The 115,343-nt window shown below is 58.7% G+C and carries 102 protein-coding genes and 1 pseudogene (1 of these 103 running past the window's edge); 34 read left to right on the forward strand and 69 right to left on the reverse strand.

Annotated elements, in window-relative coordinates; all coding sequences use genetic code 11:
- Positions 1 to 134: 134 nt before the first annotated feature.
- The 5 genes and pseudogenes from KP703_RS00005 to KP703_RS00025 form a co-directional block, all read right to left on the reverse strand.
- A complete protein-coding gene (locus tag KP703_RS00005; protein WP_215753429.1) occupies positions 135 to 1,214 on the reverse strand; it encodes an IS5 family transposase in 1,080 nt (359 codons plus the stop codon).
- A gap of 14 nt (positions 1,215 to 1,228) precedes the next feature.
- Positions 1,229 to 1,411, reverse strand: a pseudogene (locus KP703_RS00010) (IS5/IS1182 family transposase); the annotation flags it as partial.
- Between the two features lie 16 nt (positions 1,412 to 1,427).
- On the reverse strand, positions 1,428 to 2,882 hold the full coding sequence (locus tag KP703_RS00015) for an anti-phage dCTP deaminase (protein ID WP_215753430.1): 1,455 nt from the start codon (positions 2,880 to 2,882) through the stop codon (positions 1,428 to 1,430).
- Positions 2,883 to 3,016: 134 nt separating this feature from the next.
- Positions 3,017 to 4,237, reverse strand: coding sequence for an NAD(P)/FAD-dependent oxidoreductase (locus KP703_RS00020; RefSeq protein WP_373687406.1), 1,221 nt, complete (start codon positions 4,235 to 4,237; stop codon positions 3,017 to 3,019).
- Between the two features lie 5 nt (positions 4,238 to 4,242).
- On the reverse strand, positions 4,243 to 4,911 hold the full coding sequence (locus KP703_RS00025; RefSeq protein WP_061507063.1) for a glutathione S-transferase family protein: 669 nt from the start codon (positions 4,909 to 4,911) through the stop codon (positions 4,243 to 4,245).
- Positions 4,912 to 5,086: 175 nt separating this feature from the next.
- On the opposite strand from KP703_RS00025, the gene minC reads away from it, so the two are divergent.
- From minC to minE, 3 genes are all read left to right on the forward strand, one after another.
- A complete protein-coding gene (gene minC, locus KP703_RS00030) occupies positions 5,087 to 5,785 on the forward strand; it encodes a septum site-determining protein MinC (protein ID WP_215753431.1) in 699 nt (232 codons plus the stop codon).
- 141 nt (positions 5,786 to 5,926) lie between these two features.
- Positions 5,927 to 6,742: a septum site-determining protein MinD gene (gene minD, locus KP703_RS00035; RefSeq protein ID WP_062251008.1), complete on the forward strand. Its 816-nt coding sequence runs from the start codon at positions 5,927 to 5,929 to the stop codon at positions 6,740 to 6,742.
- On the forward strand, positions 6,739 to 7,062 hold the full coding sequence (gene minE / locus KP703_RS00040; protein ID WP_215753432.1) for a cell division topological specificity factor MinE: 324 nt from the start codon (positions 6,739 to 6,741) through the stop codon (positions 7,060 to 7,062). Before minD ends, minE begins: the two co-directional genes overlap by 4 nt.
- An 86-nt stretch (positions 7,063 to 7,148) precedes the next feature.
- Here the strand turns inward: minE and KP703_RS00045 are convergent, their stop codons facing one another.
- Both KP703_RS00045 and KP703_RS00050 read right to left on the reverse strand, forming a co-directional pair.
- Positions 7,149 to 7,841 carry a GntR family transcriptional regulator gene (locus KP703_RS00045; protein WP_082782900.1) on the reverse strand — a complete coding sequence of 231 codons (693 nt, stop codon included), beginning with the start codon at positions 7,839 to 7,841 and terminating at the stop codon, positions 7,149 to 7,151.
- Positions 7,828 to 9,666 (reverse strand): ABC transporter ATP-binding protein, encoded by a 1,839-nt coding sequence (locus KP703_RS00050; protein WP_215753433.1) that lies wholly within the window; start codon positions 9,664 to 9,666, stop codon positions 7,828 to 7,830. Before KP703_RS00050 ends, KP703_RS00045 begins: the two co-directional genes overlap by 14 nt.
- Positions 9,667 to 9,849: 183 nt before the next feature.
- Here KP703_RS00050 and cysG point away from each other — a divergent pair, with 183 nt between their 5' ends.
- The 8 genes from cysG to rsmA all read left to right on the forward strand — a co-directional run bounded on the left by cysG (position 9,850) and on the right by rsmA (position 21,386).
- A complete protein-coding gene (gene cysG / locus KP703_RS00055; protein WP_062142250.1) occupies positions 9,850 to 11,259 on the forward strand; it encodes a siroheme synthase CysG in 1,410 nt (469 codons plus the stop codon).
- A 432-nt stretch (positions 11,260 to 11,691) separates the two neighbouring features.
- Positions 11,692 to 13,362, forward strand: a complete 1,671-nt coding sequence (locus KP703_RS00060; RefSeq protein ID WP_215753434.1) for a porin — start codon at positions 11,692 to 11,694, stop codon at positions 13,360 to 13,362.
- Between the two features lie 137 nt (positions 13,363 to 13,499).
- Positions 13,500 to 14,327: an aldo/keto reductase gene (locus KP703_RS00065; RefSeq protein ID WP_062272612.1), complete on the forward strand. Its 828-nt coding sequence runs from the start codon at positions 13,500 to 13,502 to the stop codon at positions 14,325 to 14,327.
- 177 nt (positions 14,328 to 14,504) lie between these two features.
- A complete protein-coding gene (lptF, locus tag KP703_RS00070) occupies positions 14,505 to 15,650 on the forward strand; it encodes an LPS export ABC transporter permease LptF (protein WP_062272610.1) in 1,146 nt (381 codons plus the stop codon).
- 17 nt (positions 15,651 to 15,667) lie between these two features.
- A complete protein-coding gene (lptG, locus tag KP703_RS00075; RefSeq protein WP_062251003.1) occupies positions 15,668 to 16,780 on the forward strand; it encodes an LPS export ABC transporter permease LptG in 1,113 nt (370 codons plus the stop codon).
- A 6-nt stretch (positions 16,781 to 16,786) separates the two neighbouring features.
- The gene (locus KP703_RS00080) at positions 16,787 to 19,114 is read left to right on the forward strand and encodes an LPS-assembly protein LptD (protein ID WP_062251149.1); all 2,328 of its coding nucleotides are present in this window, start codon (positions 16,787 to 16,789) and stop codon (positions 19,112 to 19,114) included.
- 80 nt (positions 19,115 to 19,194) lie between these two features.
- Positions 19,195 to 20,550 (forward strand): peptidylprolyl isomerase, encoded by a 1,356-nt coding sequence (locus tag KP703_RS00085; RefSeq protein ID WP_062251148.1) that lies wholly within the window; start codon positions 19,195 to 19,197, stop codon positions 20,548 to 20,550.
- A complete protein-coding gene (gene rsmA / locus KP703_RS00090) occupies positions 20,547 to 21,386 on the forward strand; it encodes a 16S rRNA (adenine(1518)-N(6)/adenine(1519)-N(6))-dimethyltransferase RsmA (RefSeq protein ID WP_215753435.1) in 840 nt (279 codons plus the stop codon). Before KP703_RS00085 ends, rsmA begins: the two co-directional genes overlap by 4 nt.
- A gap of 4 nt (positions 21,387 to 21,390) precedes the next feature.
- Here rsmA and KP703_RS00095 read toward each other — a convergent pair whose 3' ends face one another.
- The 7 genes from KP703_RS00095 to dnaG form a co-directional block, all read right to left on the reverse strand.
- Positions 21,391 to 22,602: a cyclopropane-fatty-acyl-phospholipid synthase family protein gene (locus KP703_RS00095; RefSeq protein WP_215753436.1), complete on the reverse strand. Its 1,212-nt coding sequence runs from the start codon at positions 22,600 to 22,602 to the stop codon at positions 21,391 to 21,393.
- Positions 22,603 to 22,709: 107 nt separating this feature from the next.
- Positions 22,710 to 23,309, reverse strand: a complete 600-nt coding sequence (rplI, locus tag KP703_RS00100) for a 50S ribosomal protein L9 (protein WP_062142235.1) — start codon at positions 23,307 to 23,309, stop codon at positions 22,710 to 22,712.
- A gap of 10 nt (positions 23,310 to 23,319) precedes the next feature.
- The gene (gene rpsR / locus KP703_RS00105; protein WP_025827993.1) at positions 23,320 to 23,595 is read right to left on the reverse strand and encodes a 30S ribosomal protein S18; all 276 of its coding nucleotides are present in this window, start codon (positions 23,593 to 23,595) and stop codon (positions 23,320 to 23,322) included.
- 5 nt (positions 23,596 to 23,600) lie between these two features.
- Positions 23,601 to 24,074, reverse strand: coding sequence for a 30S ribosomal protein S6 (gene rpsF / locus KP703_RS00110; protein ID WP_062142236.1), 474 nt, complete (start codon positions 24,072 to 24,074; stop codon positions 23,601 to 23,603).
- A gap of 155 nt (positions 24,075 to 24,229) precedes the next feature.
- Positions 24,230 to 24,814: a GNAT family N-acetyltransferase gene (locus KP703_RS00115; protein ID WP_215753437.1), complete on the reverse strand. Its 585-nt coding sequence runs from the start codon at positions 24,812 to 24,814 to the stop codon at positions 24,230 to 24,232.
- On the reverse strand, positions 24,804 to 26,783 hold the full coding sequence (gene rpoD / locus KP703_RS00120) for an RNA polymerase sigma factor RpoD (RefSeq protein WP_062250996.1): 1,980 nt from the start codon (positions 26,781 to 26,783) through the stop codon (positions 24,804 to 24,806). Before rpoD ends, KP703_RS00115 begins: the two co-directional genes overlap by 11 nt.
- Positions 26,784 to 26,939: 156 nt before the next feature.
- Positions 26,940 to 28,775 carry a DNA primase gene (gene dnaG / locus KP703_RS00125; RefSeq protein ID WP_215753438.1) on the reverse strand — a complete coding sequence of 612 codons (1,836 nt, stop codon included), beginning with the start codon at positions 28,773 to 28,775 and terminating at the stop codon, positions 26,940 to 26,942.
- A gap of 307 nt (positions 28,776 to 29,082) precedes the next feature.
- Between dnaG and KP703_RS00130 the strand changes: the two genes are divergently transcribed.
- The gene (locus KP703_RS00130; protein WP_215753439.1) at positions 29,083 to 29,640 is read left to right on the forward strand and encodes a helix-turn-helix domain-containing protein; all 558 of its coding nucleotides are present in this window, start codon (positions 29,083 to 29,085) and stop codon (positions 29,638 to 29,640) included.
- 10 nt (positions 29,641 to 29,650) lie between these two features.
- Positions 29,651 to 30,175 (forward strand): GNAT family N-acetyltransferase, encoded by a 525-nt coding sequence (locus KP703_RS00135; protein ID WP_215753440.1) that lies wholly within the window; start codon positions 29,651 to 29,653, stop codon positions 30,173 to 30,175.
- Between the two features lie 164 nt (positions 30,176 to 30,339).
- Here the strand turns inward: KP703_RS00135 and KP703_RS00140 are convergent, their stop codons facing one another.
- On the reverse strand, positions 30,340 to 30,795 hold the full coding sequence (locus KP703_RS00140) for a GatB/YqeY domain-containing protein (protein ID WP_062250992.1): 456 nt from the start codon (positions 30,793 to 30,795) through the stop codon (positions 30,340 to 30,342).
- Between the two features lie 181 nt (positions 30,796 to 30,976).
- On the opposite strand from KP703_RS00140, the gene carA reads away from it, so the two are divergent.
- From carA to KP703_RS00195, 11 genes are all read left to right on the forward strand, one after another.
- Complete coding sequence (gene carA, locus KP703_RS00145) at positions 30,977 to 32,386, forward strand: glutamine-hydrolyzing carbamoyl-phosphate synthase small subunit (protein WP_062250991.1); 1,410 nt, start codon at positions 30,977 to 30,979, stop codon at positions 32,384 to 32,386.
- Between the two features lie 6 nt (positions 32,387 to 32,392).
- Entirely contained in the window at positions 32,393 to 35,647 is a 3,255-nt protein-coding gene (gene carB / locus KP703_RS00150) for a carbamoyl-phosphate synthase large subunit (RefSeq protein WP_062250990.1), read from the forward strand.
- Between the two features lie 142 nt (positions 35,648 to 35,789).
- The gene (gene greA, locus KP703_RS00155; protein ID WP_062142243.1) at positions 35,790 to 36,263 is read left to right on the forward strand and encodes a transcription elongation factor GreA; all 474 of its coding nucleotides are present in this window, start codon (positions 35,790 to 35,792) and stop codon (positions 36,261 to 36,263) included.
- A gap of 1 nt (position 36,264) precedes the next feature.
- Positions 36,265 to 37,461: a threonine ammonia-lyase gene (locus tag KP703_RS00160; protein ID WP_062250989.1), complete on the forward strand. Its 1,197-nt coding sequence runs from the start codon at positions 36,265 to 36,267 to the stop codon at positions 37,459 to 37,461.
- 88 nt (positions 37,462 to 37,549) lie between these two features.
- Entirely contained in the window at positions 37,550 to 39,088 is a 1,539-nt protein-coding gene (gpmI, locus tag KP703_RS00165) for a 2,3-bisphosphoglycerate-independent phosphoglycerate mutase (RefSeq protein WP_215753441.1), read from the forward strand.
- Entirely contained in the window at positions 39,089 to 40,627 is a 1,539-nt protein-coding gene (locus KP703_RS00170; protein WP_252353714.1) for a peptidoglycan DD-metalloendopeptidase family protein, read from the forward strand.
- Positions 40,628 to 40,798: 171 nt separating this feature from the next.
- Positions 40,799 to 42,250 (forward strand): S41 family peptidase, encoded by a 1,452-nt coding sequence (locus KP703_RS00175; protein WP_215753442.1) that lies wholly within the window; start codon positions 40,799 to 40,801, stop codon positions 42,248 to 42,250.
- Between the two features lie 23 nt (positions 42,251 to 42,273).
- Positions 42,274 to 43,455, forward strand: coding sequence for a divergent polysaccharide deacetylase family protein (locus KP703_RS00180; RefSeq protein WP_215753443.1), 1,182 nt, complete (start codon positions 42,274 to 42,276; stop codon positions 43,453 to 43,455).
- Positions 43,452 to 43,970: an RNA pyrophosphohydrolase gene (locus tag KP703_RS00185; protein WP_215753444.1), complete on the forward strand. Its 519-nt coding sequence runs from the start codon at positions 43,452 to 43,454 to the stop codon at positions 43,968 to 43,970. The genes KP703_RS00180 and KP703_RS00185 overlap by 4 nt, the downstream gene beginning before the upstream one ends.
- A 148-nt stretch (positions 43,971 to 44,118) precedes the next feature.
- Positions 44,119 to 44,961, forward strand: a complete 843-nt coding sequence (locus KP703_RS00190; RefSeq protein ID WP_062272581.1) for an SDR family oxidoreductase — start codon at positions 44,119 to 44,121, stop codon at positions 44,959 to 44,961.
- Between the two features lie 277 nt (positions 44,962 to 45,238).
- The gene (locus KP703_RS00195; RefSeq protein ID WP_252353715.1) at positions 45,239 to 47,644 is read left to right on the forward strand and encodes a TonB-dependent receptor; all 2,406 of its coding nucleotides are present in this window, start codon (positions 45,239 to 45,241) and stop codon (positions 47,642 to 47,644) included.
- 152 nt (positions 47,645 to 47,796) lie between these two features.
- On the opposite strand, the gene KP703_RS00200 is transcribed toward KP703_RS00195, so the two are convergent.
- From KP703_RS00200 to KP703_RS00220, 5 genes are all read right to left on the reverse strand, one after another.
- Positions 47,797 to 49,374, reverse strand: a complete 1,578-nt coding sequence (locus tag KP703_RS00200; protein WP_062141807.1) for a DHA2 family efflux MFS transporter permease subunit — start codon at positions 49,372 to 49,374, stop codon at positions 47,797 to 47,799.
- Positions 49,371 to 50,573, reverse strand: a complete 1,203-nt coding sequence (locus tag KP703_RS00205; protein WP_215753446.1) for an HlyD family secretion protein — start codon at positions 50,571 to 50,573, stop codon at positions 49,371 to 49,373. Before KP703_RS00205 ends, KP703_RS00200 begins: the two co-directional genes overlap by 4 nt.
- A gap of 187 nt (positions 50,574 to 50,760) precedes the next feature.
- On the reverse strand, positions 50,761 to 52,548 hold the full coding sequence (locus tag KP703_RS00210) for an ABC transporter ATP-binding protein (protein ID WP_215753447.1): 1,788 nt from the start codon (positions 52,546 to 52,548) through the stop codon (positions 50,761 to 50,763).
- Between the two features lie 45 nt (positions 52,549 to 52,593).
- On the reverse strand, positions 52,594 to 53,808 hold the full coding sequence (locus tag KP703_RS00215) for a CCA tRNA nucleotidyltransferase (RefSeq protein ID WP_215753448.1): 1,215 nt from the start codon (positions 53,806 to 53,808) through the stop codon (positions 52,594 to 52,596).
- Entirely contained in the window at positions 53,805 to 54,374 is a 570-nt protein-coding gene (locus KP703_RS00220; protein WP_231866271.1) for a DUF1285 domain-containing protein, read from the reverse strand. Before KP703_RS00220 ends, KP703_RS00215 begins: the two co-directional genes overlap by 4 nt.
- Before the next feature lie 131 nt (positions 54,375 to 54,505).
- Between KP703_RS00220 and KP703_RS00225 the strand changes: the two genes are divergently transcribed.
- From KP703_RS00225 to KP703_RS00245, 5 genes are all read left to right on the forward strand, one after another.
- Complete coding sequence (locus KP703_RS00225) at positions 54,506 to 55,525, forward strand: MoxR family ATPase (protein WP_215753449.1); 1,020 nt, start codon at positions 54,506 to 54,508, stop codon at positions 55,523 to 55,525.
- Positions 55,526 to 55,529: 4 nt separating this feature from the next.
- Complete coding sequence (locus tag KP703_RS00230) at positions 55,530 to 56,603, forward strand: DUF58 domain-containing protein (protein WP_252353716.1); 1,074 nt, start codon at positions 55,530 to 55,532, stop codon at positions 56,601 to 56,603.
- Positions 56,600 to 59,626 carry a DUF4159 domain-containing protein gene (locus KP703_RS00235; RefSeq protein ID WP_215753450.1) on the forward strand — a complete coding sequence of 1,009 codons (3,027 nt, stop codon included), beginning with the start codon at positions 56,600 to 56,602 and terminating at the stop codon, positions 59,624 to 59,626. The genes KP703_RS00230 and KP703_RS00235 overlap by 4 nt, the downstream gene beginning before the upstream one ends.
- Positions 59,627 to 59,631: 5 nt before the next feature.
- Positions 59,632 to 61,803: a VWA domain-containing protein gene (locus KP703_RS00240; protein WP_215753451.1), complete on the forward strand. Its 2,172-nt coding sequence runs from the start codon at positions 59,632 to 59,634 to the stop codon at positions 61,801 to 61,803.
- A 71-nt stretch (positions 61,804 to 61,874) separates the two neighbouring features.
- A complete protein-coding gene (locus KP703_RS00245; RefSeq protein ID WP_215753452.1) occupies positions 61,875 to 62,483 on the forward strand; it encodes an ankyrin repeat domain-containing protein in 609 nt (202 codons plus the stop codon).
- 110 nt (positions 62,484 to 62,593) lie between these two features.
- Here KP703_RS00245 and KP703_RS00250 read toward each other — a convergent pair whose 3' ends face one another.
- The 3 genes from KP703_RS00250 to KP703_RS00260 form a co-directional block, all read right to left on the reverse strand.
- Positions 62,594 to 63,718, reverse strand: a complete 1,125-nt coding sequence (locus tag KP703_RS00250) for a site-specific DNA-methyltransferase (RefSeq protein WP_062141814.1) — start codon at positions 63,716 to 63,718, stop codon at positions 62,594 to 62,596.
- Positions 63,715 to 64,344, reverse strand: a complete 630-nt coding sequence (locus tag KP703_RS00255; protein ID WP_215753453.1) for a ribonuclease HII — start codon at positions 64,342 to 64,344, stop codon at positions 63,715 to 63,717. The genes KP703_RS00250 and KP703_RS00255 overlap by 4 nt, the downstream gene beginning before the upstream one ends.
- Before the next feature lie 126 nt (positions 64,345 to 64,470).
- The gene (locus tag KP703_RS00260) at positions 64,471 to 64,776 is read right to left on the reverse strand and encodes a CsbD family protein (RefSeq protein ID WP_062141816.1); all 306 of its coding nucleotides are present in this window, start codon (positions 64,774 to 64,776) and stop codon (positions 64,471 to 64,473) included.
- Positions 64,777 to 64,888: 112 nt separating this feature from the next.
- Here KP703_RS00260 and KP703_RS00265 point away from each other — a divergent pair, with 112 nt between their 5' ends.
- The 5 genes from KP703_RS00265 to KP703_RS00285 all read left to right on the forward strand — a co-directional run bounded on the left by KP703_RS00265 (position 64,889) and on the right by KP703_RS00285 (position 75,856).
- A complete protein-coding gene (locus KP703_RS00265; protein WP_215753454.1) occupies positions 64,889 to 66,283 on the forward strand; it encodes an MFS transporter in 1,395 nt (464 codons plus the stop codon).
- Between the two features lie 267 nt (positions 66,284 to 66,550).
- On the forward strand, positions 66,551 to 67,810 hold the full coding sequence (locus KP703_RS00270) for an MdtA/MuxA family multidrug efflux RND transporter periplasmic adaptor subunit (protein ID WP_062272844.1): 1,260 nt from the start codon (positions 66,551 to 66,553) through the stop codon (positions 67,808 to 67,810).
- Positions 67,807 to 70,998 (forward strand): efflux RND transporter permease subunit, encoded by a 3,192-nt coding sequence (locus KP703_RS00275; RefSeq protein ID WP_062272562.1) that lies wholly within the window; start codon positions 67,807 to 67,809, stop codon positions 70,996 to 70,998. The genes KP703_RS00270 and KP703_RS00275 overlap by 4 nt, the downstream gene beginning before the upstream one ends.
- Positions 70,995 to 74,291: an efflux RND transporter permease subunit gene (locus KP703_RS00280; protein WP_215753455.1), complete on the forward strand. Its 3,297-nt coding sequence runs from the start codon at positions 70,995 to 70,997 to the stop codon at positions 74,289 to 74,291. The genes KP703_RS00275 and KP703_RS00280 overlap by 4 nt, the downstream gene beginning before the upstream one ends.
- A gap of 8 nt (positions 74,292 to 74,299) precedes the next feature.
- Entirely contained in the window at positions 74,300 to 75,856 is a 1,557-nt protein-coding gene (locus tag KP703_RS00285; RefSeq protein WP_062141820.1) for an efflux transporter outer membrane subunit, read from the forward strand.
- A 63-nt stretch (positions 75,857 to 75,919) separates the two neighbouring features.
- On the opposite strand, the gene KP703_RS00290 is transcribed toward KP703_RS00285, so the two are convergent.
- From KP703_RS00290 to KP703_RS00515, 46 genes are all read right to left on the reverse strand, one after another.
- Positions 75,920 to 76,096 (reverse strand): DUF1328 domain-containing protein, encoded by a 177-nt coding sequence (locus tag KP703_RS00290; RefSeq protein ID WP_043552281.1) that lies wholly within the window; start codon positions 76,094 to 76,096, stop codon positions 75,920 to 75,922.
- Between the two features lie 51 nt (positions 76,097 to 76,147).
- Positions 76,148 to 76,387 (reverse strand): hypothetical protein, encoded by a 240-nt coding sequence (locus tag KP703_RS00295; protein WP_062249789.1) that lies wholly within the window; start codon positions 76,385 to 76,387, stop codon positions 76,148 to 76,150.
- 85 nt (positions 76,388 to 76,472) lie between these two features.
- Positions 76,473 to 77,285 carry an ABC transporter ATP-binding protein gene (locus KP703_RS00300; RefSeq protein ID WP_062272555.1) on the reverse strand — a complete coding sequence of 271 codons (813 nt, stop codon included), beginning with the start codon at positions 77,283 to 77,285 and terminating at the stop codon, positions 76,473 to 76,475.
- A complete protein-coding gene (locus KP703_RS00305) occupies positions 77,282 to 77,935 on the reverse strand; it encodes an ABC transporter permease (RefSeq protein WP_233420016.1) in 654 nt (217 codons plus the stop codon). The genes KP703_RS00300 and KP703_RS00305 overlap by 4 nt, the downstream gene beginning before the upstream one ends.
- Positions 77,936 to 78,042: 107 nt before the next feature.
- Entirely contained in the window at positions 78,043 to 79,083 is a 1,041-nt protein-coding gene (locus KP703_RS00310) for an ABC transporter substrate-binding protein (RefSeq protein ID WP_215753456.1), read from the reverse strand.
- A 316-nt stretch (positions 79,084 to 79,399) separates the two neighbouring features.
- Positions 79,400 to 80,728: an MFS transporter gene (locus KP703_RS00315; RefSeq protein ID WP_061509096.1), complete on the reverse strand. Its 1,329-nt coding sequence runs from the start codon at positions 80,726 to 80,728 to the stop codon at positions 79,400 to 79,402.
- A gap of 317 nt (positions 80,729 to 81,045) precedes the next feature.
- Positions 81,046 to 81,471, reverse strand: coding sequence for a 50S ribosomal protein L17 (rplQ, locus tag KP703_RS00320; RefSeq protein WP_043552274.1), 426 nt, complete (start codon positions 81,469 to 81,471; stop codon positions 81,046 to 81,048).
- A gap of 30 nt (positions 81,472 to 81,501) precedes the next feature.
- Positions 81,502 to 82,521 carry a DNA-directed RNA polymerase subunit alpha gene (locus KP703_RS00325; RefSeq protein ID WP_043552272.1) on the reverse strand — a complete coding sequence of 340 codons (1,020 nt, stop codon included), beginning with the start codon at positions 82,519 to 82,521 and terminating at the stop codon, positions 81,502 to 81,504.
- A gap of 112 nt (positions 82,522 to 82,633) precedes the next feature.
- The gene (gene rpsK / locus KP703_RS00330) at positions 82,634 to 83,026 is read right to left on the reverse strand and encodes a 30S ribosomal protein S11 (RefSeq protein ID WP_006557780.1); all 393 of its coding nucleotides are present in this window, start codon (positions 83,024 to 83,026) and stop codon (positions 82,634 to 82,636) included.
- A gap of 67 nt (positions 83,027 to 83,093) precedes the next feature.
- Positions 83,094 to 83,471 (reverse strand): 30S ribosomal protein S13, encoded by a 378-nt coding sequence (gene rpsM / locus KP703_RS00335; RefSeq protein WP_025826479.1) that lies wholly within the window; start codon positions 83,469 to 83,471, stop codon positions 83,094 to 83,096.
- A gap of 138 nt (positions 83,472 to 83,609) precedes the next feature.
- Positions 83,610 to 84,260, reverse strand: a complete 651-nt coding sequence (locus tag KP703_RS00340) for an adenylate kinase (protein ID WP_215753457.1) — start codon at positions 84,258 to 84,260, stop codon at positions 83,610 to 83,612.
- Positions 84,257 to 85,615: a preprotein translocase subunit SecY gene (secY, locus tag KP703_RS00345; RefSeq protein WP_061509094.1), complete on the reverse strand. Its 1,359-nt coding sequence runs from the start codon at positions 85,613 to 85,615 to the stop codon at positions 84,257 to 84,259. Before secY ends, KP703_RS00340 begins: the two co-directional genes overlap by 4 nt.
- Before the next feature lie 136 nt (positions 85,616 to 85,751).
- Positions 85,752 to 86,243 (reverse strand): 50S ribosomal protein L15, encoded by a 492-nt coding sequence (gene rplO, locus KP703_RS00350; protein ID WP_061509093.1) that lies wholly within the window; start codon positions 86,241 to 86,243, stop codon positions 85,752 to 85,754.
- A gap of 1 nt (position 86,244) precedes the next feature.
- Positions 86,245 to 86,430: a 50S ribosomal protein L30 gene (gene rpmD, locus KP703_RS00355; protein WP_043552264.1), complete on the reverse strand. Its 186-nt coding sequence runs from the start codon at positions 86,428 to 86,430 to the stop codon at positions 86,245 to 86,247.
- Positions 86,423 to 87,001, reverse strand: coding sequence for a 30S ribosomal protein S5 (rpsE, locus tag KP703_RS00360; RefSeq protein ID WP_061490106.1), 579 nt, complete (start codon positions 86,999 to 87,001; stop codon positions 86,423 to 86,425). The genes rpmD and rpsE overlap by 8 nt, the downstream gene beginning before the upstream one ends.
- Before the next feature lie 15 nt (positions 87,002 to 87,016).
- Positions 87,017 to 87,379, reverse strand: a complete 363-nt coding sequence (rplR, locus tag KP703_RS00365) for a 50S ribosomal protein L18 (protein WP_043552261.1) — start codon at positions 87,377 to 87,379, stop codon at positions 87,017 to 87,019.
- Positions 87,379 to 87,912: a 50S ribosomal protein L6 gene (gene rplF / locus KP703_RS00370; RefSeq protein ID WP_061509092.1), complete on the reverse strand. Its 534-nt coding sequence runs from the start codon at positions 87,910 to 87,912 to the stop codon at positions 87,379 to 87,381. Before rplF ends, rplR begins: the two co-directional genes overlap by 1 nt.
- Before the next feature lie 10 nt (positions 87,913 to 87,922).
- On the reverse strand, positions 87,923 to 88,321 hold the full coding sequence (gene rpsH, locus KP703_RS00375; protein ID WP_025826465.1) for a 30S ribosomal protein S8: 399 nt from the start codon (positions 88,319 to 88,321) through the stop codon (positions 87,923 to 87,925).
- A 9-nt stretch (positions 88,322 to 88,330) separates the two neighbouring features.
- Positions 88,331 to 88,636 carry a 30S ribosomal protein S14 gene (gene rpsN, locus KP703_RS00380; RefSeq protein WP_025826462.1) on the reverse strand — a complete coding sequence of 102 codons (306 nt, stop codon included), beginning with the start codon at positions 88,634 to 88,636 and terminating at the stop codon, positions 88,331 to 88,333.
- 83 nt (positions 88,637 to 88,719) lie between these two features.
- The gene (gene rplE, locus KP703_RS00385) at positions 88,720 to 89,289 is read right to left on the reverse strand and encodes a 50S ribosomal protein L5 (protein ID WP_061509091.1); all 570 of its coding nucleotides are present in this window, start codon (positions 89,287 to 89,289) and stop codon (positions 88,720 to 88,722) included.
- 10 nt (positions 89,290 to 89,299) lie between these two features.
- Positions 89,300 to 89,620 carry a 50S ribosomal protein L24 gene (rplX, locus tag KP703_RS00390; protein WP_043552253.1) on the reverse strand — a complete coding sequence of 107 codons (321 nt, stop codon included), beginning with the start codon at positions 89,618 to 89,620 and terminating at the stop codon, positions 89,300 to 89,302.
- Positions 89,621 to 89,989 (reverse strand): 50S ribosomal protein L14, encoded by a 369-nt coding sequence (rplN, locus tag KP703_RS00395; protein WP_006557767.1) that lies wholly within the window; start codon positions 89,987 to 89,989, stop codon positions 89,621 to 89,623.
- Positions 89,990 to 90,007: 18 nt separating this feature from the next.
- Positions 90,008 to 90,280, reverse strand: a complete 273-nt coding sequence (gene rpsQ, locus KP703_RS00400) for a 30S ribosomal protein S17 (protein WP_043552251.1) — start codon at positions 90,278 to 90,280, stop codon at positions 90,008 to 90,010.
- Positions 90,281 to 90,293: 13 nt separating this feature from the next.
- Complete coding sequence (rpmC, locus tag KP703_RS00405; protein ID WP_061509090.1) at positions 90,294 to 90,533, reverse strand: 50S ribosomal protein L29; 240 nt, start codon at positions 90,531 to 90,533, stop codon at positions 90,294 to 90,296.
- A 1-nt stretch (position 90,534) separates the two neighbouring features.
- The gene (gene rplP, locus KP703_RS00410) at positions 90,535 to 90,951 is read right to left on the reverse strand and encodes a 50S ribosomal protein L16 (RefSeq protein WP_025826454.1); all 417 of its coding nucleotides are present in this window, start codon (positions 90,949 to 90,951) and stop codon (positions 90,535 to 90,537) included.
- 18 nt (positions 90,952 to 90,969) lie between these two features.
- Positions 90,970 to 91,647, reverse strand: coding sequence for a 30S ribosomal protein S3 (rpsC, locus tag KP703_RS00415; RefSeq protein WP_043552247.1), 678 nt, complete (start codon positions 91,645 to 91,647; stop codon positions 90,970 to 90,972).
- A 3-nt stretch (positions 91,648 to 91,650) separates the two neighbouring features.
- Complete coding sequence (rplV, locus tag KP703_RS00420) at positions 91,651 to 92,061, reverse strand: 50S ribosomal protein L22 (protein WP_043552246.1); 411 nt, start codon at positions 92,059 to 92,061, stop codon at positions 91,651 to 91,653.
- A gap of 1 nt (position 92,062) precedes the next feature.
- On the reverse strand, positions 92,063 to 92,341 hold the full coding sequence (gene rpsS, locus KP703_RS00425) for a 30S ribosomal protein S19 (RefSeq protein WP_025826448.1): 279 nt from the start codon (positions 92,339 to 92,341) through the stop codon (positions 92,063 to 92,065).
- Between the two features lie 13 nt (positions 92,342 to 92,354).
- Positions 92,355 to 93,185 carry a 50S ribosomal protein L2 gene (gene rplB / locus KP703_RS00430; protein WP_043552244.1) on the reverse strand — a complete coding sequence of 277 codons (831 nt, stop codon included), beginning with the start codon at positions 93,183 to 93,185 and terminating at the stop codon, positions 92,355 to 92,357.
- A 16-nt stretch (positions 93,186 to 93,201) separates the two neighbouring features.
- Positions 93,202 to 93,537, reverse strand: a complete 336-nt coding sequence (locus tag KP703_RS00435; RefSeq protein ID WP_043552242.1) for a 50S ribosomal protein L23 — start codon at positions 93,535 to 93,537, stop codon at positions 93,202 to 93,204.
- Positions 93,534 to 94,148: a 50S ribosomal protein L4 gene (gene rplD, locus KP703_RS00440; RefSeq protein WP_061491253.1), complete on the reverse strand. Its 615-nt coding sequence runs from the start codon at positions 94,146 to 94,148 to the stop codon at positions 93,534 to 93,536. Before rplD ends, KP703_RS00435 begins: the two co-directional genes overlap by 4 nt.
- A gap of 4 nt (positions 94,149 to 94,152) precedes the next feature.
- The gene (gene rplC, locus KP703_RS00445; protein WP_043552239.1) at positions 94,153 to 94,836 is read right to left on the reverse strand and encodes a 50S ribosomal protein L3; all 684 of its coding nucleotides are present in this window, start codon (positions 94,834 to 94,836) and stop codon (positions 94,153 to 94,155) included.
- Positions 94,837 to 94,846: 10 nt separating this feature from the next.
- Complete coding sequence (rpsJ, locus tag KP703_RS00450) at positions 94,847 to 95,155, reverse strand: 30S ribosomal protein S10 (RefSeq protein ID WP_007282720.1); 309 nt, start codon at positions 95,153 to 95,155, stop codon at positions 94,847 to 94,849.
- Between the two features lie 104 nt (positions 95,156 to 95,259).
- Positions 95,260 to 96,450, reverse strand: a complete 1,191-nt coding sequence (gene tuf, locus KP703_RS00455) for an elongation factor Tu (RefSeq protein ID WP_215753458.1) — start codon at positions 96,448 to 96,450, stop codon at positions 95,260 to 95,262.
- 91 nt (positions 96,451 to 96,541) lie between these two features.
- Positions 96,542 to 97,018: a 30S ribosomal protein S7 gene (gene rpsG / locus KP703_RS00460; protein ID WP_043552235.1), complete on the reverse strand. Its 477-nt coding sequence runs from the start codon at positions 97,016 to 97,018 to the stop codon at positions 96,542 to 96,544.
- 14 nt (positions 97,019 to 97,032) lie between these two features.
- Positions 97,033 to 97,404, reverse strand: a complete 372-nt coding sequence (rpsL, locus tag KP703_RS00465; protein ID WP_025826436.1) for a 30S ribosomal protein S12 — start codon at positions 97,402 to 97,404, stop codon at positions 97,033 to 97,035.
- Positions 97,405 to 97,754: 350 nt separating this feature from the next.
- Complete coding sequence (rpoC, locus tag KP703_RS00470) at positions 97,755 to 101,930, reverse strand: DNA-directed RNA polymerase subunit beta' (protein ID WP_062141830.1); 4,176 nt, start codon at positions 101,928 to 101,930, stop codon at positions 97,755 to 97,757.
- A gap of 93 nt (positions 101,931 to 102,023) precedes the next feature.
- Entirely contained in the window at positions 102,024 to 106,196 is a 4,173-nt protein-coding gene (rpoB, locus tag KP703_RS00475; protein ID WP_215753459.1) for a DNA-directed RNA polymerase subunit beta, read from the reverse strand.
- Positions 106,197 to 106,426: 230 nt separating this feature from the next.
- A complete protein-coding gene (rplL, locus tag KP703_RS00480; RefSeq protein ID WP_062141832.1) occupies positions 106,427 to 106,801 on the reverse strand; it encodes a 50S ribosomal protein L7/L12 in 375 nt (124 codons plus the stop codon).
- A 98-nt stretch (positions 106,802 to 106,899) separates the two neighbouring features.
- Positions 106,900 to 107,424 (reverse strand): 50S ribosomal protein L10, encoded by a 525-nt coding sequence (rplJ, locus tag KP703_RS00485; protein WP_215753460.1) that lies wholly within the window; start codon positions 107,422 to 107,424, stop codon positions 106,900 to 106,902.
- A 286-nt stretch (positions 107,425 to 107,710) separates the two neighbouring features.
- Entirely contained in the window at positions 107,711 to 108,403 is a 693-nt protein-coding gene (gene rplA / locus KP703_RS00490; RefSeq protein WP_043552226.1) for a 50S ribosomal protein L1, read from the reverse strand.
- 4 nt (positions 108,404 to 108,407) lie between these two features.
- The gene (gene rplK, locus KP703_RS00495; RefSeq protein WP_215753461.1) at positions 108,408 to 108,839 is read right to left on the reverse strand and encodes a 50S ribosomal protein L11; all 432 of its coding nucleotides are present in this window, start codon (positions 108,837 to 108,839) and stop codon (positions 108,408 to 108,410) included.
- 106 nt (positions 108,840 to 108,945) lie between these two features.
- Positions 108,946 to 110,562 (reverse strand): efflux transporter outer membrane subunit, encoded by a 1,617-nt coding sequence (locus KP703_RS00500; RefSeq protein ID WP_215753462.1) that lies wholly within the window; start codon positions 110,560 to 110,562, stop codon positions 108,946 to 108,948.
- Entirely contained in the window at positions 110,559 to 111,905 is a 1,347-nt protein-coding gene (locus KP703_RS00505; RefSeq protein WP_062141837.1) for an efflux RND transporter periplasmic adaptor subunit, read from the reverse strand. Before KP703_RS00505 ends, KP703_RS00500 begins: the two co-directional genes overlap by 4 nt.
- Positions 111,902 to 115,075: an efflux RND transporter permease subunit gene (locus tag KP703_RS00510; RefSeq protein ID WP_062141838.1), complete on the reverse strand. Its 3,174-nt coding sequence runs from the start codon at positions 115,073 to 115,075 to the stop codon at positions 111,902 to 111,904. Before KP703_RS00510 ends, KP703_RS00505 begins: the two co-directional genes overlap by 4 nt.
- Before the next feature lie 116 nt (positions 115,076 to 115,191).
- Positions 115,192 to 115,343: the end of an ATP-binding protein gene (locus KP703_RS00515; protein WP_215753463.1), read on the reverse strand. The gene runs 1,219 nt beyond the window's last position; 152 of the gene's 1,371 nt are visible here — the last part of the coding sequence; its start codon lies off the right edge, out of view; the stop codon is at positions 115,192 to 115,194.

Raw genomic sequence — 115,343 nt, forward strand, 5'->3', positions numbered from 1 at the left:
TGGAGGGATCGAAGAACCGTTGGTTGATGCGCCTGGCTCGTGATTTCAGGGTTTTGGCGATTTGATTGACGGTTTTTGGGGTAGCTTTTGATCTGCGTTTTGAGCAGATCGGGGACTGCCCTCCCGCTGGATGACTACGCGCTCGCGTTCAACCTTTCGAGGAAGAGGAAGCGGCGCATGTTGTAGACGATATTGGCCAGCCCGATCCTCATGGTGGCCCGGGTGATACCGACAGTTCGGATGAACAACCCCGTCTGTGATTTCTGGTCAGCAAAGACGTGCTCGACGCGTGATCGGATCACGGACTTTCCAGCATTCGATTTCTGGATATGTCGGGGCATAGGCTTGAGATGCGGCTTTTTTCTGTGAACCTTTGAGACAAAACCCTCTTTGTCCATGAAGTCCTCATTCGCTTTCGAGCGATAAGCTGTATCAGCCCAAACGCTTGAGGCCGTATTGGTTTTATCTAACAGCCCCTCTCTCAATCGCGCACCATCACTGGCGGCGGCATCCGTCGTCTTCCATTTTCGGATGAACCGAAACTTCCGGTCGATGGAGACGTGGGATTTGTAGCCAAAGAACGGGATGGCGAGATCGCTCGACGGTATGGTTCCATCGTCCTGCCGCTTCGCCTTCGTGAACTTAAGTGTCCAGCGCGCATGACGATCCTTGTGTGACAGCTTTGCCGGCTTGTCCTGCCAGTCTTCGGGAATACGTCCTGCCCGGAGATCCGCTTTCTCAGCGTTCGTATTGCGCTGCTTTGGAGCAGCCACCAGTGTTGCATCCAGGATCTGGCCGGACATCGGGAGATAACCGGCGTTCCGCAGGGTCGCGTCAAATCGGTCAAACAGCCTTTCAATGGCACCCGCCTGTGTCAAACGCTCACGAAACAGCCAGACCGTTTTGGCATCCGGCACGCGGTCCGACAGCCCCAATCCCAGAAAGCGCATGAACGACAGGCGGTCGTTGATCAGATACTCTGTCCGTTCATCAGACAAATTGTTCAACGTCTGGATGATCAGGATTTTGAACATCAGCACCGGATCAAACGGCGGACGTCCGCCTTTACTTCCGTCTGAATAGGCCAGAGCCAGCTCCAGATCAGGGCGGAACACCTCAAAATCCACAGTCCGGGAAAAGGCCTCCAGTTGATCGCCAAGCCCGCTCAGCCGAGCAAGACGCTCTTCAACATCAAAGAAACCAGATTGCTTCATCTTCCTCCATCCCCAATCAACGCCAAAAAAAACGGCGGACGTCCGCCTTTACTTCCGTCTGAATAGGCCAGAGCCAGCTCCAGATCAGGGCGGAACACCTCAAAATCCACAGTCCGGGAAAAGGCCTCCAGTTGATCGCCAAGCCCGCTCAGCCGAGCAAGACGCTCTTCAACATCAAAGAAACCAGATTGCTTCATCTTCCTCCATCCCCAATCAACGCCAAAAAAATGGAATCACACAGAACAACTCAGAGCCAAGGGGTTTTTCGAACCCTCCACCTTCGTAAGGCTTAAAAAGGACTTTCCCCATAGTTATTTGATCTTTGGGATTTTGAGTAATTGAATCACAATGTAAATCAAGAGCCTTACTTTTTAAATAAGGCTCTATAAACTGAACCTCTTTAATCCCCGCAGCTACAATATGCCGAGCACAATTATGACATGGGAATGTAGTAACAAATAATTTACAGCCATCGGTGGATGCACCTTTCCTTCCTGCAGATATCAGAGCATCCATCTCAGCATGAACAGACCGACTAAATTCTATTAGATCTCCAATTTTTGACTTTTGTATCTCTTTTTTAATGCCAATAGATATTTTCTCCACTGCTGAATCTTCTAGATTTGCAGAATAATCTCTTATATTTTCTTTTATAATATTATAAATATATTCAACTATTTTATTTTTCTCTTCTGTGTTTTTGCAAATACCATTAAAAATGTAACATCTACCGCTATTTATAGTTTTATCTGTATCCTTTTCATTATTAGATTGACCATACAACCCGCCTCCAGCTCGCGGAACTTCATTACAGCCGGTAGATAGTATTTCTCCCTTGTCATTCATTAACGTCGCACCCACCTGACGCGATAGACAAGCACTCCCCAAACGCGCAGCGTAAGCAGAGTACATTCCTTGCTCTGCATCTGTTGGCCGCAACATTGGTCGACTTAAAGTTATTAAGTCTACAAACCGGGTAATATCACTGTATGGAGTCCAATCTTTAATTTCCCCAAAAGGAACGTCAGGAGATGCCAGATGTTCTGATGTATTTATAAAATAATCAGCTCTTTCAAAAGTAGAGGAAACATGCTGTCCATATTTTGCACTCCTATCATCTTCATCTCTCGAAATAAATTCATTTAATTCTCGTTCATTACCTTTATTTTCTATTTTAAATTTTTTTAATAGCCGCTCTTTTCTAGTTTCTGGCGCACAAACGTTCCCGATCAGCCAAAAAGAATCGCCATAGACCATACGCAGCAATTGAACTTCAGACGGATTCTTTAAAGAATCAAGTATAAAAACAGTTTTTTCTAAATCAATGTTGGTATGCGAAGCTATTTTTGAAATAAAGGCTGCCGAAATAAATGAATTATCATTATTTTTTCGCAACTCATCTCCCAATTCTTGATAGATTTTTACCTTACCAAAAGGGGATTCCTCTTTTTCTATTCTCTTTTTATCCTTATCATTGATATAATCTCTTATTAAATCACTTGCTTTTATGATCACACAATTTTTATTTTGTGATTCCAAGTAATTTTTTATAACTTTTGCAACCCAAGACGTTCCAGATCCAACCGCACCAACAACACCAACTATCAATACATTACTTTTGTCATCCCGAACCAATTGTAAGGGCTGGAATTTTTCTTCATCCGACATATCAAAACCTATTTTTAAATATAAACTTCAATTTAAACATTATTTAATATTATTAAATACACAAGAGATATTTTTACGATTTAAACGTAATAATAGAAACTAATTTTCAATAACTGTTCAACGAAATTTAAATATTAGTTATTTTCCGCAAGTGCTTCGCCTGCGGCGTGCCCGCTGGCCCATGCCCAGTGGAAGTTATAGCCACCCAGCCAGCCGGTCACGTCCACCGCCTCACCAATCACATAGAGATTGGGCACGGTCTGCGCTTCCATGGTTTTGGAAGACAGCTTCCGGGTATCAACCCCGCCACGTGTAACTTCCGCCTTCGCAAAGCCTTCCGTGCCGGTGGGGTGCAGGTCCAGACGATGAATGCGGTCAGCCAGAGCGCGCAGCGTGCGGTCCGGCCATTCCACAACAGGCCGCTCTTCCGGCGCACTCTGGCGAGCCAGTTCCTGCGCCAGACGATGCGGCAACCAGCGACCCAATGCTGCCGGGCCTTTCATCTGCCCTTTGGCTCTTTTCAATCCGGCCAGAAGCGCGTTCAGGTCTTCACCGGGCAGCAGATTGATCCGTACTGCCTGCCCCGGCTCCCAGTAAGACGAAATCTGCAGCAACGCCGGGCCGGAGAGACCCCGATGCGTGAACAGCAGCGATTCATCAAACCCGATTTTCCCGCAGGACGCCCGCACCGGCAGAGAGACGCCAGCCAGAGACTGCACCCAGCTTTCGTCAGGCTGCCCAAACACCAGCGGCACAAGAGCCGGCTCCGGCGAGACAACCGACAAACCAAAATAGCGGGCAATATTATAGCTGAAGCTGGTCGCGCCGAGTTTGGGGATGGAGAGGCCACCCGTCGCCAGCACAAGCGCCTTGCTGGTGAAGGTTCCGGCAGAGGTCTGCACCCGGAAATCCTGCGGCCTGGTGACATCGGTAATGCGCACATCCGTAAGAATGGTCACATTGGCGGCCTTACATTCCGCCAGCAGCATCTGCACAATGTCCCGCGCGGAATTGTCACAGAACAACTGTCCCAGCTTTTTCTCGTGCCAGGGGATTTTGTGCTTCGCCAGCAGCTCCAGAAACTGCGCAGGCGTGTACCGGCTGAGGGCTGAGCGGGCAAAATGCTTATTTTGGGAAATAAAGCGTTCGGCCCGCATTTCGGTGTTGGTAAAATTGCAGCGCCCGCCGCCAGAAATCAGGATTTTACGCCCAACCTCCGGCGCATGGTCCAGCACCACAACGCGCCGACCGCGCCGGGCGGCTGTAAACGCTGCCATCAACCCGGCAGCGCCGGCACCAATAATCAGCACATCGGGCGCACGACGCGCTGCGTCGCCGCCATTATGAAAGGTCACGCTCTTCAGAAATCCAGATTGGCGTAATAGTCCGGCGGGGTAATGCCGGATACGCGGTCACCCAGCAGGGGGCGGAAACAGGGGCGAGACTTCATACGGGCGTACCAGTCCCGCACCGCAGGCGCTTTGGACCAGTCAATATCCCCAATAAAATCAAGGCTGGAGAGATGGGCTGCTGCCGCAAAATCCGCCAGAGAGAGGAAGTTGCCAGCCAGCCAGTTCCGGTTTTCCGCAAGGAAGTTGATGTATTTCAGATGCGGCTTCATGGCCGCATAGCCTTCCCGCAGAATGGTGCCGTCCGGGTTGCCACGGCCACTAATGCGCTTCATGACGCGCTCGCCAATAAAACGGCGGGACACATCGCGGGCAAAGCGCTGGTCAAACCACGCCACCAGGCGCCGCACTTCCACGCGCTCAGCCAGTGTGCGGCCCAGCAGTGGCGTATCGGAATAGGCTTCTTCCAGATACTCGCAGATCACGGAGGAATCCGGCACAACCAGCCCGTTATCTTCAACCAGAACCGGCACTTCACCCGCCGGGTTCATGGCGTAGAATTCCGGGCGTTCTTCCCACACCCGTTCCACGATGGCTTCAAACGGCAGACGTTTTTCACCCAGCACAAGCCGGATTTTCCGGCAGTAGGGGGAGAGGGGGAGATGATACAGGGTACGCATGCGCAAGATTTATGACATTGTCTGCCAGCGCGCCAGAGGGTAATCGGGCCTGCGGGCATCAAATAATGCACAGGGTCCCTGCGCGTTCTGCACAGATGCTCGACAGACAACCCTTGCAGCGTGTACCACTGCTGCACTTTCCCGTCCGATCCTACGCAAGCGAGATCTCACGTCCTTGTCCGCCACGACATCCCCCCTGCCCCGCATCCGTATCTCCGGCCGGTCCTTTCTGGCGCTCACGCTCACCCCGGAAGCCCCGCTGGAAGACTGGCTGAGCGCGCTGGATCACCAGATCGCCCGCTCTGCCGGGTTCTTTGCCGGCAAGCCCATTATTCTGGACCTCGGGATGCTGGATGCTGAAACACAGCATCTGGCTGATCTGCTGCCTGCCCTGAAGGAACGCGGCATCCGTGTGATGGGGATTGAAGGCGGGGACCGCTCCTGGCCTGCGCTGGCGGACTGGGAATGGCCGGAGAACTTTGCCGGTGGCCGCGCCTCTGCCGAGATCGCCATTCCGGAAGATGATGTGCCCGAAGCCCCCGGCCCGCGCACGCTTATTCTTGAGAGCCCCATCCGCTCCGGCCAGCAGGTCGTGTGGCCGGATGGTGATGTGATCATTCTCGGCTCCGTCGCCTCTGGGGCGGAAGTCTCAGCCGGCGGGTCCATCCATGTCTATGGCCCCCTGCGTGGGCGGGCCATTGCAGGGATTGGCGGCAATGCGGAAGCCCGCATCTTCACCCGTGCGTTGGAAGCCGAACTGGTGGCGATTGACGGTTTTTACGCCACCGCGGAAGAAATGAATGCGGACCAGACAAGTAAACCGGCTCAGGTTGCACTTTCCGGGGAAACACTCACTTTCCTTCCTCTCACGTAACACTTTTACGCAAAAGACTTCGCTTAAGGCGAATATTCTGCGTTCCATTTTTGATGACAGATTGTAAGGTTGCGTTCCTACACGGCTGTCGTACTAAGCTGACGGCAAAGCAGCCTTAAAGACCAAAGAGGAATAACACGGATGTCAAAGGTTCTGGTCGTCACGTCCGGCAAAGGTGGCGTGGGTAAGACCACCACCACCGCAGCCTTAGGCGCAGCGCTGGCACAAAATGGTCAGAGCGTTGTGCTGGTTGATTTCGATGTCGGCCTGCGGAACCTTGATCTGGTAATGGGCGCAGAACGCCGCGTGGTGTTTGACCTGATCAACGTGATTCAGGGTGATGCCAATCTGGCGCAGGCGCTCATCAAGGATAAGCGCGTCCCCTCCCTCTCCCTGCTGCCTGCCTCCCAGACGCGGGACAAGGATGCCCTGACGTCAGAAGGCGTGGCCAAGGTAATTGCGGAACTGCGCAAGAAGTTTGACTGGGTGATCTGTGACAGCCCTGCCGGGATTGAGCGCGGCGCACAGATGGCCATGTATCACGCCGATATGGCCGTAATTGTCACCAACCCGGAAGTGTCTTCCGTGCGTGACAGTGACCGGATTATCGGCATGCTGGACAGCACAACGGAAAAAGCCAAAAAAGGGGAGAAGCTGGAAAAACACCTCCTCCTCACCCGGTATGACCCGCAGCGCGCCTCCCGGGGTGACATGCTGGGGACAGACGATGTGCTGGAAATCCTGTCCATTCCGCTTCTGGGCATCATCCCGGAAAGCGGCGACGTACTGCGGGCCTCAAACGTGGGAGCCCCGGTTACGATAGCTGAGCCTGAAAGTGCAGCGGCGCGCGCCTATAACGATGCGGCGCGGCGTCTGGCAGGCGAGAAGCTGGAAGTCACTATTCCCACGGAACGCAAAGGCCTGTTTGACTGGCTGTTTAAACGGAGAGTCTCATGACCTTCCTCTCCAATATCTTCAAACGCCGCTCCTCGGCACCCGTCGCGCGCGACCGTTTGCAGATTCTCCTCGCTCATGAACGGATTTCCGGTGGGGAAGGCAAAGATGATCTGCTGGCCCAGTTGCACCGGGAAATCATGGAAGTGATCAAACGGCACGTCGCCGTGGATCAGGACAAGGTGCAGATCAAGCTGGATCGCGGTGCCCACTGCTCCACGCTGGAAATTGACGTGGAAGTGCCCGGCCTGACGGACGTCAAACCGGGTGAAAAGCCCGCTATTCAGGCTGCCAAGGCTGCTCCTCAGGCCAAAAAAGCCTGAGGCTTACCGTCATCACGATATAAAAAAACCCGGCCCGCTCTTGCAGCGGACCGGGTTTTTCTTTGCCCGAACACTCTCAAACAGGGTCAGGCTGGCAAAAGCGGTTCCAGCCAGCTGCGGGCCTGCTGGAAATCCTGCCGGATTGCCGCCACGGCCGCTTCCGCATCATGCCGCCGGAAGGCTTCAAGCAGCAGCATGTGCGGATGATTAGCTTCCACCGGGCTGGCAGGCGGCAGACCATTGGTACCCGCATAAAACGGACCAATCCGCGCCCACAGGCGCTGCATGATACCGGCTGTAATGGTCATGCTGGAAAAGTCAGCAATCGCACTATGGAAGGCGGCATTCCCGACAGCCGCCTGATGCGGATCTCCGGCCAGATAGCCATCAATAAAGGACTGATGGCAGGTTTCCAGCACGCCAATCTGCTCCGGAGTTATGCGCCCCGCCACATTGCGCGCCAGGCGCTCTTCCAGGTCCCCGCGCAGCGGATGCACTTCCTGAAACACCTCCCGCGAGAGAGCGGGCACGCGGGCGGTATTGCGGTCATCCAGTTCCAAAGCCTGTTCGGACACCAGCCGCAGCAGGGCCTCCCGCACCGGGGTCGGGCTGAGTTTAAGAGACGCCGCCAGCGGACGCAGAACCAGCCTTTCACCACCCTTATAAGTGCTCAGGATCAGGCGTTCTCTGATCTGCTGATAAGCGTAAGCGGCAAGAGCCCCTTTAGCTGCCGCCGGACGATCAGAGTCCAGAGCGGGCGCATCGTCATGCAACATCATTCGTATGGGTCACCTGCTGGTTCAAAAAATTCTTATACGGGCCGTCCTGCTGTTCCAGCAGGGTGGGAGAGCCGTCCTCCACAATCCTGCCGTCCTGCATCACAACAATTCTATCAAAGTTGCGCAAAGTTGAAAGCCGGTGTGCCACCGCAATCACAGTCCGGCCCACCATTAGCCGCTCCAGCGCCTTTTGCACATGCGCTTCACTTTCCGTGTCCAGCGCACTGGTCGCTTCATCCAGAATGAGGATCGGCGCGTTCCGCAGGAAGGCCCGGGCAATGGCAATCCGCTGTCTCTGGCCGCCGGACAGCTTTACGCCCCTATCCCCCACGAGCGTCTGAAACCCCTCCGGCATGGCCTCGATAAAGTCCGCACAGCCAGCAGCAGCCGCTGCGGCACGCACGGCTTCATCCGTCGCATCAGGCCGCCCGTAACGAATATTTTCCATCACGCTGCGATGCAGCAGAGAGACATCCTGCGGCACAATGGAAAGGCAGGCCCGCAAGCCATCATCCGTCAGGCTGCAAATATCCTGCCCGTCAATCAGAATACGACCAGACTGCACAAAGCGGAGCCGCTGCAACAGCGCCAGAACCGTGCTCTTGCCGGAACCGGAGCGCCCCACCAGCCCCACGCGGGTGCCTGCGGCAATATGCAGGTTAAAGCCATCCAGCACCTTCGCCCCGCCGGGATAGGCAAAGCCGACATCCTCAAACATAATCTCGCCGCGCACCGGGCCGGGGTGCGGCACGGCGTCATCGCGGTCGGGCATGTCGTGCGGCACCAGCAGGGCCGACAGCACTTCAGAAAGCCGGGCATTGTGCTGAATGGTCTCCACCAACGCCATCGCCAGATCCCGCGTGCCATGCAGAATGGCAAAACCGAGGGTGATGACCATCACCACCTCCCCCACACTGGCCTCGCCATGTTGCCAGAGCAGCACCGCCCAAATCAGCAGCCCCGCCGTCAGCACAGCCGTCAGCACGGCATGCACCATGCGCAGCTTTTCCATGTAACGCAGGGAACGCAGGCGCTCGCCCATCTCCCTGCCCGCCAGCGTGTTAAAGCGCAGACGCTCCTGCGTCCGCATGCCAAAGGCGCGCACCAGAGCGATATTGCCCATCACATCCAGCGTCTCGCCCTCAAGCCCGGCAGCAGCGGCAGCGTATTCTCCGTGCAATGTGCGCCCGCGCACCGCCAGACGGAACATCAGCAGGCACAGAGCCGCTGCCAGAACCACCGTCACGCCTCCCATCAGCCAGCTCACGGACAGCATGAGCGTGACAGAAAGCACCACATTCAGAGCAGGCGGCAGGACACTCCAGGCCAGAAGATTTTCAAGGGTGAAGCAGACATTCCCCGCCGTGGTAATCCGCGCCGCTAAAGAGGTCGGCATCCGCTCGGAAAAATACGCCGGGGAATGGCCTGTCAGAAACCGGAACAGATCGCGCCGGATATCTCCGGTCATTTCAATAAAGGTGCGGGAGGCAAACCAGCCTGCAATACGCCAGCCCATATTATCTGTGGCAATCAGCACCGCCAGAATGGCCACCGCCTGCCAGACGGCCTCCACCGGGCCCTTATGCGCCGTGGCCGTCATCACATCCACCAGATGCCGGATGGCGTAGGAGGACAGAACCGCGCAGCCAATGGCCAGCCCGACCGAGCCAAACACCATCACATGCGCCATCGCCCGATTGCGCATGTAGCGCAGCAGAAAGGCCACGGGCCGCCCGGCATACACATGCAGCTCGCGGTCTGGCACCACGATGGTTTTATCGGTCTGATTACTCTGCATGCCAGACTGTGTGACCGTTCCTGCCATTCTGCCCTCTTTGTGATGGTGAAGTCTGCGTTGCGGCACACTTTTTGTGTCCTGTCACTTGGGAAGACGGCGCTATCATGGCAACAGGCCACTGAAACGCAGAAAGATTAAAAAAGCTTTTTTGTGCGCTCAACGCATCAGAACCCTTGCGTCCCGCGCACAAGCCTGCTTGCTGAGGGTGTTATGCAGTCGTCTTCTGAAAAAACCAGCTGGTTCCCCATCATGCTTCGCCTCGACGAAGCTCGTGTCCTTGTCATTGGTGGCGGGAATATTGCCGCCAACAAGGTGCGCCTTCTGGTGCCCACCGGCGCGCGGATTGAACTCCTCTCCCCCACACTCTGCCCCGAATTGCAGCGTCTGGCGGATGACGGCGTTCTGACGCATGTGCCGGGTCTGGTGTCGGAAGACGACGTACGCGCCCGCTTGCCCGGCTGCCGTCTGGTTTATATCGCCACCAATGATACCACGCTGAACCGCAGCCTTGCCGCTTTGTGCCAGCAGCAGAACGTGCCGGTCTGCGCGGTGGATGATCCCGGTAATTCCAGCTTCATCACCCCGGCGCTAAGCACGCGCGGCGCGGTGCAGGTCGCCGTCTCCACAGGGGGTGCGGCTCCGGTGCTCGCCCGCCGCCTGCGTGCCAAAATTGAAGAAATTCTGCCCGCTGGCCTGCATCTGCTCGCGGACTTTATGCAGAACGCGCGCCTGCCTCTGCGCGCACGCCTGCCCGACCCGTCTGACAGGCGGCAGGTCTGGGAACGGTTTCTGGATGGCTCCGGCGGCAATCTGGCCATGAGCGGCCAGACAGAAGCCGCCAGCCGGGAACTTGATAACCTGCTGGACGGTCACACCCGGCAAGGCGAAGTCTGGCTGGTGGGGGCTGGCCCCGGAGACCCGAACCTGCTCACCCTCGCCGCCCTGCGCCTCATGCAGGATGCGGATACGGTTCTGTATGACAATCTGATTGGCCCGGACATCCTCAATTATGTCCGGCGGGATGCCGAACTGATTTTTGTGGGCAAACAGCGCAACCGGCACACCCTGCCGCAGGAAGGCATTAATGCCGAACTGGTCCGCCGCGCCAAAGCCGGTGAGCGCGTCCTGCGCCTGAAGGGCGGAGACCCGTTTATTTTTGGCCGTGGCGGGGAAGAAATCGAAACGCTGACAGAAGCAGGCGTGCCCTTCCGCATTATTCCGGGCATTTCCGCCGCCAATGGCTGCGCGGCGTATGCCGGTATTCCGCTGACGCACCGGGACTGCGCACAGGCCTGCCTGTTTATTACCGGCCACGCCAAGGCCGATGGCACGCTGGATCTGGCGTGGGAAACCATCGCCCTGCGCAGCCAGACGGTGGTGATCTATATGGGCCTGACCATGCTGCCGCAACTCAGCGCGCAACTCATGGAACATGGTCTGCCCGCCGACTGGCCCGCCGCCCTGGTGGAACGTGGCACAACGCCGCAGCAGCGTGTCATTACCGGCACCCTCGCCACGCTGCCTGAACAGGCTGTTGCTGAAAATGTGACCAGCCCTGCCCTGATCATTATTGGCGAAGTTGTGCGGCATCGGGTCAGCCCGACGCTGCCGGAGGCGTAACAACTGCGTGACCTGCGTCCGTATTCCCTTGGTATTTTTCGTTATAACACCAAGGGTTTTTCCGTTCTCTTAAGCCGGACAAGTTCTATTCCCGCATAGCACCCCTCCGCCACAAGCGTGCGAGGAAGCGTGCTTTAACGATTTTGTTTCGATTTAAAATCGTTCCGCATCCCCGAACAAATTCGCATAACATTTTGACAACAAACAAAAACCCTCAAAATGCCGCATAATCCAGCCCGCTTGCGCTGCATAAGAGCCCCTTGAAAGCCTCACAGCTCAGGGGCGGCGCTGCCTCTTCCGGTCCCTTTGCCTCAGCCCTGTTTCCTTGCCGTTCAGGCCTTTGTACTGGCAGGAAACTCTTCTTATCAGGGTGTTGACGGAGGGAAGTCCAATCTCTCAGAGATAGCAAACGACGTGAGGGAGCAGACTTTTATGGCATCGAGAAAACGGGCACTTCTATTACCTGTTGTGGTAACATCTGTTGCCTGCGCGCCATTTATGACTGCGCCATCTGCACTGGCTGACGACTATAGTGACCTGCTGGATATTCTTCAGCTCAAAGGCAGCCTGACCAGGCATGAACACGATACCCTTCTGGCCAAACATCTGAGCCACACCGCAGGCACAACGCAGCACACAGCCCCGGCGCGTACAGCCCGCCCCGTCCGCACGGCCACCGCGTCTGCCCCGCATCATGCCGGTCCGGCTGCGCACACCCTCGGTTCTGGTTATGAAGACGGGATCCGGTTTGATCCGGGCGCGCCGGATGAAGCCTCCAGCCGCGCAGAACTGGCAGCCAACCGGGCCGAAGCCAGCGCTCGCTCCGCGCAGGAAGCGATGCGCTCCACCAATGAGGCCCTGAACAGCAACAGCATTGTGCGGGTTGCCAAATACGTGCCGGGCAAGGGCCTGACCTTCAAGGCCGGCCCGATCGACATCAACTTCTCCGGCTTCGTGAACGGGTTCTACACCTATAACAGCCCCGCAGGCGGTCGCCCGGTGGCGGGTGGCGTCTCCACCGGCTCCAGCGGGTTTGATTCCTCTTCCGTGCGTAACGGCCTGCTGCCCGCAGGCTTTATCCTCAAGCTCAGCACCACCCAGTCGGGCATTGATATGTCCGCCGTGCTGGGCATGTATCCGGGCGTGGACAACGCCAAGAACGGGGCCTTCAACGCCAACACAGGCGGCAGCCCGGTCGGGCTGGGCACCGCCGGGATCGATCTGCGACAGGTTTACGTAACCGTCGGCACCAAGGCGGTGGGGACATTCAAGTTCGGGCGTGACCTCGCTATTTTCGGCAGCGACGCCATCCTGAACGATGCCACCCTCCTCAGTGTCGGCTCCACCGGCAGCAATGCGGCACCGGGCAATACGTCGCTCGGTCGTATCGGTGTCGGTTATGTGTATGCAGACTGGATCCCGCAGATTTCCTATGTCTCTCCCAAATATCACGGGTTGCAGGGCTCCGTCGGCGTCTTCCAGCCGCTTGATGAATTCAACTTTGCCGGGGGTGATGCGTCAGGCCGCGCGCTCTCTGCCTCCTCCACGCAGCATTCCTCTCCCATGGTGCAGGGTAAAGGCACCTACGACTTTACGATTGGTGGCGTGCAGACCCGTATCTGGGCCAGCTTCCTTGTGCAGCATCAGCAGGGCCTGACCAGCCCGGATCTGGATGCCAGCAGCCGCCGCGGGGCAATGGTGGAAGCGGGAGAAATCGGCACCAAGATCACCTACAAAGGCTTTCAGGGTGTGGCCTATTACTACCGGGGCAGCGGGCTGGGCACGACCGGCCTGTTCTTTGACGGCATTGCCAACAATGGCCGCAAACGGGCGTCGGAAGGCTATTACGTGCAGGCCATGTATAATTTCACCAAGAAGTTCAAGCTGGTCGGCAGTTATGGTGTGAGTAATCTCTATCAGGCTCCGGGCGAAAACAGCTCTCTGCTGGTGCGTCGCAACCAGTCCGAAGTCGGCGCTGCCTTCTATAGCCTGACCGACTGGCTGAACCTTGTAGCGGAATACGCCCACACGGAATCTGCCGCCCACGGCCCGAACAAGGAAAGCGATAACTCCGCCTCCGCCGGTGTCATCTTGCTGTTCTGAGGGCGGCTGGTTTTTCTGAACCATCTCCACCCCGAAACGTTAAGAAAGAAAACCGCGCCCTGCCTCCCGGCCCTGCGCCGCACGGAGGCTAGGTTGCGCCTCTGACGTTCTGACAAGACATTCAAGGATTGCGCCCCATGCCCTCAGCTCCCCTTCTTACTCTGAATGACGGCCACAAAATTCCCGGCATGGGATTTGGCACCTACCCCATGAATGATCAGGAAGTGGAAGCCGCCGTGCAGGCCGCCCTGCTCACCGGCTATCGCCTGATTGACACCGCTGCCAGCTATGGGAACGAAACGGGTGTTGGCCACGCGCTGCAAGACTCTGAAGTTGAAAGAAAAGACATCTTTCTCGCCACCAAACTGCGCGGGGCAGATCAGGGCTATGACGCCGCGCTCAAAGGGCTGGATGGCAGCCTCCAGCGGCTGAATGTGGACTATGTGGACCTCTACCTCATCCACTGGCCCCTGCCGGAAAAAGACCTGTATGTGGAAAGCTGGAAGGCGATGATTGCCGCACAGAAGGACGGTAAGATCCGCTCCATCGGCGTCTCGAACTTCAAGCCCGCCCATCTGGAGCGCCTCATTCAGGAAACGGGCGTCGTGCCGGCCGTCAACCAGATTGAAATCCATGCCGACTTCCAGCAGGCCGACATGCGCCGCTTTAATGCCAAACACGGCATTCTGACGGAAGGCTGGCGGCCGCTTGGTAAGGGGCTGATGGATAACCCCGTAATTGTGGAACTTGCGGACAAACACAACCGCACCCCGGCCCAGATCATGCTGCGCTGGTTTACCCAGAACGACATCATCCCCATCCCCAAATCCAGCAATACAGACCGAATGCGGGCCAATCTGGATATCTTCAACTTCACGCTGGACGAAGGCGATCTTGCTGCCATTGCGGGGCTGGAAGCCGGAAACCGTCTGGGCGGAGACCCGGATACTCACGTAGAAGAATAATTTTTTATACACGTCAGGCAGCACGCGTCTGGCCGTCTGACGGGCGTAATCCGGCCTGTGGCGGCGCTCTTCGCCCTCATAAAGCCGCAAGCCGGAACCACTCTTCCTCTCCCGCCCTCATTATTCTGTCACAAGGGGGTGTTGCTCTGAGAGAGGGAGGGGGTAGATAAGACAGATATGACCGTCCGTTCATTTCCATCATGGCTGAAAGCACGCGTCTCCACGCTGGACCGCTACGTGTTTCATCAGCTTCTGATTGCCCTTCTGGCCACCACCGGGGGGCTGGCGGCGCTTATCTGGCTGATGCAATCGCTGCGCTTTGTCTCGCTGGTGGTCGATCGCGGATTGTCCCTGCGGGTCTTTATCGAGCTGACCAGCCTGCTTATTCCCTCTTTTGTCGCCGTTGTGCTCCCCATCACCACCTTTGTGGTCAGCCTGTTTGTCTATCAACGGCTGGCAGGAGACCGGGAACTAACGGTGATGCGCGCCGCAGGGCTCTCGCCCATTGCTCTGGCGCGCCCCGGCCTGACCTGCGCCCTGATGGCGACATTTATCGGGTTTTTGCTCAATCTGTGGGTCGTGCCCGTCTCCTACCATCACTTCCGGCAGTTTGAATTCCAGATCCGGAACAAGATGGCGGCTTTCATGCTGCAGGAAGGCGTCTTCACCAAAGTTTCCGACGTGATGACGGTCTATATCCGTGAGCGCAGCCATGACGGCACGCTGCACGGTATTGTGGTGGAGGATGACCGCCAGCCCAACAGCCGCGCCACAATTCTGGCCAATCGCGGCACCATGATGATTGTCAACGACACACCCCGCGTCATCCTGTATGACGGCTCCCGTCAGGTGATCGACCATAAAACGGGGCGTCTGGACATGCTGGTTTTTCAACAGGATTCCATGGATCTCTCCTCCACACATCAGGAAGACTCCCGCTTCCGCGATGCGGCGGAAATGTCCCTGCATGAACTGCTGAACCCGGACCCTAAAGAGGTCGCCCCGCGTGATACCGGCAAGTTCAAGGTGGAGGGCTGGCGCAGGCTAACCTCCCCACTCACCTGCTTCTCCTTTGCCATGGTCGGCCTGTTTGCTGTGCTGCGCGGCGTGTTCTCACGCCACGGTAACATCAAGCGCCCACTGGCTGCTGTGCTCAGCGTGGTCGGATTGCTGGCGTTCAACCTGCTGCTGCAAAATCTTGCCAGCCGGAATATGGCGCTCATTCCGCTTATCCCGCTGGTGGCCCTGCTGCCCGGCTTAGCGTGTGCGGCCATCCTGTTTCTGCCGGAGCTGCGCCTCCGCTCCAGCACCCGCACGGTCTGAGGAAGAACGCGCCCCTTATGGTTGTCTCCGTCACCCTCTCGCTCTACATCGCGCGCCAGTTCGTCTTTTCCGTCGTAGCCATGATTGCGTCGCTGACCGGCATTGTCTGCCTGTTCGACTTTATCGATCTGCTGCGCCGCGTTGCGACCCGGCCGGACGTTTCCACCAATGTGGTGACAGAAATTGCAGCCCTGCACGTCCCCTATTTTTCTGTGGAAATCCTGCCGTTCGGTATTCTGCTGGGGGGCATTATCTGCTTCTGGCGGCTGACCCGCTCTTCAGAGCTGATTGTGGCCCGTGCCGCCGGTATTTCCGCATGGCAGTTTCTGGCCGGCCCTCTGGCCTGCGCCATGCTGATCGGCACCATCGCAACAGCCCTGATCTCCCCGCTCTCCTCCGCCATGTATCGCCGGGCGGAAGAGCTGGACCAGCAATATCTGCGCACCGGCGGCGGCCCTCTCAGCCTGTCCAGCGGCTCCCTGTGGCTGCGGCAGGCAGACAGCCAGTATGACCCAAAAGGCGTGGCGATCCTGCATGCCCGTGGTGTGCAGCTGGAGAAAGGGATTCTGCACATTCATGATGTCAGCGTTTTCCGGCTGGACCGGAACGACAAGCTGGTCATGAGAATCGAATCGCCTGATGGCATTCTGGGGGACCGCGTCTGGGAACTGAAAAGCGCGCAGACCGTCCGCCCGAATGAAATTCTTCATCCCCTCGGCCAGATGAATCTGCCGACTGATCTGACAGTCGCCCGTGTGCAGGAAAGTTTTTCCTCGCCGGAAACCCTCTCTGTCTGGGCTCTGCCGAGCTTTATCGCGCTGCTGGACCGCTCCGGCTTTTCTTCCATCCGCCACCGGATTCACTTCCAGTCTCTGCTCGCGCTCCCTATGCTGGCAGGCACTATGGCTCTTGTGGCAGCAGGGTTTTCCATGCGTCCAACACGGCGCGGCGGCGTAGCTCAGATGATCGGGTCTGGCGTTGCGGCGGGATTTCTGCTTTTCACAGTATCAAAAGTTGCGGAGCAGTTTGGTAACTCCGGTGCCCTCCCCCCCGTTCTGGCGGCATGGGCTCCTACCGTTGCCGGGCTTTGCCTCGCTATCTCACTGCTTCTTCATCTGGAGGATGGCTGATTGACCGTGGCCTCTCGGCCTTCCCGTTTCCGGCTTCTGCACCGCCGGCGCACGCTTGCCGCCGCCACGGCGCTGGGAGGCATGACCGCGTGCATTCTGGTCGTAACGCCCAAAGAGGCGCACGCCCAGTTCAGGCCGCAACCGATGCATCTGAACACCGGCGCCAAAACGTCCCCTGATGAACCGGCAACCTTCCAGTCTGACAGCGTGGACTATGATGACCACGCTAACACGGTCACCTGGACTGGCAATGTGCAGGTCTGGCAGGGCGACCATGTGCTGCGCGCGGACAAGATTGTTTTTGACCGGGATACCGGCATCGTCGCCGCACGTGGCAACGTGGCCACCATCCAGCCGGATGGCTCGGTCATGTACGCCAATTATGCGGAACTGACCGGCAATATGCGCGACGGCATTATGCTGCACGTCAATGCGCGCCTGCCGGAAAACGCCAAGCTGGCCGCCAACGGCCTGCGCCGCACCGGCGGCAAGGTCAACGTCATGAGCCGCGCCGTCTATACGGCCTGCGAAATCTGCGAAAAAGACAAGACGCGCGCGCCGTTCTGGCAGTTCCGCGCCTATGACGCCACGCAGGATCTGCAGCACGAGCGGATTGATTTCCGGGATACGTTTATCGATATTTTCGGTATCCCCGTCATCTATCTGCCCTACTTCTCCATGACGGACCCCTCGTCCAAACGGCATAGCGGCTTCCTCATGCCGGGCGTGACCCCGCATGACCGCTATCTGGGCACCTACTTCACCATCCCCTATTACTGGGTGCTGGATGATACGTCCGACGTCACGGTGCAGGGGCTGTTCTCTACCAAAACAGGCCCGCAGCTCAGCGCGCAGTACAGAAAGCTCTTCAACTTCGGCATGCTGAATGTGCAGGGAGGTATCGCTTACGATACCCACCGCTCCAGCAGCTACACCAACAACTTCGGGGAACCTGTCGGCCGGGGCAACGGCCATGGGATGCAGGGTTATATTTTTGCCAATGGCCAGTTCTCCATCAACAAATACTGGCGCGCCGGGGCCAATATTAATCTGGCCACATCCGCTGACTATATGCGCGATTACCGTGTGCAGGGTTATGGCTCGGACACCCTGAACTCCAACGCCTATCTGGAAGGCTTTGGCACCGGCGCTTACAGTCGCGTGGACGCCCAGTATTATCAGGGCCTGAACCAGGGTGTTATCCGCAACTCGGACCTGCCGTTCGTGCTGCCGCGCTATACCTATAGCTACCTCGGGCAGCCCGATGCGTGGGGCGGCCGTTTTGGGGTATCCACCACGGACTTCAACGTCCGGCGTGACAACGGCACCTCCGACATGCGCGGCCAGCTTGCGCTGAACTGGGATCGTCCGTTTACCAACCGTCTGGGCCAGAAGTTCCTGCTGACCCTGCATCTGGATTCCATGGTCTACCGGGCCCGCAAGCTTTACCAGCAGCCCAACTTCTACAAAACCGGCGCAACCTCCGTCAGCGGGCAGGTTCTGCCGACCATCGCGCTGAAGACCAACTGGCCGTTCATCCGCACGTTTGAACATGGCCACGGCACGCAGATTCTGGAACCGATCGTGCAGGCCATTTACGCCCCCAACACCGGGGCCGGCACAAACGACAACATTCCGAACGAAGACAGTCTGGCCTACGAATTTACGGATTCAACCCTGTTCTCGCTCAACCGCTATCAGGGCACGGACAGGCTGGATGGCGGCCTGCGTGGCAATGTTGGCATGCATGCCAACTGGACGTGGGATGGTCATGAAATCGACCTGCTGGGCGGTGCCAGTTTCCAGGAGCATATTACGCAGGACCGCCTGCCCTATTCCGGGCTGGACCACCATGTGTCGGACATCGTGGCCCGCGCGCGCGTTGTCCCCAACCAGTATTTCGACTTCACGGCGCGTATGCGGCTGAACCCCTATACCTCCAAGTTTGACTTCGGGGATGCGCTGTTCAGCGCCGGGGTGCCGCACTTCCGTGTCCGGGGCGGGTATATTTATGAGCCGGTCACCCCGTACTACTATTACGCAACCGATTATCGCTCTTCCGGCCCGACGCAGCTCTATTACGTGCGCACCAGCGAGCTGAGCGGCGGCTTCTCCACCGACTGGGCCAACTGGCACCTGTCCGGCTTTGCCCGCCGCAGTCTCTCCCGTAAGGAATTTGTCTCTCTGGGCGGCGATATCGGCTATAACAATGACTGCTTCGGCCTTGATTTCATGTATCTCAAACAATACACGTCCATCGGTGGTCAGCAGCGTAACTCGACTTATCTGTTCACTGTCAGCTTCAAAACGCTGGGGGCGTTTGGTCTCAAATGATCAGTGCTTCAAAAAACCCGTCGTCTCCGGTATTCAAGATTATTCCCGTTCTCCAGCGGAAAGCTGAAAGACTGTCCTGCATGCGTCTGCGCTCTCTTACACTGGCCTGCTCCCTTACGGCTCTGACACTGGCCTCCGTTGCCAATGCTGCCCCCCATACCCATACCGGGCAGACACAGGCGGCGTCCGCCTCCTCAACCCAGGCCAAAGCGCCCCTCCCGGACGACACCATTATTGCCGTGGTCAACAGCATTCCGCTGACCACGCGTGATGTGAACAATCGCGGCAAGCTGTTCGCGCTCTCCACCGGTCTGCCGGTCAATGATGAGCTGATGCAGCGCCTGCGCCCGCAGATTATCCGCCAGCTGATTGATGAACGCCTGCGCACGCAGGAAATTCTCTCGCGCCATATCAACACCCCGCCCGAACAGATTGCCGCCGCCATTGCCGGGATTGAACGCCGCAACGGTATGCCGGAAAACGCCCTGCGTGATCGACTGGCGCAGGACGGTGTCTCTCTGACGACCCTGATCGACCAGATCCGGGTCCAGATTGGCTGGGTGCAGGTGCTGCGGCAGGAGCTTGGAGCGCGTGGCCGCGTCTCCGCAAAAGAAATTGCTCAGCGTGAAGATGCTCTGAAGCGGCAGGATGGCCGGACAGAATATAACCTGAGCGAAATCTTCGTGAAGGTGGAAGATCCGCGTCACGCGGAAGAAGAGCTGGCCTTTACCAACACCGTTATCCAGGAACTGCGCAAAGGCGCGCCTTTCCCGATTGTGGCGGCCCAGTTCTCCCAGAGCCAGACGGCTCTGGATGGCGGTTCCATGGGCTGGGTGCAGGAAGATGAGCTGGACCCGGCTGTGATCGACATGATCAAACAGATGCCGGTGGGCGCTGGCGCTATCTCCAACCCCATCAAGGTGCCCGGCGGGTTTGTGATTATCACGGTTAATGGCAAGCGGATTATCGGCCACCAGCCGGGGCATGTCATTTCCATTCGTCAGGCTTTCCTGCCGTTTGATGCCGAGCTCAACCCGGAACACATTACGCCCCAGCAGCAGCAGACCCTGCAAAAAGCCGTCAAAATTGCGCAGACCGTGCATTCCTGTGACGAAGTGGCCGCCATCAACCAGCAGAATGGGGAAAGAAGACCGTCTGACCCTGGTGAGCTCCAGCTGGAACGCATGAACCCGCAGATGCGCGGCCTGCTGGAATCCCTGCCGCTGAACAAAGTCTCCCGCCCTCTGGTTTCCACAGATGGGATTGACCTGATCATGGTCTGCTCCAAAAAAGAGAAGAACTTTGCCGACCGCTCACCCAGCGAAATTGCTGACCAGCTGATGAATGAACGCGTGGAGCAGACAGCCCGCCAGCTGGACAGTGATCTGCACCGCAAAGCCATGATCGACATGCGTATCAAGCTGAAGGGCGTATGACGTCCCTCTCCGGTCTTGAAAGCTTAAAGGACGTTATCAGCCGCCACGGGCTGGACGCCCGTAAGGCGCTTGGTCAGCACTTTCTGCTGGATCCTGATATCACCAACCGCATTGCCGCTCTGGCAGGCACGCTGGACGGGCGGCATGTGGTGGAAGTTGGCCCCGGCCCCGGTGGCCTGACGCGTGCGCTACTGGGCACCAAAGCGGCCTCCGTCACAGCCGTGGAAGTTGATCCGCGTGCCGCCGAAATTATCCGCGAACTCATCGCGTTTTACCCCGACCGCCTGAAACTGGTGGAAGCAGACGCTCTCAAACAGGATCTGACAACCCTGTGCCCTGCTCCCCGGCATATTGTCGCCAACCTGCCTTACAATGTCGCTACACCCCTGCTGGTTGGCTGGCTGCGACAGGGGAGCGCGTGGGAACGCCTCACCCTCATGTTCCAGCTCGAAGTTGTCGAGCGGATTTGCGCGGTACCGGGTTCATCCCATTACGGGCGGCTGGGTGTTCTGGCCCAGTGGTGCGCCCAGTGCGCCATTGTCATGAAGCTGCCGCCGGGGGCTTTTTCTCCGCCGCCTGCGGTCTGGTCTGCTGTTGTCAGCATCACGCCCCACGCCCAGCAGCCTGAACCCGCTTTGTTCAAGGCCATGGAACGGGTCACCGCCGCCGCCTTCGGGCAGCGCCGCAAAATGCTGCGTGGCTCCCTGAAAGGGCTGCACGGTGAGCGCCTGCTGGCTGAAACCGGCATTGACGGCACCCGCCGGGCCGAAACACTCACCATCGCAGAGTTTGACAGCCTCGCCCGCGCCCATCTGGCTCTTTCCGCCAGGGGCTAATTTTTCAGGCTGGGCCTTCCGCTTCCGCCATATAATCCCGCGTCAGAGGCACCGCATTAATGGAGCGGGCAATCTGCATCTGGAAGTTCATGTGCCCCTGCACGTGGAAGGACAGTTCTGCGGCGTCCAGATAAAACTCGAACATCCGCGCAAACCGTTCATCATACAGCGCAACTGCTTTAGAACGGTTAGCGGCAAACCGCTCCCGCCAGATAGCGATGGTCTTGGCGTAGTGTAGACGCAGGATTTCGCAATCCGTCACCCACAGGCCAGACCGCTCTACGGCGGCAAAGGCTTCACTCAGAGACGGTGAATACCCACCCGGGAAGATATATTTGTTGATCCACGGGTTGGTCGTGCCGGGACCGTCATTCCGCCCGATGGAATGCACAAGGGCCACGCCATCATCTGTCAGGTTGTTTTTCAGAATTTCGAAAAACTGGTGGTAGTGATGCACGCCCACATGCTCGAACATGCCAACAGAGACAATCCGGTCAAACCGCCGGTTAAGATTGCGGTAATCGAGCATTTCAAAGCGCACACGCCCTTCTAAGCCCTCTTCCTTCGCACGGCGGCGGGCAATGGTCAGCTGCTCTTCTGAAAGCGTGATCCCAGTCACAATCGCACCGTAATCCCGCGCCAGTGTCAGCGCCATACCGCCCCAGCCGCAGCCAATATCCAGAACTTCCAGCCCCGGCTTGTTCAGCAGTAGCTTGGAGGCAATATGCTTTTTCTTGGCTTCCTGCGCCTCATCCAGCGTCTCATCGCCCCGGCGGAAATATGCGCAGGAATACTGCTTATCCTTGTCCAGAAACAGGTCATATAGACGGCTATCCAGATCATAGTGATGCGCCACATTCTGGCGGGCACGTTTGATCGGATTGAACTGGATCCAGTTCCGGCAGGCATAGCGGAACGTGCTGGCAATCTGCTCCGGCAAATGGCCGGGAGACATGGCATTGAGCATCAGCAGGTCCAGCAGCTGATACAGCGTGCAATCCATCGGCTGGATGCCGCCATTCATATAGCCTTCGCCAAAGGCCAGACCGGGGTTCATGGCCAGAGCGCGCGCACTGGCATTATCCACCAGCTTCATCCCGGCCTCAGGGCCCGGCTTGCTGCCGCGATAGTGCGTCAGGCTTCCATCGGGCCAGGCAACATGCAGCAGCCCCGAGGAAATGAAGTGCCGTAATATCCGGTCCAGAATGCGGTTCATGCACTTACTCCGTCATGGCCATGAAAATACGTGATGATAAAACACAAAAAAGGGCCCGGAAATACTTTCCGGACCCTTTTGAAAGCATAGCAGAAAAAAGACGACGATCAGGCGTCGGCTTTGTTTTCTTCTGCTGCCGGTGCTTCCGCGTCGTCAGCGACAATTTCGCCTTCGATCTCGGCTTCATCACCAGCCATTTCTGCTTCTTCTTCAACGCTCACGGCTTCACCGCGTGCCTGACGCTCAGCTTCTTCAGCAGAGCGGGCAACGTTGACCACAACCGGCACAACAACTTCCGGGTGCAGAGCAATCTTGACTTCATACAGACCAAGAGACTTGATCGGATGAGCCAGGAAGACCTGCTGACGGGAGATGGTGAAACCAGCTTCGGTCACAACCTGAGCAACGTCACGGGTGGACACGGAGCCATACAGGCTGCCGCTGTCACCAGCCTGACGGATCAGCACAACGGCCAGACCGTCCATGCGCTCGGAGAGACGCTCGGCTTCTTCACGACGTTTGATGTTCTGTGCCTCAAGCTGGGCGCGTTCACGGTCGAAGCGTGAACGGTTGGCTTCGTTTGCACGAATAGCCTTGCCCTGCGGCAGCAGGAAGTTACGGGCATAACCCGGACGAACCTTCACCACATCGCCCATCTGACCCAGATGTTCAACGCGCTGAAGCAGGATCACTTCTGTAGCAGCCATGATCGCCCTCTCAGCTCATCACGTAGGGAAGCAGAGCAAGGAAGCGGGCACGCTTGATAGCCTGAGCCAGCTCACGCTGCTTCTTTGCGGAAACCGCCGTAATACGGCTCGGCACGATCTTGCCACGTTCGGACAGGAAACGGCTCAGCAGACGTACGTCCTTGTAGTCGATCTTCGGCGCATTCGGGCCGGAGAACGGGCAGGACTTACGACGACGGTAGAACGGACGACGGGCACCTACAGCAGGGCGACGTGCGGCGGGATTGATTTCGGTCGTTTCAGACATGCTGCTCACTCCGCTTCAGTGCTGGCTGCTTCAGCCGGCTTTTCATCACGGGCGCGATATTCTTCACGATCTTCGGAAGAACGACGGCCACCACGGCCGCTTTCAAAGCGTCCGGCCGGCTTCGGGCCACGGAAACCACGGTCACCGCGGTCATCACCCTTGCGGGACAGAACCGGGGACGGAGCTTCATCAATTTCATCAACGCGCAGCGCCAGCAGACGCAGAACGTCTTCATTGATGGCGAGCTGACGCTCGATTTCCTTGAGCATCTCGGCTTTCATATCAAGACCCAGCAGGACGTAGTGGCCCTTGCGGTTTTTCTTGATACGGTAAGCGAGCGTGCGCAGACCCCAGTATTCGCGCTTCTTGACGGAGCCGCCGTCGGCTTCGACCTGAGCAATGATGCCGTCGATGATCGCATCGACCTGCTGCTGGGAAATGTCATTACGTGCAATAAGCACGGTCTCGTAAAGTGGCATGGGTACTCCCTTCGGATCGTATCAACCCAACTGCGCCAGACCGTTCCGGCAACAGCGCCCTACGAAAGCAGAGCATTGGGTATAGCCGGAGCGATGCCGCGCACCCGGCAGGGAAGATGGCGTGTCAACCACACTTCCTGCCAGAAAGCAAGAGTTCAGACCAGAAATCTCTCAGGAATCTTTAAGCCGAGCCTGTTCGGCACGTCCCACGTTTCTTCCACCGTGCGCACAGGTTCAAAACCGACCTGCTTATACAGCGGCAACGCGCGGGGATGGTCAGCCGTGCAGGTATTCACCCGCACACACAGCGGGCCAAGCGCCCAGGCATGGCGCACAGCCATGTCCAGAAAAGCGCGCCCTACCCCGTGCCCAATGGCTTCCGGGAAGAGGCCAAAATAAGACAGGTTGATATCCTGAGGATTAAACAGATTGAGCTCATAAAAGCCACGGATCGCCCGCCCCTGGCGGAGCAACGCAATGCTGGCCGGCCCTTCTTCCAGAAAATGCTGCAAATCGCGATCAGACGCAGCCTGACGCATCCACCAGCAATAATCCCGCCCAACCTTGTCCTGCAGCAGGCGGTATCCGGCCACATCTGGCCGGACATTGGTCTCAACGGACCAGCCTTCCGGCAGAGCAAGCCCTTCCCCCTGAGGGGGGCGCAGCATCCGCATGAAGGTCACATCAACCTTCATGCGCGTCGCAGGCTCAGCCTGCCGGATGAGAACCTCAGTTATCATCCAGGAAGGACCGGAGCTTGCGGCTGCGGCTGGGGTGTTTGAGCTTACGCAGAGCCTTGGCTTCAATCTGACGGATACGTTCACGGGTCACGTTGAACTGCTGGCCGACTTCTTCCAGCGTGTGGTCCGTGTTCATCCCAATCCCGAAGCGCATACGCAGCACGCGCTCTTCACGCGGTGTGAGCGAGGCGAGCACGCGGGTTGTGGCTTCACGCAGGTTGGTCTGAATAGCGGCATCCAGCGGGATAATCGCCGTCTTATCCTCAATGAAGTCACCCAGATGGCTATCTTCCTCATCCCCGATCGGGGTTTCGAGAGAAATCGGCTCTTTGGCGATCTTGAGAACTTTCCGCACTTTTTCCAGCGGCATCCCCAGCTTTTCAGCCAGCTCTTCCGGTGCCGGTTCACGACCGATCTCATGCAGCATCTGGCGGGAGGTCCGCACCAGCTTGTTGATGGTCTCGATCATGTGGACCGGAATACGAATGGTCCGCGCCTGATCCGCAATGGACCGTGTAATCGCCTGCCGGATCCACCAGGTTGCATAGGTGGAGAACTTGTAGCCGCGGCGGTATTCAAACTTATCCACGGCCTTCATCAGGCCGATATTGCCTTCCTGAATCAGATCAAGGAACTGCAAACCACGGTTGGTGTATTTCTTCGCAATGGAAATCACGAGGCGCAGATTGGCCTCAATCATTTCCTTCTTGGCGCGAGCGGAATCGCGCTCACCGCGCGCAACGGTTGCGTAAACGCGGCGGAATTCACCAATCGGCAGCCCTGTATCCTGAGCCAGCTCAGCAACCTGATTCCGCAGACCAATCACGGTTTCAGAATGTTTGGCGACAAAGTTCTTCCAGGACTTGCCCGGCAGTGCGGAAACCATGTCCATCCATGCCGGGTCCAGTTCACGGCCACGGTATTTCAGCAGGAAGTCTTCACGCGATACGCGGCAGCTTTCGGCCAGACGCAGCATGCGGCCTTCCAGCACGTTCAGGCTGCGGAACAGTTCTTTCAGCTGGATAACCAGATCTTCAATCCGGTTGTTGTGCAGATGCACCTGCTCGACCTTGCCCACCAGCTCATCACGCAGGGCGGCATAGATCTTCTCAGAGCGATCCTGCACTTCCTCACCGGTGGTCAGCACATCAATGCGCTTGACCTGAAGCTTGCGCAGCTTTTCGTACAGCGGCTCAATTTCTTCAAAATGCGCGAGGATTTCCGGCTTCAGCTTTTCTTCCAGCGCGGAAAGAGACAGGCCACTGCCTTCCCCCTCAACTTCGCCTTCAGCTTCATTTTCCGGCTCATCGCCCTCTTCGCTCTCACCTTCTGCGTTTTCAAACGCATCGCCGGAGCCCACTTCCCCCATGGGGTTAGTGGCGGCCTGCATGGCTTCCAGATCCACAATGTCACGCAGCAGCATTTCATTGTTACGGATCTTCTCATGCCAGGAGATGATGGCGCGGAAGGTCAGCGGGCTTTCGCACAGACCGCCGATCATTTCATCACGGCCAGCCTCAATGCGCTTGGCAATAGCAATCTCACCCTCGCGGGAGAGCAGCTCCACCGTGCCCATTTCGCGCAGATACATGCGCACAGGGTCATCCGTGCGGCCAAGATTTTCTGCGTTGACGTTACCGGAAGCGGTTTCGGTTTCAGCCTCTTCGGCTTCCTCCGCCTCTTCGCCCTCAGCTTTTTCTGTCTTCTGAGACTCGGTCTCTTCGTTCTCTTCGTTCTCGACGACCTGAATACCCATTTCGGACAACATCGCCATGATGTCCTCAATCTGCTCGGAGGACATCTTGTCCTGAGGCAGCACAGCATTCAGCTCGTCAAACGTGATGTACCCGCGCTCACGCCCCTTCGCGATCAGCTTTTTGACCGCGGCAGACTGCGTATCCAGGGTGGTGGTGTCACCATCCTGCTCCGCTGAGTGCGCTCCGTTACCCGATGCTGTCTTTGTTGCCATGCCAGACCTGCTCCTCCCCCCGCTGCATTCTGACAAGTTGCAGAACGACCAGCTCAACACAAATTGTTCAGTTTTCCAGGGCGGGCAGGACGTGGGATATACTGCCCCCGAAGTCAAGAGGAACGCGGGCCGAACATTCCCCACGCCTCGTAAAAACTACTCGTCTATCTCCCCACGCCGCAGCGCCGCCAAAGCCTCCAGCCTTGGCTGTAGCCGCTTCCATTCCGCCATATCTGCCCCATCCTGTGCGAAGCGCGCAACCTCCTGCTCAACTTCTTTTCGAAACTGACCAAAATTCAATAAACCGTAAAAATGCCACCACTGTGTTCTTATGGCCACAGCAAGCGAGGTGTCTTTTTCTTCCAGATTCAACGGCAAAGGGCCTTCCGTGATTACGGATTGGACCAGCGCCTCTTCCTCCCGGCCAGCCAGTTCGTCCAGCAGCGTCTTGCCATCTTCGGGGAGCAGCCCCTCTGCGGACATATCCAGCAGCAGGGCACGCAGTTCGGAATAATCCTCCGGCAGGCTCAGGCGACAGAGGGCTTCCTCCACCTCCGTCACCAGTTCCGGGTAGCGCAGCAGGAGGGCGAGAAGAATACGCTGCCGCTCGCGCACAGGGTCTATGCGGGATGGCTGCATATCCTGCGGCACGCGGCTACCACTGCCGCCAGGGGCAGAATTCCCCTTCCCAAAAGAGCCGCCACCCTTTTTCCGCCGGAAGGTTTCAAAAAACCGATCCAGCAGCGTGGAGCGATATTCTGCCGCCAGATTTTTTTCAGGAATGAGAGACGCAGCTTCCACAAGCTTGCGCCGCAGGGCCGCCCGCTCTTCCGGGCCCGGATTACTCACCCCTCCCGCCAGCAGATCAAACAGCACATCAGAAAGCGGGCTAGCAGAGGCGAACAGATCCCCCACCGCCTGCGCCCCACGAGAGCGCACCAGACTATCCGGGTCTTCCCCTTCCGGCAGCAGGCAAAGGCGGAGCGAGCGCTCTTCCTTCAACAGTGGCAAAGCCGTCTCCGCCGCCCGCGCCGCGGCACGACGGCCAGCAGAGTCCCCGTCAAAGCACAGCACCGGTGCGCGATCGACCTGCCAGAGCACCTCAAGCTGCTCTGGCGTCAGCGCGGTCCCCAGCGGGGCGACTGCGCCACCAAACCCGGCCTGATGCAGGGCAATGACGTCCATATAGCCTTCGACCACGACCAGATCCGTCGCAGGCGTTCCTTTAGGCCGGGGCGCCCGCACCGCCCCCCGCGCCCGATCCAGCCCGAACAGCAGGCGCCGCTTGGAAAACAGCGCCGTTTCCGGGCCATTCAGATATTTAGGCTGACCATCCCCCAAAATACGGCCACCAAAGGACACCAGCCGCCCTTTGCGGTCGCGGATGGGGAACGTCACGCGCCCCCAGAACAGTTCACCCTTGGGGCGTCCGTCCTCATCCAGACGCATCAGCCCGGCTTCCGCCATCATCTGAGGCGTTACCCCTTTGGCCGCCAGCGCCGTCGTCAGGCTCCCGCGCCCGTCTCCAGCCCAGCCCAGCCCGAAGGTCTCAATGGTCTCTCGCGTCAGCCCGCGCCCCAGCAGATAGTCCAGCCCGGCCCGCCCTGAGGGCGAATACAGCGCAGACGACCAGATCTCCTGCACAAGCTCCAGCACCTCACCCAGAGACCGGGTGTGCGCCACTTCTTCCTGAGAGCGTCGCGTGTCTTTGGGAACATCCAGCCCAGCCGCAGAAGCCAGTTCTTCCACCGCCTCCGGAAAGCTTTTGCCTTCCATCTGCATGACGAAGGAGATGACATCCCCATGCACACCGCAACCAAAGCAGTGAAAGTGGTCATCATACACATAGAAGGACGGCGTTTTTTCACCATGAAACGGGCAGCAGCCCTTCCAGTTCCTGCCGGACCGGGCGAGCTTAACCCTCCGCCCCACCACTGAAAACAGCGGCGTGCGGGCACGGAGTTCATCCAGAAAGCCTGCCTCAATTGCCATAGGCGGGTGATATCATTTTGCGTCTGATTTCAACACACACTCCGCCGCACGAATGAAAGAATGATGAGGCTCATACGAAAAAGACTACCAACGGCATTCAGGGTTTTTTGCTGACATTGTGAGCAGAGTTTAAAAAGAAGACATCCTCCTTCTGACGCCAAATATTTTTTTAATTCCCCCAATGGATTGAACCCTGAGATTTCCATACGAGACAACCAGCAGAACACACCGCGCGCCTGTCCGAACGGATCAGACCATTTCTCTTTGCAGCCTTGAAATGTCTCATATCGGGGATTATATCTCATATATGGACAAAGATAATCAATCCTGCCCGACCTTAGCCGAGCACCTCAAAACGCTGCGGCTTGACCTCGGCCTAAGCTTACAAGCACTCGCTGAAAAGAGTGGCGTAAGTCGTGCCTCTCTGTCTCGCATTGAGAACGCTGATGTCAGTCCGACGGCAGAAACTCTCGGCCGTCTTGCAGCCGCATTTGCGCTGCCGCTTTCCCAACTCCTTGCCCCGCTGGAACCAAGCTTCCCTCCCTTAGCCCGACGCGACAAGCAGAACGTCTGGTCAGACCCGGAGAAGAAGTTCTCTCGCCGCGTTGTTTCACCACCAAGCCGACAACTCAAACTCGAGATCATCGAGTGTTCAATCGAGCCTTATCAGCACATCGCTTATGACAGACCAGCCTTTCCGGGACATGAACATCACCTGCTTATGCTGGCCGGATCCCTGACCATCACCGTCGATGGTGCCTCTTACGATCTACGTTCGGGAGATTGCCTGCGCTATCAGTTGCGCGGCGCGTCGTCCTTTGAGACCTCTGAGTTGCCTGCCCGCTACATCATCGCCATGGCCTAAGGAATTTCTGATGAAAATGCATGTCATCGAACTCGGCGCACAGGACATAGAAAGCAATGTCGAAGCATTGTCCTGCATTCTCGCCAGGAGCGTCAACGGCGGAGCAGCTATAAGCTTCATGGCTCCATTCTCCCAACAGGAGGCCGCTTGTTACTGGTCAAACGACGTTCTGCCAGAGGTCGTGGCTGGACGACGAGTGCTTTTTGCAGGAGTGCGTGAAGGGCAAGTCGTCGGCACCGTGCAGCTTATTACTGCGATGCCCCCTAACCAGTCACATCGATGCGAAATTGCCAAAATGATCGTCCATCCCGACTTTCGACGATTAGGGGTCGGGCATCTCCTCATGACGCATGCACTTGACCGCGCCAGAGAGCTCGACAAGACTCTTGTAACATTGGATACGCGAAGCGGGGACGTTGCCGAGCCGCTATATGCCAAGCTCGGTTTCGAGATTGCGGGACGCATCCCGGACTATGCCTGGAATCCCGATGGACGCGCGCGACACGCGACGACCTATATGTATCGACAGATATAAGAAACGATATTGGATGCCGTTACCCAGAAGGGTTGAAGGACCGTTGACTGAGGCCGCGGCGTCCTGATTTTGGCTCACTGAGACAGGTCGTGATGTGTCTGAGTGACGGCTTTCGCTCTGTGTGGCGACACGACCCGAAGCCGCGGCGCCACACAGAGAAGCCGTTAGCTCAGGCTGGCTTTCACCACCGCATTCGCACGACCCATATCGAGGCCCGCGCCGAACTTGGCTTTCAGTGCGCCCATGACCTTACCCATATCCTTCATGGTTTCGGCACCCGTCGCGGCAAGCGCTTCTTTCACGGCAGCTTCCAGAGCGGCATCATCCATTTCCGGCGGCAGGTAGCCACGGATCACGGCGATTTCCGCCTCTTCCTTCTCAGCCAGTTCCGGCCGACCAGCATCCCGATACATGGTGGCCGATTCGGTGCGGGTTTTGACCATGCCGCGCAGGGCGGACAGGCCTTCATCCTCGCTCAGCCCTTCGCCACCCTTGGCGCGGCCCGCAATCTCAACATCCTTGAGTTTGGCCGTAATCATGCGGATCGTGCCCACACGCGCACTTTCTCCGGCTTTCATTGCCGTCTTGAGATCAGCCATCAGGCGTTCACGCAGGGACATAACCACTCATACTCCATATCATGTACATCAGAGGCCACACCGCACAGGCGTGGCATAAAATCATCAGATGGGAAGAAATTTCCCACCCCGGATTAAAACCCGCCCAGGCCGGTGGGAAATTTCTTCCCACCCACTCCACAGACTGCTAAACCATGCGGAACGGGAGGCACAGTCTTACCTTATGCCCATTTCAATCGATACCATCATTGCCCGACTTGGCGGGCCGGACGCAACAGCACGCCTGACCGGCGTTGGCACAGAAGCTATCCGCAAATGGCGGCAGGCTCAGGCCATTCCATCCCGCCACTGGCCCGTCATAGCACGCGCCACAGGTCTTTCGCTGACAGATCTGGACCCCGCCAGCCCCACATCCCCAGACCAATCCTCCCCGGCACCGGGAGGCAGCACAACAGGAATACCCATGCCAGACGCCCGCCCGGACGGCGCAACCGCCGCCCTTGTTCTTGCAGACGGAACCATTCTGTGGGGGAAAGGCTTTGGCGCCTTCACGCAGAAACCTGCCCTTGGTGAAATCTGCTTTTCCACCGGCATGACCGGCTATCAGGAAACGCTGACGGACCCGTCCTTTGCGGGCCAGATCATCACCTTCACCTTCCCGCATATCGGGAACGTGGGCACCACGCCGGAAGATGATGAAGCCTCCCGCATTGCGGCCCTTGGCCTCGTCACCAAGGAAGATCTGACAGAACCGGCCAACTGGCGCGCCACGGAAAGTCTGGACGCATGGCTGAAGGCTCAGGGCGTTCCGGGTATTGCCGGGATTGATACCCGCTCCCTCACCCTGAAGATCCGTGACCACGGCGCGCAGACGGCTGCTCTGTATTTCCCGGAAAACGGGCAGTTTGATCTGGCCGCCCTGCAGGACGCCACCCGTGCATGGCCCGGGCTGGAAGGCATGGATCTGGCCAAGACCGTAACCTGCAAAGCGCCTTACACCTGGAGTGAGAGCGTGTGGGAATGGCCGAAAGGCACCCGCCCCGCCCCGGAAAACCGCCGCAAGGTTGTGGCTGTGGATTACGGCGCGAAACGCAACATCCTGCGCTGTCTGGTCGCTGCGGGCTGTGACGTAACCGTTGTGCCCGCCACCACGACGGCGGAAGAAATTCTGGCCCTCAAGCCCGCTGGCGTCTTCCTCTCCAACGGCCCCGGGGACCCGGCTGCGACTGCTGAGTATGCCGTGCCTGCCATTCAGGGTGTTCTGAATGCTGGCCTGCCGCTGTTTGGCATCTGTCTTGGGCATCAGCTTCTGGCCCGCGCTCTGGGGGGCAAGACCTACAAGCTGGCCCGTGGCCACCGCGGCGCGAACCAGCCGGTGAAGGACCTGGGAACAGGCCGCGTGGAAATCACCAGCCAGAACCACGGTTTTGCGGTGGATGCGGACAGCCTCCCGGGCGACGCCCACGTCACGCATGTCAGCCTGTTTGATGGCTCTAACGAAGGTCTGGCGTCTGACCGCTTCCCGGCTTTTTCCGTGCAGTATCACCCGGAAGCCAGCCCCGGCCCGTCTGACAGCTTTTATCTTTTTGAACGGTTTGTCGCGCTGATTGATGCGCACGGCAGCAAGGACTAACGCATCATGCCAAAACGGACAGATATCCGCTCCATCCTCATTATTGGCGCTGGTCCCATTGTCATCGGGCAGGCCTGCGAGTTCGACTATTCCGGCGCACAGGCCTGTAAGGCCCTGCGGGAAGAAGGCTACCGGGTCATTCTGGTGAACTCCAACCCCGCCACCATCATGACGGACCCCGGCCTTGCGGACGCCACCTATGTGGAGCCCATTACGCCGGACTGCGTTGAACGCATTATTCTGAAAGAAAAGCCGGACGCCATTCTGCCCACCATGGGCGGCCAGACGGCGCTGAACACCGCCATGGCGCTGGATGCCTCCGGGTTCCTGCAGAAGCATGGCGTGGAACTGATTGGTGCCAAGGCCGACGTGATCGACCGCGCGGAAGACCGTCAGAAATTCCGTGAAGCCATGGATGCCATCGGCATTGAAAGCCCCCGCAGCTTCATTGCTCACAGCATGGAAGAAGCCCGGGAAGCCTTCAAAAAAATCGGCTTCCCCACCATCATCCGTCCGTCCTTCACCATGGGCGGTTCCGGCGGCGGTATTGCTTACAACCGTGAAGAGTTTGAGCAGATTGTCGCCTCCGGTCTGGATGCCTCTCCCACCACGGAAGTGCTGATTGAAGAATCTCTGCTGGGGTGGAAAGAGTACGAAATGGAAGTTGTGCGCGACAAAGCGGACAACTGCATCATCGTCTGCTCCATTGAAAACATCGACCCGATGGGTGTGCACACCGGGGACTCCATTACCGTCGCCCCGTCCCTGACGCTGACGGACAAAGAGTTCCAGCGGATGCGTGACGCCTCCATTGCCTGCCTGCGCGCCATTGGCGTGGAAACGGGTGGCTCGAACGTGCAGTTCGGCGTGAACCCGAAAGACGGGCGCATGGTGGTCATTGAAATGAACCCCCGCGTGTCCCGTTCTTCCGCGCTGGCCTCTAAAGCCACCGGCTTCCCGATCGCCAAGATCGCCGCCAAGCTGGCTGTGGGCTACACGCTGGATGAACTGAAGAACGACATTACCGGGTCCACCCCGGCGTCCTTCGAGCCGACCATTGACTATGTGGTCGTCAAAATCCCGCGCTTTACGTTCGAGAAGTTCCCCGGCGCACCGGCCCTGCTCTCAACCTCCATGAAGTCCGTTGGTGAGGCTATGGCCATTGGCCGTTCCTTCACGGAAGCTCTGCAAAAGGGCCTGCGCTCCATGGAAACCGGCCTGCATGGGCTGGACCCGGTGGAGATACCCGGTGATGGCGGGGAAGACGCCTTCCGCGCAGCACTCTCCCAGCCGCGCCCGGAACGTATTCTGATGGCCGCTCAGGCTCTGCGTGCTGGCCTGTCTGTTGAAGCCATTAACGAAGCCTGCCGCTTTGAGCCGTGGTTCCTGCGTGAGCTGGAAAAAATCGTCCACGCTGAACGCGCTATCCAGAACCACGGCCTGCCGCGTGATGCACAGGGCCTGCGCCGCCTGAAAGCCATGGGCTTTTCCGATATCCAGCTGGCCCGCCTCTCCGGCCTGCAGGAAGATGAAGTGTCCGCCCTGCGGGATCAGGTCGGCGTCAATGCCGTCTACAAGCGCATTGATACCTGTGCCGGTGAGTTCGCTTCCAGCACGCCCTATATGTATTCCACGTATGAAGGCGTGTTTGCCCCTCCGGCCTGTGAATCCGAGCCGACCGACCGCGAGAAGATTGTCATTCTCGGCGGCGGCCCGAACCGGATTGGTCAGGGTATTGAGTTCGATTACTGCTGTGTGCACGCCGCCTACGCGCTGCGTGAAGCCGGGTTTGAGACCATTATGGTCAACTGTAACCCGGAGACGGTCTCCACCGACTATGACACATCCGACCGTCTGTATTTCGAACCGCTGACGGCAGAAGATGTGGTCGCGCTGATCCGCAAGGAACAGCAGAACGGCACCGTTAAAGGCTGCATTGTGCAGTATGGCGGTCAGACGCCGCTCAAGCTGTCTCACGCGCTGGAAAAAGCGGGCATCCCGCTGCTGGGCACCCCGGCAGACGCCATTGACCGCGCGGAAGACCGCGAACGTTTCCAGGCGCTGCTGCACAAGCTCGGCCTGCTTCAGCCTGCCAACGGCATTGCCCGCTCCCCGGCAGAAGCTGAGGATATTGCAGAACGCATTGGCTACCCGGTTGTGGTGCGTCCGTCCTACGTGCTGGGCGGTCGGGCCATGGAAATCGTGTATGACCGTGCAGGCCTCCAGCGCTATATGCGCGGTGCCCTTCAGCTTGCCGGGCATGACATTGCCTCCGGCCCGGTGCTGATTGACCACTACCTGAACGAAGCCATTGAAGCAGACGTGGACTGCATTGCAGATGGCACGGACGTGTACGTGGCCGGTGTGATGGAGCACATTGAGGAAGCTGGCATTCACTCGGGTGACAGCGCCTGCGCCCTGCCGCCCTACACCCTCTCCCCCGCCATTGTGACGGAACTGAAAGCACAGACCGAAGCCATGGCGCGTGAGCTGGGTATCGTCGGGCTGATGAACGTGCAGTACGCCATCAAGGATCAGGAAATTTTTGTTCTTGAGGTTAACCCGCGTGCCTCCCGCACCGTGCCGTTCGTGGCGAAAGCAACGGGCGTTCCGGTGGCCAAGATTGGTGCCCGCGTCATGGCTGGCGCCAAGCTGAGCAGCTTCAATCTGGATGACCGCGCCGTGGTGCCGCATGTGGCCGTGAAGGAAGCCGTCTTCCCCTTCAACCGCTTTGCGGAAGTGGACATCATTCTGGGGCCAGAAATGCGCTCCACGGGTGAAGTCATGGGACTGGATACGTCCTTTGAGCGCGCTTTTGCCAAGTCTCAGCTGGGTGCCGGAGTGCGCCTGCCCACCTCTGGCACGGTCTTTCTGTCCGTGCGGGAAAGTGACAAGCCTCATCTGCCCGCTCTTGGCCGCCAGCTGGCCAGCATGGGCCTGAAAATTCTGGCCACACGCGGCACAGCCAAAAAGCTGCGTGATGCCGGGATTGAGGTCGATGTGGTGAACAAGGTGCTGGAAGGCCGCCCGCATTGTGTGGACGCCATCCGCTCGGGTGAGGTGCAGATGGTCATCAACACTGCTCGTGGCGCACAGTCCGTGGCGGACAGTTTTGACATCCGCCGCTCTGCCCTTGTGCTGGGCATTCCGCACTACACCACCATGGCCGGCGCACGGGCTGCAACCTATGCAATTGCGGCAATGCGTGAAGGACCGCTTGAAGTTGCGCCGCTTCAGTCATACTTTAGTGGATCGTTCTGAACAGGAGGGCGGGCCTTCGGGCCTGCCTTCCACGTTCCGCGGGGCAAGCGGCCTGCCTGAGGGCATGGCCGCCTGTACCCGTGTTTTTTTATAACTTCCATGCCGGCCAGATCGTCCGGCAGATTTATTCTGGGGACATGTCTTGCAGAAAACTCCGATGACGGAAAAAGGTTTACGGCGGCTCGAAGACGAACTGCGTAATCTGAAATCTGTAGAGCGTCCGGCCATCATCCGCGCCATTGCGGAAGCCCGCAGCCACGGCGATCTTTCGGAAAACGCGGAATATCACGCCGCGCGTGAACGGCAGTCCTTTACCGAAGGCCGCGTTCTTGAACTGGAGAGTATCATCTCCACGGCTGAGGTGATTGACCCCACAACCCTGTCTGGTGATCAGGTCAAGTTCGGTGCAACTGTCACCGTAGTTGATGAAGATACCGACAAGGAAGCCACCTACCAGATTGTTGGTGTGCATGAAGCGGACATCAAGCTGAACCTGCTGTCCATTTCCTCCCCGCTCGCCAAATCCCTGATTGGCAAGCATGAAGGCGATACCGTTTCCGTCCCCGCCCCCGGTGGTGACCGGACGTATGAGATCCTGTCTGTGAAATTCATCTGAGATGCTGAAGTTTGAGGATATCACCGCCGCGGCGGCGCGGATCAACGGCAATGTACTCCGCACCCCCACGATTTCCTCTCAGTCTCTCTCGAAAGCGACGGGCGCCGACATTACCCTGAAGCTGGAAAATCTTCAGGCGGTCGGCTCGTTCAAGGAGCGCGGAGCGGCCAACAAACTCGCGCTGCTGTCCGAGGATGAACGCAAGCGCGGCGTGATTGCCGTCTCGGCTGGCAACCATGCGCAGGGTGTTGCCCGCCATGCCAGCCTGCTGGGTATTGATGCTGTTATCGTCATGCCCAAATTCACGCCAGCGGCCAAAGTGGTGCGCACCCGCAACTGGGGCGCGCGGGTTATTCTGGAAGGCGAAAGCTTTGCAGAAGCCCTGCTGTTTGCGCAGGACCTTCAGGCGCGTGAAGGCCGCACCTTCATCCATCCGTATGATGATCCCGCGATCATGGCCGGTCAGGGCACCTGTGCGCTGGAACTGTTTGAAGATGCCGGACCGCTGGACATGCTGGTTGCCCCCATCGGCGGCGGCGGCCTGCTGGGCGGCTGCTCTGTTGCGGCCAAAGCCATGCGCCCGGAGGTGGAACTGATTGGCGTGCAGGTGGAAAGCTACAACTCGCTCTCCGCCTTCCCCGGCCCGGCCACGCATCCTTCGGGTGGTTCGACCATTGCAGAGGGCATTGCCGTCATGCAGATCGGCCAGCGCCCGGATGAAATTATCCGCAAGCTGGTTTCCAAAGTGCTGGTGGTGCCGGAATGCGCAGTGGAAACCGCCATTACCCTGCTGGCCGAAGGCGCCAAGCAGGTGAGTGAAGGCGCTGGCGCTGCCGGTCTTGCTGCCGTCATGACCTACCCGGAACTGTTCCGGGACAAGAAGGTCGCCCTGCCCATCTCTGGCGGGAATATCGACAGCCGCATTCTGGCCAACACCCTTCTGCGCGCCATGCTGCGGGATGGCCGTATCCTGCGCCTGATTATGGAAATTCCCGACCGCCCCGGCGTGCTGGCTGATATTTCCAGAAGCATTGGGGAAGCAGGCGGCAACATCATCGAAGTCTCTCATCAGCGCCTGTTTGCAGCCCCCTCCGTGCAGGCAGCTGAACTTGAAGTGATGATTGAAGCGCGGGACCCGGAACACGCGGCCCTGATTACCAAAGCACTGGGCGAACACTACATCGTTCGCCGCGCCTAACACTTAGGAACCATGCCTGCCCGGCACTTTGTGTCCAGCTGTTTTAGTGGCATAGTCACGCCATAAAACAATAAGAAGGCATGGTTCTATGAGTGCTTCAGCACCTTCCCAGACGAAACGCCCTGTTATGCTGGTTATTCTTGATGGCTTCGGCTGGAGAGAAGACTCGTCAGATAACGCAGTCCGGCAGGCCCACACCCCGGTTTTTGATGCGCTTTGGAAAAATGGCCCCCGCAGCTTTCTGCGCACCAGCGGCGAAGACGTTGGCCTTCCCAACGGCCAGATGGGCAATTCCGAAGTCGGGCATCTGAATATCGGCGCAGGCCGCGTCGTCATGCAGGAACTGCCGCGTATCACCACCGCCATTCGGGATGGCAGCGTGGCTCGCAGCACCGCCATGACCAGCTTTATCAACACCCTGAAAAAAACCGGTGGCACCTGCCATCTCCTTGGCCTTGTCTCTCCCGGTGGCGTGCATGCGCATCAGGATCATGCCGCGGCCCTCGCCCGCATGGTGGCAGAGGCTGGCGTGCCGGTGGCGTTTCATGTGTTCACCGATGGGCGTGATACCCCGCCCCGTTCCGCACAGGGCTATCTGGAAACCCTGCGCGCCGCCCTGCCGGACAGCGTGAAGATCGCCACCGTTTCTGGCCGCTATTACGCCATGGACCGCGACAAACGCTGGGACCGGGTGGAAAAAGCCTACAACGTGATGGTCAGCGCAGAAGGCCCGAAAGCCGCGACGGCGCAGGATGTCATCACCAAAGCCTATCAGGCCGATATCTCGGACGAATTTATCGAACCGACCGTGCTGAACGGCTATACCGGCATGAAAGATGGAGACGGCCTGCTCTCCTTCAACTTCCGGGCCGACCGCATCCGCCAGCTTCTGGACGCCATGCTGGAGCCGGACTTTGACGGCTTTGGCCGCCATAAAATTGTGCAATTCTCCACCGTTCTGGGCATGACGCATTATAGCGACACGCTGGCCGAGCGCCTGACGGTGCTGTTCCCGCCGGACTCGCTGGAAAACATTCTGGGGGAAGTCGTCTCCCGCGCCGGGCGCACCCAGCTGCGCATGGCCGAGACAGAAAAATATCCGCACGTTACTTACTTCCTGAATGGCGGACGCGAAAAACTGTTTGAAGGGGAAGATCGCATCATGGTGCCGTCCCCCAAGGTCGCCACCTATGATCTTCAGCCGGAAATGTCTGCACCAGAACTGACAGACAAAGCCGTTGCCGCCATTGAAAGCGGACAGTACGACCTGATTGTGCTGAACTTCGCCAACCCGGATATGGTGGGCCATACCGGTGTCCTGAAAGCCGCCATCAAGGCGGTTGAAACGGTGGATGCCGGCACGGGCCGCATTATCGAGGCCCTCAAAAAACAGGACGGCTCTCTGCTGGTCACCGCCGACCACGGCAATTGTGAGACCATGAAAGACCCGGACACCGGCGTGCCGCACACAGCCCATACGCTGAACGTGGTTCCGCTGGTGGCCTTTGGGGTTGGCAACAAGATGCTGAAAGACGGAAGACTGGCCGACCTTGCCCCCACCCTGCTGGACATGATGGGTTTGCCCAAACCTGATGACATGACCGGGACTTCCCTGCTAACGGACTGAATGCTTTTCACCCCGCCTCCCACCCTGTTGCCTCATTCCCTGCCCGCAAAATGCGGGTGGGGAGACCGGGGCTATGGGAGCCTGGGTTTGAGCATGCTGCCTGTCGGGATCTTCGTCTTGCTGGCCTGCGTCCCGCCTGCACAGGCCGCTACCGCTAAGAAAAACACAACACACGCCACACATAGTGCAACAAAAAGCACGACCCATCGCGCCTCCGGTCACACAAGTCGTGCGCGCTCGTCCTCTTCCGGCACCCGGTCCTCTTCAACCGCAGCCCGCGCAGCCTCCACCCGCGCTGAGGCCGAGGCCGAACGCTCCGTCAAGCAGGCACAGGCCGCCCTCGCTGCCACGCAGGCCCAGCGGGCCGCCATGGACAAACAGAAAGCCGCACAGGCCGCTGCCGTTACGGCCTCTCGCGCTAAAAATGAGGCCGCTCAGGCCGTCGCCGTGCAGAGTGCTGCCAAGGCCTCAGCTCTGTCTGCTGCCACCGTCTCCGCTACGGCCCAGCTTCAGACTACGGAACAACAGGTCGCGGATCTCGATTCCCGCATTGCCGATCTCCGTAAGGAGCAAGCCAGCCTGCGCGACGCCCTGACGGAAGATGCCAAAGCCCTCGCCCCGGTTCTGCCGCTGGCCGAACGGCTGTCTCTGTATCCATCCGATACGCTGCTGGCCGCCCCCGTGCCGCAGGGTGAGGCCGTCACCGGCTTTCTAGTGCTGCGCGGGCTGTCTCGCGGGCTGGAACATCAGGCGGAAGATATGCGCGCCCGGCAGGAAAAGCTGACCGCACTGGATGCTGACCTTACCGCCAAACTCGCAGCACTCGGCCAGTTGCAGGAAACTCAGAGCCGCCAGCGCGATCAGGTCCGGCAGCAGGCTTTAAAAGCCCGCGCAGCCCAGCAGCAGGCCAATGCCGCTGCCCGTGCCGCTGCCGTGCGCCTGCAGAGCGCTACGCAGAAGGCCTCCAGCCTGCAGGATGCCGTCTCCCGACTGGATGCCCTGCAAGCTGATGCAGAATCTGCCCTGCAAAAAGAAATTGCCGCAGCAGAAAAAGCCCATCAGGCCGCGCGGGATGAAGCCGCCAGACGCCGTGCGCAGGAACGGGCCGACGCCGCCCGGCGCAAAATGGCCGCCATGGCCTCTGCCGCAGGCCCCGGCCTGTCAGACCATCCGCCCGCAGGCGGCGGCACGCGCCCGGTGGTCGGAACACTCGTCAGCACATGGGGCTCCACGACCGAATCTGGCCCGGCCACGGGCATCACCTACCGCACCGCGCCCGGTGCCAGCGTGCGCACCCCCTGTTCCGGCCGCGTTGATTTTGCAGGGCCGTTCCGCACCTACGGGCAGATGGTCATTCTGAATTGCGGGCAGCATTATCGCTTTGTAATGGCAGGGTTTTCCGGGCTGGATGTGGCGACCGGGCAAGGCTTGTCCAAAGGCGCGCCCATCGGGCATATGGGCTCTTCCGGCAGTTCGGGCACGCTGTTCATTCAGCTGCGACATGGGCAAAAACCCGTCAATCCGGCACCTTTCCTGTAAGGAAAAGCGGACAGACAGTTTGCCTGCCCGGCGGAAGCGGCTAATCTCGCCCAACTGCATGGCGGACACAGGCAGGGCTTTGCGCTACAAGGCAAAGTTAGCCATACGCTGTAACATTCGACAGGACACGACCGCACGGGTTTTGCACCCGGCGACAGGAGACGAGATCGCATGAAGTTCCGCACAGGTCTGATGCTTGGCGCCACTTTCCTGGCAGGCCTTGCCCTGGCCTCCCACCCCGGAGTGCTGCCCGGCGCAGGCATGCTCGCCTCCCCCGCCATGGCGGAAAAGGCTCCAGACGCCTCTCCCACCAGCAACCATGCCGAAACCTATCGCCTGCTCACCCTGTTCGGCACTGTGCTGGACCTTGTGCGGGCGGATTATGTTGAGCCGGTTTCTGATAAAGACCTCATCACCAATGCCCTCAACGGCATGCTGACAGGTCTTGACCCCCACAGTTCCTACATGACCGAAAAACAGTATGCGGACATGATGGTGCAGATGAAGGGCGAATTCGGCGGCCTTGGTCTGGAGCTCCAGCAGCAGGACGGGCACATCCGCGTGGTTTCCCCCGTCGATGGCACGCCGGGCTTCCGCGCTGGCATCAAGCCAGGTGATTACATTATTGCCGTGGACGGCCATCCGGTAGACGGCACTCCGCTTGATGAAGCCGTGAAGAAAATGCGCGGCAAGCCCAACACCAAAATCACCCTCACGCTGGTGCGCGAGAAAACCCCCAAGCCGATTATCCTGACGCTGACGCGTGAGAATATCCATATCGAGGTCATCAAATCCGCACTGTATGACCGGATTGGCTATATCCGCATTGCCCAGTTTAATGAGGAAACGGAAAAAGGTCTGCTCAAGGCCTATAACCAGCTCAAGCAGCAGGCTGGCGGCAAGCTGGCCGGGCTGGTGGTGGACCTGCGGAATGACCCCGGTGGCCTGCTGAATCAGGCTATTGATGTCTCCTCCAGCTTCATCCGCTCGGGCGAGATTGTTTCCACCCGCGCCCGCCACCCCAAGGACAGCCAGCGCTGGGATGCCCACGGCACGGACATTACCGATGGTCTGCCGATTGTGGTGCTGATCAACGGTGGCTCTGCCTCCGCGTCTGAAATTGTCTCCGGCGCCCTGCAGGACCATCACCGCGCCGTGCTGCTGGGCACGAAGTCCTTTGGTAAGGGCTCCGTGCAGTCCATCATGCCCATTCCGGGGAACGGGGCCATCCGTCTGACAACAGCGCGGTATTACACGCCCTCCGGCCGGTCCATTCAGGGGCTGGGCATCACGCCCGATATCGCCGTGAAGGAAACGCGGGAAGATCCCGGCTTCAGCCTGCATGAAGCAGACCTTGAACATATCCTGAAAAATCAGGGCGGGAACCAGACCAAGTCCTCTCCGCGCACGGACCTGCCCGCCATTGCCAAGGATATTCCGGGCGAGCCGCCGGCAAACTGGCCGGAGTTTGACTACACCAAGCCTGCAACGGACTTCCAGCTCCAGCAGGGCCTCCGTGTTGTGCGCTCCATGGCTGGCCTGCCTGCGCCGGACCCGTCAGCCTCCCTGCCCGCCGCCAAGCCTCCGGCACCGGCGGCTAAGGATGACCACGCGCACCACTAACCCGAACCGGAGCCAACGCCCTTATGTCCAGCCCATCTCCTGGCACGCCCGGGAAGCCCTCCGGGGCTTCTCTGTGGCAGAAGATGCCTGCATCTGGCCGCGCTTTTCTCTACTTCTGGGGCGGATGCACGGCGCTGGCGGGGGTTGTTGCCCTCACCCTGCAGATCATGGGGCCGCCTTATGCTGAGGTGAGCGGGGACGATATTGATGTTGGCACCACCTCCCCCGCCGCCATTGCAGCATTAGCCAGCAAAACGGACATTCCCGCCCCCATGGGGGATCTGCTGACAAGCGACCTTGGCCCCGGGGGCTTTGCCCTGCCCAAAGTCGGTCCGCATGGCCTCCTGCCCCGGCAGGTGTATGCCGCACCGGCAGTGCCGGTTCCCGCAGGCAATGCACAGGTCGCCCTGGTGATTGATGGCATCGGGCAGTCGGATGATGAACTGAGTAATCAGGCCATCGATAATCTACCCGGCCCGGTTTCTCTGGCTATTTCCCCGTATGCGTCGGACCCGAGCAGCCTGATGGACCGCGCCAGAACGCATAACCATGAAACACTGCTTTCTCTGCCGATGCAGGACAGCCCTGCCGATGGCAAGGCCGCGAGTGAAGAGGCTTTGCCTAATGCCCTGCAAGCCTCTCTGTCTGAGCGAAAAAATATCGAGAACCTGAACGAAACACTCTCTCATCTCGCGGGCTATGCCGGGGTAACAAATGCGTTTTCCGGCCAGAATGGCGGGGAATATCCGCATTCTCCGGCGTTCAAACCCATTCTCTCAGCCGTGCATCAGCGCGGCCTGTTTTATCTGAACGCCACACCCGCAACCACGTCCGACGGGCCGGGGCTGATTGGCACGGCTGATGTCGCCATTAATACCGATGCAGATATCGTCACGATCGACATTCAGCTTCTCAGGCTCCAGCAGCTGGCCCGCAAGAACGGGCGCGCCATTGGCGTTATCGGCCCCTTGCGCCCCGTGGCTCTTTCCTGCCTCAAGGCGTGGATTCCGCATCTGACCAATGTCGGGATTACGCTGGTGCCCGTCAGCATGCTGGTTGCCCCCCTTCCCGCACCGCCGCCAGCCCCTGCAAAACCTCCGGCACCGCCGCCGCCCACAGCCGCAACTGGCGCCATGCATGTGAACGTTCACAACGCCACACCCAACGCCCAGAACGGCCCCACCTCTCTCGGACTTCCGCAATGATTACCAGCCCTAAGGCAGAAAGCCTGCCCTACCGCCCGAACGTCGCCGCCATGATTTTTCGGGCCGATGGCCGTATCCTTATCGCCCGCCGTACGGACCAGCCCGGCGCAGGCGGCCCGCTTTCCGAAGGCGTCTGGCAATGCCCGCAAGGCGGGATTGATGACGGGGAAGACCCGACAACAGCCGTCTTTCGGGAAGTGCAGGAAGAACTGGGCTTGGATGCCGGCACGCTGCGCATCCTGCAGGAACATCCAGACTGGATTACGTATGATCTGCCGGATTATCTGATCGGTAAGGCGCTGGGTGGCCGCTTCCGCGGGCAGACCCAGAAATGGTTTGCGCTGGCCTTTACCGGCACCGATGCCGATATCCGGCTGGACGCCCAGACACCCCCGGAATTTGATGCTTTCCAGTGGATTGAACTGGCCGACCTGCCCTCCGGCAATGTCGGGTTCAAAAAGCCGATTTATGAGCGTCTGGTGCAGGATTTCGGGCCGCTCGCAACGCCCGTCTGATCCCCATTTTTCTCTAAAAACATATCTCCCCTGCCAGAACCGCCCGAGAGTTGATCGGAACTCCGGGCGAGGCTGTGCGTCCCTTTAAGCAACGGGGGCTGTCTGGCGTGACGGCAGCACCCTTCCCTTAAGCTTAAAGGAAAACACCATGACGACAGTCCTGATTACAGGCGCAGGCACGGGTTTTGGCCGTGAAGTTGCTCTCCGTCTTGCAGCCGAAGGCTTTGACGTCATCGCTGGTGTGGAAATTGCCCCGCAGGTTTATGAACTTTCAGAAGAAGCCCGCAGTCGCAATGTCACGCTTCAGGTCGAAAAGCTTGATGTCACGCATGAAGGCGATCGCCAGAAGGCCGAAGACTGGGATGTTGATATTCTGTTGAATAACGCCGGCATTTCCGAAGGCGGCGCTGTGGCCGATATCCCGGCTAAAAACCTGCGTCGTCAGTATGAAGTCAATATTATCGGTCCGGTCCTGCTAACGCAGATTGTCCTGAGAAAAATGGTGGCGAAGAAAAAGGGCAAGGTCGTATTCATGTCCTCCGTGGCAGGCCTCACGGCCGATCCTTTCACCGCAGCCTATTCCTCTTCCAAGCATGCGGTGGAAGCCATTGCCGCATCTTTAAGTCAGGAAGTGCGCGAATTCGGTATTGAGGTTGCCACCGTCAACCCCGGCCCGTTCCTCACCGGCTTTAATGACCGCATGTTTGACACATGGAAAAGCTGGGAAGACGATCCGTCAAAACGCCTGTTCGATTACAGTAAAATTGCCTTCCCGCATGAGCAGTATGATCCGGAGCCGGTTTTCAAAACCACAGTTGGGGTCATCAACGGAAGCATCAAGTCCTATCGGAACGTAGAGCCGAAGGAAATCATCCCGCAACAGCGCGAACAGATGGACGCCGCCTGGACACAGAAAGTCACAGATGGTCTGGGCACACGCCCGGAAATTGTCCAGAAAGCCTACGATATCAAGCCCGGCACACCGGTTTGATGCAATAAACCCCGGCACGCAAAACCGGGGCTTATCTCCAGAGTTTTACAAAAAGCCCCGCCGCATCATGCGGGCACAAAAAAAGGGGGAAAGAGCACGTCTCTTTCCCCCTTTCCATACCTACCGCCCGAAGCACCTTTAATGCGCGCGCACAGGCAGGCTGGACGATGCTTCACAGGCCTCCTAACAGAAATGTTATGATATAACATTTGAGTCTTCCCAGAAGACCGATAGGCTATGAAAAAATCAATAAAATCCGATGAAAAGTCTGACCTGCATGCCGCGCGCCTCCTCTTCTTTTCCCGACAGCACTCTCGTCTCCATGCTTATGCTGGCGACGGCATTATCCGGCCTGTGTGGTACGCCTGAGGCGGATGCCGCTACGGAAACATCCAGCACGACAACGGAAGAAACAACACGCGAGCAGAAAAAGAAAAGCTCAGCACCTGCGCACCCGGAATACGTTACCGTCAAAAGCCACACCACAGCAGATGGCACCACGGGCCGCACTGCAGGCGGTGGCCTGATGCCGCAACAGCATGCGCCCCACGCGCAGAGCGGCCTGACGCGAGACTACATTGCCCGCCAAAGCCCCACTGAGAGCCCCACGGCCATGATTGCCGCCCTGCCCGGCGTGATCTATTCCGCCAATGACCCGCTCGGCACGAATGATGACCAGCAGGGCCTTTCCATCCGCGGGCTGGACCAGACGGAAATCGGGTATCTGTTTGAAGGCGTGCCCGCTGCCCCGCCGCTTTTTCTGATGCCTTACACCTCCGCCACGGCAGATACGGAAAACATCAGTTCCGTCACCCTCACGCAGGGCGCAGCAGAAGCGACGGCACCGCTTTACAACGCGGTAGGCGGCCAGCTGAGTGTACACATGATCAAACCGCGCAAAACAGCAGGCGGTTTTATGGATCTCTCTTACGGGTCCTATGCGCTCAACCGTGAATTTCTGCGGCTGGACAGTGGAGAAATTGGCCATACAGGGGTAACCGGTTTTGCCTCCTTTTCCTACCGCAATGCCAACCAGTGGCGCGGGGCCGGAGACAGCCCACGCTACCATGTGGACAGCCGCCTGCTGCGGGAATGGGGCAAGGGCAGTTCGGCCTCGCTCATTTTTTCCTTCAACCGGCAGCGGCAATATTACCTGCGCGCACCGACGCGTACGCAGTGGCATGCCAGTGGCACCCATTTCAATTATTCATCCCATTATACGGAGGGTGACAGTTCCTATTACCTGTTGCAGGAGAACGCCCGCGCCCAGACCTTGCTGACAGCCCCTCTGGAATTCAGGCTAAACCGGCACTTCCATCTCTCCCTCACACCCTATTTCATTTATGTCTCAGGATATGATGGATTTGGCACCACGCTTGACCCGCAGCACAGCTATCAGGGCAACCAGCCCGCCGGGCCGCTACAAGCCAGTGCTGCCCCCGGAACAGGCCTGATTACCGCAGTTGCGACGGATACCTTTAAGCAGGCCCATTCCGGCATCACAGCGTCCCTGCGCTGGGATGCAGGGCGCAACAGCCTGACAGGGGGCGCGTGGTATTCCTATTATGATTATTCAAACCCCTCCCGTTATGCCGCAGTGAATGCAGATGGCGGGGTTTCCAACATGCGGGGTTCTTACCCTATTCTGACGGCATCAGGAGACCCGCTGACATCCTACAACTCGCATCTGGTGCAGCAGGTGAATGCCCTGTTTGTGCAGGACCGTTTTCGTGCCCTGTCCAACCGACTGACGCTTTCCGCCACGTTTCGCGCCATTATGGTCACGCGCACCGTCAGCAATCAGCTTGCAGGCGCACGGTACCGCAACGGGGCCAGCTATTTCTCGCCCCAGCCACAGCTTTCCGCCAGTTATGACCTGACGCCCCACGACCAGGTCTTCCTGAACGGGACAACGGGGTTCCGCGCCCCCTCTGGCATTTCCAGCTATAATGACCGTTTCAGCGTCGCCACCGGCGCACAGACCCGTAGCGCCACCAGTGACACACGGCCCGAATATTCCATTGGTGAAGAACTGGGCTACCGCCACACCGGGCAGATCAACGTCTCTGCGGCCCTCTTCAATTACAATTTTACAAATCGCCAGATCAGTACAACAAGCAACCTGAATGGTGCGCTGGTGACGGAATCCCTCAATGGAGGGGGGCAGACAGCCCGCGGCGCACAGCTTGAGGTCGGGCTCAAGCCCTGGCACCATTTCAGCCCTTATCTCTCGGGCCAGTATATTCACGCCACCATCGACAATAACCTGAAATCAGGCATGGACTACCTACCCACACGCGGCAAAAAGGCCATTCGCACCCCAGATTTTTCCGGCAGTCTTGGTTTGTCCTATGATGACACGCATCTGTTTGGTCAGTTCACGCTCAATTACGTGGGGCCCACCTATTCCACCTTTATGAATGATGAACGTATTCCCGGCTTTATGACGACCAATCTCAGCATGGGCTACCGGCTGCGGCAGGTGGGCTTTGCGCGCTCTCCCCAGATCCAGCTCAATCTGATCAATCTTGGTCAGTCGGGTTATCTGTCCGGGGTTAACAGTGTTTCCGCAAACGCCCGCACCACACAGGGGGTTTACGGCACCACCATTGCGGGAAAGGCTCCCACCTATTTTGTGGGCGGTGGCTTTGCCGGGGTCGTTTCCGTCTCAACCGGCTTTTAGAGCATGCTGTGATGAGGTTGACGCATATGCGGCTTCCTGTGCGGTGCGCAAAAGCGGCAGGGATTAGATCAGGTTCGGCATCAAGGCGGGCCTCCCTCGCCCGCCGGGAACCTCGTGATTCAATCTGTTTGAATCACGAGTTACAGCGCACTCTAGTGCGCGCCCGTCGGCTTGCCGCCGCTTTTGATGTTGGACAGCAGGAAGCAGAACGGCACGCACAGAAACGCGCCAATCCCGAGGATCATGAAGACCTCGTTATAGGTCAGCATGGCAACCTGACGGGAGAACTCCAGATACTGCACATGCTGGGCCACAGCCTGCGCACTCTCAGGCGTCAGCCCCCGATTGATGCCTGCATTCTGAGCCTGCGTCAGATACTCATTATACGGCTGGTTATAAGGCGTCATCCAATGGACCATATGCGCCTGATGCGCCTGTTTGCGCTCCATCAACAGCGCCGTGGCCCCGGAAATAGCCAGAGACCCCAGCACGTTACGCGACATACTGAACAACGCCGACGCATCCGCATTCAGATGTCCCGGAATAGTGGAATACGCAATGGTGGAAAGCGGCACGAACAGGAACGCAAGGCATGCTGTCTGGCTCATACGGAAGAAGACCAGATGCTTAAAATCCAGCAGCGGCGTCAGTTGTGCTGAGAAGAACAGCGACAGCCCCATCAGCGTAAAGCCTAACGCGATGACGCTACGGACGCTGAAAATACTCATCAGTTTTCCCACAATCGGGATAAGGATAATGACCGCAATCCCGCCCGGAGAAAGAACCAGCCCGGCCAGCGTGGCCGTATAACCCATAACCTGCTGGGCAAACTGCGGGACGATAATTGCAGAGGAATAAAGCAGTGCGCCCATCGCCCCCATCATCGCCGTGCCCACGGCAAAGTTGCGATCCTTGAACACCCGCAGATCCACCGCAGGTTTATCCGTATGCAGCAGCCACATCACAGCGCCACCCAGCCCCAGCACGGCAAGCACGCACATCACGCGGATAAAGGTGGAGCCGAACCAGTCGGCATCTTCCCCACGGTCCACCATCACTTCCAGACAGCTGAACCCGATGGTGATGAGACTGATACCGATCAGATCAACCGGGGCTTTTCGCTTTCTGGCCCACGGCGGATCTTCCACCAGAGCCGCCACACCCAGCGTTGTCAGAATACCGAACGGCACGTTGATGAAGAAGATCCAGCGCCATGAGAAGTTATCGGTAATCCAGCCGCCCAGCGTCGGGCCAATCACCGGCCCGACCACCGCCGCAATCGCCGTCAGCCCGAAGGCTGCCGCGCGTTTTTCCGGCGGGAAACTATCCAGAATAATGGACTGCTGATTGGGTTGCAGACCGCCCCCAAAGAAGCCCTGCATCATGCGGAACACAATCAGCTCCGCCAGACTGGTGGCCATGCCACACAGAAAGGAGGAGACCGTAAACATCACAATACAGATCAGAAAGTACCGTTTTCGGCCAAAAACCTTACCCAGCCACCCGGAGATGGTGAGCACAATACCATTTGCGACGAGGTAAGCCGTGAGCGTCCATGTCGCATCATCGTAGGTGCTGGATAAGCTCCCGGCGATGTGCGGCAGGGACACGTTGACGATTGTCGTATCCAGAATTTCCATGAACGCCGCCATCGTCACAATGAAGGCGACGGACCATGGATTATGCTTGGGCTTCCACCCTCCTGCGGCGACCTCGTCCTGAGCACTCATTGCGCGGCGGTCTCATGACCAGCTGTGGAGGAGGCTGCTTTCTGGCGCTGCGCCACGGCCTGCTGCACATCCTGCGGTGCGGCGTCGGAATAGCCCTGCGTATCCACATGCACAACGGGGATCACGGACATGCCGAGAGCCAGCTGCTGGTTGGGGTCCAGACCGTCATCAATCAGGATTTTCACCGGAACACGCTGCACGATCTTCACGTAGTTGCCGGTCGCATTTTCAGGCGGGAAGGCGCTAAAGGTTGCCCCTGTGCCCTTCTGCAGGGAATCGACATGCCCGTGCAGTTTGAGAGACGGATAGGCATCCACCTTGATATCCACCGTCTGACCGGGGCGGATACGGGTGATCTGCGTTTCCTTGTAGTTGGCCATAACCCAGACTTCCGGCTCCACAATGGACAGCACAACCTGCCCGGCGCGGACGTAGTTGCCCTGCTCCAGATTACGCTGGGAAATCCAGCCGTCACACGGAGCACGGATCACCGTCCATTCCAGATTGAGGTTCGCGTTATCCAGCTCGGCCTGATCCGCTTTGGCCTGACCTTCCTGCTGGCTGACCGTAATTTGCGCATTTTTGATGTTCGGCTGCACCGGGGTAGCAATCTGCACCGCACCCTGCGCTTCCTGCACCTGCGCTTTTGCGGCTTCCAGCGCAGCGCGGGCGTAATCGATATCCTGCTGCGAGGTTGCGGCGCGCTCTACAGAATGCTGCCGTTTGTAATCGGTTTCCGCCTTGAACAACTGCGCTTTGGCAGCCGCCAGGTTCCCCTGTGCGCGGACCAGCTGCCCCGGATAGCTCTGCATGGCAACTATGTGCATCATGTCACTAGCCTGCATACCGGCCTGAGATTTTTCCAAAAGGCCTGCGGCTTTATCACGCGCGGCCTGCCAGTCTCTGGGGTCAATGCGGGCCAGAACCTGCCCTTTGCGGACAAACTGGTTATCGTTCACCAGCAGTTCCGTCACATAGCCGCCCACATGCGGGGCGATGGAGACGGCGCGGCCTGCGGTAAAGGCGTCGTCCGTTTCCACTTCATTGCGCGTCAGGAACCAGTAAACCCCGGCCGCCACCGCCAGCACAATGACAACGCATGTCAGAATAACCTTGCCGCGCCCGCTTTTCTTTTTTTCCGGCGGGGCCTGCCCGTTATCAGACGTTGCATCAGACTGTTCGTTATGGTCTTCGGCCATTCTGTTTCCCGTCCCTGAGACACACTTCATACATAAAGCCAGTCACGGAAGCTCTCGCCCCCGCCCCGCTGACCGACCGGTTCGGTCAGTATGTGGCATGATCGGAAAAAGGCTTCAAGCGTGCATGCAGCGCGCAGCCCCTATTCCAACCAAAAAGCCTTATCCGCTGTGGGAAAAAAGACCCGCTTTAACGGTCCAGCCCCTGCGTGCGGACCAGCCGGGCATACAGACCATCCTGCGCAATCAGCTCGTCATGCGTGCCATATTCCACCGCACGCCCTTCCCGCATAACCACGACCAGATCCGCCGAACGGATGGTGGACAACCGATGAGCGACAACAATGGTGGTGCGGGAATGGCGAAGAGTGCTCAGCGCTTCCTGCACGGCAGCCTCGTTCTCGCTATCCAGTGCGCTGGTGGCTTCATCCAGCAACAGCAGGCGCGGATTCCGCAGCAGAGCGCGAGCAAGCGCCACGCGCTGCCGCTGGCCGCCGGACAGACGCTGGCCACCGGGGCCAACCACCGTGTCATACCCATCCGGCAGCGCCAGAATAAACGGCTCTGCCGCAGCGGCTCGGGCGGCTTCCCGCACGGCCTCATCGGACGCATCTTCCTGCCCGATCAGAATATTATCGCGGATGGAGAGGTCGAACAGCAGCGGGTCCTGACTGACGTAGGCAATGGCATGCCGCAGACTGGAAAGCGTGAGATCCCGCAAATCCACCCCGTCCAGCCTGATCCGGCCAGACGTCACATCATGCAGACGCGGCACCAGAGAAAGCGCCGTAGACTTCCCTGCACCAGACGGGCCAACAAGAGCGACGGTAAAGCCGGGAGCCGCTTCCAGACTCAACCCGTCCAGTCCCACGCGCCCGTCCGGGTAGATAAAGCCGACATCTTCAAACGCCAGATGCCCCTGCCCCGGCGGCAGCGTAATGGCCCCGGCCCGTTCCAGCACAGCCGGTTTTTCATCAATCACATCAAACACACGTACAAGGCCTGCCAGACCTTCCTGCAAGGCTGCATTCAGCGCACCCAGCGCCCGCAGTGGTCGTGCCGCCAACAGCAGAGCCGCGACAAAGCCGGAGAAGTCCCCCAGCGTCGCGCCGCCCATTGCTGCGCGCCAGCCTGCAAAACCCAGCACAGCCGCCACGGCAGAACCACCCAGCGCCTCCAACAGAGGGTCCACACGGGCACGGCCACGGGTAATACGCAGCATCGCGCTGTAAAGATGGTCAAAGGACAGAGCGGCCCGTGCGCTCTCTTTCTGCTCCATGCCGTACACGCGAACGGTGCGGGCCTGAGAGAAGCTTTCCGTCAGGAAGGCTGCCGTCTCGCCGATTCTCTCCTGCATCCCACCGGATGCCCGGCGCACACGCTTGCCGAGCTTTTGAATTGGCACAGCGGCAATGGGGTACAGCAGACCGGCAATCAGGCTCAGTTCCCAGTCCATGTAGAACATGGAGGCAATCAGCCCGACCACTGTCACCACATCACCCAGAGAATTGACGGCGCGGATCATCGCCTCGCGGATGGACACCGCATCTGTCGTAAAGCGAGCGGCCAGTTTGGCGGGTGGTTCCCGCTCAATGCGGGTCACGTCAGTTTGCACCAGATGGTCAAACATCTCGCCCTGTAGGCCACGAATCACCACCAGCACCAGCCCCTGCGCTGCCAGTGTCTGCGCATATTGCGAGGCCGCCTTGGAAATGGTGATGAGCACCACCAGCAACGGCACCTGATACAGAATGCGGGAATCATGCGTGGCAAACATGTCCAGCGCCCGCTGAATGACCAGCGGATACAGAGCCGTCAGAGCGGCGGTCAGCACCGTCAGTCCAATCACCGCAGTAATACGCGCAGGATGTTGACGCACCTGCTCCCGCCAGAGGCGTTGCAGCAGAACGCGTGAGTCATCGGGCAGCAGGGAACGGCGGCGGGCAGCAGCCGCAGCATCAGGCTTTACAGAAGTCATGCGAGACCTCTACCAGCCTCATGCCTCGCTATGCAAAGGGGCACCCTAGCTTTGGGATTTTAAAACCTTTTTCAGGAAGGCCAGACAGGCCTCGCGCGGCGGCGTGCATCCCTCCGCCAGCCACCATACCCGCACCTGTTCCAGCACCGCACCAACCTGCGGCCCCGGCGGGTGGCCTGCGGCCAGAACATCACGCCCGGCCAAGGGAAAAACTGGCGGAGACATGGCAGAGAGCGTGCTTCTCAGAGCAAGCCAGTCATCCTGATCTGCGCCGCCTGCCCCCTCCGCCTGCCGCAACCATGTCCGCCCCAGCAGTACCTCCGGTGCGTCCTTCACCAGCAAGCGGCGCAAATCGGCCTCCGTCATGCCGGATTCCGGCACAGGACCATCAGACATGCCAATCAAAAACGCGCCCTCCGCCTTTGAGAGTTTCAAACGACGCGCCAGTCCGGCCTTATCTTCCGGGGCCAGAGCCGCCAGACGCAGGACCGCATCGGCAGGGGCACCAACCTCCACCAACCGCACCAGCCGCGCACACGCAACGCCTTCCGGGAACAGCACCGCCAGCACGCCGGCCTGATCCATGAGCGTCAGCACGTCCGGCACATTCGGGCCGGTCAGAATCCGTTTAAGTTCGGACCAGATTCGCTCAACAGAAAGCCCGCGTAATAAAGCCGTATGCTTCGTAATGGCCTGCATGACCTCCGGGTCTGGCTGGCTGCCACCATACCGCGCCTGAAAACGGAAAAAGCGGAGAATCCGGAGGGCATCTTCCTCAATGCGGGTCGCGGCCTCCCCCACAAAGCGCACCCGGCCCTGCGCTAAGTCGTCCCGGCCGCCAAAATAATCATGCAGAACGCCATCCCGCCCGCGCGACATGGCATTGATGGTAAAATCGCGTCGGGCAGCATCTTCCTGCCAATCCGAAGTCCACGCAACGACAGCATGCCGCCCGTCCGTCTCCACGTCACGCCGCAGGGTGGTGATTTCATACGGGGCTGCGTCAATCACCGCCGTCACCGTCCCATGCGCCAGACCAGTTGGCACGACCTTGATCCCGGCCTTTTTCAGCGTTGCCAGCACCTGCTCCGGCGGCTCCGGGGTTGCCATATCAATATCGGCAACGGCGCGGCCCACCAGCAGATCCCGCACCACTCCGCCCACCAGACGCGCTTCCGGCAACACCTGCCAGATTTGCCCCAGAGCGTGCGTTTGCTGCGGGGAAAGGCGCGTTTCCGTGGCTTGCAGTCCGATGGTCATATGTCGGAATTTTCGGCAGGCATCCGGGCCAGCGGGAAGAAGCAGTCACAACTCCACACCCCCATGCACGGCACGCCCTGACACATGCCGGGCTCGGCTAAGGCCGCCAGTTCATACCAGACAGGGCGGGACAGCCGCGCTTCTATCGGAAACTGGCCTTCTCCTGCCCGTACAAGCAGATAGGGCGGGCAGCCGCCATCGCCACAGGCCTCACTCGGCACATTCCAGATGGCCCGAATCGGATGCTCCCGGCTGGCGACCACGGGTTCATCCACATTGGTACGAAAGCAGAGCTTCTGCATCCGGCCGCAGCCTTTCCAGTCCAGTTCTACGGCCAGAAAGGGCACGTCCTCGACGTCAATATAGCCCGTCTCAAACGGGGAGCGCAGCAGATACCCGCCGGCCTCATCCCGCGTCAGCAAGGAGCCGAACAGACAGACCATTTCCTTCCGCTTGATGGGAGACCCGCGATAAAGCCAGACGCCATCACGACGAATAAGAAACGGCAGCTTCCCCGGCGCCTCGCCCGTTGCGGCTTTTTCCGTGCAGGCGGTGTGGCGGGACACCGCATTCTTCTGGGTTTGGCCTTCAGCATTCACCGGTGGATCATCCTGTTCGTGACTGTTTCACTGCTTAGGGCATGATATAGGGATGATACCCCGCTTGATGTAAGCCCTGTATCTGTCAGACTGGACCCATGACCTCATCAGACACATCGCCCCTCGCCAGCCAGCCTGCCACCATGCCCGACGTGCGTGAAGCGGATATGATCTGTGAACGCCTCCAGCGTGCCCGGCAGGAAACGTCCCGTATCATCTTTGGTCAGGACAAAGTGATCAGCCAGACGCTGACCGCCATTCTGGCCGGTGGCCACGCGCTGCTGGTGGGCGCACCCGGTCTGGGCAAAACATTGCTGGTAACAACGCTTGGCGCCGTTCTGGGGCTGGACGCCCGCCGCGTGCAGTTTACGCCGGACCTGATGCCGTCTGACATTACCGGCAGCGAAATTCTGGATGAGGACGCCTCCGGCCGCCGCAGCTTCCGCTTTGTGCCCGGCCCTGTGTTCTGCCAGTTGCTGATGGCGGATGAAATCAACCGTGCCAGCCCGCGCACCCAGTCTGCCCTGTTGCAGGCCATGCAGGAACGCCGCGTGGCCATTGCCGGGGCCGAACATCCGCTGCCCCGCCCCTTCCATGTGCTCGCTACCCAGAATCCACTGGAGCAGGAAGGCACATATCCGCTGCCGGAAGCCCAGCTTGACCGCTTCATGCTGCAAATTCCACTAACTTTCCCCGATGAGCAGGCCGAACGCACCATGCTGCTCGCCACCACCGGCACGCAGGATGCACAGGCCCAGCCGATTATGGACACCGCCGGACTGATGGACGCACAGGCTCTGGTCCGCCGCCTGCCGGTGGGTGAAAAAATTGTGGATGCCATTCTGGCTCTGGTCCGCTCAGCCCGCCCGGAGACCTCACCGGATGAAACCCTCCGCAGCCAGATTGCCTGGGGCCCCGGCCCGCGTGCTGCACAGGCGCTGATGCTGGCCACCCGCGCCCGCGCCCTGCTGGATGGGCGACTCTCCCCCAGTCTGGATGACGTGATTGCCCTTGCCCGCCCCGTGCTGGCGCACCGTATGGCGCTGACCTTTGCCGCCCGGGCAGACGGCGTGCAGCTGGACGATGTGCTGACGCGGCTTGTCAACCGGCTGGGCTAACCCTTTGGCCCGGTCTGCTTTTTCTCCATCCAGCCTGTTCCGCCGCCTGTTCGCTCAGGGCGCGCCGTCCGATGTGCGCCCCTCCGCACGCCGTGGAGCGAATGGCAGCGCGGCTGACTCCTCTGGCGGTCTGTTTGGAGCCTTGCGCCCCAGAACCGGGCAGCCTGTTTCCTCCCCGAGTCTGGCAACAAACAGCACCAACACGGCCTCCGCTCTGGCGACACGTCTGCCGGGCCTGGTCTTGCAGGCCGACCATATTGCCGCAACCCTGTTTGCCGGGCAGCACGGCCAGCGGCGCTCCGGCGGCGGAGAAACCTTCTGGCAATACCGGCAGGCTTTGCCCGGCGAGCCTGCCAGCCATATCGACTGGCGGCAGTCCGCCCGCAGCACACATGCCTATGTGCGTGAGACAGAAGCCGAATCCGCCCAGACCGTTTTTATCTGGTGTGATCTGTCCCCCTCCATGGCGTGGCGCTCCAGCCCGTCCCTGCCGGAAAAGCAGGACAGCGCCATTCTGATTGCCCTCGCAACCGCCGCCCTCCTGCTGCGGAACGGGGAACGTGTTCAACTCCTCACCCCCACCGGCCCGGCTATTCTGCCCCCCGGTGGCAGCCCGCTGGAACGACTGGCCTTAGGGCTGGCCCAGCTTGCCAGCACACCGGAGGCCAAGCGTCCGGCACTCCCGCCCTCCGCTGTGCTGCCACGCTATGCACAACTGCTGGTTGTCAGTGATTTTCTCTGTGCGGAGGACGCCTTTCAAACCTGCCTGCATCATCTGGCCGGTCGACCCGTTCGCACTCATCTGGTGCAGGTGACAGACCCGGCGGAACGTACCCTGCCGTATCAGGGCCGCGTGCGGTTTGAAGGACTGGAAGGCGAGCCGGAAATCGACCTGCCCAACGTGCAAAGCCTGCAACAGGACTACAGGCATCTGATCGAAGCCCGGAACGCGCAGCTTGCCACACTTGCCACTCGGTACGGGCATGACCTTGTTCTGCACAGCACGGAAGCGCCGCCTATGCCCACGCTGCTGGCGCTCCATGCTCTTCTGTCTGGCCAGTCCGGGGTGCGCTCATGATTTTTCTCGCCCCGCTGGCCCTGCTTGGCCTGCTGACACTCCCGGTCGTCTGGTGGTTGCTCCGCGCCACGCCGCCCACACCGCGTGCCCAGATTTTCCCCGCAGTCGCCCTGCTGCGCACTTTGCGCCCGCATGAGAATGACGCCGTTCGCTCCCCCTTGTGGTTTCTGCTGGTCCGGCTTGCCGCTGTGGCCTGTCTGGTTCTCGGGCTGGCTCAGCCGGTGCTGCCGGGAGACCGCCTGCCCAGCACCGGTCATGGTCCGCTGCTGCTGGTCATGGATGACGGCCTGTTTTCCGCCTCAGACTGGGGGCGGCGCATTGCCACAGCGCAAGGGCTGGTGGATGACGCCGACCACGCCGGTCGCACCATTCTGTTTGWCCGCACCGCTCCCGCCGCCGACGGCCACGAAATCCAGCCCCCCGCCCCCCGCGCCGCTGTCGCTGTGCGGCAGGAACTGGACAGCATGCGCCCGGCCCCCTGGCGCACAGACCGCGCTGCCGTAGCGCATGCGCTGAGCAAACTGCCTCATGCCGATGGCAGCGTGCTCTATCTGGCAGATGGCGTCGCCTCCCCGGGGGATGACACTTTTGCCCGCGCCCTGCGCGCTTTTGGCCCGGTGCAGGAAATCCATTTCCCGGATGCCTCTGTTCTGGCTCTTGCCCCGGCGGCTGAACGCAACAGCACCCAGATGGCGCACCTTCTGGCTCTGCCTCAACCCGCTCCACGCTCCCTGTCCGTGCGTGTGCATGCGCAGGATGGCGGTACACTGGCGGTCCTGCCGCTGGTTCTGCCTGCCGGCGCCTCGCAGATAGATGTGCCCGTCACGCTGCCGACAGCCGTGCGCAACCGGATTGACCAGCTTTCTCTGGCTGGTCAGGCCAGTGCTGCAACCACGCTCCTATTTGATGAAGGCGACCGCCTGCGCCCTGTGGGGCTGATGACCTCCGGCGCAGCGGATACCCCGCTCATCGGCCCTCTGTTCTATCTGCGCCGCGCCCTTGCCCCCACGGCCGATCTGCATGAGGGAACACCGGCCACTCTGCTGGCCCAGCCGCTCTCCGTCATCATTGCGCCGGATGGCACGCTGGCAAACCCGGCCATCCGCCAGAAGGTGAAGGACTGGGTGAAAAATGGCGGCACACTGATCCGCTTTGCTGGTCCCGCTCTGGCAGGCGCACAACATGGTGCAAACGCAGATGGGGCTGAAGCTGCCCCTGAGGCCCCCGCGGGAGACGATATAGACACACCGGGAACCCGCTCCGCAACGGGCACTCCTTCAGCAGACCCAACGGCTGACCTGCTACCCGTCGCTTTGCTGGACGGCTCCCGCCAGCTCGGTGGCACCATGACGTGGGGCGCACCGCAAAAGCTGGCCCCGTTTGATGCCACCTCTCCGTTCCACGGGCTGGATATTCCGGCAGACGTCACCATTTCCCGGCAGGTTCTGGCGAGCCCTGTGGCGGACCTCGCCGCCCATAGCTGGGCACGGCTGGCCGATGGCACGCCACTGGTGACGCATGCGGCTCTGGGCAAGGGCGACATTATCCTCTTCCATGTCAGCAGCACGGCGGACTGGTCCAACCTGCCGCTCTCCGGCCTGTTTGTCTCCATGCTGCAAAGACTGACCGACCACGCCAATGGCGTAACCATTCCGGCAGATGACACGCTTCTGGCCCCGGTTCTCACACTGGATGGAGACGGCGTACTCGGGCCACCACCACCCGCCGCCCGCGGCCTGAAAGCGAGCGATTTCGCCCGCACAGCCGTCTCTCCAGCCCATCCGCCCGGCTTGTACGGTCCGCGCGCCGCCCGCCGTGCGCTGAATGCCAGCAGCCAGACCACAGCACTTGCCCCCGCAACGCCGGTTGGCACCGTTACCAGCCCCGGCGGACGCAGGCCGGATACGGCACTGGCTCCGGTCTTCCTGTGTGCCGCAGCAGTCTTGCTTCTGCTGGATGGCCTGCTGGTTCTGGCCATGCGTGCGGGGCTTTCTTTGGGCTCCATGACAAAGCACGGCGCGGGCAAACAGGGCCTGTCTCTACTGCTGGCCGGTGCACTGACGCTCCCCGCTCTCGCCTCTGCACAAAGCGCGCCTTCCGGGCATACTCCAACAGCCTCCGTCGGGGCCTCCGCGGGAGCCACTGGAACGGATGCCGGAACAGCGTCCAGTTCCACGTCGGCATCGGCATCGGCATCGGCATCAGCTTCCGGTTCCGGCTCCGGCTCCGGAGACACTGGCGCACCAGCTTCGTCTCCGCCTCCTTCAGCCCCAGCCCCCTCCGGCCCAACGCCTGTCCCCGGAGCGGCGCTCGAAACACGGCTGGCCTATGTCATCACCGGGCATGACGATATTGATACCGTCTCTCGTCAGGGACTTCAGGGCTTGTCGGACTATACCAACGCCCGCACCTCCGCCATGCTAGGCCACCCGGACGGGGTCAGGCCGGGGCAGGATGATCTGAGCTATTACCCGCTGCTCTACTGGCCCATCACGCCGGACGCCGCCCCCACTCCTGCCATGACCGCCGCCCTCACCGCCTTCATGGCCCATGGCGGCATTGTGCTGATTGATACGCAGGGGCAGGATTCCGGCAGTCAGGCCAAGGCCTCCGGCCCTTATGCGGGTGATGCTCCCGGCACGCGCTCGGCACTGCGCCGTGTCACGGCTGGCCTGCCCATTCCGCCGCTCATGACCATGACGGACCATCATCTGCTGGCCCATACCTTTTATATGCTGCACGAATTTCCCGGTCGTTACGCGGAACAGCCCGTCTGGGTCGCGCGGGAAGGAGAAGCCGAGAATGATGATGTCAGCCCGGTGATTATCGGCTCCGCAGACTGGGCGCACGCCTGGGCGGTGGATGAAAGCGGCAATACCCCCTTCGCCGTCCTGCCTGATGGTGCGGACCAGCGTCAGCTAGCGTATCGCTTTGGCGTCAACACCATCATTTATGCGCTGACAGGCAACTACAAAGCCGATCAGGTGCATGTGCCCATGTTGCTCAAGCGGCTGGGAGAATAAGCACCATGCCTCAGTCTCTCGCCCGCTCTCTTGGTTTTGCTCCGCTGGTGCCGCTCTGGGTGCTGGTAACACTTGGCATTCTTGCTGTTGTTCTGTGCGGCTATGCGCTCTTCCGCCGCACTAAGGGGGCCTTCTTCCGGCTGGCGGCCCTGCTTTCCGTTCTGGTGTGGCTGGCCGGGCCGCAGCGCCTGCATGAAAGCTGGCATGTGCTGCCGGAAACGGCGTTGCTGCTGGTGGATCAGTCGCCCTCCATGTCCGTCGGGCAAAGGGCCTCCATCGCCCGGCAGGCGGCCAGCACGCTGGCGCAGGCCCATACGGATGGGCTGAACCTGCGCACTGTCACCGTTCGCAATTCCGGCCATAACGGCACTCGCCTCTTTGATGCGCTGGAGCAGGCCGCTGCCGATGTTCCGCCGGACCAGCTGGCCGGCGCGGTGATGATTACGGATGGTCAGGTGGTCGATATCCCGGCCAGCGTACCGGACCGCCTGCGCCCCACCACGCCAGACGGCAAACGGCTCACCCTGCCCCTGCATGTCCTGCTGCCAGCCAAGGGCGAGGAGACCGACCGGCAACTCCGCATTCTGCAAGCCCCGCCCTATGCCATTGTCGGCCAGCCCGCCAAACTGCGCGTGCAGGTGGATGATGCCGGGCCAGGCACCACGCCCGGCGCACAGGCAGACGTCACCCTGCGGGTGAATGGGGAGGATCCGGTTGTCATTCCCGTGCGCACAGGCTCCCCGCAGGACATTTCCCTGCCCGTGCCGCATCCGGGCCAGATGCTGGTCAGCCTGTCCGTGGCCCCGTTGGAAGGCGAGGTCTCACAGCTCAACAACCAGTCCGTCACCCACATTACCGGTATCCGGGACCGGCTGCGCGTTCTGCTGATTTCCGGCACACCCAATCAGGGTGAGCGCGTCTGGCGGCGTTTGCTGAAGGCTGATCCGTCGGTTGATCTGATTCACTTCACCATTCTGCGTCCGCCGGACAAGGATGATGGCACCCCGCTGTCTGATCTGGCGCTGATCGCCTTCCCCGTGCGGGAGCTGTTTCAGGACAAGATCGACCAGTTTGATCTGATTATTCTGGACGGGTTTGAGAACAGAAACATTCTGCCGCACGCCTATCTGAACAACATCGCCAACTTTGTGCGCAAAGGGGGCGGGCTGTTGCTGACGGGGGGCCCGGAATTTGTCGGCCCCGGCACGCTGCAGGATACCCCTGTGGGCGACATCCTGCCCGCGCATGTGCCCTCTGAGGGTGGCATGGTCGAACAGCGTTTCCGTCCGAAGCTGACCGCCGAAGGCCGTCGCCATCCGGTCACGGCTGCCCTGCCCGGTGCGCCGCCACAGAACAGTGCAGCAGACACCGCCCAGACCATCCCCGGCCAGTGGGGCCCGTGGTATCGCGCCCTCAAGCCCGATTCCACACATGGCCAGACGCTGATGAGCGGGCCGGATAATGCCCCGCTTCTGGTGCTGGACCATGTGGATCAGGGCCGCGTCGCCCTCCTGCTGTCTGACCAGATCTGGCTGTGGTCGCGTGGTGAAGGTGGCGGCGGCCCGCAGGCCGAGCTGCTGCGCCGGATCTCGCACTGGCTGATGAAAGAGCCGGAGCTGGAAGAAGAGCAGTTGACGGCCGCGATTGCTGGCGGAGAACTGACTGTAACCCGTCGCAGCACAGCAGATGCCACGCAAAAAAGTGTGACCGTCACCCCGCCCGGCAGCCCAGCCATCAGTCTGGCGTTAAAGCCGCCAGCGGAAGACGCCGGGAATAAGGAAGACGCAGCCGGCCTCAGCGTGGGCCGCATGCAGGCCGACAAGCCCGGCATCTGGCAAGTGGATGACGGCACACACAAAGCCTTTGCCGCGCCGGTGCAGCCAGACCCGCAGGAATTTGCAGACCTCCGGGCGACGGCCACCCGGATAAGCTCTGTCGTTTCAGCCTCTGGTGGCGGCATGTTCTGGACGGGGGATAACAGTGCCTCCCCCCGCGTTCCGTCCCTGCGGCTGGCAGACGGCAGCACCCTGCACGGAGCGGACTGGATAGGCTTCCCGCACCGGAACGCGCATGTTGTCACAGGTAAAAGTGCCACGCCCCTGCTGCCGGCATGGCTGATGCTGGGTCTGTCGCTCTGCCTGCTGTTTGCCGGCTGGTGGCGGGAAGGACGACGCTGAATACCGTTTTCCTTTCCGCCCGCACGCGGGTGTGATAAATAATGAAGTCAGGTTCCACCTATGGACAGATCATGACCCGTTTCTTCCGCTTTACTCCGGCTGCTCTCATGGTTGGTGGCAGTCTTCTTTTTGCCTGTGCGACGCCCGTCTGGGCCCAATCCGCCCGCGAGGCTGAGGCGCAGGCGGCGGCTGAAGAAGCTGCCCAGAAAGCGGAAGCCGCCAAGGCCATGAAGCGCGCCGCCCCTCCGGCCTCCATCCCGGGGGCTGAAGGCAATGATGATGAAGATGGTGACCGTACCAACGCGGATATGGAACCCACGGCAGCTCTGTTTGACGCCATCAACCGCGGCAGCCTGCTTTCAGCCAAGGAATCCGTAAACCGTGGTGCGGATCTGAACCATCGCAACATGCTGGGTCAGACGCCACTGGATATGGCGATTGACCTGAACCGCAACCCCATCATCTTCCTGCTGCTGTCCATGCGCGGCAATGATGACCGTCCGCGCACCGATATCGCGTCGCAAACCCGCGGCATGGATACCCAAAATGGCGCAGGCCATCTGACCATTGGCGGCACGGCTGGCCGACATAATGCTGAAGCCGCGACCAGCAGCCGTTATGATAGATCCGGCGGCGCTGCCCGCCCCGATATCGGTTTCCTTGGGTTTGGCGGCAGCTAAACCAATCAGGTCTAGCCACGAAAAAAGCCGCCCATAAGAGGCGGCTTTTTTTATACCATCGACCTGACGCAAACGGGGCGGAGCCTGACCTACCCCTGCCCCGTTGCTGCTCAGACAGAAATTACGTTGCTGGCCCCACGGCCAGACTGCACCAGACTTTCCTGCCGCAGCACATCCAGCGGCAGCCAAACGCCATCCCGCTCAAAGTGCCAGAAGGTCCAGCCATTGCAGGACGGCGCATTGGTCAGCATTGCGCCCATCTTGTGAATGGAGCCACGCTTGTCGCCGCTCACCAGTGTGCCATCGGGCGAAACCGTGGCCTGCACGCGCTGCTTCTTGTCAGCCAGAACGACACCGGCAGACAGAAGGCCCTGCTCAACCAGACTGCCAAACGGCACACGCGGCGCTTCGCGCTTGTCCTGCGTGGTCATCACAGCATCGTCAGACAGAGGTTCTTCCCGCGCCACACGACCCAGAGCAGCTTCCACATAATCAGGGTGACGCTCAATACCGATAAACCGACGGCGGAGACGCTTCGCCATAGCTGGCGTGGTACCCGTGCCGGTGAAGGGGTCCAGCACCACATCATCAACAGACGTTGAGGCCAGCAGAACACGATGCAGCAGGCTTTCCGGCTTCTGCGTCGGGTGCAGCTTCAGGCCATGTTCGTTGCGCAGGCGCTCATTGCCTGTGCACAGCGGCAGATACCAGTCGGAGCGCATCTGCACATCATCATTCAGGGCCTTCATGGCCTGATAGTTGAAGCGATACCGGCTGTCTTCGCTGCGGGCGGCCCAGATCATCGTCTCGTGCGCATTGGTAAAGCGACGGCCACGGAAGTTGGGCATCGGGTTGGACTTGCGCCACACGATGTCATTCAGAATCCAGAACCCCAGATCCTGCAGGATCGCGCCAATGCGGAAAATATTGTGGTAGGAGCCAATCACCCAGATGGTGCCGTCCTTATGCAGAACGCGGCGCGCTTCCGTCAGCCATGCGCGGGTAAAGCGGTCATACTCAGCCAGATCGGAAAACTTGTCCCAGTCATCATCCACGCCATCCACGAGGGAATCATCCGGGCGACGCAGCTCACCACGCAGCTGGAGGTTATACGGCGGGTCAGCAAACACGCAGTCCACAGAACCAGACGGCAGGCTGCGCATGGTTTCCACGCATTCGCCACGCAGAATCTGATCAAGAGGAAGTTCCATAGTGACTGATTTTGCGCCGCTCATGCCCGGCCCTCCATAGCAAGATGTTCAATTTGCCGGCGCACAGTGCCGAATGTTTTACGATGATGCGGGGTCACCCCCACGCTGCTCAGAGCCTCGCGGTGGACCACGGTGCCGTATCCGGCATTGCGCTCCCAGCCATAAGCAGGCCAGCGCACGTCAAGACGGGCCATGATGCGATCCCGCACCACTTTGGCCATGATGGATGCTGCGGCAATGGAAAGGCTGAGCCTGTCGCCCCCAACAATCGCTTCTGCACTGCACCCGAAAGACGGCAGCTTGTTTCCATCCACCAGCACATGGTCCGGCAGGCGGGGCAGACGCGCGACGGCGCGCTGCATGGCCAGATGGGCAGCGTGATGGATGTTGAGCGTATCAATTTCGGTAGCAGACGCGGCGCCCAGGCCAATTTCAATGCCGGGCACATCAGGCAGGCGGGCCGCAATGGCCTCACGCGCAGCAGGCTTCAGTTTTTTGGAATCATCAATAACGGCTGCAAGGTCATCCGGCACACCAGCGCCAAACACCACAGCGGCAGCCACCACGGGACCAGCCAGCGGGCCACGCCCGACTTCATCAACACCGGCGACGCGTCCGCCGTGTTGCTGCTCCCGTGTAAAATCCGGCATGGCCCCTCTTTCCACTCGTTTGGCAGGACTCGGTTAAAATAACCGAGTCGCACCAATTCCGACTCCGTGGAAAGAGGAGAATCACTTTTCACCGGAACGCGCAAGAGTCCCGGTGAAAATGTTTTGTCAGGACCGCTTGGAACGCGGGAACACCAGCCAGCCGAGCAGCACGCCCACGAAGGACACAATACCCAGTGAAAGCAAGGGTTTATCCCGCACGAAGGTCACGGCTTTTTCCACCACACCCTCGCCTTCTTCATACAGGTCAGCAAATTCCTGCTGTGCCATGCCGGAGAACTGATCGTACTTGCCTTCGGCCTGCAGACCCAGATCACCCGTCAGACCACCGGCTGCGTCTTTCACGCGGCCTTTGGCTTCATCAGCTGCGCCTTCGAGTTTCGTGCCGATGTTTTTGAGCTTATCGTCAGCCATAAACTTTCTCCTTTTTTAGACCGTTCCGTATTCAGAATGCCGGTCGCCATAAAATAGCGTTTGAGCACGGTCTTCTGTTGCATCAGACCGCAAAAACACGTCTCTGGCTAGCATGCCGTCTATAAGCCGCCCTCATCTGATCGCCCTTATCGTCGCTTCCATGTTCTTCATGGAGCAACTGGACGGCACCATTCTGGCCACAGCACTCCCCTCCATCGCCCGCAGCCTGCATGTCGATACAGTGTCCACCTCCGTGGCGCTGACGTCCTACATCATAGGTCTGGCCATATTTATCCCCGCTTCCGGCGCGCTGGCCGACAGGCTGGGCAGCCGCACGGTGCTGACCGGGGCCATCATCATGTTCGTTGCGTGCTCGGTGCTGTGCGCATCCTCTACCAGCCTGATTTTTCTGGCTTGTATGCGTACTTTGCAAGGCATTGGCGGCGCACTGATGGTGCCCGTGGGGCGTCTGGTGGTGCTCCGCGGCACGGCGCGGGAGGATCTGGTCCGCACCATGACGTGGATGATGCTCCCCGCCACCCTCGGCCCGCTGATGGGGCCTGTGGTGGGCGGCTTCATCACCACCTACCTGTCCTGGCGCTGGAATTTCTMCCTCAATATCCCGGTCGGCCTTGTCGGGCTCCTGCTGACCCGCCGCTTCATCCCCAATGTCCGCGCGCCCAACCCGCCGCCGTTTGACCTGCGGGGCATGGTTCTGGCGGGTGGCGGACTTGCCATTCTTTCAATTGCAGCGGAACTCTTCAGCCATGGTGAAGGCGGCGGCATGCTGGTTGTGGGCATGCTGGCAGGCGGTAGCAGCCTGATGGGGCTTTATAGCCTGCATGCGGGCCGCACGGAGGCCCCGTTACTGGATTTTAGCCTGTTTCGCGTGCCGACCTTCGCCATTTCCGTGGTGGGTGGCGCGGCGTCCCGCGTCGCTGTCGGCTCACTCCCGTTCCTGTTCCCCACGTTCCTGCAAATTGGCGCGGGCCTGAATGCGGCACAGAGCGGGGCTATCACCTTTATTGCGCCCCTCGGGGCCATTGCCATGCGGCCTTTTGTGCCCGCCACACTGGCCCGCTGGGGCTTCAGGCGCGTGCTGATGGCCAACGGGTTTTCCGCCGCCATTCTGTTCGCCCTGATTGCAGGCTTCCACAAAGGCCAGCCGCTCTGGACGCTATCGCTGATTCTGTTCGTAGCCGGCATGGCGCAGGCCACGCAGTTTTCGGCCTATAACACCATTGCCTATGCGGATATTTCCAGGCAGCGCATGAGTGCGGCCACCAGCCTCTATTCCACCCTGCAACAACTTATGCTCTCGGTGGGCATCTGCACGGCAGCAGGGACGCTCACGCTCACGCACATCCTGCGCCAGCACGCCACACCCACCCTGCATGATTTCTCAATCGCCTTTCTGGTGACGGGCACCATCTCCATGCTGGCCGTGCCGGCTGCGGCGTGTCTTTCCCCACAGGCCGGAGCCAGCATGAGCGGCAATAAATCCTGACCCCGCCTTCCGATCTTAAACCTTATTTTAAACGCTCTTTGATAGTGTTCTCTTTCCGTAATAAATCTTGGATGGCACTTTCAGTCCGTGTAAACTCGAATCTTGTTTTTGTTACAACAGAAGCCGCCTCCCATCCGTCAGTTTCTTGTCAGGATTGAAATTGAACGGTTGGGAAAAGCTGCTACTGTGCCCTTTGGTTTCCCGCAGGGCTGCATTGCAGCCTCTGCTGTCCACTCTAGCTGTCAGGTGAAACGAGCCGCGCGCCCTATGGATGATCATACCACGGACACACGATCCGATTCACCCACGCCTCCTCCCCGCACATCAAGCCGGAAAAAGCGTCTCCTCTGGAGCGGCGTAGCCGTTGCTGGCGTCTGCGTGCTGGCGTTTGCCTTCCTGCGCCCGCACCACACAACCACAACAGGCAAGCATTCCAGCCGCCATGCTGCCGTCGATAGCAGCACGGCCCAGCCCGTTGCGGTGCAGGTCGTCAAAACCGGCACGATGCCGGTGGTCCTGACGGAACTTGGGACGGTTGTGCCTGTTACCAACGTGACGGTGCAGACCCGTGTGGAAGGCTACCTGATGCAGGTGCTCTTCACGGAAGGGCAGCATGTGCATGCAGGCGATCTGCTGGCCGTTATCGACCCGCGCCCCTATGAAGTGCAGCTTGCTCAATATGAAGGCCAGCTTGAGCGCGACAAAGCCCAGCTGGCGCAGGCCCGCGTGGATAACGCCCGGTATCAGCGCCTGATCAAGCAGGACAGTATCGACGCCAAAACTGCGCGGGATCAGGAATTTCTGGTCCAGCAGTATGAAGGCACCGTCAAGTCTGATCAGGCTCTGGTGGATAACCAGAAACTTCAGCTGATCTACTGTCACATCACCGCCCCGGTGGATGGCCGTATCGGTATCCGCGCGGTGGATAAGGGCAACTACCTCAGTGCTGGTCAGTCCGGAGGTCTGGCTGTGCTGACCCAGATGCAACCCATCTCCGTCATCTTCACTCTGCCGCAGGACCAGCTCCCGCAGGTTGCGGAACAGCTCCGCGCCAAAGGCTCCCTGAAGGTGGAAGCATGGGACAGCTCAAACAGCACCAAGATTGCCGACGGCACGGTCAGCACGCTGGATAGCCAGATTGATACGGCCACTGGCACGGTCCGCCTGCGCGCCATCTATCCCAATACCGATGAGCATCTGTTCCCTAACCAGTTCGTCAACGCACGCCTGCTGGTGAAGGATCTGGAGAACGTCATTCTGGTGCCCTCCACCTCCCTGCAGACAGGCCCCTCCGGCCAGTTTGTGTATGTGGTCAAAGCGGACAGCACGGTGGAAGTCCGTCAGGTCAACATCGGGATTTCCGACGGCACGAACACGGTCGTGAAAACCGGCCTGCAGGCCGGGGACCGCGTGGTGACGGACGGCGTGGACCACCTGCGCGCTGGCAGCAAGGTCACTATTCCTGATCCCAGGACGGCAGCCGACACGTCTCCCACCACCACACCTGCCGGTACGCCTGCCCAGTGAACCCCTCCAGCCTCTTTATCCGCAGGCCCGTCGCCACGACGCTCCTGATGCTCGCCATTCTGATGAGCGGGCTTCTGGGCTATCACTTCCTCCCGGTCTCGGCGCTGCCGCAGGTGGATTACCCCACCATTACGGTTGAGACGTTCTACCCCGGCGCCGGGCCGGATGTGATGGCGACCTCTGTCACCGCCCCGCTGGAAACCCAGTTTGGCGAGATGCCGGGGCTGGACCAGATGACCTCCCGCTCCTCCGGGGGCGCGTCCGTCATTACCCTGCGCTTCAACCTCACCATGTCCATGGATGTGGCGGAGCAGGAAGTGCAGGCGGCCATCAATCAGGCCAATTCCCTCCTGCCGACTGACCTTCCGGCCCCGCCGGTCTACGCCAAGGTCAACCCGGCAGACACACCCGTGCTGACGCTGGGCATCACGTCCTCCACCATCCCGTTGCCGGAAGTGGAAGACTATGTTGATACCCGTCTGGCCCAGAAAATCAGCCAGATTTCCGGCGTCGGGCTGGTCACGCTCTCTGGCGGCAACCGCAAGGCCATTCGCGTCCGCGTCAACATTCCCAAACTGACATCTTACGGGATTGATCTGGACACGCTGCGCACCACCATTGGCAACGTCAACGTCAACTCCCCGACCGGCACGTTTGACGGCGCAACCCGTGCGGCGACGCTGCGGGTTGATGGCCAGATTACCAATGTCGATATGCTGCTCAATCAGGTCATCGCCTATCAGAACAGCGGGCCCGTCCGGATCCGGGATGTGGCAACCGTCGTCATCGGTGCGGAAAACACCCAGCTTGCCGCATGGTCCAACCTGACCCCGGCGCTGATCATGAATGTGCAGCGCCAGCCGGGGGCCAACGTCATTTCCGTGGTGGACAATATTCAGTCCGCCCTGCCCGTCCTGCGCAAGGCGCTGCCGCCGGGCATTGATATTGTCCCGCTGACAGACCGCACCACCACCATCCGCGCTTCCGTCTCGGACGTGGAGTTCGAGCTGTTTCTGGCACTGGTGCTGGTTGTTGGCGTGATCTTCGTCTTCCTGCGCAATATTCCGGCCACCATCATCCCCAGCCTGTCCGTGCCGCTTTCCATTATCGGCACGCTGGCCATCATGTATCTGCTCGGCTTCTCGCTGGATAACCTCTCGCTCATGGCTCTGACCATCGCCACCGGCTTTGTGGTGGATGATGCCATCGTGATGATTGAGAACATCTCGCGCTACGTCGAAGCGGGCGAAGACCGGATGACCGCCGCCATCAAAGGGGCCGGGGAAATCGGCTTCACCATTATCTCCCTGACCATCTCACTGATTGCAGTGCTGATCCCGCTGCTGTTCATGGGCGATGTGGTTGGTCGCCTGTTCCACGAATTTGCGCTGACGCTGTCCATCACCATCGTCCTGTCCGCCGTGGTCTCGCTGACGCTGGTGCCCATGATGTGCGCCCGCATCCTCAGTGAGCGCCCGCATGATGAAGCCCATGCCACCACCGCCTTTCAGCGCTGGTCCGCCCGCATGGAAGTGGCAACGGAAAAGCTGATTGCCGGATATGACCGCGCTCTGGATGTAGTTCTGGCCCACCGTGTTCTGACCCTGTTTGTGGCAGTTGGCACACTGGTGCTGACCGGCGTTCTGGCGTTCATCATCCCCAAGGGGTTCTTCCCCGCGCAGGATACCGGCGTCATTCAGGGTATTTCCGTTGCCTCTCAGGCTATCTCGTTCGAGAGCATGAAGGAGCACCAGCAGGAACTGGCACGGGTGCTGCTGAAAGACCCGGATGTCGTCTCCCTCTCCTCCTTTGTGGGGGTGGACGGGCAGAACGCCACGCTCAATCAGGGTCGCTTCCTTATCAACCTGCGCCCGCATGATGACCGCTCAGATAGTGCCTCGACCATTGCACGCCGTCTGGAAGAGGAAACGTCGCAGGTCGCCGGGATCAAGCTGTATATGCAGCCCATTCAGGATCTCTCGCTGGATACAACCGTCACCGCTACGCAGTATCAGTTCCTGCTGGAAAACCCGGATTCCGCAACCTTCAACACGTGGATCCCCAAACTGCTGGACCGGCTGCGGCAGGAACCGGCTCTGGCCGATGTCACGTCTGACCTTCAGGCCGAAGGGCTGGTGGCCCATGTCACGCTGGATCGCACCACCGGGGCCCGCTACTCCATCACGCCGCAGACCATTGATAACGTGCTGTATGACTCCTTCGGCCAGCGGCAGATTTCCACCATCTACACGCAGTCCAACCAGTACCGCGTGATTCTGGAAGCAGACCCGGCCTTCCAGACCAACCTCGCCTCGCTCAACCAGATTTACCTGCCCGGTATTAGCGGGAACTCGGGGGAAAGCGCCTCCGGCCCTACCCGTTCGCCCACCTCCGGACTGGTGCCTCTGGCCGCTGTTACCACGGTGACAAAAGGCAAGGCCCCGCTGCTGATTACGCATTTCGGGCAGTTCCCTGCCACGACCGTCTCCTTCAACCTCGCACCCGGCTACGCGCTGGGGGATGCCACGGCGGCCATCCGCAAGGTGGAAGAAGAGATCAAACTGCCGTCGTCCTTCCAGACATCTTTCCAGGGCACAGCAGCCGCGTTTGAAGGTTCTCTGAGCAACGAACTGTTCCTCGTCGCAGCAGCGCTGATCGCGGTCTATATCGTGCTGGGTATTCTCTACGAGAGCTTCATTCACCCCATCACCATTCTCTCCACCCTGCCCTCCGCCGCCATTGGCGCGCTACTCACGCTGATTGTCGCCGGGGTCGATCTGGATGTGATGGGCATTATCGGCATCGTGCTACTGATTGGCATCGTGAAGAAAAACGCCATCATGATGATCGACTTCGCACTCGATGCGGAACGCGAGCACGGCATGGACTCCCTCCAGTCCATCCGTCAGGCCGCCACCCTGCGTTTCCGTCCCATTCTGATGACGACGCTGGCGGCCATGCTGGGCGCTGTGCCGATGGTCATTTCCAATGGCACGGGGTCTGAACTGCGTTACCCGCTGGGGCTGACCATTATTGGTGGTCTGGCACTCTCCCAGCTGCTCACGCTATTCACCACACCGGTGATCTATCTGACGCTGGATACATGGGCACACCGCTGGAATACGTGGCGCCACCGCCATGACCTGCCTCCCACCCAGCCTCCTCCAGCCGGACAGGTTAACTCGTGAACTTCAGCCGGATCTTCATTGACCGGCCTGTTGCCACCATTCTGCTGACCGTAGCGCTTCTGCTTGCCGGGGTGCTGGGGTACAGAAGCCTTCCGGTTGCGGACCTGCCGAACGTCGATTTCCCGGTTATTCAGGTGCAGGCCCGTCAGGCCGGTGGCTCGCCTGAAGAAATCGCCAGTGCGGTCGCCGCACCACTGGAACGGCATCTGGGCCAGATTGCGGACCTCACGGAAATGACGTCCCAGTCCTCCCAGAACACCACGCGCATCACCCTGCAATTCGCGCTCTCGCGGGACATCAACGGGGCTGCGCGGGATGTGGAGGCTGCTCTTCAGGCCGCCCATGCGGATCTGCCCTCAACCCTGCGGCAAAACCCGTCCTATTCAAAAGCCAACCCCAACGGCGCGCCCATCCTGATTCTGGCGCTCACGTCAGACACCCACACCCAGCCGCAGCTGTACGATTACGCCACTAACGTTCTGGAACAGCAGCTTTCTCAGATTGAGGGCGTGGGGGAAGTGGAAATCAGCGGGAGTGCGCTTCCGGCTGTGCGCGTGGAAATCAACCCGCACCCGCTCTACAAATACGGCATCAGCTTTGAAGACGTCCGGGCAGCGCTGGCCTCCGCCAACGCCAACACGCCCAAAGGCATTGTGGACCAGAACGGCCTGCGCTTTACGCTGGATACGAACGATCAGGCCCGCAGCGCACAGGACTACCGCGATCTGATTATTGCCTGGCGGAACAACCGCCCGGTACGCCTGGCCGACGTGGCCTATGTGCAGGACAGCGTGGAAGACCTCCGCAACGCTGGCTATTACAACGGGTCCCGCTCCGTCATTGCCGTTGTCTTCCCGCAGGCCGGGGCGAACACCATCAAAACGGTGGATCAGATCAACGCCAAAATGCCGCTCCTGCAGGCGGCCCTCCCCGGCGGGGTCGATCTGCATGTGGGGCTGGACCGCTCGCTGACCATTCGCGCCTCGCTGGCGGATACGCAATACACCCTCATCATCTCCGTAATATTGGTGGTGCTGGTGGTGCTGGCCTTCCTGCATTCCGGCCGCATGACGCTCATCCCCGCCGTTGTGGTGCCCACCTCCATTGTTGCGACCTTCGGCGTGATGGCCACTCTCGGCTATTCGCTGGACAATATGTCCCTCATGGCGCTGACCGTCTCCACCGGCTTTGTGGTGGATGATGCCATTGTGGTGATGGAAAATATTGCCCGCTATATCGAGCAGGGCTATTCCGCGCGGGATGCCGCCATCCGCGGGACGGGTGAAGTCGCCTTTACGGTGCTCTCCATCTCCATTTCGCTCATTGCGGTGTTCCTGCCCATTCTGCTGCTGGGCGGACTGGCCGGGCGGTTGTTCCATGAATTTGCAATGACGGTCTCCATCACCATTCTGGTGTCCATGGTGCTGTCCCTCACCCTCACCCCCATGATGGCCGCGCAGCTGCTCACACCGCGCAAGCCCGGCAGCACACCGGCCTTTCTGCGTCGCATCGCCGCGGCCATTACCTCGGTGCTCAACAGCCTGCAGGCAGGATATACGCGCACGTTGGATATGGCGCTCAGCCACCGTAAACTGGTGCTGCTCAGCCTGCCGGTTACGCTGGCGCTGATTGTGGCGCTGTTTATCCACATGCCCAAAGGCTTCTTCCCCACGGAAGATACCGGCATGCTGATGGGCCATTTGCAGGGTGACCAGTCCATTTCCTTCACCGCTCTGTCGCAAAAGCTGGTGGATGTTCAGAAGACCATCCTGAAAGACAAGGACGTGCAGAGCGTCTCCAGCTTTATCGGCGGGCGCGGCTCCAATCAGGCCAACCTGTTCCTGCAACTCAAGGACAAGGCCGACCGTTCAGACACCCCGACCGATCTGATTGCCCGCGTCACACGCAAGCTGAGTCATCTGGTGGGGGCTCAGTTCTTCCTCATGCAGCCCGGCGCGGTGCGGGCCGGCGCGCGTCAGAGCAATGCCTCGTACCAGTATACACTGGAAGGTGAGTCCGCCTCCGAACTCTATACATGGACCAGCAAGCTGCTGGCGGCCCTGCAACACCGCACGGAATTTACGGATCTCTCTTCCGACGTGCAGCAGGGCGGCGCCGCTATTGACGTGCAGATTGACCGCAACACCTCTGCCCGTGTGGAGATTACTCCCCAGCTTCTGGCCAATACGCTGTATGACGCCTTCGGTCAGCGCTCAGCGTCCGTCATTTACAACGCGCTCAATCAGTATCATGTGGTGATGGAAGCGGACCCTCAGCACTGGTCCAGTCCCAATTCGCTCAATCAGGTGTGGATCAGTGTCTCCGGCGGGTCTGCCGGGGGCGGCACAAAGTCCAATACCGTGCGTGTCCGGCGGGATTCCTCTGGTCTGGATTCCGCTGGCAACAGCAGCTCTTCCAGCCTGAGCAGCCAGTCCTTCAAGAACCAGATTGCCAACGCTCTGGCAGGTGGCGCGAGCGCGTCCAATGGCTCGGCGGTCAGCACCTCGTCGGAAACCATGGTGCCGCTTACGCTGGTCTCCAAACTGGTGCCCGCCAAAACAGCGCTGTCCATCAACCATCAGGGGCAGTCCGTCGCCACCACCATCTCGTTCAATCTGGCCAAGGGTGTCTCTCTGGGGACGGCCACGCAGGTTCTGCAGGCGGCGCAGGTGTCCCTGCACATGCCGCCGACCATCCACGGCAGCTTTGCGGGCAATGCCGCGCAGTTCCAGCAGACGGTGAATGACGAACCTATCCTCATTCTGGCAGCCCTTGCCGCCGTCTATATTACGCTGGGCGTGCTGTATGAGAGCTACGTGCATCCGCTGACCATCCTCTCCACCCTGCCCTCCGCAGGCGTGGGTGCGTTGCTGGCGCTGCAACTGGCCGGCGAGGAATTTTCACTGATTGCCATGATTGGCGTGATTCTGCTGATCGGCATCGTCAAGAAAAACGCCATCATGCTGGTGGACTTCGCCATTGAAGCCGAGCGAGACCAGAACCTGTCCTCGCTGGAGGCCATTCGCACGGCCTGCCTGCTGCGTTTTCGGCCCATTATGATGACCTCTGTCGCAGCGGCTCTGGGGGCTGCGCCCCTGATTATCGCCAATGGCTACGGCGCCGAGTTGCGCCGCCCGCTGGGAATTGCGATTGTGGGCGGCCTTATCGTCAGTCAGGCGCTCACGCTCTATACGACACCCGTTATCTACCTCGTTATGGATGGGTTACGCCTGCGCTTTACCCGGCAGCGCACCCGCTCCCTCCGCCTCTCTCACAACATGCAAGATACCTGATACGCCCGATGAAGCATTTCCCTCTCCGTCCGTCTTCTCGCCGCCTGAGTATCCTGCTGGCCCCGCTTATTCTGACGGGCTGCATGGTCGGCCCCAGCTACAAGCGCCCGTCCGCCATTGTCTCCCCGCAGTTCAAGGAACTGCGCCCGGCACCGGGCTGGAACTATGCCAAACCCGCTCTGGCGGAGCTGCCCAAGGGCACATGGTGGACCATTTATAACGATCCCACGCTGAACGAACTGGAAGCACAGGTCGCGCTGAACAACCAGAACGTGCTGGAGTATGACGCCCGCTACCGGAACGCCCGTGCGACCATCAACTCGGTGCGCGCGCAGCTCTACCCAACGCTCAGCGGCTCCCTGTCTTTCAACCGGCAGAGCTCGGGCCGTGGTTCACGCTCCTCCGGCACCATCATCAATTACGGTGGGGATGGATCATCCTCCACGGGCTACACCCCGTCCAACACGACTGAAAACACCTACGGCATGGGGCCAACGGCCTCATGGGATCTGGATCTGTGGGGCAAGATCCGCCGCCAGATTCAGGCACAGGTGACGGAAACACAGGCCACCGCAGCGGACCTCGCCAATGCGCGCCTGTCCTATCAGGCCCAGCTGGCCACGGCGTATTTCAACATGCGCTATCAGGACAGCCTGCATGACCTGCTGGAGCGGAACGTGAGGTTCTATGAACGCTCTTATCAGATCACCAAAAACCAGTATGACGCCGGGACAGCCACCCCGACCACGCTGCTGCAGGCGCAGACCCAGCTGGAGCAGACCCGCGCCCAGTCCACCGCCACACAGGCGGCCCGCGCGCAGTATGAACACGCCATTGCCATTCTGATTGGCAAGGCCCCTGCGGATGTCTCCATCGCCCCCGGCGCTCTGCCCCGCAGCATCCCGGCCATTCCGGTGACAGTCCCGGCCGACCTGCTGCAACGCCGTCCGGACGTCGCTGCGGCTGAACGCCGGATGGAAGAATATAATGCCCAGATTGGCGCTGCCATTGCCGCCTTCTACCCTGACGTAAAGCTCACAGCCTCCTATTCCTATAGCGGGGACCCGGTGGGTACGCTGGTGCAGGTGGCTAACCGTATCTGGGCTCTGGGGGCCTCAGCCACGGAAACGCTGTTCTCCGGTGGCAGCCGTACTGCGGCGGTGCATGAAGCTAATGCCAATTACGACTATTATGTCGCGACTTACCGTCAGACCGTGCTGACCGCCCTGCAAGGCGTGGAAGATCAGCTGGCTAACCTGCGTGTACTGGCTCAGCAGGCTGACCAGCAGGATATAGCCGTCAAAGCCTCCAACCGTGCCGTGAATGTGGCATTTAACCAGTATATGGCAGGCACCGAGATTTATACGACGGTCATCACGTCGGAAGTCACGGCCCTTTCCAACGCGGAAACCGCGCTCCAGATCCAGCAAAGCCGGATGCTGGATTCTGTGACACTGATTGAAAATCTGGGCGGTGGCTGGGATGCGGCCGAACTGCCCAGCAAGAACTCCATGCAGACGGATAATCCGTTCCTGCCGTCTTTCATTCAGAAAGACAAAAACTGAGGTCACAAAAAAAGCCCCTCTCCTTGCGGACAGGGGCTTTTTTATTAAAGCGGGCTAAACCGTTTATCGGGTGAGCGACCGGCCTGCCAGCAGGGCAATGACCAGGAACACCACGAACAGAACAATCGCGATAAAGAACAGAATTTTTGCCATTCCGGCAGCCGCGGAGGAAATTCCCCCAAAGCCGAACAGGCCCGCGATGATGGAGATGACCAGAAAGAAAAGCGCCATTTTCAGCATGTACGTGCGTCCTTGTATGTTTGAACCAACAGACCCGTCGGTTGCTTTAAATCAGGATTTGCGGGCAATCACGGCGCCCAAAATAAAGCCAAGCAGCCCAGCAAATGAGGCTGCAATCACAGGCTGATCTGCAACGCAGTCCCGCATCGCATCCAGTGCGGCACAGCCCTTGTTGCAGGAGGTCAGATCATCAGCCTTATCTTTGGCCTTGTTGAAAAGGTCTTCAGCACCGTCCTGCACGCGGCCAATGCCGTCTTCCAGTTTGTGCTCAACTGTTTTTTCGTCGCTCATAGGAAACCCTCCCCTTACTCGTGACTCCTCATAACGCACTCTTGCGCAGAGAGATGCGTCATGACGGCACTTTCTTAGAAAAAAATTAAATTTCAGCAGAACGCCAGTAAGGAGCGCCACCGGGGTCGGGTTCTCCGGCAATCATGGCGCGCAGCCGGGCTGCATACATTCGGAAGGCCGGAGAGTCCGGCGTCTTCTGCTCAGCCCCAATTGTCAGCTCTCCGGTAATCCCTGCGGGTGAGCCGGAGAGCACGACAATACGGGTCGCCAGCTTCAGGGCTTCCTCAATATCATGGGTAACAAACAGCACCGTCTTGTGAGTCTGCTGCCAGATCCGCAGCAGTTCATCCTGCAGGCTGTTACGTGTAATGGGGTCCAGTGCCCCAAAGGGCTCGTCCATCAGCAGCAGGTCCGGGTCCACGGTCAAAGCCCGCGCCACGCCAACACGCTGACGCTGGCCGCCAGAGAGCCGCTTGGGCCAACGGTCTGCCGCCTCTTCCAGCCCGACCAGCCGCAAAGCGTCCAGAGCGCGCTCCCGCTTTTCCTGCCGGTCCAGCCCCAGTCCTTCCAGACCAAAGGCAACATTCCGCAGCACCGAGCGCCAGGGCATCAGCCGCGCATCCTGAAAGACCAGCGCCTGAGCCCGACGCTTACCCGCAGAACGCCCTTCTGCCGCGCCAGCATCATCCTGTGGGCCTGTCACCGTACCTTCTGACGGCTTACTCAGCCCCATCAGGACCCGCAGCAGCGTGGATTTCCCCACACCGGACGGTCCCAACAGGGCGACAAACTCACCTTTGTGCAAATTCAGGCTGACATGGCGCAGAATGAAGGTCTCCCCGCCATCATGCGAGAGCCCGACATCATCCAGCCGCGCCAGCGGCGTCGCATCACTCATGCCTGCCACCGCAACACACGCAGACGCACAAACCCGAACAGAAAATCCGTTACCGCATAGAGAAGAGCCATGGTCAGCATATAAACCACAACCACATCGGTCGCCAGAAGGCTGGAGGCCTGCATCATCCGCGCGCCAATACCTGGCACACCGAACAGCTCCGCCGCGACAACGGACATCCAGCCCTGCCCCAGCCCGGTTCTGAGCCCGGCCATCACCCCGGGGGCAGACGCCGGCAGCACAACCTTGAACAGACGCCCCAAAAAGCTGCCATGCCCGAAGGCTGAGGCCAGTTCATACAGTTCCGGGTCCACACTCCGCACCGCTGCATAGGCCGCATAGAAATTGATCCAGAAGACGGAAATGGCGATGACAAAGGTCGCCCCGGATGTGTTTAGCCCAAACCACAGGATGGCGAACGGAACCCATGCCAGCCCCGGCACCGGGCGTAACAGATGCACAATGCCAGCCAGAAACGCATCCAGCACCGGCACCATACCGCACAGCAGCCCGATCAACGCGCCCAGCACGGACCCGAACAACAGCCCCAGCGCATAATGGCTCAGGCTATCCAGAATAGCCTGTTGCCAGAACCCGCCATGCACTTCATCCAGCCAGGCCTGCCACAGGGAACTCGGCGCAGGCACCATGCTGGACGGCAGAAGGCCGGTGCGGACTGCCGCTTCCCAGCCTCCAAAAAACACAACCAGACCAAGGCCCGACAGCGCAACGCGCTGCCGTCGGGAAAGAGCAGCCTTCACGGTTTCAGCTGCCGCCACAGGTCCAGATCAAACAGCTCTTCAACCGGCTGCGCCTTACGCAGAAGCCCCTGCTCAACCTCAAAATCCTGCACCTGCCGCACGCCTTCGATAATGCGGGTCGGGTCACTCACAAAACGGGAGGACGACCCTTCCAGAGCTTTTTTCAGAACGTCTTCGCTCAGAATGCCGCCACCCAGCGCTTTGGTCACAAACGGCGCAGCCTCATCCGGGTGCGTAGACAGCAGCGTTGTCGCCCGCACAAACAGGCCGCCCAGCACTTTGGCCCATGCCTGACGGTCCGGCGCATCCGGTTTGACAATGGCCAGCACAGAACCGGGCTGGTCCGGCAGCAGGTCATGCCCGCTAGCCAGCGTTCTGACATCCTTAAGGCGGCTGCGCACAACCGTCAGAGCCGGTTCCCTCAGCACGGCAGCATCCACCGCCCCGGCCAGAAAGGCCTGCTGAGCGGCATCAATATCCACGCCGATAATGTTCACGGATGATGTGACAGGGTTAATCCCCTCGCGCTTCTGCAGCCAGAACCGCAGCAGGCTATCCGGCACAGAGCCAGACGGCTGAGCGGCAATGCGCGGCAGGCGAGACTGCTCCTGCCTGAATTTATCAAGGATGCCTTTCAGAGCATTAGGAGAAAGACCGCCTTCTGTTCCTTCAGGCAGCAGAGCGCTCAGCGCGCCGCGAGATACCACTTCCAGCTCTTCGACAGAGGCAGCCGTCACCACCTTCACGTCGGCCCCATGCGCCCGTGCCTGCAACAGCGGCAGAACACCGGCCACATAGGCGTCAATCCGGCCGGACACCAGAGCCTGAATAGCCTGCGGGCCAGAGGTAAAGCGCACCAGGTTGAGGTCCAGCCCGGCGTCCTTCGCCCAGCCTTCGCCATCCAGCACAAACAGTGCGGACGATCCCAAAACCGGGATGTAGCCAATTCTTACCGGCGTGCCGGCCTGCGCCACGCCACTCAGCACGGAGAGCGTCAACGCGCCTAAAACCATTAATCGGGAAAAGAGCCGTTTCATTTCATCACCACGCTGAGAAAAAGCGTTTAATACCTAAACGTAATAGTGAGAAAATACGACTCTCTGTCAATGCTACAATCGGAAATGGGGATTATTCCGTTTCGCCATAGCTTCTGGGTAATCTGAGACCCTGACAAAAAAACAGGAGCACCCGCGATGGGGTTGCCCCACCACAGCAGGCTCCTGCCACCATACCGCCACCGCCCAACAGCAAAAAACCGCGCCCCCTCCTTTCAGGTCACCCTGAAACCGGAAGCGGCACGGTTTTTCATAAACCAGACGTCTTCAGACCAAAGAGGCGTTTGCCTCCCGGTTTTTACTGGTTACCGACGGCATGCATCGCAGCTTCACGATCGGCCTGTGCTTCGCTCAGCTCGTCCTTGCGGATCTGCGCACGCGCTTCCGGAGAAACCGTGATCATCAGCGTCAGCAGCGCAGAGACGACATACAGACCACTGAAGATCCAGATCACGCCTTCAACACCGCGCCAACCTTCAAACCAGGTCACAATCGCCGGGCCAACCCACGTGCTGGCACCAGCACCAAGACCCAGAATGGACAGAGCTGCGGCTTTTTCACGCGGGCAAACCTGCGGCATCAGGCCAGACAGCGGCACGAAGGATGCCAGAGACGCGCCATACAGCACACCCATAGCCGCAGCGATGGGGAAGTTATGCGTGAAGGACAGCGGCACATAATAGAACAGCGGAACAGAGATCGCCGCACCAAGACCGCCACCAACAGCCACAACCGTCCGCGGGCCCAGCTTATCGGCCATCATCCCGGAAAGCAGGTTGAAGATGATGTTGCTCAGGAACACGATGGACAGCAGTTGCAGCCACTGCTCCAGAGAGAACCCGACCAGCTTGGTAAACACGCCCGGCATGATGACCAGAAAGGCATATTCAGAGGACGTGTTGATGGTGCGGACAATGCCAGCAACCAGCGTCTTCGGCTCTCTCCAGATGATGCTGATAGAGCCAAACATGGCCTGCTTCAGCGTCACGTCCGGCGGGCTAAGGCGCTGCATGCCACGCGGTTCGCGTGTGAACAGCAGAGCCACAAGGCCACCAGCCATAACCAGGATCAGAGAAGACCAGAACGTGCCCATTTCCCCAATGCGCGGAATGGCAAAGCTGGCAAACAGAGAACCAAGCGTGGGCAGACCACCCGAGAAGGCAAACCAGAACCAGCCAGCCGCAGAGCCAAGCTGACGGGCCGGCGTTGCCGCAGCAATCCACACCAGAAAGCCATAGGCAAACAGCGGATAGCCCAGACCACGGGCCGTATAGGCCACCATCATCATCTGATAGTTGTTCGGCTGGAGGCCCAGCAGCAGGAACAGGACTTCAAAAATGCCCCAGATCCACAGGCCGGCCCACATGACCTTCTTGGGGCCCCACAGGTCAGATAGCGGGCCGGAAAGCCAAGATGAAATGGAAACAGCAACACCGTAAATGGTAAACAGCAGTGCAACGCGTGTGGAGGACTGCCCCTGCCCTTCCAGGTACGGTGCCAGATACCCGGCTTCAACCCCGTCCCCGATCATGAATAGCAAAAGCCCGACAAAGCCCCAGAGTAAGGGACGTGGTATGCCCATCCTGTCTATTAAGTGTGGTTTTTCCTGCTGTGTTGCTGTCTGCATCTACATGCTCTCCTGACATGCGGTGACGGCACGAAATAAAGACACCTCGCCTCATTGCGGGGGCTTTGGGCGCATCACCTTACGGGACCTTGCGGGAGTGCTCGCAAAGAACCGAAAAAAACGATTTTTGGTTGGGTATCCGTCAGACTTCAGACGAAATAGACAGATCGTGAGATCTCACCCATACAGCCGCTTGGACGGAGAAAAACTCAACATCCGGGCTGATAAAAACGCCCACCATGTGTGGGCGCCTCTGCCAGAGTGGCAGAAGAGACCGGCATGAAGAAGCCGGCCTCCCAAATCAAACTCTGAAAGCCTCAGGCTGCCAGATCGTGCGATTCCGTCACTTCCGGACGGGGGCCGCTGTCCTGGCCCTTCGCGCTGACATCGCGGTCGACCAGTTCGATCACAGCCATGTCGGCGGCATCGCCATAACGCATGCCAGCGCGCATCACGCGGGAATACCCACCGGTGCGGCCTTTGTAGCGTTCAGCAATCGCAGAGAACAGTTTCTTCACGATCACTTCGTCACGCAGCATGGCATATGCCTGACGACGTGCGTGCAGATCACCACGTTTGCCCAGCGTGATCAGCTTTTCGACGACGGGACGCAGTTCCTTCGCCTTGGGCAGAGTGGTCGTGATCTGCTCGTGTTTGATGAGAGCAACGGCCATGTTGCGAAACATTGCCGCGCGGTGAGAAGAGGTTACGCCGAGCTTTCTGCCGGCCATCCGGTGACGCATAGTTCAGTTCCTAGTCAGTAAGATATGGACTTAGAACGGCTCATCAAGCCGCTTTGCCAGATCTTCAATATTTTCCGGCGGCCAGGCCGGCACATTCATACCCAGAGAAAGCCCCATGGAGGTCAGGACTTCCTTGATCTCGTTCAGAGACTTACGCCCGAAGTTCGGAGTGCGCAGCATTTCCTGCTCGCTCTTCTGGACCAGGTCCCCGATATAGATGATGTTGTCGTTCTTCAGGCAGTTTGCGCTACGAACAGACAGTTCAAGCTCATCCACCTTGCGCAGCAGGTTACGGTTGAAGGGCAGGTCATCCTGCGGCTCTTCAGCCTGAACCGGACGCGGCTCGTCAAAGTTGATGAACAGCTGCAGCTGATCCTGAAGGATTCGGGCAGCAAGAGCAACAGCATCTTCCGGCGTGATGGCGCCGTTGGTTTCCACCGTCAGCAGCAGCTTATCAAAGTCGGTAACCTGCCCAACGCGGGTCGGCTCCACTTTGTAAGACACGCGCTTAACCGGAGAATAGATGGCATCAATCGGAATAAGACCGATCGGCGCATCTTCCGGACGGTTTGCAGCAGCAGGGACATAGCCCTTGCCCATGTTCACCACGAATTCCATGCCCAGCTTCACGCCGTCATCCAGCGTGCAGAGCACCAGGTCAGGATTCATGACTTCAATGTCATGCCCGGTCTGGATCTGGCCGGCACGCACTTCACCGGGGCCAGTCGCCGTCAGCACCATGCGCTTCGGCCCTTCACCATGCATACGCAGTGCAAGCTGTTTGATGTTCAGGACAATGTCCGTCACATCTTCGCGCACGCCAGCAACGGAAGAGAACTCATGCAGGACGCCGTCAATCTGCACGGCCGTAACAGCAGCCCCCTGCAGGGAAGACAACAGCACACGACGCAGGGCGTTACCCAGAGTCATACCAAAACCGCGCTCAAGCGGTTCTGCCACAACTGTCGCAATACGTGTCGGTTCCACACCGGATTCGACTTCAAGCTTTTCGGGCTTGATCAGAGATTGCCAGTTTTTCTGAAGGACCAAGGTACCGGCCTTTCAATATGAAAAAACACTGCTGATGCAGCGATTTCTCAGAAAATTAACAGAACAGCGAAAAGACGGCGGCTACCGTAAGGTAGCCGCACAGCCTCAATGCTTAGACGCGACGACGCTTACGCGGGCGGCAACCGTTGTGCGGCACCGGGGTCATGTCACGGATAGAGGTGATGGAAAAACCGACTGCCTGCAGAGCACGCAGAGCGCTCTCACGCCCTGACCCAGGACCGGAGACTTCGATTTCCAGCGTTTCCATGCCGTGTTCACGGGCCTTGCGGCCTGCATCTTCAGCAGCAACCTGCGCCGCATACGGCGTAGACTTACGGGAGCCTTTGAAGCCCTGAGCACCAGCGGAAGACCAGGAAATTGCATTCCCCTGGGCATCAGAGATGGTGATCATGGTGTTGTTAAACGTGGACAGAACATGTGCCACGCCAGAAATAATGTTCTTGCGCTCTTTTTTACGAATACGCGGTGTAGCGGCTTTCGCCATTGTTTTCCTACCTCAGTCCCTGCCCAGAAGCCCGCAAAAGCCGTCCGGAGATCCTCAACAAATCAGATTAACGCGTGGCTTTCTTCTTACCAGCGATAGCCACAGCCTTACCCTTACGCGTACGGGCATTGGTGTGGGTTCTCTGACCATGCACCGGCAGACCGCGACGGTGACGAAGACCGCGATAGCAACCCAGATCCATCAGACGCTTGATGTTCATTGCGACTTCACGACGCAGATCACCTTCAACGCGATAGTCGGTGTCGATCACTTCACGCAGCTTTGCGATTTCGTCATCGCTCAGCTCGTTCACGCGCTTTGCATCGGCAATGCCGACTTTCTCGCAGATCTGAGCCGCTTTGGTTGCGCCAATTCCGTAAATATACTGAAGCCCGATAACAACCCGTTTGTTCGTCGGGACATTCACGCCGGCAATACGTGCCACGCTTTACACTCCTGTCGGTCCAACTCGCTGGTCGAACACTACTGGCATCCACATGGATGCATGATTTCAATCAGTGGCCGCGAAATATACCGGCCACCCGCACAAGTCAACGAAAACAGATCACTTTTTCGTGAGCTGTCACTTCCCAGCCATGACAGCTTCAATGTCTGCCGTGACCTGAGCGGTCGGAAGCATTCCATTAATTTTATAAAGCCGTCCGGTTTTTTCGTAAAAAGGAAGAATCGGAGCCGTAAGATTCCGATACTCCTTCAGGCGCTCCACAACCGTTTCACGCTTGTCGTCCGCCCGACGCTTGAACTCATGGCTTCCGCACACATCACACTCGCCTTCCTTCTGGGGAGGCTTGGAGACTTCATTGTACGTCGCGCCACATTTGCTGCACGTAAAGCGGCCGGAGATTCGGTCTGCCAGAATGTCTTCATCAACATCCAGAAACAGAACCACATCTATTTTTTTATTTTCGGCAGACAGCATCTTATCCAGAGCATCCGCCTGCCCGAGCGTGCGCGGGAATCCATCCAGGATGAATCCTTTTGCACAATCAGGCTGCGCAATCCGGGAGTGCAGCATGGCAATAATCAGCTCATCAGGCACCAGTCGCCCGGCATCCATGAGTGATTTCGCCTGCTTCCCGATCTCAGACCCCTGGGCAACTTCTGCACGCAGCATGTCCCCCGTTGAGATCTGCACAAGACCGTATTGCTCTTCCAGCCGCTTGGACTGCGTCCCCTTCCCGGCACCGGGAGGTCCCAGAAAAATAACGTTCATCGTCTGATAATCCTCTGCTTCTTGCCTCCACGGGAGCGCCGCATAAGCCCCTGATACTGGTGCGCAACAAGATGCGACTGCACCTGCGTCACGGTATCAATCGTGACTGACACGATAATGATCAGACTGGTGCCACCAAAGTAGAACGGCACGTTGTAACGGCTGATCAGAATCTGCGGCAGCAGACACACAAGAACCATGTAGGCAGCGCCAATCGTCGTCAGGCGCGTCAGAATCTTATCAAAGTAGGTTGCCGTCGCAGCACCGGGACGAATCCCGGGAATAAAGCCCCCCTGCTTGCGCAGGTTATCTGCCGTCTCAGCCGGATTGAACGTGACCGCCGCATAGAAATACGAGAAGAACACGATCATTGCTGCATAGAACAACATATAGAGCGGCTGCCCCTGCCCCAGTTCTTCACCCAGAAACGAAAGCCATCCCGGCATGGATTTGCCGTTCATGAAGCCAGAAATCGTTACAGGGATCAGCAGCACAGATGATGCGAAAATCGGCGGGATTACGCCCGCTGTATTCACTTTGAGAGGCATATGGGTGGTATCCCCCCCAAACATCCTCTGCCCCATCTGACGCTTGGGGTACTGGATCACAACGCGTCGCTGTGCCTGCTCCATGAAGACGATGAACGTGATGGTCACCGCAGCCAGAACAAGAAACACCAACACAAAAAAGGGTGAAAGCGCGCCCGTATAGCCAAGCTGGAACAAGCTTGCCATCGCATGCGGCAGGTTTGCCACAATACCGGCAAAGATAATCAGTGAGATCCCGTTCCCAACACCGCGGGAGGTAATCTGTTCACCCAGCCACATCAGGAACATGGTGCCACCCACCAGGGTAATCACGCAGGAAACCAGAAAGAACGCACCGGGATTAACAACCGCAGATCCAGCCGCGCTGTGCATGTTTTCAAGACCGACAGCAATGCCGTAAGCTTGAAACAAAGCAATAAACACAGTGAGATAGCGGGTGTACTGATTAAGCTTTTTCCGCCCCTGTTCACCCTCTTTTTTCAAGGCTTCCAGAGAAGGAACAGCCGTAGACATCAGCTGCACGATAATCGAGGCAGAGATGTAGGGCATGATATTCAGGGCAAAGACGGTCATACGCCCAAGCGCACCACCGGTGAACATGTTGAACATGCCCAGAATGCCACCCTGATGCTGGGCCAGCAACTGCCCCATAACCGTGGCATCCACACCCGGAACCGGAATGTAAGTACCAAGACGGTAAATGATCAGCGCACCAAGAGTGAACCAAATCCGCTTTTTGAGTTCGGTTGCCTTGGCAAAGGAGCCCACATTAAAGTTGGCAGCCAACTGTTCGGCCGCGGAAGCCATGCATCCGTCCTTTCACACAAACAGCGCCACCACGTAACGCGGGACGCTGTCATGATAGTCTAAGAGTTAACCCAGACCACATCTGGAGAGGCATCGACCAGAAGAACAGTACGAAACTGCCCTTCTGGCCAAAGCATCAGGATGCGCTGGCTTCAGCAGCCTTGGGAGCTACCAGGACCTTGATGGACCCGCCAGCTTTCTCAATAGCCGCCACTGCAGAAGCAGAAGCACCAGACACTTCGAACGTGACAGCGCGGGTCAGTTCGCCTTCAGCCAGAATGCGCACACCGGCATATTTGCCCGTGCCGATCAGACCAGCATTCTTCAGCGTTTCTTCCGTCACAGCCGCGCCAGCTTCAAGCTTGCCTTCTGCAAAGGCTTTTTCAATCGCACCGAGGTTAATCGGAGCATAAACCTTGCGGAAGATGTTCTTGAAGCCACGTTTCGGCAGACGACGGTAGATCGGCAGCTGACCACCTTCGAAGCCGTTCAGGGACACGCCTTCACGTGCTTTCTGCCCCTTCACACCTCTACCGGAGGTCTTGCCTTTACCAGAACCGATACCACGACCGAGACGCTTTTTGCGATAACGAGAGCCTTCGTTATCACGCAGTTCGTTCAGATTCATATCAATCCTCCACCTTCACAAGGTGGGCCACCTTACGGACCATACCGCGGGTTGAGGGGGTGTCTTCCAACACCCGCTCACGACCGATCTTGTTCAGGCCGAGACCCACAAGGGTCTCTTTCTGACCAGGCTTGCGACCGTTGCCGGACGCAATCTGGGTGACTTTAAAGGTTTTCGCCTCAGACATCTGCAGCCTCCACAGCCGAAGCAGCCTGGTCGCGCTTACCGAAGATTTCAGCAACCTTCTTACCACGACGGTTGGCGACAGAACGAGGGCTTGCACACCGTTCCAGCGCCGAGAACGTCGCCTTCACCATGTTATGCGGGTTACGGGTCCCGAGGGACTTAGCAACCACATCATTGATGCCCAGGCTTTCGAAGACAGCGCGCATCGGGCCGCCAGCGATGATCCCCGTCCCTGCTTCAGCAGAGCGCAGGATCACTTTACCAGCACCGAAGTGACCAGCCACATCGTGATGCAGCGTACGGCCTTCCTTCATCGGCACGCGGATCATGCCACGTTTAGCACGTTCCGTAGCCTTACGGATGGCTTCCGGCACTTCACGGGCCTTACCAGCACCATACCCAACGCGGCCTTTCTGGTCGCCAACGACAACCAGAGCAGCGAAGGCAAAACGCCGACCACCCTTAACAACCTTAGCAACGCGGTTGATGGTTACCAGCTTATCAACCAGTTCATCACCTTCGCGTTCACGATCACGGCCGCCTCGACCGCCTTCTCTTGGTTCACGAGCCATTACGTGATCCTTTCCTCAGAAGGAGAGACCGCCCTCACGGGCAGCCTCCGCCAGGGCTTTCACCCGCCCATGATAAAGATACGACCCCCTGTCGAAAACAACCTGGGAGACGCCTGCAGCCACAGCACGCTGCGCAACAAGTTTACCGACAGCGCCAGCGCTATCCTTGTTAGCACCGCTCTTCAGAGACGGACGAAGTTCTTTATCCAGGCTGGAAGCGGCAGCAAGGGTGCAGCCACGCACATCGTCAATGACCTGTGCATAGATGTTCTTGCCAGACCGGAAGACCGACAGACGCGGACGACCACCAGCCTTGCGACGGAGCTGAAAACGCAGGCGAGCACGCCGACGGTTCCGCAGTTCCTGCTGAGTGCTCATTATTTCTTCTTGCCTTCCTTGCGACGAATGGTTTCCGTCTCATAACGCACACCCTTGCCTTTGTAGGGCTCAGGTTTACGAAAACTGCGAATATCAAGAGCAACCTGACCAACACGCTGCTTGTCGATACCTTCGACAAGAATAGCTGTCGGACGCGGCGTGGAGATCTTGATACCCTGCGGGATCGGATAAACCACGTCGTGAGAATAGCCCAGGTTCATCACAAGATTAGAACCCTGCACTGCAGCACGGTAACCAGTACCGTTAATCTCAAGAGCTTTTGAGAACCCTTCAGATACGCCTTTGATTGCTGTTGCAATCAGTGCGCGGGTTGTACCCCACATCATACGAGCCTGCGCTGCTGTCCCAACCGGACGCACCGCGACTTTCCCGTCTGAAATTTCCGCCTCAATGTGAGAGGAAAGCGGCAACGCGAGTTCGCCCAGCTTCCCTTTCGCCTTGAACACACCGTCTGCAATCGAGACAGTCACCCCGGCGGGAACATCAACGGGATATTTGCCTACACGTGACATTTATCCCTCCTCAGAACACGCGACAGAGGACTTCGCCGCCAACATTGGCAGCGCGAGCCTCGACATCAGACAGAACACCACGCGGTGTGGACAGGATCGAAACCCCGAGACCAGCACGCACACGCGGCAATTCTTTAATCTTGGAATACACACGGCGACCCGGGCGGGACACGCGATGAATTTCCTTAATAACCGGCTCGCCTTCGGAATACTTCAGCTCGATATGGAGCTGAGTGATGCCTTTGCGAATCTCTTCGTGTGAATAGCCACGGATGTAGCCTTCACGCTGCAGGGCATCGAGAACATTCGAACGCAGCTTGGAAGCCGGCGACACACAGGACACGTGACGTGCACGCTGTGCGTTACGAATACGGGTGAGCATATCACCCAGCGGATCAGAAAGTGACATTGTGCGCCCTTACCAGCTAGCTTTGACCAGGCCCGGGATCTGCCCGTTTGAAGCCAGATCACGCAGTGCGATACGGCACAGCTCAAACTTGCGGTAGTTACCGCGAGAGCGCCCCGTAAGTTTGCAACGGAGACGCACGCGAACACGTGAACCATTCCGCGGCAGTTCAGCCAGCTTTAAAGACGCATCAAACCGATCTTCTACAGGAAGCGAGCGGTCCATGACGATGTTTTTCAGCGCCGCACGCTTTTCCTTGTCCCGCGCAGCCATGCGTGTCCGCTTGGCATTACGCGTGATGGCAGAAGTCTTAGCCATATATTTTTATCCTCCGGAACCCTTCGAAAACCTTCGACGGTTTTCCAAGACAACAACACCTGGTGACAGATAACCTATTTCACTCAGGCAGCAAAGGGCAGATCGAATGCTTTAAGAAGCGCCTTAGCTTCCGCATCCGTCTTTGCACTGGTCACGAACACCACGTCCATCCCACGAACTTCGTCCACTTTATCGTAGTCGATTTCCGGGAAAACGAGCTGCTCTTTCAGACCGAGAGCAAAGTTACCGCGTCCGTCAAATCCCTTGTTTGCCGGCAGACCACGGAAATCGCGAATGCGGGGCATTGCGATCGTGACCAGACGGTCAAGGAATTCATACATCTGCGCACGACGCAGCGTAACTTTACAACCAATCGGCAGACCTTCACGGATCTTAAAGCCCGCGATTGCTTTTTTAGCAACAGTCTTGACCGGCTTCTGACCTGCAATCAGCGTCATTTCAGCAACAGCAGCGTCCAGTTTCTTCTGGTCGCCCGCAGCTTCACCTACGCCCATATTCAGGACAATTTTTTCCAGCCGAGGAACCTGCATGATGTTTTTGTAACCGAACTGCTCACGCAGCTTGGCGCGCAGTTCGGCTTCATAACGTTCCTGCATACGAGGAACGGAACGAACGCCCTTAGACTCACTCATTCTCGCCCCCTCAGCCTTCAATCACTTCGCCGGTTGCTTTCGCAACACGAACTTTCCGTCCGTCTTCAAGAACGCGGAACCCAACACGGGTCGGCTTCTTGGAGGCCGGATCGATCAGTTTCAGATTTGACAGATGAATGGGGGCTTCACGCGTGATGATGCCACCTTCTTCACCCATGCGCGTTGCTTTCTGGTGGCGCTTGATCATTGCAACGCCACGCACAATCGCACGATTTTCAGCCGGACGGACGGAAAGAACTTCACCCTGGGTCCCTTTGGAGGAACCGCTGATGACAACAACCGTATCGCCTTTTTTAATGCGAGCAGCCATTTATAGAACCTCCGGCGCCAGAGAGATAATTTTCATGAACTTGCGCGCACGCAGTTCACGAACAACCGGGCCGAAGATACGGGTGCCGATCGGCTCCTGCTGCTTGTTAATCAGCACAGCAGCATTCTTATCGAAACGGATGGCGCTCCCGTCGGGGCGACGAACCGGATAAGAGGTACGCACGATAACAGCTTGGTGTACGTCGCCTTTTTTCACCTTCCCGCGGGGGATGGCTTCCTTGACAGACACGACGATCACGTCGCCGACCGAGGCGGATTTCCGTTTGGAACCGCCCAGCACCTTGATGCACTGCACCTGACGCGCACCAGAATTGTCGGCCACGTCGAGGTTGGTCTCGGGATGGATCATGATCTAGATATCCTTACCTTACGCCGACACGCCAGCGGAGGACGCATCAACAACCTCACCGTTGCGTGCCACCACGGCCCACGTCTTGCGCCGGGAAATCGGTGTGCATTCGATGATGCGCACGGTATCGCCCACTTTGCAGACATTCTCTTCATCATGCGCTGCATATTTCTTAGAGCGACGGATGAACTTCTTATACAGCGGATGCATGACGCGACGATCGACAAGAACCGTTACGGTCTTGTCCATCTTGTCGCTGGTCACACGTCCGGTAAGGACGCGCCTTGGCATCGTCCAACTCCCTTCAGGAAATGGCAGCAGATGTTTTCGCACCTGCCGCAGACTTCTCAGTATTCTGCGCGACGATCGTTTTGATGCGCGCAATTTCACGACGGACCACACGAATGCGGCTCTGGCCTTCGTTCTGCCCGGTTGCCTGCTGGAACCGGAGATTGAGCTGTTCGCGCTTCAGTTCGAGCAGAAGCGCGTTCAGTTCATCGGCCGTTTTGGCACGCAGGTCAGCGGGCTTTGTTGCCTTCGCCATCTTACGCATCTCCAATTCGGGTCACAAATTTCGTCTTGATCGGCAGCTTTGCTGCACCGAGAGCCAGCGCTTCACGCGCGATCTCGGGCGGCACGCCTTCGATTTCAAACAAAATGCGACCGGGTTTCACACGGGCCACCCAGTATTCGGGAGATCCCTTGCCCGACCCCATACGCACTTCTGCAGGCTTTGTCGAGACCGGAAGGTCAGGGAAAATACGAATCCACACGCGACCGGCACGTTTCATCGCCCTGGTGATAGCCCGACGAGAGGCTTCAATCTGCCGTGCGGTGATACGTTCGGGCTGAAGAGCCTTCAGACCGAACGTACCGAAGTTGAGCGTCGTACCGCTTTTGGCCAGGCCGTGAATACGACCTTTGTGAGCCTTACGGAATTTAGTTCGCTTCGGAGAGAGCATTGTCTTCTATCCTTCGCCTCAGCGCTGAGGGGCCTGCTCGGCCGCCCGGCGGTCCTGAGCCAGTGGGTCATGGGCCAGGATCTCACCTTTGAAGATCCACACCTTCACACCGCAAGCGCCATACGTGGTCTGTGCAGTAGCCGTCCCGTAATCGATATCAGCACGGAGCGTATGCAGCGGCACACGACCTTCACGATACCATTCGATACGAGCGATTTCTGCGCCACCCAGACGACCGGAACAGTTGATCCGGATCCCCTGTGCACCCAGACGCATAGCGGACTGCACGGCGCGCTTCATGGCGCGACGGAAAGCCACACGACGTTCGAGCTGCTGAGCAATGTTGTCAGCCACCAGAGTTGCGTCGATTTCCGGCTTGCGGATCTCAACAATGTTGAGAGCCACTTCCGTACCGGCCATTTTGGTCAGCTCTTTGCGCAGAGCATCGATGTCCTGACCTTTTTTACCGATCACAACGCCCGGACGAGCCGCATAGATGGTCACGCGTGGCTTCTTAGCCGGGCGTTCGATCACAACGCGGGACACGCCAGCACCAGACAGCTTGCGACGCAGGAAAGCGCGCAGCTTCAGGTCTTCGTGCAGCAGACGAGAATAGTCGGAGTCAGCGTACCAACGGCTATCCCAGGTGCGATTGATTCCGAGCCGCAGCCCGATTGGATTGACTTTATGTCCCATACGTCAGGCCGCCTTCTGCTCAGGAGAAGCTGCTTCGGGCTCCGGAGCCCGTTCGGCAACAACAATCTTCAGATGGCTGAAGAACTTTTCCACACGGGCGGAACGACCACGGCCACGCGCATGGAAACGACGCATGACAATAGACTTTCCGACCTCAGCCGTCTTCACAACCAGCTGGTCAACGTCCAGCTGATGATTGTTCTCGGCATTAGCAATCGCGCTTTCCAGGGTCTTTTTGACTTCCTGGGCAATGCGACGCTTGGAGAACGTCAAGGTTGCGACAGCCTGAGACGCAGGCTTGTTGCGGATAAGACCCGCAACAAGGTTCAACTTGCGGGGACTAACCCGGATGTTGCGCGTAATCGCCTGCGCTTCTGTTTCCGCGAGCGTGCGCGGATGCTTCGGCTTGCTCATCTTAGCCCCGCTTCGACTTCTTGTCGGCCCCATGCCCGTGGAATGTACGGGTGGGAGAAAATTCGCCGAACTTGTGTCCGACCATATTCTCCGTCACCTGCACGGGCAGGAACTTCTGACCATTATAAACACCGAACGTCAAACCAACGAACTGCGGAAGGATCGTAGAACGACGTGACCAGATCTTGATCACTTCATTACGACCCGACGCGCGGGACGTTTCAGCTTTGCTCAGCAGATACCCGTCGACGAACGGGCCTTTCCAGACGGAACGTGCCATCTTCTATTGCCCCTTACTTGCCGGTCTTCCGACGACGGATAATCAGACTGTCCGTACGCTTGTTGACCCGAGTTTTGTAACCTTTGGTAGGCTTGCCCCACGGCGTAACCGGATGACGGCCACCAGAGGTGCGGCCTTCACCACCACCATGCGGATGGTCGACCGGGTTCATCACAACGCCGCGGTTATGCGGACGACGACCCAGCCAGCGCGCACGGCCAGCCTTACCCATGTGCTGGTTCATGTTGTCCGGGTTGGAGACTGCCCCAACCGTTGCCATGCATTCACCGCGCACAACACGCAGTTCACCAGACTGCAGCTTGATCTGTGCATAGCCGGCATCTTTACCAACCAGCTGTGCATACGTCCCGGCAGAGCGGGCCAGCTTGCCACCGGCACCCTGCTTCAGTTCGATGTTATGCACGATCGTGCCAACCGGGATGGATGCCAGCGGCATCGCGTTACCCGGCTTGATGTCAACGCGCGTGCCAGCGATGACATTGTCACCAACTTTCAGACGCTGCGGTGCCAGGATGTAAGCCAGTTCACCGTCTTCATACTTCACCAGCGCGATGAAGGCGGTACGGTTGGGGTCATATTCCAGACGCTCAACTGTGCCCAGCACGTCAAATTTACGACGCTTGAAGTCGACATAACGGTAAGACTGCTTGTGCCCGCCGCCACGGAAACGAGACGTGGTGCGACCGTTATTGTTACGACCACCCGTCTTGTTTTTGCCTTCCGTCAGCTGCTTGACCGGCTTGCCCTTCCAGAGGTCGGAACGATCGATCAGAACCGTACCACGAAGGCTCGGCGTGACGGGATTAAAGTGCTTCAGTGCCATTTGTTCCTACCCCACGTCACGCCAGTTTGGCGGTAAGGTCGATGGACTGACCTTCCGCAAGCTGGACGAACGCCTTCTTGATATCAGAACGCTGCCCCAGACGCCCCTTGAAGCGCTTGGTCTTGCCCTTCTGGACAAGCGTGTTAACGCCAACGACCTTGACGCCGAACAGTGTTTCCACAGCCACTTTGATTTCAGGCTTGGTTGCAGAGATCGCAACCTTGAAAGCAACCTGATTTTTCTCTGAAAGCGCAGTTGCCTTCTCGGTGATCAGCGGAGAACGAACAATGTCGTACATCGCTTCCCGAGAAAGACGCTCGGCTTTCTTGCGCAGAGCAAGAATGTTCGTCATGCCAGGCGCTCCTTCAGACCCTCGAGGCCAGCCTGGGTAATTGCCAGGACCTCGTGATTAAGAATGTCATAAACGTTGGCACCGATTGTCGGCAGGACATCAATGCGCGGCAGGTTGCTTGCAGCGCGCAGGAAGCCTTCATCAACAGCGGCATCAACAATCAGGGCAGACGTCCAGCCAAGCGTTTTCAGCTTTGCAGCCAGTTCGCTCGTGCGTGCCACACCAGAAGCAGACTGAAGAACAACAAGCTTGCCTTCTTTTACCTTCTGGGACAGCGCAGAAATCAGACCCAGACGACGCACCTTCTTGGGAAGGTCGTAGCCATGATCACGCACAACCGGACCATGGACAGCGCCACCGGTACGATACTGCGGCGCACGGAGAGAACCCTGACGGGCGCTACCGGTGCCTTTCTGGCGGTACGGCTTTTTGGTCGTGCCGGACACTTCGCCCATGCCTTTGACCTTATGCGTACCAGCGCGGCGCTTAGCCAGCTGCCAATGCACAACACGCGCCATGATGTCATTGCGCGGTGCTACGGAGAACAGCGCCTCGGGGAGCGTTGCAGAACCTGCGGTGCCGTTATCAAGCGTTTTGATTTCGATTTCCATGACCTCAGCCCTCCGCCGTCACGAGAGCGGCCGGGTAAGGCGCATCGACATGGCGGGCTTTTTTAATCGCATCACGGACCAGAACGACACCGTTTTTAGCTCCGGGAACGGAACCACGGATCATGATCAGGTTCTTTTCCGGATCGATCGCAGCAATTTCAAGATTCAGCGTGGTAATACGCTCATCGCCAAGATGACCAGCCATCTTCTTGTTCTTGAAGGTCTTGCCGGGATCCTGACGGTTACCGGTAGAACCATGTGAACGGTGAGAGATGGATACGCCGTGGGAGGCTTCCAGACCGGCAAAGTTCCAGCGCTTCATGGCGCCTGCGAACCCTTTACCCTTGCTGGTGCCTGTCACGTCGACTTTCTGCCCCACAACAAAGTGAGCAGCGGACAGAGAAGCACCGATGTCCAGCGTAGCATCGTCAGCTACACGGAATTCAGCCAGCTTCTTCTTCGGCTCTACCTTTGTGCGGGCAAAATGGCCGCGGTTCGGCTTAGAGACATTTTTTACCTTGGCTTTGCCCATACCCAGCTGAACGGCTGTGTAGCCATCCCGCTCCTGGGTGCGGACATCAACCACCTGCACGGAATCCACATGCAGGACGGTAACGGGCACATGTGTGCCATCTTCCTTGAACAGTCGGGACATGCCCAACTTTTTTGCGATCAATCCGGTGCGCATCGTCTGGACCTTAAAGTTTGATCTCGACATCCACGCCAGCGGCGAGGTCGAGTTTCATGAGAGCGTCCACGGTCTGCGGAGTCGGCTCGACAATATCGAGCAGGCGGCGATGAGTCCGAATTTCGAACTGTTCGCGGCTCTTCTTATCCACGTGGGGGGAACGGTTCACTGTAAACCGCTCGATATGCGTCGGCAGCGGGATAGGACCCCGAACCCGCGCACCCGTACGCTTCGCCGTATTGACGATCTCTTTCGTGCTGTTATCGAGAACACGATGATCGTACGCCTTCAGGCGAATGCGGATGTTCTGGTTGTCCATTGTTTCTTAGTCCAACACTTTACTGGTCCGGGGTAACCCGGCCGCCAAGTAAGACCCCGGCCGAAGACTCAGCCGGGGCCATCCAGTCCTAGGCTTCTAACCGATTACTCGGTGATAGAAGCAACCACGCCGGCACCAACGGTGCGGCCACCTTCGCGAATAGCGAAACGCAGGCCTTCATCCATGGCGATCGGAGCGATCAGTTCAACATCCATGGCGCAGTTATCGCCAGGCATGACCATTTCCGTACCTTCCGGCAGGTGAACAACGCCGGTGACGTCGGTCGTGCGGAAATAGAACTGCGGACGATAGTTGGTGAAGAACGGCGTGTGACGGCCACCTTCATCCTTCGTCAGGATGTAAGCTTCAGCTTTGAACTTCTTATGCGGGGTGATGGAGCCCGGCTTAGCCAGAACCTGGCCACGCTCAACGTCTTCACGCTTCGTGCCACGCACCAGCGCACCGATGTTGTCACCAGCTTCACCACGATCGAGCAGCTTGCGGAACATTTCAACGCCCGTAACGGTCGTCTTAACGGTGTCCTTCAGGCCGACGATTTCAACTTCGTCACCCACGTTCACAACACCACGCTCGACACGGCCCGTCACCACGGTACCACGACCGGAGATGGAGAACACGTCTTCGATCGGCATCAGGAACGGACGGTCAACCGGACGTTCCGGCTGCGGGATGTAGGAGTCGACCGCATCCATCAGATCCTTAACGCGGTTTTCACCGATTTCCGGATCACCATCTTCCAGAGTTACCAGAGCGGAACCCTTGATGATGGGGATATCGTCGCCAGGGAACTGATAGGAAGACAGAAGTTCACGAACTTCCATTTCAACCAGCTCAAGCAGTTCCGGATCATCAACCTGATCAACTTTGTTCAGGAAGACAACCAGAGCCGGCACACCGACCTGACGAGCGAGCAGGATGTGCTCACGGGTCTGCGGCATCGGGCCATCAGCTGCAGAAACCACGAGGATAGCGCCGTCCATCTGCGCTGCACCCGTGATCATGTTCTTCACGTAGTCAGCATGTCCGGGACAGTCGACGTGCGCGTAGTGACGCTTGTCGGTTTCATATTCCACGTGAGCCGTGGAGATGGTGATCCCACGAGCGCGCTCTTCCGGAGCCGCATCGATCTGGTCGTATGCTTTAAAGTCAGCACCACCGGATTTTGCCAGCGTCTTCGTGATAGCAGCCGTCAGAGACGTCTTGCCATGGTCAACGTGGCCGATGGTGCCGATGTTGCAGTGCGGTTTATTCCGCTCAAATTTAGCCTTAGCCATTTCTCTACTCCATACCCCGAAAACTTATCGGGATGCAGTTTTTAATAAGTCCGCCCCCACTCCACAAGGAGTGAATGCCACACCTAAAAGATTACCAGCGATAGTGGCTGAATGCCTTGTTGGCTTCGGCCATACGATGGGTATCTTCACGCTTCTTTACAGCAGCGCCACGGTTATTCACAGCGTCCATCAGTTCGTTGGACAACCGGTCCTGCATGGTGTTCTCGCCCCGTTTGCGGGAAGCGTCGATCACCCAGCGGATGGCCAGCGCCTGACGGCGCTCAGTGCGAACTTCAACAGGCACCTGATAGGTCGCACCACCAACGCGGCGAGAGCGAACTTCTACTGCAGGCTTAACGTTATCCAGAGCATTGTGGAACAATGCGACCGGATCTGCAGAAGCTCCACTCCGGCGAACCATCGCCTCGAGAGCTCCATAAACAATCCTCTCCGCAGTGGATTTTTTGCCATCATACATCAGAGCGTTCATGAAACGCGTAATGACAATATCTCCGAACTTCGGATCAGGAAGAATCTCACGCTTAACAGCGCGGTGACGGCGGCTCATACCTTAACTTCCTCTTACTTCGGACGCTTCGCGCCGTAGAGCGAACGCCGCTGACGACGCTTAGCAATACCCTGGGTATCCAGGACACCGCGAAGGATGTGATAACGCACACCCGGAAGATCCTTTACACGACCCCCACGGATAAGCACGACGCTATGTTCCTGAAGGTTGTGGCCTTCACCCGGAATATAACTCACCACCTCATAGCCGTTCGTCAGACGCACCTTTGCAACTTTACGCAGTGCGGAGTTCGGCTTTTTAGGCGTCGTCGTATAAACACGGGTGCAAACACCACGTTTCTGGGGGCAACTCTGCAGCGCGGGCACTTTGTTGCGCTTGACTGCAGGCTTGCGCCCCTTGGCAATGAGCTGGTTGATGGTCGGCATGCGCCTTTCCCGATCCTTACACAGTTCGGCCGGCTAACCTTTTTATCGGCTGCCGACTGTCATTTGAAAAACCCACCAGGCAACAACACCCGTGTGGGGCTATCTAGGCATCCGGCTCTAACTTTCCAGAGAAAGCCAACCGCATGCTTACACAAGAATTACGAATTTACCTCCGCTCCGGCACGGGAGCAGAAGCTGAGGGCTGCTAACTACCTCTCCCCCCCCCTTAAGTCAAGCGGGGTACGCGATTCTCGACCGCGAAAAGAAGAAAGAAGCCCTCACATAAAAAGAAAGGGACCAGAGCATAGCCCTGATCCCTCCTCTTCTAACGTCTTAATGACGCCTGCTCTTTACTCGGCAGCAGACCGCCCGACGCGCTGACGATCCTGAGACGCTGCGATTGCCCGCAGACGGTTCATGACGCTCCCCGTACCAGCCGGGATCAGACGACCGACAATGACGTTCTCTTTCAGACCATTCAGGGTATCCACCTTCCCTGCCGTTGCAGCCTCTGTCAGGACACGTGTGGTCTCCTGGAAGGATGCAGCAGAGATGAAGGACTGGGTCTGCAGAGAGGCCTTGGTAATACCCTGCAGCACCGGCATAGCAAGCGCAGGGCGCTCCCCAGCATTCATGCGCTTGGTATTCTCGGTCTCATACTCAATCCGATCAACGGTTTCGCCAATGAGATACGTCGTATCACCAGGCTCCAGAATTTCGACCTTCTGGAGCATCTGACGGACGATGACTTCAATGTGCTTATCGTTAATCTTCACGCCCTGCAGACGATACACATCCTGAATTTCGTTCACGAGGTAGTCGGACAGAGCCTCAACCCCCATGACTTTCAGAATGTCATGCGGCACGCGGGGACCATCAACCAGCGGATCGCCCTTCTCGACGAAGTCGCCTTCCTGAACGGACACATGCTTGCCTTTGGGGATCAGATATTCAGTCTCTTCACCCGTCTCATCGTTCTTCACGATAACGCGGCGCTTGGACTTGTAATCCTTCCCAAACTCAACACGGCCTTCCATTTCCGCGATAATCGCATGGTCTTTCGGGCGACGGGCTTCGAAAAGCTCGGCCACACGCGGCAGACCACCGGTAATATCACGGGTCTTGGACCCTTCACGCGGCAGACGTGCCAGCACGTCACCCGCATGAACTTCTGCGCCGTTTTCAACAGACAGAAGTGATTCAGGCGGCAGGAAGTAACGGGCATCGTTGCCGTTATCCAGCTTGATCACGTCGCCCTTGGCGTCCTTCAGCTGCAAGCGCGGACGCAGATCAACGCCCTTCCCTGCCTGCTTGTAGTCCACCACGGTCTTGGCAGTCAGGCCCGTCACTTCATCCATACGCTCGACAAGCGTGATGGAGTCGATCAGGTCAAGATACTCAACCTTACCAGCCTTCTCGGTGATGATCGGCAGGGTGTAGGGGTCCCACTCGGCCAGTTTCTGAGCGCGTGTGACTTCCGCACCTTCCGTCGTCAGCAAACGCGCACCATACGGCACACGATAGCGGGCTTTTTCAACCCCAGCTTCGTCCGTCAGCAGGATTTCACAGTTACGGGCCATGACAACCGGCACGCCCTGACTGTTCTGCACGACGTTGCGGTTACGAATAACCACTTTACCGTCACGAGACGCTTCGATCATGGACTGCTCAGCACCACGCTGCGCCGCACCACCAATATGGAAGGTACGCATAGTCAGCTGAGTGCCTGGCTCACCGATGGACTGGGCGGCAATAACACCGACAGCTTCACCAATGTTGACCGGCGTGCCTCGTGCAAGGTCACGGCCATAGCAGTGGCCACACACGCCAACGCGGCTGTCACAGGTCAGCACAGAGCGGATCTGAACCGTTTCCACGCCGGATGCTTCAATGCGTTCAGCATCGGCTTCGTCGATCAGGCAGTTGCGCGGCGCAACAACCTCACCAGAAGCCGGATCGATCACGTCTGCAGCCAGTGTCCGGCCGAGGATCCGTTCGGACAGAGAGGAAACAACCTCACCGCCATCCATCACCGCACGAATGGTCAGGCCGCGCTCGGTGCCGCAATCATTTTCGACAATGATGCAGTCCTGCGCCACGTCGACCAGACGACGCGTCAGATAACCGGAGTTTGCGGTCTTCAGAGCGGTATCGGCCAGACCCTTACGTGCACCATGGGTAGACGTAAAGTAATCAAGAACCGAGAGACCTTCTTTAAAGTTCGCAATAATCGGCTGTTCAATAATCTCACCAGACGGCTTGGCCATCAGGCCACGCATACCAGCAAGCTGCTTCATCTGCGCCGGTGACCCACGAGCCCCGGAATGGCTCATCATCCACACAGAGTTGATGGGCTTACCGACTTCCTGACGGGAAATCTCTTTGGTCATTGCAGCCTGGACTTCGTCCGTGCAGCGAGACCAGGCATCCACCACCTTGTTGTAGCGTTCGCCAGCCGTGATCAGACCATCCTGATACTGCTGTTCGAATTCCTTGACTTCAGCCGCCGTGCGGTCAACCAGCACTTTCTTTTCAGCCGGGATGATCATGTCATCCTTACCGAAGGAAATACCGGCCTTAGCAGCGTGACGGAAACCAAGCGCCATCAGACGGTCACAGAAGATCACCGCTTCTTTCTGACCACAGTGACGATAAACCGTATCAATAACGTCAGACACGGCTTTCTTGGTCAGCTGCTTGTTGATCAGCGAGAACGGAATGGCTTCGCTCTTCGGCAGGATCTGAGCAATCAGCACACGGCCCGGAGTGGTCACAACCGTTTCGTGGTGCTTCTTGCCGTCTGCGTCGATCGTCTCGAAACGGGCACGGATCTTGTCGTGCAGTTTCAGGACGCCAGCATTCAGAGCGTATTCCACTTCACCGATAGACGAGAAGGACGGTGCACCTTTGGTCGTCAGTTTACCAGTGGTGTCGTCATACTCGTTGCGGTCCGGCGTCACACCGAATTCAGGCGTTTCGAGGCTGAGGTAATACAGACCAAGAACAATATCCTGAGACGGCACGATAATCGGCTTACCGTTTGCCGGGCTGAGAATGTTGTTGGTGGACATCATCAGCACGCGTGCTTCAAGCTGGGCTTCGAGGCTCAGCGGTACGTGCACAGCCATCTGGTCACCGTCGAAGTCCGCGTTAAACGCAGTACAAACGAGCGGATGCAGCTGGATGGCCTTACCTTCAACCAGCACAGGCTCAAACGCCTGAATGCCGAGACGGTGAAGGGTCGGTGCGCGGTTCAGCATCACGGGATGCTCGCGGATGACCTCTTCAAGGATATCCCAGACTTCCGGACGCTCTTTTTCAACCATGCGCTTTGCAGCTTTAATGGTTGTGGCGTGGCCGTATTTTTCCAGCTTGGAGTAGATGAACGGCTTGAACAGTTCCAGCGCCATTTTCTTGGGAAGACCGCACTGGTGCAGCTTCATTTCCGGGCCAACCACGATGACCGAACGGCCAGAGTAGTCAACGCGCTTACCAAGAAGGTTCTGACGGAAGCGGCCCTGCTTGCCTTTCAGCATGTCGGACAGAGACTTCAGCGGGCGCTTGTTGGCACCTGTAATGGCACGGCCACGACGGCCGTTGTCAAACAGGGCGTCAACAGCTTCCTGAAGCATACGCTTTTCGTTACGCACGATAATATCGGGCGCACGCAGCTCCATCAGGCGCTTGAGACGGTTGTTACGGTTGATAACGCGACGATACAGATCGTTCAGATCAGACGTTGCGAAACGACCACCATCCAGCGGCACCAGCGGACGCAGTTCCGGCGGAATGACGGGAACCAGATCAAGGATCATCCACTCAGGGCGGGAACCGCTTTCTGAGAAGGCCTCAATCAGCTTCAGACGTTTGACAAGCTTCTTGCGCTTGGCTTCAGACGTCGTCTCTTTCAGTTCCTGACGCAGTTCGACCTTTTCGGCATCACAGTCGATGCGTTCAAGCACCTTCTTGATGGCTTCAGCGCCGATCCCGACTTCAATACCCTCTTCACCATATTCATCCATGGCGTCGAGGTACTGTTCTTCCGTCAGCAGAGAATACTGCTTGAGCGGAGACGTGCCAGGTTCAAGAACCAGATAGTTCTCGAAATACAGAACCTTTTCGAGGTCTTTCAGCGTCATATCGACCATCAGACCGATACGGCTCGGAAGAGACTTCAGGAACCAGATATGAGCAACAGGGCTGGCCAGCTGGATGTGACCCATCCGCTCGCGCCGCACTTTTGCCAGGGTGACTTCAACGCCGCATTTTTCACAGACAATACCGCGGAACTTCATCCGCTTGTATTTGCCGCACAGGCATTCGTAGTCCTTAATCGGGCCAAAAATACGTGCGCAGAACAGACCATCACGCTCCGGCTTGAATGTCCGGTAGTTGATTGTCTCGGGCTTCTTGATTTCACCAAACGACCAGGACCGGATCTGCTCAGGCGATGCGAGCTGAATCTTGATCTGGTCGAAGGTCATCGCCTGGCCGGTCTGGCCAAGAATTTTCATGAGTTCATTCATGTGCCGAAGCCCCCAAAGGGAAATGAGGAGCCGGAATCGTCATTCCGGCCTCCCCCTCAAAATAAAAACGGATCGTGCTGCTAAGGGTCACCTTTATTTGGCCCCCTGCTCCAGCTCAACATTCAGGCCAAGGGACTTCAGTTCCTTGATCAGAACGTTAAAGCTTTCCGGAATACCGGCTTCAAAGTCATCCTGCTCACGCACAATGGCTTCGTAGACCTTGGTTCGACCGGACACGTCATCCGATTTCACCGTCAGCATTTCCTGCAGCGTATACGCAGCACCATAGGCTTCAAGAGCCCAGACTTCCATTTCACCAAAGCGCTGACCACCGAACTGCGCCTTACCACCCAGCGGCTGCTGGGTCACAAGGGAGTACGGACCGATGGAACGTGCGTGGATCTTGTCATCAACAAGGTGATGCAGCTTGAGCATGTAGATGTAACCAACCGTGGTCTTACGCTCAAACGGCTCACCCGTGCGCCCGTCAATCAGCTGAGACTGACCGGATTTATGAACACCGGCTTTTTCAAGCATGGCTTCAATATCCGGGATGGAGGCCCCATCGAACACCGGCGTTGCAATCGGCACGCCCTTGCGCAGATTGTTGCACAGCTCGGTCAGCTCGCGGTTGTCCATGTCGGCAATGGCTTCGTCATAGATGTTCTGCCCATACACGTCTTTCAGACGGTCCAGCAGTTCCTGACGCTTTTCACCAGTGCGCTGGTATTCATCCACCAGTTCACCAATGCCACGACCAAGGTTGGCGCAAGCCCAGCCAAGATGCGTTTCCAGAATCTGCCCCACGTTCATACGTGACGGCACACCCAGCGGGTTCAGCACGATATCCACAGACGTACCATCTTCCAGGAAGGGCATGTCTTCAACTGGCACCACGCGAGAAACCACACCCTTGTTCCCGTGACGACCGGCCATTTTGTCACCCGGCTGCAGCTTACGCTTCACCGCGACAAACACTTTGACCATCTTCATCACGCCGGGCGGCAGTTCATCACCACGCTGGAGCTTCTCAACCTTGCTTTCAAAGCGGGCCTGAATTTTTGCCACAGAGGCATCAAATTCACGACGCAGCGTTTCCAGCTCAGCCATGACCTCATCAGACGCCACAACAATGTTACGCCATGTGCCACGCGGGTTTTCGTCCAGAACTTCATCCGTAATCACGGTGCCCGAGCGAATACCTTTGAAGCCGGCACCAGCGGTCTGATCAAGCAGCTTTTCACGCAGACGGCTGTAGAAGGAGCGTTCCTGAATGGCGCGCTCATCATCACGGTCCTTGGACAGACGTTCGATCTCGGCGCGTTCAATCGCCATCGCACGTTCGTCCTTGTCCACGCCACGGCGTGAGAACACGCGGACGTCAACAATGGTGCCGGTCGTGCCGGGCGGCAGACGCAGAGACGTATCACGCACGTCAGACGCTTTTTCACCGAAGATGGCGCGCAGAAGTTTTTCTTCCGGCGTCATCGGGCTTTCACCCTTCGGCGTGACCTTACCGATGAGGATATCACCGGGGTTCACTTCAGCACCGACGTAAACGATACCGGCTTCGTCCAGGTTACGCAGCGCTTCTTCACCCACGTTGGGGATATCACGCGTGATTTCTTCCTGACCCAGCTTGGTATCACGCGCCATGACTTCGAATTCCTCGATATGGATCGAGGTAAACACGTCATCCTTCGCAATACGTTCGGAGATCAGGATGGAATCTTCGAAGTTGTAACCGTTCCAGGGCATGAACGCGACAAGCGTGTTACGGCCCAGAGCCAGTTCACCCAGCTCCGTGGACGGACCATCGGCAATGATGTCACCAGCGCGAACCGTATCCCCAACATGCACCAGCGGACGCTGGTTGATGCAGGTGGACTGGTTGGAGCGGGAGTATTTCCGCAGACGATAGATATCAACGCCCTGCGTAGACCCGTTCTCATCGGTTGCACGCACAACAATACGTGCACCGTCGATCTGATCCACAATACCCTGACGACGGGCAACAATTGTTGCACCGGAGTCATGAGCCACTGCGGCTTCCATCCCTGTGCCAACCAGCGGCGCATCAGAGCGCACCAGCGGCACAGCCTGACGCTGCATGTTGGAACCCATCAGTGCACGGTTCGCGTCATCGTTCTCAAGGAACGGAATGAGCGCTGCAGCGACGGAAACCAGCTGCTTGGGAGAAACGTCACAAGCCGTCACTTCGGTCGGCGGCACGAGACGGAAGTCCCCGCCACGACGCACGGACACCAGATCACCCGTCAGGGTGCCATCAGCATCCTGCTTGGCGTCGGCCTGTGCCACCACCAGCTTTTCTTCTTCCATGGCGGAAAGATATTTCCAGCCATCCTGAAGAACGCCGTCCTTTACCAGGCGATACGGCGTTTCAATAAAGCCGTATTTGTTCACCTTGGCGTAAGTGGAGAGAGAGTTGATCAGACCGATGTTCGGGCCTTCCGGCGTTTCAATCGGGCAGATACGGCCATAGTGGGTCGGATGAACGTCACGGACTTCAAAGCCTGCGCGCTCACGTGTCAGACCACCCGGGCCAAGTGCTGAGAGACGACGCTTATGCGTGACTTCAGACAGCGGGTTGGTCTGATCCATGAACTGGCTCAGCTGGGAAGACCCGAAGAATTCACGCACAGCAGCAGCAGCAGGCTTCGCGTTGATCAGATCATGCGGCATGACCGTATCAATATCGACGGAGCCCATACGCTCACGAATAGCGCGTTCCATACGCAGCAGGCCAACGCGATACTGGTTTTCCATCAGTTCACCAACCGAGCGAACACGGCGGTTACCAAGGTTATCAATATCGTCGACCTGACCGCGGCCGTCCTTCAGTTCACACATCACCTTGATGGTGCGCAGGATGTCTTCCTTGCGCAGCACGCGCACGGTATCCGGCACATCGATATCAAGGCGCATGTTCATCTTCACACGACCGACCGAAGAGAGGTCATAACGGTCGGGATCGAAGAACAGACCATGGAACATGGCGTCAGCGGTTTCAGCCGTCGGCGGCTCACCCGGACGCATGACGCGGTAGATGTCGATCAGTGCTTCATCACGCGCGGTGTTCTTATCAACCGTCAGCGTGTTGCGGATCCACGGACCCTTGGCAGCATCAATCGCCAGAACCGGCAGTTCTGTTACACCAGCGTCATCAAGACCCGTCAGCGTAGCTTCAGTGATTTCATCACCAGCTTCTGCGTAGATCTCGCCTGTTTCGAGATTGACCATATCCCGGGCGATGAAGCGGCCCAGAAGGTCAATTTCGCCAACCAGCACTTCGCGGGTTTTTTCAGCGATCTTGCGCACCATCCGAGCGGTCAGCTTGGCTTCTGCCTCAGCAACCACTTCACCGGTTTCTGCGTCAACCAGCGGTGCCAGCAGCTTCAGACCACGGAAAGAATCCGCATCGAACGGACGCGCCCAGCCTTTAGCCGTTTTGGTGAAGGTGACGGTGTCATAGAAGTAGGAGAGGATTTCATTATCATCCATCCCCTTGATATCCAGAGCGTCGACGTCACCGCCTTCAGCCATTTTCGCCTTACGGGCAGCGGCAGATGCCTCGCCTTCCAGCGCATACAGCAGCGTGGTGACAGGCAGCTTACGCTTCCGGTCGATACGCACATAAATCAGATCTTTGGCGTCGAACTCGAAGTCCAGCCAGGACCCACGATACGGAATGACGCGTGCGGCAAACAGATATTTGCCGGAAGAGTGCGTCTTGCCCTTATCGTGGTCAAAGAACACACCGGGAGACCGGTGCATCTGGCTGACGATAACACGCTCGGTGCCATTGATAATGAAGGTCCCGTTGTCGGTCATCAGGGGCATGTCGCCCATATAGACCGGCTGCTCCTTGATATCCCGGATGGAGCGGGAACCCGTATCTTCATCCACGTCCCATACAATGAGACGCAGGATCACTTTCAGCGGAGCGGAATAGGTCAGCCCGCGCTGAATGCATTCTTCAACATCATATTTCGGCTCTTCGAATTCGTAGCTAACGAATTCCAGCCGCCCGCGACCTGCAAAGTCATTAATCGGGAATACAGATCGGAAAACCTCCTGCAAACCTGTCGGCGTGCGCGCATCGGGCGACACATTCGCCTGAAGAAACGTCTCGTAAGACGCCCGCTGCACGTCAATCAGGTTCGGCATCGGAGCGATTTCGGGGATCCGCCCGAAACTCTTGCGAATCCGCTTCCGTCCTGTGAACGATTTGGTGATTGCGTTCATCGTCGCTCCTGCCCTGCCCTTTGTCTCGGACCATCAGGCCCGCCGCGCTCTACCGCGAGCCTGATGGTCCGATCTGTAGTAACCGGCCTTCACTGATACCGGAAAGACCCCGGCCTCTATACCTGCTCCGAACCGGATCCGAAACAGGCAAACGGGCAGAGGCAACATACCCCCACCCGAAAACCTTTTCCATTACCCCGCCACCCTGAGGCAGCGGGACTTTGGCAAACTTATTTAATTTCGACGCTGGCGCCGTTGTCTTCAAGAGCTTTCTTGATTTTTTCGGCTTCGTCTTTGCTAGCGCCTTCTTTAACGGTCTTCGGTGCGCCTTCAACCAGGTCTTTGGCTTCTTTCAGGCCCAGACCCGTGATGCCACGGATTTCCTTAATGACGTTGATTTTCTTGTCGCCAGCTTTGGTCAGAACGACGTCAAATTCGGTCTTTTCTTCAGCCGGAGCAGCGGCAGCAGCCGGACCAGCAGCAGCAACAGCAACCGGAGCAGCGGCGGAAACGCCCCACTTTTCTTCCAGCAGCTTGGAGAGTTCAGCAGCTTCGAGAACGGTCAGAGCAGACAGTTCGTCAACGAGCTTGTTCAGATCAGCCATGATTAGACTTCCTAATATAAACACTGGTTTGCAAAGCACAACCTCCCCGGTGGAAGGCCATGCGATTTCTTGAACACGTCTTCAGATGAAGGCGTGCTTTAGGCGGCTTCCGCCTCACCCGTTTTGGCATAGACCCCAAAAACCCGGGCAAGCTGCCCTGCCGGCGCCTGAACAACACCTGCGATACGCGTAGCGGGCGTGGAGATAAGACCCACGAGCTGCGCGCGCAGTGCATCCAGAGACGGCAGTTCGGCCAGAGCCTTCAGTCCGTTGGCGTCAAGCACCTGCGAACCAAGAGAACCCCCGACCAGCACAAGCTTGTCATTGGTTTTGGCGAACTCGACGATCACCTTTGCCACTGCTACCGGATCAGCTGCCCATGCAAGAGCAGTCGGTCCTTTAAGCATCGGCTTAATGCCGTCGAACTGGGTCCCATCCAGGGCGAGAGTTGCCAGCCGGTTTTTTGCGACCTTGTAAGTTGCACCCGCTGCACGCACTTTGCGTCGCAGATCCGTCACATCAGCTACGGTCAACCCAGCATTCTGGGTCACCACAACCATGGACGTTTCGGCGAACACGGCGGCAAGGGCGGCAACAGCGGCCTGCTTTTCCGTACGGTTCAAATCCCGTCTCCGTCTTGCTTCATCCAGCCTTGGCCGAATAAAGCGGGTTGCCCTCAGGATTTCACAAAAACAGTGCGAAATCCGCTCGCCTGTCCTTCAAACGGAATACCCGGAGCCTGCCGAAAAACAGCCTGCAACCAGCATCCCCGTCTTACACGCGCAAACCTGTAAGGTTTTTTACGGCACAAGGCCACGTGTGATCTCGGACAGGATCGGGAAGCAACCCGAAGGCACTTCCCTTAATGTGCCGCACCAGACCGAAGCCCGGCACAGCAGCATCTCAAACTCAGCCTGCGAAAGCTGAGATATCGACCTGAACGCCCGGGCCCATGGTGGACGCAAGAGCGATCTTTTTCAGATACGTGCCCTTTGCACCCGTCGGGCGAGCTTTCTGCACGGCATCGATGAATGCGCGAGCATTTTCAATCAGCTTCGCTTCATCGAAAGAAGCTTTGCCGATGCCTGCATGCACGATACCGGCTTTTTCAGCGCGGTATTCGACCTGACCGGACTTGGCTGCCGTGATAGCACCCTTAACGTCCATGGTCACGGTGCCCAGCTTCGGGTTCGGCATCAGACCACGCGGACCGAGGATCTTACCGAGACGACCAACGAGAGCCATCATGTCCGGGGTCGCAATGCAGCGATCGAATTCGATTTCGCCAGCCTGCACTTTTTCCATCAGGTCTTCAGCGCCAACAACATCGGCACCGGCAGCGGTTGCTTCTTCAGCTTTCGCGCCACGAGCAAACACGCCAACGCGCAGCGTCTTACCCGTGCCGTTCGGCAGGGAAACGAAACCGCGGACCATCTGGTCAGCATGACGCGGGTCGATGCCCAGATTGAGGGAGATTTCAACCGTTTCGTCAAACTTGGCCGTTGCATTGCCCTTTACCAGAGAAATAGCTTCGTCCAGACCGTAAGACTGACCGTGAGTGACTTTGCTGCGTGCAGCGGCAATACGCTTGTTCTTAGCCATGCTCTCAGCCCTCCACCGCCAGACCCATGGAGCGGGCAGAACCTGCCAGCATCCGCACAGCGCCATCGATATCGTTAGCGTTCATGTCTTTGAACTTCTGCTCTGCGATTTCCTGCAGCTGACCCATGGTCACCTTGCCAACAGCAGCAGACTTACCAACCGTCTGGCTGCCTTTGGAAATCTTGGCAGCTTTCAGCAGGAAGTAGGTGTTCGGCGGCGTCTTGGTGATGAAGCTGAACGTGCGGTCTGCATAAGCGGTGATGACGACCGGGATCGGCATACCAGGCTCAAGACCCTGGGTCTTGGCGTTGAACTCTTTACAGAACTGCATGATGTTCAGACCACGCTGACCGAGCGCGGGACCAACCGGCGGCGAAGGATTCGCTTTACCAGCAGGAATCTGAAGCTTGATGTAGCCAACAACTTTTTTGGCCATATCCGGGACTCCTCATTATTGAACCCGGACCGCGGTTCTCACGACTCCTCTGAGCCATGGTTATGGCACAGGACGAGCCTCCCGCGTTCCGATAGGAAAGGCGCGCTTACCGGTGCGCGCCGCTTGTGTCAAGAGGCTGACGCATATTTGCACTACCCGATGTCAGGTCAGAAGCAGCCGGATCAGTCTGTGTGCTGATGCCACCAAGCGGGGCTGCATGGCGCAGATTACCATACTGCAACGGGTGGAACGGCATGATTTTATCAGACTGCGGCAGTTCTGCCCGAGACCAGCCACCACCCAGCGCGCGAATCAGCTCCACACGCGCATCAACAGCACGGGTCTGCACCTGCACAAGGGCAATACGCGCATTCAGCGCCGCCACCTGTGCCACCACCACATCAAGGTAGTTGGTCAGGCCGCCGGTATAGAGCGCCATGGTCATGGTCTGGGTATGCAGGGCGGCATCCACTGCACTGCTCTGCTGCTGCGCTTCCGTCTTCAGGCGGTTGGTGCGCGTCAGGTTATCTTCCACCTCCTGAAACGCATCCAGCACAGTGCTGCGATACAGGTCTTCCTGCTCCCGGTATTGCGACCAGTTGCGTTGCAGCTCAGCACGCCGCAGCCCACCCTGAAACAGCGGCAGCAGTGCCTGCACGCCAAACTGGTACATGGAGTTGGAAAGAGACGCGAGGTCAAACCCGTTATCCATGAAGCCCGTCATGGCGTTGAAGGTAATGTGCGGATAGAACGCCGCACGCGAGACACCAATCGCCCTGTTGGCCTGCGCCATACGCCGCTCGGCCTCCGCAATATCCGGTCGCCGTTCCAGCAACGTGGATGGCAGAGCAACCGGCGGCTGCGCCTCAGCAAACCCCAGACGCGTGACCGGCGCGATATGGAACGAGGCCGGAGCCTGATTCACCAGCACCGCAATGGCATGCTCCATCACATCCCGCTGGGAGCGCACTTCGGTTTCCTGCGCCTGCGTGGTGTAGAGCTGGGTTTCTGCACGTGAGACGTCCATCCCCGGCGCAATCGCCCCTGCCAGACGCATTTTGGTGACCTGCACTGCCGTCTGATAGTAGCGGATGGAATCCCGATACACTGCATCCTGCGCATCCAGACCACGCAGCGTCACGTAATCACTCGCCAGTTCGGCCTGCAGGCTCAGGCGTGCCAGCGCATAGGCCGCTGCCTCGGCCTGCGTGCCCTGCTTGGCCATGCGCACCTTGTTGCGGATGGCCGACCAGAAATCCGGCTCCCATGTCGCTGTGCCCGAATATTGCTCGGACGACATATAGACCGGCCCGGCGGACCCTGCCCCGCGCCACAGCCTGTGGCGCGAGCCCTTATATTTCTCACCGCTCGCAGCACCATTGACCTGCGGATACAGGTGGGACTTGGCTTCCATCGCCACATCACGCGCCTGCATGAAGGCTTCCGCCTGCGCCTGAAGGCTCGGGTTCAGGCGCATGGCCTGCTCTTCCAGCTGGTTGAGTTGCGGATCTCCCAGCATGGTCCACCAGTCCGGGCGGATCACATCATCTGCCGGCTGACCGGGCTGAAGAACCCCGTGATTCTGCCCTTCCCACTGGGCAGGCAGCTTCAGTTTTGTCGGGTTGTAGCGCGGGGCCATGTCACACCCCGAGAGGATGGTGGCCAGCGAAAGACCAACCAGAAAACTCCGCTTCAGTCGCAGCGTCACGGCGCGCCCTGTCATGGGCGGCCTCCTTCTTCTGCCGCTGGCTGATTATCTTCCGGCATGGCGCGGATATCATCGTTGCCCTGCTCGGCTTTTTCAGCCGGAGCCTTCTGCTCTGCCTTAGGCGGGGTCGGCTTTTTGGGAGCGACGTTGTAGCCCGGCGTACCTTTGACAATCCTTACGCTCTGGCCATCCAGCAGGCCGGCAGAGGGGCTGTTCACCACGCGGTCCGTTTTCTTCACACCGCGCAGGATCTGCACCGTCGTGCCCAGATTGGTCCCGACCGTTACACCCACCAGATGCACATGGTTGGAATCATCCACCAGCGCGACCTGTGTGCCTTCCGCGCGGAAAATAATCGCACCTTCCGGCAGGATCAGCATATCGGGGTCACCCGGTGCCTTGAAGTTGGCGGTCGCGTAGGAGTTCGGCCAGAGTTCGCCAGATTTGTTGTCCAGCGTGAGTTCCGTCGTCACCGTACGGGTCGAAGCGTTAAAGGCGGTCGCGGTCGCCAGGAATTTCGCCTTGAAGGTGCGGTCCGGATATTGCGGGATGCTCAGATCGGCTTCCAGACGCGGGGAGATAATGTCCGCATAGTCCTGCGGCACAGCGACGAACACGCGCATGGCATGCACATCCGCCACGCTGAACAGTTCCGTGGCATTCCCGTGAGAGTCCACATCCCCTCGCCCGGCATTCACGTAATCACCCACGTCCGCAAAACGCGACGTCACGATACCATCAAACGGCGCGACGATTTTCTTGAATCCTTCAAGTGCTGCAAACCGTTCCACGTCATGGCGTGCGGCTTCCACCTGTGCCTGCTGGGCCTCGGCGTTGGCAGCCTGCACGTCCACTTCCTGCTGCGAGACAGCCTGCGTGCCCTGCAACGCCTTCCAGCGCCGCGCCGTAATCTGCGCCAGCTTGTAGCGGGCCTGAGCCACATCCAGATTGGCCTTGGCGGCGGCATACTGGGCATCCAGTCCCGGCGTGTCGATTTCCGCCAGAACATCGCCGGTTTTCACCACGGCACCAAAGTCCTTGTACCACATTTTCACGTAGCCAGAGACCTGCGCGTAAATGGGAGCCTGATACCATGCGGCGATATTGGCTGGCAGCGAGAGCGTGCGGACAGACGGCCCCGGCTGCGGGTAGATGACCTGCACGGCGGGTATCGCGTTTTCCTGCGTTTCCCGGGCCAGATGCATGTAATGCGCCTGCCGCTGCACAATGCCGACGACCGCCAGAATAATGGCGACTATCGCGACAATGATGATCCCGATCGTCCTTTTGCGGGAAGACGCCGCATCATGCTGTGTGGTCTGCTCCGGCTGGCCACCGTCTTCATGATACCCGCTCATGCGCCTTCTCCCTGTTCCGTCGTCGTGGTCGGCTTTTTTCGATTATGCAGCATGGCGAAAACACATGGCACAAATAGCAAGGTTGCAACTGTTGCCACCAGCAGGCCGCCCATGACGGCTTTGCCCAGTGGCGCGTTCTGAGAATTACTGAGGGACATTGGCAACATCCCGATAATCATGGCGGAGGCCGTCATCAGCACGGGGCGAATACGCTCAAACCCGGATTCAATGGCGGCCTTAATGGCGTCGCCATGCTCTTCCAGCCGCTCCCGCGCAAAGGACACCACCAGAATGGCGTTGGCGGTTGCCGTGCCCATGCACATAATGGCCCCTGTCAGCGCAGGCACCGAAAGTGTGGTGTGCGTCAGGAACAGGCTCCAGGAAATCCCGGCCAGTGCGCCCGGAAGGGCTGTGATGATGATGAACGGGTCCAGCCAGGACTGAAAGTTGACCACAATCAGCAGGTAGACCAGCAGCACGGACATGGCGAGGCCACCGAGCAGCTGCGCATAGGCGCTGTTCATGGTGACCGCCTGCCCGCGCACTTCCAGTGCGGAGCCATGCGGCAGGTCCGGGCGGACCTCATCCACAATACGCTCCACCTCACGGGAGACCGTGCCGAGGTCAATGCCCTCGTTGGAGGCGTAAATGTCGAACACCGGCAGAATGTTATAGTGCGAGACTTCACCCGGCGTGCCAGTCTGCACGATCTGGCTCAGACCACCCAGAATCTGCGGCGTCTGGCCCGTCGGGTTGCCGTCACCCTTATCAATGGGCGTGATTTCCAGATCATTCATGGTCTGCAGGAAGGTCGCTGGCGTCTGGATATCAATCAGATGCGAAACACCCGTCTTGGTATCCAGCCAGTAGACCTGCCCCACCTGAGAGCTACCGGAGAGCGAAACCAGCGCGTTGTTCGCCACGTCGGATTCCGTAATACCCGTACCCAGCGCGTAGGTTCGCCGCGTGTTGACCCGCAGGGTGGGCGTTGTCATTGGCTGCTGGACAGATACATCTGTCAGCCCCGTGACGTGCCGCAGGCGGTCGGCCAGACGGTTAGCAAAGCGGAAATTCTCTGCAAGGTTGCGGCCCGTAATCTGCACATCAATCGGCGACGGCAGACCAAAGTTCAGGATCTTGGCGGTCAGATCGCCCGGCAGGAAGGAAATCTGCGTGCCGGGGAATTTCTCACCCAGATTATGGCGGATCATCCGGCGATACTCTGCCACTGGGGAGTCCGGGTCTTTCAGCGAGACCGTGAGGTCACAATCCTGCGTGCCGACCGTGGGGGTGGGAATATAGGCCTGATTAAGCGGGCTGAACGGCAGACCGCAGTTATCGACAATACTCTCCACCTGCCCCGGCAGCGTGCGTTCAATTTCGTCATTCACCAGCTGAGAAATCTTGCCAGCTTCTGAGAGCTTGGTGCCCAGCGGCGCGCGCATGTGAATGGCCATGGTGTCGGAATTGATTTCCGGGAAGAAGTCCTGCCCCACAAAGAACAGCAGCCCCAGAGACCCGAGCGAACACACCACAAACACCGGAATGAACGTGCCGCGCGTGGCGACCAGATGGGTCAGCAGGTTCTGGTATCCGTGACGGAACTGCTCGAATTTGTGCTCAAACCCCCTCTGGAACCGGCCGAAAATGGTTTTAGGTTCCACCGGACCATGGGCATGCGCGGCCACCTGAGCAGCCAGCATGTATTTCGCCATAGTCGGCACGAGGGTCCGGGAAAGGATGAAGGAGGCGATCATCGCGAAGATGATGGCTTCAGCCATCGGCATGAACAGCCAGCCCGCAACGCCGGTCAGCTGGAACAGCGGCATCCAGACAATACAGATACACAGCGTGGAGACGAAGGTCGGGATCACGATCTGATTGGCAGCATCGATAATCGCGGTCTCGAGATCCTTGTCCATCTCGAGATGCGCATCGATGTTTTCAATCATCACGGTGGCATCATCCACCAGAATACCCACGGCCAGCGCCAGCCCGCCGAGGGTCATGACGTTAATGGTCTGCCCGGCCCAGCCCAGCCCGATAATGGAGCACAGCATGGCCAGCGGAATGGAGGTGGCGATAATGACAGTCGAGCGCCAGGAACCGAGGAACAGCAGCACCACAAGCCCGGTCAGACAGGCAGCGGTCAGCATTTCCCGCAGCACGTCCTGCACGGATTCCTTCACGAAAGTGGAGGCATCATTCAGCACCTTGATGTTGACGCCTTCGGGCAGGGTTTTCACGATCCCGGGGAGCAGCTTTTTCACGCCCGCCACAACTTCCAGTGTCGAGGCGTCACCACTCTTCATGACCACAATCAGAACGCCCTGCTGGCCTTTAACCAGCACGAGGTTGGTCTGCGGCGGCCCGCCCTGATGCACCCACGCCACGTCCTGCAGGCGGACCACAGCATTCCCCACCTGCTTGATGGGTAGCATGTTGAGGTCATCCATATCCCGCGGCGAAGCGTTGGTCTGCACCATCCAGTCAAACGCGCCAATCCGCTGGTCACCCGCGGGCAGCACAATGTTCTGACTGTTAAGGGCTTTGGACACATCGATGGGCGAGAGCCGGTGGGCCAGCAGTTTGACGGGATCCAGATCGACCATCACGTTACCGGGCTGGCCGCCATAGGGGTTCGGGATGGCCGCCCCCGCAACAGACACCAGCGCCGGTCGGATAAGGTTGGACGACATATCGTAGATCTGTGAGGCCGTCATGGAGGTCGAGGAGACCTGCAACGTGATGACCGGCACAGAGGAGGCATTATAGGCCAGCACCAGCGGTGGCGTGGAGCCGGTGGGCATCTGCTTGATCACGGTCTGGGAGACCGAGGTGATCTGCGTCTGCGCCACGGCGGTATCCGTGCCAGGCTGGAAGAAGATTTTGACGATCCCGCGGCCGTAATAGGACTGGCTTTCAATATGCTCGATATTGTTCACCGTCGCGGTCAGCGCGCGCTCGTAGTAATAAACCACACGGCCGGACATATCCTCCGGCATCAGGCCGGTATAGGTCCAGACCACGGCCACCACCGGGATCTTGATACTGGGGAAGACGTCAGTCGGTGTCGTGAAGACACCTCTGATACCAAACACCAGAATAAGAATGGAGAGTACCACAAAGGTATACGGCTTTTTAAGCGCCGTTACGACAATCTCATTCATACATGACAGCCCCTGCCGACACGTCTAAACGCCAGCATCCAGATAAATCGCTCATACAAACTGAGATACAGACATCCCCTCTCAGCGCCAATAAAAATGCTTTTAATCTGGGCGTTTCAGGAATGTTGTAACACAAATATAACAGTGAAGCGGGTTCCACGCCCTTCCGGCCCCGCATCGATCTGCACCGTCGCGTCATGCAGGTGGGCAATGGCGGAAACAAGGCTGAGGCCCAGCCCGCTGCCCGGCACATGGCGGCTCTTGTCCG

The sequence above is a fragment of the Acetobacter sp. P5B1 genome (assembly GCF_018811985.1).
GTDB lineage: Bacteria > Pseudomonadota > Alphaproteobacteria > Acetobacterales > Acetobacteraceae > Acetobacter > Acetobacter cerevisiae.

Coding starts and splice junctions, on each gene's coding strand:
- KP703_RS00095 (WP_215753436.1), bottom strand. CDS start 22,602: ATGAACCGCATTCTGGACCGGATATTACGGCACTTCATTTCCTCGGGG.
- rpsC (WP_043552247.1), bottom strand. CDS start 91,647: ATGGGACATAAAGTCAATCCAATCGGGCTGCGGCTCGGAATCAATCGC.
- secY (WP_061509094.1), bottom strand. CDS start 85,615: ATGGCTTCCGCGGCCGAACAGTTGGCTGCCAACTTTAATGTGGGCTCC.
- rpsH (WP_025826465.1), bottom strand. CDS start 88,321: ATGTCACTTTCTGATCCGCTGGGTGATATGCTCACCCGTATTCGTAAC.
- KP703_RS00305 (WP_233420016.1), bottom strand. CDS start 77,935: ATGGTGCCTGCGCCGAGTTCCCTGTGGCAGGCCTGGCTGGATGAAGTG.
- KP703_RS00295 (WP_062249789.1), bottom strand. CDS start 76,387: ATGAGCGACGAAAAAACAGTTGAGCACAAACTGGAAGACGGCATTGGC.
- KP703_RS00435 (WP_043552242.1), bottom strand. CDS start 93,537: ATGACGAACATTCTTGCTCTGCGCAAGAAAGCCGAGCGTCTTTCTCGG.
- KP703_RS00015 (WP_215753430.1), bottom strand. CDS start 2,882: ATGTCGGATGAAGAAAAATTCCAGCCCTTACAATTGGTTCGGGATGAC.
- KP703_RS00025 (WP_061507063.1), bottom strand. CDS start 4,911: ATGCGTACCCTGTATCATCTCCCCCTCTCCCCCTACTGCCGGAAAATC.
- carB (WP_062250990.1), top strand. CDS start 32,393: ATGCCAAAACGGACAGATATCCGCTCCATCCTCATTATTGGCGCTGGT.
- rplL (WP_062141832.1), bottom strand. CDS start 106,801: ATGGCTGATCTGAACAAGCTCGTTGACGAACTGTCTGCTCTGACCGTT.
- KP703_RS00140 (WP_062250992.1), bottom strand. CDS start 30,795: ATGTCCCTGCGTGAACGCCTGATGGCTGATCTCAAGACGGCAATGAAA.
- rpsL (WP_025826436.1), bottom strand. CDS start 97,404: ATGCCGACCATCAACCAGCTCATTGCCAAGGGGCGCAAGCCTGCAGTC.
- KP703_RS00240 (WP_215753451.1), top strand. CDS start 59,632: ATGCCTCAGTCTCTCGCCCGCTCTCTTGGTTTTGCTCCGCTGGTGCCG.
- KP703_RS00285 (WP_062141820.1), top strand. CDS start 74,300: ATGAAGCATTTCCCTCTCCGTCCGTCTTCTCGCCGCCTGAGTATCCTG.
- KP703_RS00290 (WP_043552281.1), bottom strand. CDS start 76,096: ATGCTGAAAATGGCGCTTTTCTTTCTGGTCATCTCCATCATCGCGGGC.
- rplK (WP_215753461.1), bottom strand. CDS start 108,839: ATGGCCAAAAAAGTTGTTGGCTACATCAAGCTTCAGATTCCTGCTGGT.
- KP703_RS00270 (WP_062272844.1), top strand. CDS start 66,551: ATGGATGATCATACCACGGACACACGATCCGATTCACCCACGCCTCCT.
- rplO (WP_061509093.1), bottom strand. CDS start 86,243: ATGAATCTGAACGAACTGCGTGATAACGAAGGCTCTCGTTATCGCAAA.
- KP703_RS00045 (WP_082782900.1), bottom strand. CDS start 7,841: ATGATGTTGCATGACGATGCGCCCGCTCTGGACTCTGATCGTCCGGCG.
- KP703_RS00255 (WP_215753453.1), bottom strand. CDS start 64,344: ATGCCGGATTTTACACGGGAGCAGCAACACGGCGGACGCGTCGCCGGT.
- rpmD (WP_043552264.1), bottom strand. CDS start 86,430: ATGTCTGAGGCGAAAACCTTTAAAGTCACCCAGATTGCGTCCGGCAAC.
- KP703_RS00205 (WP_215753446.1), bottom strand. CDS start 50,573: ATGGCCGAAGACCATAACGAACAGTCTGATGCAACGTCTGATAACGGG.
- rplI (WP_062142235.1), bottom strand. CDS start 23,309: ATGGCTGCTACAGAAGTGATCCTGCTTCAGCGCGTTGAACATCTGGGT.
- KP703_RS00510 (WP_062141838.1), bottom strand. CDS start 115,075: ATGAATGAGATTGTCGTAACGGCGCTTAAAAAGCCGTATACCTTTGTG.
- lptF (WP_062272610.1), top strand. CDS start 14,505: ATGACCGTCCGTTCATTTCCATCATGGCTGAAAGCACGCGTCTCCACG.
- KP703_RS00505 (WP_062141837.1), bottom strand. CDS start 111,905: ATGAGCGGGTATCATGAAGACGGTGGCCAGCCGGAGCAGACCACACAG.
- KP703_RS00170 (WP_252353714.1), top strand. CDS start 39,089: ATGCTTTTCACCCCGCCTCCCACCCTGTTGCCTCATTCCCTGCCCGCA.
- KP703_RS00340 (WP_215753457.1), bottom strand. CDS start 84,260: ATGAACGTTATTTTTCTGGGACCTCCCGGTGCCGGGAAGGGGACGCAG.
- KP703_RS00310 (WP_215753456.1), bottom strand. CDS start 79,083: ATGAAACGGCTCTTTTCCCGATTAATGGTTTTAGGCGCGTTGACGCTC.
- KP703_RS00300 (WP_062272555.1), bottom strand. CDS start 77,285: ATGAGTGATGCGACGCCGCTGGCGCGGCTGGATGATGTCGGGCTCTCG.
- cysG (WP_062142250.1), top strand. CDS start 9,850: ATGCAGTCGTCTTCTGAAAAAACCAGCTGGTTCCCCATCATGCTTCGC.
- rplE (WP_061509091.1), bottom strand. CDS start 89,289: ATGAGTGAGTCTAAGGGCGTTCGTTCCGTTCCTCGTATGCAGGAACGT.
- KP703_RS00085 (WP_062251148.1), top strand. CDS start 19,195: ATGCGTCTGCGCTCTCTTACACTGGCCTGCTCCCTTACGGCTCTGACA.
- KP703_RS00250 (WP_062141814.1), bottom strand. CDS start 63,718: ATGAGCGGCGCAAAATCAGTCACTATGGAACTTCCTCTTGATCAGATT.
- KP703_RS00225 (WP_215753449.1), top strand. CDS start 54,506: ATGACCTCATCAGACACATCGCCCCTCGCCAGCCAGCCTGCCACCATG.
- gpmI (WP_215753441.1), top strand. CDS start 37,550: ATGAGTGCTTCAGCACCTTCCCAGACGAAACGCCCTGTTATGCTGGTT.
- lptG (WP_062251003.1), top strand. CDS start 15,668: ATGGTTGTCTCCGTCACCCTCTCGCTCTACATCGCGCGCCAGTTCGTC.
- rsmA (WP_215753435.1), top strand. CDS start 20,547: ATGACGTCCCTCTCCGGTCTTGAAAGCTTAAAGGACGTTATCAGCCGC.
- rplP (WP_025826454.1), bottom strand. CDS start 90,951: ATGCTCTCTCCGAAGCGAACTAAATTCCGTAAGGCTCACAAAGGTCGT.
- rpsJ (WP_007282720.1), bottom strand. CDS start 95,155: ATGGACAACCAGAACATCCGCATTCGCCTGAAGGCGTACGATCATCGT.
- rplD (WP_061491253.1), bottom strand. CDS start 94,148: ATGGAAATCGAAATCAAAACGCTTGATAACGGCACCGCAGGTTCTGCA.
- KP703_RS00130 (WP_215753439.1), top strand. CDS start 29,083: ATGGACAAAGATAATCAATCCTGCCCGACCTTAGCCGAGCACCTCAAA.
- KP703_RS00245 (WP_215753452.1), top strand. CDS start 61,875: ATGACCCGTTTCTTCCGCTTTACTCCGGCTGCTCTCATGGTTGGTGGC.
- KP703_RS00180 (WP_215753443.1), top strand. CDS start 42,274: ATGTCCAGCCCATCTCCTGGCACGCCCGGGAAGCCCTCCGGGGCTTCT.
- rpsN (WP_025826462.1), bottom strand. CDS start 88,636: ATGGCTAAGACTTCTGCCATCACGCGTAATGCCAAGCGGACACGCATG.
- rpsR (WP_025827993.1), bottom strand. CDS start 23,595: ATGTCTGAAACGACCGAAATCAATCCCGCCGCACGTCGCCCTGCTGTA.
- dnaG (WP_215753438.1), bottom strand. CDS start 28,775: ATGGCAATTGAGGCAGGCTTTCTGGATGAACTCCGTGCCCGCACGCCG.
- rplN (WP_006557767.1), bottom strand. CDS start 89,989: ATGATCCATCCCGAGACCAACCTCGACGTGGCCGACAATTCTGGTGCG.
- carA (WP_062250991.1), top strand. CDS start 30,977: ATGCCCATTTCAATCGATACCATCATTGCCCGACTTGGCGGGCCGGAC.
- rplC (WP_043552239.1), bottom strand. CDS start 94,836: ATGCGCACCGGATTGATCGCAAAAAAGTTGGGCATGTCCCGACTGTTC.
- rplX (WP_043552253.1), bottom strand. CDS start 89,620: ATGGCTGCTCGCATTAAAAAAGGCGATACGGTTGTTGTCATCAGCGGT.
- KP703_RS00195 (WP_252353715.1), top strand. CDS start 45,239: ATGCCGCGCGCCTCCTCTTCTTTTCCCGACAGCACTCTCGTCTCCATG.
- rpoB (WP_215753459.1), bottom strand. CDS start 106,196: ATGAACGCAATCACCAAATCGTTCACAGGACGGAAGCGGATTCGCAAG.
- rpsG (WP_043552235.1), bottom strand. CDS start 97,018: ATGAGCCGCCGTCACCGCGCTGTTAAGCGTGAGATTCTTCCTGATCCG.
- rplR (WP_043552261.1), bottom strand. CDS start 87,379: ATGAGCACTCAGCAGGAACTGCGGAACCGTCGGCGTGCTCGCCTGCGT.
- KP703_RS00005 (WP_215753429.1), bottom strand. CDS start 1,214: ATGAAGCAATCTGGTTTCTTTGATGTTGAAGAGCGTCTTGCTCGGCTG.
- rpsK (WP_006557780.1), bottom strand. CDS start 83,026: ATGGCGAAAGCCGCTACACCGCGTATTCGTAAAAAAGAGCGCAAGAAC.
- rpsF (WP_062142236.1), bottom strand. CDS start 24,074: ATGCCACTTTACGAGACCGTGCTTATTGCACGTAATGACATTTCCCAG.
- rplV (WP_043552246.1), bottom strand. CDS start 92,061: ATGAGCAAGCCGAAGCATCCGCGCACGCTCGCGGAAACAGAAGCGCAG.
- rpoD (WP_062250996.1), bottom strand. CDS start 26,783: ATGGCAACAAAGACAGCATCGGGTAACGGAGCGCACTCAGCGGAGCAG.
- tuf (WP_215753458.1), bottom strand. CDS start 96,450: ATGGCTAAGGCTAAATTTGAGCGGAATAAACCGCACTGCAACATCGGC.
- rpsS (WP_025826448.1), bottom strand. CDS start 92,341: ATGGCACGTTCCGTCTGGAAAGGCCCGTTCGTCGACGGGTATCTGCTG.
- KP703_RS00315 (WP_061509096.1), bottom strand. CDS start 80,728: ATGCAGACAGCAACACAGCAGGAAAAACCACACTTAATAGACAGGATG.
- KP703_RS00185 (WP_215753444.1), top strand. CDS start 43,452: ATGATTACCAGCCCTAAGGCAGAAAGCCTGCCCTACCGCCCGAACGTC.
- rplA (WP_043552226.1), bottom strand. CDS start 108,403: ATGGCTAAGAACAAGCGTATTGCCGCTGCACGCAGCAAAGTCACTCAC.
- KP703_RS00175 (WP_215753442.1), top strand. CDS start 40,799: ATGAAGTTCCGCACAGGTCTGATGCTTGGCGCCACTTTCCTGGCAGGC.
- minE (WP_215753432.1), top strand. CDS start 6,739: ATGACCTTCCTCTCCAATATCTTCAAACGCCGCTCCTCGGCACCCGTC.
- KP703_RS00500 (WP_215753462.1), bottom strand. CDS start 110,562: ATGACAGGGCGCGCCGTGACGCTGCGACTGAAGCGGAGTTTTCTGGTT.
- rplB (WP_043552244.1), bottom strand. CDS start 93,185: ATGGCACTGAAGCACTTTAATCCCGTCACGCCGAGCCTTCGTGGTACG.
- rpmC (WP_061509090.1), bottom strand. CDS start 90,533: ATGGCGAAGGCAACAAAGCCCGCTGACCTGCGTGCCAAAACGGCCGAT.
- KP703_RS00200 (WP_062141807.1), bottom strand. CDS start 49,374: ATGAGTGCTCAGGACGAGGTCGCCGCAGGAGGGTGGAAGCCCAAGCAT.
- rpoC (WP_062141830.1), bottom strand. CDS start 101,930: ATGAATGAACTCATGAAAATTCTTGGCCAGACCGGCCAGGCGATGACC.
- KP703_RS00135 (WP_215753440.1), top strand. CDS start 29,651: ATGAAAATGCATGTCATCGAACTCGGCGCACAGGACATAGAAAGCAAT.
- KP703_RS00050 (WP_215753433.1), bottom strand. CDS start 9,666: ATGGCAGGAACGGTCACACAGTCTGGCATGCAGAGTAATCAGACCGAT.
- minD (WP_062251008.1), top strand. CDS start 5,927: ATGTCAAAGGTTCTGGTCGTCACGTCCGGCAAAGGTGGCGTGGGTAAG.
- rplF (WP_061509092.1), bottom strand. CDS start 87,912: ATGTCACGTGTAGGCAAATATCCCGTTGATGTTCCCGCCGGGGTGACT.
- KP703_RS00065 (WP_062272612.1), top strand. CDS start 13,500: ATGCCCTCAGCTCCCCTTCTTACTCTGAATGACGGCCACAAAATTCCC.
- rplQ (WP_043552274.1), bottom strand. CDS start 81,471: ATGCGTCACCGGATGGCCGGCAGAAAGCTCGGCGTAACCTCTTCTCAC.
- rpsQ (WP_043552251.1), bottom strand. CDS start 90,280: ATGCCAAGGCGCGTCCTTACCGGACGTGTGACCAGCGACAAGATGGAC.
- KP703_RS00160 (WP_062250989.1), top strand. CDS start 36,265: ATGCTGAAGTTTGAGGATATCACCGCCGCGGCGGCGCGGATCAACGGC.
- KP703_RS00190 (WP_062272581.1), top strand. CDS start 44,119: ATGACGACAGTCCTGATTACAGGCGCAGGCACGGGTTTTGGCCGTGAA.
- KP703_RS00210 (WP_215753447.1), bottom strand. CDS start 52,548: ATGACTTCTGTAAAGCCTGATGCTGCGGCTGCTGCCCGCCGCCGTTCC.
- KP703_RS00260 (WP_062141816.1), bottom strand. CDS start 64,776: ATGGCTGACGATAAGCTCAAAAACATCGGCACGAAACTCGAAGGCGCA.
- rpsE (WP_061490106.1), bottom strand. CDS start 87,001: ATGGCTCGTGAACCAAGAGAAGGCGGTCGAGGCGGCCGTGATCGTGAA.
- KP703_RS00115 (WP_215753437.1), bottom strand. CDS start 24,814: ATGATAACTGAGGTTCTCATCCGGCAGGCTGAGCCTGCGACGCGCATG.
- KP703_RS00060 (WP_215753434.1), top strand. CDS start 11,692: ATGGCATCGAGAAAACGGGCACTTCTATTACCTGTTGTGGTAACATCT.
- KP703_RS00215 (WP_215753448.1), bottom strand. CDS start 53,808: ATGACCATCGGACTGCAAGCCACGGAAACGCGCCTTTCCCCGCAGCAA.